Source organism: Microbacterium sp. 2216-1, assembly GCF_046507855.1.
GTDB lineage: Bacteria > Actinomycetota > Actinomycetes > Actinomycetales > Microbacteriaceae > Microbacterium > Microbacterium esteraromaticum_C.
The window spans coordinates 1597442-1705081 of sequence record NZ_JBKFTM010000001.1 but is presented as its reverse complement, the minus strand read 5'-3'; the positions used below and the strand labels follow the sequence as shown (position 1 = coordinate 1705081).

At 67.4% G+C, this 107640-nt stretch carries 102 protein-coding genes, 2 tRNA genes and 1 pseudogene; 75 read left to right on the top strand and 30 right to left on the bottom strand.

From position 1 onward, the window contains the following. Nucleotides 1-78 precede the first annotated feature (78 nt). Complete coding sequence (locus ACLD0U_RS07960; protein WP_410340252.1) at nt 79-447, bottom strand: VOC family protein; 369 nt, start codon at nt 445-447, stop codon at nt 79-81. 165 nt (nt 448-612) lie between these two features. On the opposite strand from ACLD0U_RS07960, the gene ACLD0U_RS07955 reads away from it, so the two are divergent. From ACLD0U_RS07955 to ACLD0U_RS07940, 4 genes are all read left to right on the top strand, one after another. Beyond that, complete coding sequence (locus ACLD0U_RS07955; protein WP_410340251.1) at nt 613-1794, top strand: serine hydrolase domain-containing protein; 1182 nt, start codon at nt 613-615, stop codon at nt 1792-1794. 27 nt (nt 1795-1821) lie between these two features. Continuing rightward, nucleotides 1822-2379 (top strand): LytTR family DNA-binding domain-containing protein, encoded by a 558-nt coding sequence (locus ACLD0U_RS07950; RefSeq protein ID WP_410340250.1) that lies wholly within the window; start codon nt 1822-1824, stop codon nt 2377-2379. A 15-nt stretch (nt 2380-2394) separates the two neighbouring features. After that, nucleotides 2395-2829, top strand: coding sequence for a hypothetical protein (locus ACLD0U_RS07945; protein WP_410340249.1), 435 nt, complete (start codon nt 2395-2397; stop codon nt 2827-2829). 241 nt (nt 2830-3070) lie between these two features. Then, the gene (locus ACLD0U_RS07940) at nt 3071-3274 is read left to right on the top strand and encodes a cold-shock protein (protein WP_179410498.1); all 204 of its coding nucleotides are present in this window, start codon (nt 3071-3073) and stop codon (nt 3272-3274) included. Between the two features lie 84 nt (nt 3275-3358). Here ACLD0U_RS07940 and ACLD0U_RS07935 read toward each other — a convergent pair whose 3' ends face one another. The 6 genes from ACLD0U_RS07935 to ACLD0U_RS07910 all read right to left on the bottom strand — a co-directional run bounded on the left by ACLD0U_RS07935 (nt 3359) and on the right by ACLD0U_RS07910 (nt 12124). After that, nucleotides 3359-4093: an NADPH-dependent F420 reductase gene (locus tag ACLD0U_RS07935; protein WP_410340248.1), complete on the bottom strand. Its 735-nt coding sequence runs from the start codon at nt 4091-4093 to the stop codon at nt 3359-3361. Nucleotides 4094-4118: 25 nt separating this feature from the next. Beyond that, nucleotides 4119-5642, bottom strand: a complete 1524-nt coding sequence (locus ACLD0U_RS07930; RefSeq protein ID WP_410340247.1) for a SulP family inorganic anion transporter — start codon at nt 5640-5642, stop codon at nt 4119-4121. Nucleotides 5643-5857: 215 nt separating this feature from the next. Then, nucleotides 5858-6286, bottom strand: a complete 429-nt coding sequence (locus ACLD0U_RS07925; protein ID WP_410340246.1) for a pyridoxamine 5'-phosphate oxidase family protein — start codon at nt 6284-6286, stop codon at nt 5858-5860. Nucleotides 6287-6372: 86 nt separating this feature from the next. Continuing rightward, nucleotides 6373-9798 carry an error-prone DNA polymerase gene (locus ACLD0U_RS07920; protein ID WP_410340282.1) on the bottom strand — a complete coding sequence of 1142 codons (3426 nt, stop codon included), beginning with the start codon at nt 9796-9798 and terminating at the stop codon, nt 6373-6375. Next, on the bottom strand, nt 9798-11336 hold the full coding sequence (locus tag ACLD0U_RS07915; RefSeq protein ID WP_410340281.1) for a DNA polymerase Y family protein: 1539 nt from the start codon (nt 11334-11336) through the stop codon (nt 9798-9800). Before ACLD0U_RS07915 ends, ACLD0U_RS07920 begins: the two co-directional genes overlap by 1 nt. Nucleotides 11337-11353: 17 nt before the next feature. Further along, nucleotides 11354-12124 carry a hypothetical protein gene (locus tag ACLD0U_RS07910; protein WP_224818949.1) on the bottom strand — a complete coding sequence of 257 codons (771 nt, stop codon included), beginning with the start codon at nt 12122-12124 and terminating at the stop codon, nt 11354-11356. A gap of 124 nt (nt 12125-12248) precedes the next feature. Between ACLD0U_RS07910 and ACLD0U_RS07905 the strand changes: the two genes are divergently transcribed. The 6 genes from ACLD0U_RS07905 (at nt 12249) to ACLD0U_RS07880 (ending at nt 16704) form a co-directional block, all read left to right on the top strand. Further along, entirely contained in the window at nt 12249-12719 is a 471-nt protein-coding gene (locus ACLD0U_RS07905) for a prepilin peptidase (protein ID WP_410340245.1), read from the top strand. A gap of 71 nt (nt 12720-12790) precedes the next feature. Next, nucleotides 12791-13006: a response regulator gene (locus ACLD0U_RS07900; RefSeq protein ID WP_179410503.1), complete on the top strand. Its 216-nt coding sequence runs from the start codon at nt 12791-12793 to the stop codon at nt 13004-13006. Further along, entirely contained in the window at nt 12996-13619 is a 624-nt protein-coding gene (locus ACLD0U_RS07895; protein ID WP_410340244.1) for a CYTH domain-containing protein, read from the top strand. Before ACLD0U_RS07900 ends, ACLD0U_RS07895 begins: the two co-directional genes overlap by 11 nt. Before the next feature lie 110 nt (nt 13620-13729). Next, nucleotides 13730-14893, top strand: a complete 1164-nt coding sequence (locus ACLD0U_RS07890; protein WP_410340243.1) for a type III polyketide synthase — start codon at nt 13730-13732, stop codon at nt 14891-14893. After that, nucleotides 14883-15617: a methyltransferase domain-containing protein gene (locus tag ACLD0U_RS07885; protein ID WP_410340242.1), complete on the top strand. Its 735-nt coding sequence runs from the start codon at nt 14883-14885 to the stop codon at nt 15615-15617. The genes ACLD0U_RS07890 and ACLD0U_RS07885 overlap by 11 nt, the downstream gene beginning before the upstream one ends. Next, nucleotides 15604-16704, top strand: coding sequence for an FAD-dependent oxidoreductase (locus tag ACLD0U_RS07880; RefSeq protein WP_410340241.1), 1101 nt, complete (start codon nt 15604-15606; stop codon nt 16702-16704). The genes ACLD0U_RS07885 and ACLD0U_RS07880 overlap by 14 nt, the downstream gene beginning before the upstream one ends. A 62-nt stretch (nt 16705-16766) precedes the next feature. On the opposite strand, the gene lpdA is transcribed toward ACLD0U_RS07880, so the two are convergent. Continuing rightward, nucleotides 16767-18164, bottom strand: coding sequence for a dihydrolipoyl dehydrogenase (gene lpdA, locus ACLD0U_RS07875; protein WP_179410508.1), 1398 nt, complete (start codon nt 18162-18164; stop codon nt 16767-16769). 118 nt (nt 18165-18282) lie between these two features. Between lpdA and ACLD0U_RS07870 the strand changes: the two genes are divergently transcribed. From ACLD0U_RS07870 to ACLD0U_RS07860, 3 genes are all read left to right on the top strand, one after another. Further along, the gene (locus tag ACLD0U_RS07870) at nt 18283-18765 is read left to right on the top strand and encodes an FHA domain-containing protein (RefSeq protein WP_179410509.1); all 483 of its coding nucleotides are present in this window, start codon (nt 18283-18285) and stop codon (nt 18763-18765) included. Further along, nucleotides 18765-19454 carry a MerR family transcriptional regulator gene (locus tag ACLD0U_RS07865; RefSeq protein WP_206549578.1) on the top strand — a complete coding sequence of 230 codons (690 nt, stop codon included), beginning with the start codon at nt 18765-18767 and terminating at the stop codon, nt 19452-19454. Before ACLD0U_RS07870 ends, ACLD0U_RS07865 begins: the two co-directional genes overlap by 1 nt. 98 nt (nt 19455-19552) lie before the next feature. Beyond that, the gene (locus ACLD0U_RS07860) at nt 19553-20098 is read left to right on the top strand and encodes a MerR family transcriptional regulator (protein WP_179410511.1); all 546 of its coding nucleotides are present in this window, start codon (nt 19553-19555) and stop codon (nt 20096-20098) included. Between the two features lie 110 nt (nt 20099-20208). Here the strand turns inward: ACLD0U_RS07860 and ACLD0U_RS07855 are convergent, their stop codons facing one another. Next, nucleotides 20209-21021 carry a ParA family protein gene (locus tag ACLD0U_RS07855; RefSeq protein WP_179410512.1) on the bottom strand — a complete coding sequence of 271 codons (813 nt, stop codon included), beginning with the start codon at nt 21019-21021 and terminating at the stop codon, nt 20209-20211. Between the two features lie 94 nt (nt 21022-21115). Here ACLD0U_RS07855 and ACLD0U_RS07850 point away from each other — a divergent pair, with 94 nt between their 5' ends. From ACLD0U_RS07850 to def, 3 genes are read left to right on the top strand one after another with little or no spacing between them, the layout of a single operon-like run. Continuing rightward, nucleotides 21116-24523, top strand: a complete 3408-nt coding sequence (locus ACLD0U_RS07850; RefSeq protein WP_410340240.1) for a pyruvate carboxylase — start codon at nt 21116-21118, stop codon at nt 24521-24523. Between the two features lie 43 nt (nt 24524-24566). After that, entirely contained in the window at nt 24567-26462 is a 1896-nt protein-coding gene (locus tag ACLD0U_RS07845; protein ID WP_410340239.1) for a MinD/ParA family protein, read from the top strand. Beyond that, nucleotides 26462-26953, top strand: coding sequence for a peptide deformylase (gene def, locus ACLD0U_RS07840; protein WP_179410514.1), 492 nt, complete (start codon nt 26462-26464; stop codon nt 26951-26953). Before ACLD0U_RS07845 ends, def begins: the two co-directional genes overlap by 1 nt. Nucleotides 26954-27037: 84 nt before the next feature. Here the strand turns inward: def and ACLD0U_RS07835 are convergent, their stop codons facing one another. Then, the gene (locus ACLD0U_RS07835) at nt 27038-28864 is read right to left on the bottom strand and encodes an AMP-dependent synthetase/ligase (RefSeq protein WP_206549580.1); all 1827 of its coding nucleotides are present in this window, start codon (nt 28862-28864) and stop codon (nt 27038-27040) included. Between the two features lie 117 nt (nt 28865-28981). Here ACLD0U_RS07835 and ACLD0U_RS07830 point away from each other — a divergent pair, with 117 nt between their 5' ends. Continuing rightward, on the top strand, nt 28982-29674 hold the full coding sequence (locus ACLD0U_RS07830; RefSeq protein WP_179410516.1) for a lysophospholipid acyltransferase family protein: 693 nt from the start codon (nt 28982-28984) through the stop codon (nt 29672-29674). Nucleotides 29675-29736: 62 nt separating this feature from the next. Next, the gene (locus ACLD0U_RS07825) at nt 29737-31074 is read left to right on the top strand and encodes a class II 3-deoxy-7-phosphoheptulonate synthase (RefSeq protein WP_179410517.1); all 1338 of its coding nucleotides are present in this window, start codon (nt 29737-29739) and stop codon (nt 31072-31074) included. Between the two features lie 10 nt (nt 31075-31084). On the opposite strand, the gene sufU is transcribed toward ACLD0U_RS07825, so the two are convergent. The 4 genes from sufU to ACLD0U_RS07805 all read right to left on the bottom strand — a co-directional run bounded on the left by sufU (nt 31085) and on the right by ACLD0U_RS07805 (nt 36340). Continuing rightward, complete coding sequence (gene sufU / locus ACLD0U_RS07820; protein ID WP_410340238.1) at nt 31085-31528, bottom strand: Fe-S cluster assembly sulfur transfer protein SufU; 444 nt, start codon at nt 31526-31528, stop codon at nt 31085-31087. Then, nucleotides 31528-32826: an aminotransferase class V-fold PLP-dependent enzyme gene (locus tag ACLD0U_RS07815; RefSeq protein WP_410340237.1), complete on the bottom strand. Its 1299-nt coding sequence runs from the start codon at nt 32824-32826 to the stop codon at nt 31528-31530. The genes sufU and ACLD0U_RS07815 overlap by 1 nt, the downstream gene beginning before the upstream one ends. Before the next feature lie 55 nt (nt 32827-32881). Continuing rightward, nucleotides 32882-34819: a Stk1 family PASTA domain-containing Ser/Thr kinase gene (gene pknB / locus ACLD0U_RS07810; protein WP_206549583.1), complete on the bottom strand. Its 1938-nt coding sequence runs from the start codon at nt 34817-34819 to the stop codon at nt 32882-32884. Between the two features lie 99 nt (nt 34820-34918). Then, the gene (locus ACLD0U_RS07805) at nt 34919-36340 is read right to left on the bottom strand and encodes a LysM peptidoglycan-binding domain-containing protein (protein WP_410340236.1); all 1422 of its coding nucleotides are present in this window, start codon (nt 36338-36340) and stop codon (nt 34919-34921) included. 157 nt (nt 36341-36497) lie between these two features. On the opposite strand from ACLD0U_RS07805, the gene ACLD0U_RS07800 reads away from it, so the two are divergent. After that, nucleotides 36498-36842 carry an Rv2175c family DNA-binding protein gene (locus tag ACLD0U_RS07800; protein WP_179410522.1) on the top strand — a complete coding sequence of 115 codons (345 nt, stop codon included), beginning with the start codon at nt 36498-36500 and terminating at the stop codon, nt 36840-36842. A 38-nt stretch (nt 36843-36880) separates the two neighbouring features. Here ACLD0U_RS07800 and ACLD0U_RS07795 read toward each other — a convergent pair whose 3' ends face one another. Continuing rightward, the gene (locus ACLD0U_RS07795) at nt 36881-37957 is read right to left on the bottom strand and encodes a polyprenyl synthetase family protein (RefSeq protein ID WP_410340235.1); all 1077 of its coding nucleotides are present in this window, start codon (nt 37955-37957) and stop codon (nt 36881-36883) included. Nucleotides 37958-38052: 95 nt separating this feature from the next. Here ACLD0U_RS07795 and ACLD0U_RS07790 point away from each other — a divergent pair, with 95 nt between their 5' ends. The 19 genes from ACLD0U_RS07790 (at nt 38053) to ACLD0U_RS07700 (ending at nt 56375) form a co-directional block, all read left to right on the top strand. Further along, complete coding sequence (locus ACLD0U_RS07790) at nt 38053-38442, top strand: DUF3040 domain-containing protein (RefSeq protein WP_274367130.1); 390 nt, start codon at nt 38053-38055, stop codon at nt 38440-38442. Nucleotides 38443-38670: 228 nt separating this feature from the next. Beyond that, the gene (mraZ, locus tag ACLD0U_RS07785) at nt 38671-39102 is read left to right on the top strand and encodes a division/cell wall cluster transcriptional repressor MraZ (protein WP_179410524.1); all 432 of its coding nucleotides are present in this window, start codon (nt 38671-38673) and stop codon (nt 39100-39102) included. A gap of 97 nt (nt 39103-39199) precedes the next feature. Further along, entirely contained in the window at nt 39200-40138 is a 939-nt protein-coding gene (gene rsmH, locus ACLD0U_RS07780) for a 16S rRNA (cytosine(1402)-N(4))-methyltransferase RsmH (protein ID WP_206820263.1), read from the top strand. Further along, nucleotides 40135-40701: a hypothetical protein gene (locus tag ACLD0U_RS07775; protein WP_410340234.1), complete on the top strand. Its 567-nt coding sequence runs from the start codon at nt 40135-40137 to the stop codon at nt 40699-40701. Before rsmH ends, ACLD0U_RS07775 begins: the two co-directional genes overlap by 4 nt. A 33-nt stretch (nt 40702-40734) precedes the next feature. After that, entirely contained in the window at nt 40735-42543 is a 1809-nt protein-coding gene (locus ACLD0U_RS07770; RefSeq protein WP_410340233.1) for a peptidoglycan D,D-transpeptidase FtsI family protein, read from the top strand. Between the two features lie 33 nt (nt 42544-42576). Next, complete coding sequence (gene murF, locus ACLD0U_RS07765; RefSeq protein WP_410340232.1) at nt 42577-43989, top strand: UDP-N-acetylmuramoyl-tripeptide--D-alanyl-D-alanine ligase; 1413 nt, start codon at nt 42577-42579, stop codon at nt 43987-43989. Beyond that, nucleotides 43986-45086: a phospho-N-acetylmuramoyl-pentapeptide-transferase gene (gene mraY, locus ACLD0U_RS07760; protein WP_179410529.1), complete on the top strand. Its 1101-nt coding sequence runs from the start codon at nt 43986-43988 to the stop codon at nt 45084-45086. The genes murF and mraY overlap by 4 nt, the downstream gene beginning before the upstream one ends. Beyond that, nucleotides 45083-46615, top strand: a complete 1533-nt coding sequence (murD, locus tag ACLD0U_RS07755; protein WP_179410530.1) for a UDP-N-acetylmuramoyl-L-alanine--D-glutamate ligase — start codon at nt 45083-45085, stop codon at nt 46613-46615. The genes mraY and murD overlap by 4 nt, the downstream gene beginning before the upstream one ends. Beyond that, nucleotides 46584-47834, top strand: a complete 1251-nt coding sequence (locus ACLD0U_RS07750; protein WP_410340231.1) for a putative peptidoglycan glycosyltransferase FtsW — start codon at nt 46584-46586, stop codon at nt 47832-47834. The genes murD and ACLD0U_RS07750 overlap by 32 nt, the downstream gene beginning before the upstream one ends. Next, a complete protein-coding gene (locus tag ACLD0U_RS07745) occupies nt 47831-48904 on the top strand; it encodes a UDP-N-acetylglucosamine--N-acetylmuramyl-(pentapeptide) pyrophosphoryl-undecaprenol N-acetylglucosamine transferase (RefSeq protein ID WP_410340230.1) in 1074 nt (357 codons plus the stop codon). Before ACLD0U_RS07750 ends, ACLD0U_RS07745 begins: the two co-directional genes overlap by 4 nt. 12 nt (nt 48905-48916) lie before the next feature. Continuing rightward, complete coding sequence (gene murC / locus ACLD0U_RS07740) at nt 48917-50317, top strand: UDP-N-acetylmuramate--L-alanine ligase (RefSeq protein ID WP_206549591.1); 1401 nt, start codon at nt 48917-48919, stop codon at nt 50315-50317. A gap of 1 nt (nt 50318) precedes the next feature. Then, nucleotides 50319-51332: an FtsQ-type POTRA domain-containing protein gene (locus ACLD0U_RS07735; protein WP_410340229.1), complete on the top strand. Its 1014-nt coding sequence runs from the start codon at nt 50319-50321 to the stop codon at nt 51330-51332. Between the two features lie 157 nt (nt 51333-51489). Then, nucleotides 51490-52635 (top strand): cell division protein FtsZ, encoded by a 1146-nt coding sequence (gene ftsZ, locus ACLD0U_RS07730; protein WP_179410535.1) that lies wholly within the window; start codon nt 51490-51492, stop codon nt 52633-52635. Then, nucleotides 52632-53309 carry a YggS family pyridoxal phosphate-dependent enzyme gene (locus ACLD0U_RS07725; protein WP_410340228.1) on the top strand — a complete coding sequence of 226 codons (678 nt, stop codon included), beginning with the start codon at nt 52632-52634 and terminating at the stop codon, nt 53307-53309. The genes ftsZ and ACLD0U_RS07725 overlap by 4 nt, the downstream gene beginning before the upstream one ends. Nucleotides 53310-53353: 44 nt before the next feature. Beyond that, the gene (locus tag ACLD0U_RS07720; RefSeq protein WP_179410537.1) at nt 53354-53827 is read left to right on the top strand and encodes a cell division protein SepF; all 474 of its coding nucleotides are present in this window, start codon (nt 53354-53356) and stop codon (nt 53825-53827) included. Between the two features lie 3 nt (nt 53828-53830). Further along, a complete protein-coding gene (locus ACLD0U_RS07715; RefSeq protein WP_179410538.1) occupies nt 53831-54130 on the top strand; it encodes a YggT family protein in 300 nt (99 codons plus the stop codon). A gap of 145 nt (nt 54131-54275) precedes the next feature. Then, the gene (locus tag ACLD0U_RS07710) at nt 54276-54842 is read left to right on the top strand and encodes a DivIVA domain-containing protein (RefSeq protein ID WP_179410539.1); all 567 of its coding nucleotides are present in this window, start codon (nt 54276-54278) and stop codon (nt 54840-54842) included. A gap of 7 nt (nt 54843-54849) precedes the next feature. Then, on the top strand, nt 54850-55449 hold the full coding sequence (gene lspA / locus ACLD0U_RS07705) for a signal peptidase II (RefSeq protein WP_179410540.1): 600 nt from the start codon (nt 54850-54852) through the stop codon (nt 55447-55449). A gap of 2 nt (nt 55450-55451) precedes the next feature. After that, nucleotides 55452-56375, top strand: a complete 924-nt coding sequence (locus tag ACLD0U_RS07700; protein WP_179410541.1) for an RluA family pseudouridine synthase — start codon at nt 55452-55454, stop codon at nt 56373-56375. A 7-nt stretch (nt 56376-56382) separates the two neighbouring features. Here ACLD0U_RS07700 and ACLD0U_RS07695 read toward each other — a convergent pair whose 3' ends face one another. Beyond that, a complete protein-coding gene (locus ACLD0U_RS07695; protein WP_410340227.1) occupies nt 56383-56865 on the bottom strand; it encodes an NUDIX hydrolase in 483 nt (160 codons plus the stop codon). 58 nt (nt 56866-56923) lie between these two features. Between ACLD0U_RS07695 and dnaE the strand changes: the two genes are divergently transcribed. From dnaE to ACLD0U_RS07670, 5 genes are all read left to right on the top strand, one after another. After that, nucleotides 56924-60442: a DNA polymerase III subunit alpha gene (gene dnaE / locus ACLD0U_RS07690; RefSeq protein ID WP_179410543.1), complete on the top strand. Its 3519-nt coding sequence runs from the start codon at nt 56924-56926 to the stop codon at nt 60440-60442. A 96-nt stretch (nt 60443-60538) separates the two neighbouring features. Beyond that, nucleotides 60539-61756: a hypothetical protein gene (locus tag ACLD0U_RS07685; RefSeq protein ID WP_410340226.1), complete on the top strand. Its 1218-nt coding sequence runs from the start codon at nt 60539-60541 to the stop codon at nt 61754-61756. Nucleotides 61757-61760: 4 nt separating this feature from the next. After that, nucleotides 61761-63089, top strand: a complete 1329-nt coding sequence (gene hisD, locus ACLD0U_RS07680; protein WP_410340225.1) for a histidinol dehydrogenase — start codon at nt 61761-61763, stop codon at nt 63087-63089. Between the two features lie 6 nt (nt 63090-63095). Next, complete coding sequence (nrdR, locus tag ACLD0U_RS07675; RefSeq protein WP_179410545.1) at nt 63096-63572, top strand: transcriptional regulator NrdR; 477 nt, start codon at nt 63096-63098, stop codon at nt 63570-63572. An 11-nt stretch (nt 63573-63583) separates the two neighbouring features. Then, nucleotides 63584-64627 carry a quinone-dependent dihydroorotate dehydrogenase gene (locus ACLD0U_RS07670; RefSeq protein ID WP_410340280.1) on the top strand — a complete coding sequence of 348 codons (1044 nt, stop codon included), beginning with the start codon at nt 63584-63586 and terminating at the stop codon, nt 64625-64627. Here ACLD0U_RS07670 and ACLD0U_RS07665 read toward each other — a convergent pair. Further along, on the bottom strand, nt 64602-65153 hold the full coding sequence (locus tag ACLD0U_RS07665) for a DUF3043 domain-containing protein (RefSeq protein ID WP_179410546.1): 552 nt from the start codon (nt 65151-65153) through the stop codon (nt 64602-64604). The two genes, ACLD0U_RS07670 and ACLD0U_RS07665, sit on opposite strands and share 26 nt — an antisense overlap. Nucleotides 65154-65209: 56 nt before the next feature. Between ACLD0U_RS07665 and ACLD0U_RS07660 the strand changes: the two genes are divergently transcribed. From ACLD0U_RS07660 to ACLD0U_RS07640, 5 genes are all read left to right on the top strand, one after another. Beyond that, nucleotides 65210-66625 (top strand): dipeptidase, encoded by a 1416-nt coding sequence (locus tag ACLD0U_RS07660; protein WP_410340224.1) that lies wholly within the window; start codon nt 65210-65212, stop codon nt 66623-66625. A 100-nt stretch (nt 66626-66725) separates the two neighbouring features. After that, nucleotides 66726-67088 carry an iron-sulfur cluster insertion protein ErpA gene (erpA, locus tag ACLD0U_RS07655; protein ID WP_179410548.1) on the top strand — a complete coding sequence of 121 codons (363 nt, stop codon included), beginning with the start codon at nt 66726-66728 and terminating at the stop codon, nt 67086-67088. 89 nt (nt 67089-67177) lie between these two features. Beyond that, a complete protein-coding gene (gene coxB / locus ACLD0U_RS07650; protein WP_179410549.1) occupies nt 67178-68083 on the top strand; it encodes a cytochrome c oxidase subunit II in 906 nt (301 codons plus the stop codon). Between the two features lie 3 nt (nt 68084-68086). Then, nucleotides 68087-69820, top strand: a complete 1734-nt coding sequence (gene ctaD / locus ACLD0U_RS07645; RefSeq protein ID WP_179410550.1) for a cytochrome c oxidase subunit I — start codon at nt 68087-68089, stop codon at nt 69818-69820. 3 nt (nt 69821-69823) lie between these two features. Beyond that, nucleotides 69824-70246: a cytochrome c oxidase subunit 4 gene (locus tag ACLD0U_RS07640; RefSeq protein ID WP_179410551.1), complete on the top strand. Its 423-nt coding sequence runs from the start codon at nt 69824-69826 to the stop codon at nt 70244-70246. 70 nt (nt 70247-70316) lie between these two features. Here the strand turns inward: ACLD0U_RS07640 and ACLD0U_RS07635 are convergent, their stop codons facing one another. The 6 genes from ACLD0U_RS07635 to ACLD0U_RS07610 form a co-directional block, all read right to left on the bottom strand. Next, nucleotides 70317-70487, bottom strand: a complete 171-nt coding sequence (locus tag ACLD0U_RS07635) for a hypothetical protein (RefSeq protein WP_410340223.1) — start codon at nt 70485-70487, stop codon at nt 70317-70319. Nucleotides 70488-70720: 233 nt separating this feature from the next. Then, on the bottom strand, nt 70721-70939 hold the full coding sequence (locus ACLD0U_RS07630; RefSeq protein ID WP_410340222.1) for a hypothetical protein: 219 nt from the start codon (nt 70937-70939) through the stop codon (nt 70721-70723). A 403-nt stretch (nt 70940-71342) separates the two neighbouring features. Then, nucleotides 71343-73160 carry a cytochrome b gene (locus ACLD0U_RS07625; protein WP_410340221.1) on the bottom strand — a complete coding sequence of 606 codons (1818 nt, stop codon included), beginning with the start codon at nt 73158-73160 and terminating at the stop codon, nt 71343-71345. Next, the gene (locus ACLD0U_RS07620) at nt 73157-74233 is read right to left on the bottom strand and encodes a ubiquinol-cytochrome c reductase iron-sulfur subunit (protein WP_179410554.1); all 1077 of its coding nucleotides are present in this window, start codon (nt 74231-74233) and stop codon (nt 73157-73159) included. Before ACLD0U_RS07620 ends, ACLD0U_RS07625 begins: the two co-directional genes overlap by 4 nt. Before the next feature lie 36 nt (nt 74234-74269). Then, nucleotides 74270-75103 (bottom strand): c-type cytochrome, encoded by an 834-nt coding sequence (locus ACLD0U_RS07615; RefSeq protein WP_179410555.1) that lies wholly within the window; start codon nt 75101-75103, stop codon nt 74270-74272. Between the two features lie 20 nt (nt 75104-75123). After that, the gene (locus tag ACLD0U_RS07610; protein ID WP_218848361.1) at nt 75124-75681 is read right to left on the bottom strand and encodes a heme-copper oxidase subunit III; all 558 of its coding nucleotides are present in this window, start codon (nt 75679-75681) and stop codon (nt 75124-75126) included. A 308-nt stretch (nt 75682-75989) separates the two neighbouring features. Here ACLD0U_RS07610 and trpD point away from each other — a divergent pair, with 308 nt between their 5' ends. Further along, the gene (trpD, locus tag ACLD0U_RS07605; RefSeq protein ID WP_224818967.1) at nt 75990-77054 is read left to right on the top strand and encodes an anthranilate phosphoribosyltransferase; all 1065 of its coding nucleotides are present in this window, start codon (nt 75990-75992) and stop codon (nt 77052-77054) included. 11 nt (nt 77055-77065) lie between these two features. Then, nucleotides 77066-78055 (top strand): PHP domain-containing protein, encoded by a 990-nt coding sequence (locus ACLD0U_RS07600; RefSeq protein ID WP_206549602.1) that lies wholly within the window; start codon nt 77066-77068, stop codon nt 78053-78055. Nucleotides 78056-78076: 21 nt separating this feature from the next. Here ACLD0U_RS07600 and ACLD0U_RS07595 read toward each other — a convergent pair whose 3' ends face one another. Further along, nucleotides 78077-78997, bottom strand: a complete 921-nt coding sequence (locus ACLD0U_RS07595) for a 5'-3' exonuclease H3TH domain-containing protein (RefSeq protein WP_410340220.1) — start codon at nt 78995-78997, stop codon at nt 78077-78079. A gap of 179 nt (nt 78998-79176) precedes the next feature. Here ACLD0U_RS07595 and rpsA point away from each other — a divergent pair, with 179 nt between their 5' ends. From rpsA to uvrB, 3 genes are all read left to right on the top strand, one after another. After that, nucleotides 79177-80631 carry a 30S ribosomal protein S1 gene (gene rpsA / locus ACLD0U_RS07590; protein WP_179410560.1) on the top strand — a complete coding sequence of 485 codons (1455 nt, stop codon included), beginning with the start codon at nt 79177-79179 and terminating at the stop codon, nt 80629-80631. Nucleotides 80632-80737: 106 nt separating this feature from the next. Next, nucleotides 80738-81352, top strand: coding sequence for a dephospho-CoA kinase (gene coaE, locus ACLD0U_RS07585; RefSeq protein WP_179410561.1), 615 nt, complete (start codon nt 80738-80740; stop codon nt 81350-81352). Between the two features lie 78 nt (nt 81353-81430). Beyond that, nucleotides 81431-83509: an excinuclease ABC subunit UvrB gene (gene uvrB / locus ACLD0U_RS07580; protein ID WP_179410562.1), complete on the top strand. Its 2079-nt coding sequence runs from the start codon at nt 81431-81433 to the stop codon at nt 83507-83509. A 9-nt stretch (nt 83510-83518) separates the two neighbouring features. Here the strand turns inward: uvrB and ACLD0U_RS07575 are convergent, their stop codons facing one another. After that, a complete protein-coding gene (locus tag ACLD0U_RS07575) occupies nt 83519-83761 on the bottom strand; it encodes a hypothetical protein (RefSeq protein ID WP_179410563.1) in 243 nt (80 codons plus the stop codon). A 45-nt stretch (nt 83762-83806) separates the two neighbouring features. Here ACLD0U_RS07575 and ACLD0U_RS07570 point away from each other — a divergent pair, with 45 nt between their 5' ends. The 11 genes from ACLD0U_RS07570 (at nt 83807) to ACLD0U_RS07520 (ending at nt 95677) form a co-directional block, all read left to right on the top strand. Beyond that, a complete protein-coding gene (locus ACLD0U_RS07570; RefSeq protein ID WP_179410564.1) occupies nt 83807-84250 on the top strand; it encodes a MarR family winged helix-turn-helix transcriptional regulator in 444 nt (147 codons plus the stop codon). A gap of 48 nt (nt 84251-84298) precedes the next feature. Continuing rightward, nucleotides 84299-87196, top strand: a complete 2898-nt coding sequence (gene uvrA, locus ACLD0U_RS07565; RefSeq protein ID WP_410340219.1) for an excinuclease ABC subunit UvrA — start codon at nt 84299-84301, stop codon at nt 87194-87196. Beyond that, nucleotides 87196-89130 carry an excinuclease ABC subunit UvrC gene (uvrC, locus tag ACLD0U_RS07560; RefSeq protein WP_410340218.1) on the top strand — a complete coding sequence of 645 codons (1935 nt, stop codon included), beginning with the start codon at nt 87196-87198 and terminating at the stop codon, nt 89128-89130. The genes uvrA and uvrC overlap by 1 nt, the downstream gene beginning before the upstream one ends. Continuing rightward, entirely contained in the window at nt 89130-90017 is an 888-nt protein-coding gene (gene rapZ, locus ACLD0U_RS07555) for an RNase adapter RapZ (protein ID WP_206551169.1), read from the top strand. The genes uvrC and rapZ overlap by 1 nt, the downstream gene beginning before the upstream one ends. A gap of 99 nt (nt 90018-90116) precedes the next feature. Continuing rightward, nucleotides 90117-91097, top strand: a complete 981-nt coding sequence (gene whiA, locus ACLD0U_RS07550) for a DNA-binding protein WhiA (RefSeq protein WP_179410567.1) — start codon at nt 90117-90119, stop codon at nt 91095-91097. Between the two features lie 142 nt (nt 91098-91239). Next, the gene (locus ACLD0U_RS07545) at nt 91240-91866 is read left to right on the top strand and encodes a superoxide dismutase (RefSeq protein ID WP_179410568.1); all 627 of its coding nucleotides are present in this window, start codon (nt 91240-91242) and stop codon (nt 91864-91866) included. A gap of 100 nt (nt 91867-91966) precedes the next feature. Then, nucleotides 91967-92977 (top strand): type I glyceraldehyde-3-phosphate dehydrogenase, encoded by a 1011-nt coding sequence (gap, locus tag ACLD0U_RS07540; RefSeq protein ID WP_179410569.1) that lies wholly within the window; start codon nt 91967-91969, stop codon nt 92975-92977. Nucleotides 92978-92982: 5 nt separating this feature from the next. Then, on the top strand, nt 92983-94203 hold the full coding sequence (locus tag ACLD0U_RS07535; protein WP_179410570.1) for a phosphoglycerate kinase: 1221 nt from the start codon (nt 92983-92985) through the stop codon (nt 94201-94203). After that, nucleotides 94188-94994: a triose-phosphate isomerase gene (gene tpiA, locus ACLD0U_RS07530; RefSeq protein ID WP_224817988.1), complete on the top strand. Its 807-nt coding sequence runs from the start codon at nt 94188-94190 to the stop codon at nt 94992-94994. The genes ACLD0U_RS07535 and tpiA overlap by 16 nt, the downstream gene beginning before the upstream one ends. 78 nt (nt 94995-95072) lie before the next feature. Then, nucleotides 95073-95321: a preprotein translocase subunit SecG gene (gene secG, locus ACLD0U_RS07525; protein WP_179411819.1), complete on the top strand. Its 249-nt coding sequence runs from the start codon at nt 95073-95075 to the stop codon at nt 95319-95321. After that, on the top strand, nt 95321-95677 hold the full coding sequence (locus tag ACLD0U_RS07520) for an RNA polymerase-binding protein RbpA (protein WP_179410571.1): 357 nt from the start codon (nt 95321-95323) through the stop codon (nt 95675-95677). The genes secG and ACLD0U_RS07520 overlap by 1 nt, the downstream gene beginning before the upstream one ends. 107 nt (nt 95678-95784) lie before the next feature. On the opposite strand, the gene ACLD0U_RS07515 is transcribed toward ACLD0U_RS07520, so the two are convergent. Further along, nucleotides 95785-95858 (bottom strand) — tRNA-Gly (locus ACLD0U_RS07515). Nucleotides 95859-95982: 124 nt separating this feature from the next. On the opposite strand from ACLD0U_RS07515, the gene ACLD0U_RS07510 reads away from it, so the two are divergent. From ACLD0U_RS07510 to ACLD0U_RS07470, 9 genes and pseudogenes are all read left to right on the top strand, one after another. After that, a tRNA-Pro gene (locus ACLD0U_RS07510) sits at nt 95983-96059 on the top strand. A gap of 57 nt (nt 96060-96116) precedes the next feature. Beyond that, nucleotides 96117-97529, top strand: coding sequence for a trigger factor (gene tig, locus ACLD0U_RS07505; RefSeq protein WP_410340217.1), 1413 nt, complete (start codon nt 96117-96119; stop codon nt 97527-97529). Between the two features lie 62 nt (nt 97530-97591). Next, nucleotides 97592-98068 carry a tetratricopeptide repeat protein gene (locus tag ACLD0U_RS07500; RefSeq protein ID WP_410340216.1) on the top strand — a complete coding sequence of 159 codons (477 nt, stop codon included), beginning with the start codon at nt 97592-97594 and terminating at the stop codon, nt 98066-98068. A 69-nt stretch (nt 98069-98137) separates the two neighbouring features. Next, nucleotides 98138-98740: pseudogene (locus tag ACLD0U_RS07495) on the top strand (ATP-dependent Clp protease proteolytic subunit); the annotation flags it as partial. 15 nt (nt 98741-98755) lie between these two features. After that, entirely contained in the window at nt 98756-99397 is a 642-nt protein-coding gene (locus tag ACLD0U_RS07490) for an ATP-dependent Clp protease proteolytic subunit (RefSeq protein ID WP_179410575.1), read from the top strand. A 162-nt stretch (nt 99398-99559) separates the two neighbouring features. Beyond that, on the top strand, nt 99560-100501 hold the full coding sequence (locus ACLD0U_RS07485) for a sugar-binding transcriptional regulator (RefSeq protein WP_410340215.1): 942 nt from the start codon (nt 99560-99562) through the stop codon (nt 100499-100501). Next, a complete protein-coding gene (deoC, locus tag ACLD0U_RS07480; RefSeq protein ID WP_274367100.1) occupies nt 100498-101499 on the top strand; it encodes a deoxyribose-phosphate aldolase in 1002 nt (333 codons plus the stop codon). The genes ACLD0U_RS07485 and deoC overlap by 4 nt, the downstream gene beginning before the upstream one ends. A gap of 14 nt (nt 101500-101513) precedes the next feature. Next, on the top strand, nt 101514-102956 hold the full coding sequence (locus ACLD0U_RS07475) for an aldehyde dehydrogenase family protein (RefSeq protein ID WP_410340214.1): 1443 nt from the start codon (nt 101514-101516) through the stop codon (nt 102954-102956). Continuing rightward, on the top strand, nt 102953-103804 hold the full coding sequence (locus ACLD0U_RS07470; protein WP_410340213.1) for an aldehyde dehydrogenase family protein: 852 nt from the start codon (nt 102953-102955) through the stop codon (nt 103802-103804). The genes ACLD0U_RS07475 and ACLD0U_RS07470 overlap by 4 nt, the downstream gene beginning before the upstream one ends. Before the next feature lie 112 nt (nt 103805-103916). Here ACLD0U_RS07470 and ACLD0U_RS07465 read toward each other — a convergent pair whose 3' ends face one another. From ACLD0U_RS07465 to ACLD0U_RS07450, 4 genes are all read right to left on the bottom strand, one after another. Continuing rightward, on the bottom strand, nt 103917-104384 hold the full coding sequence (locus tag ACLD0U_RS07465) for a LysM peptidoglycan-binding domain-containing protein (protein ID WP_410340212.1): 468 nt from the start codon (nt 104382-104384) through the stop codon (nt 103917-103919). 140 nt (nt 104385-104524) lie between these two features. After that, nucleotides 104525-104668: a hypothetical protein gene (locus ACLD0U_RS07460; RefSeq protein WP_410340211.1), complete on the bottom strand. Its 144-nt coding sequence runs from the start codon at nt 104666-104668 to the stop codon at nt 104525-104527. 12 nt (nt 104669-104680) lie between these two features. After that, entirely contained in the window at nt 104681-104809 is a 129-nt protein-coding gene (locus tag ACLD0U_RS07455) for a hypothetical protein (RefSeq protein WP_410340210.1), read from the bottom strand. Nucleotides 104810-105047: 238 nt separating this feature from the next. Beyond that, complete coding sequence (locus ACLD0U_RS07450) at nt 105048-105407, bottom strand: hypothetical protein (protein WP_410340209.1); 360 nt, start codon at nt 105405-105407, stop codon at nt 105048-105050. A 148-nt stretch (nt 105408-105555) separates the two neighbouring features. On the opposite strand from ACLD0U_RS07450, the gene clpX reads away from it, so the two are divergent. Both clpX and ACLD0U_RS07440 read left to right on the top strand, forming a co-directional pair. Next, nucleotides 105556-106824 carry an ATP-dependent Clp protease ATP-binding subunit ClpX gene (gene clpX / locus ACLD0U_RS07445; RefSeq protein WP_179410580.1) on the top strand — a complete coding sequence of 423 codons (1269 nt, stop codon included), beginning with the start codon at nt 105556-105558 and terminating at the stop codon, nt 106822-106824. Continuing rightward, nucleotides 106821-107549, top strand: a complete 729-nt coding sequence (locus tag ACLD0U_RS07440; RefSeq protein ID WP_410340208.1) for a Type 1 glutamine amidotransferase-like domain-containing protein — start codon at nt 106821-106823, stop codon at nt 107547-107549. Before clpX ends, ACLD0U_RS07440 begins: the two co-directional genes overlap by 4 nt. Nucleotides 107550-107640: the final 91 nt, after the last annotated feature.

The window sequence follows — 107640 nt, the reverse complement described above, 5'->3', positions numbered from 1 at the left end:
AGTTCGAAGCCAAGCTAGCCGAGCCGCTCACACTCGCGGCCTAAACCACACCTGTCACCAGTTCGTTCCTCACGCCCCTCAGCGATGCTGATCGAAGAGGACGACGTTGCCGTCTGGGTCGGTAATCACGAAGCTCCCCGGTCCGGCTTCGCTCTCGACTTCGCTCACCAGCGCGACTCCGTCCGCCTTGAGCGCGGCTTGAATCTCACGCACATCGGTGAAGGACGGCGTCTCTTGACCGGCCTGATCCCAGCCGGGATTGAACGTGAGGATGTTGCTGTCGAACATCCCGTGAAATAGGCCCAGCGTCGTCTCGCCATTGCGCAGAATGAGCCATCCCTGGTCGGCATCACCGCCGACGACAGCAAACCCGAGTCGCTCGTAGAACTCCCTCGAGTCCTTGAGATTCGATACCGCCAGGCTTACCGAGAACGCGCCGAGGTCCATGCCGCCGACGCTACCACCCGGCATTGAGCCGAAACAGGCCAAGAATCTCACCCCCTCTCACCGACCACTCACCCTCGCTCACCGACCACTCAGCCGGCCGCCGTATCGCTGCGGCATCCGCTCTTCCTACCGTCGAATCGACCGAGAACGGCGGAAGGAAAGCACATGCGTACAGGAGTGAAGATCGCGATCTGGATCGCGGCGTCGGTGGCCGCGGTGGTCGTCGCAGGCGGGGGAGTGCTCGCGTATGCGAACAGGCCCCTGTCGCAGTCCGAGGCGGATGCTGCCATCAACGAACGACTCGTAGACACCGTGACGAAGAACGACACCGTCTCGGCGGCGCTGTTCGCGACCTACGACGGACGCACCGGCGAACTGCACGAGTACGCGGCAGGTACGTCGTCGACGAAGCCCGCGACAACCGACAGCCCGTTCCACGCGGCGAGCGTGGGAAAGACAATGCTCGCCGCCGTCTACGCGCAACTCGTCGATGAAGGGCGCATCACCCTCGACGACCCGATCTCTGAACACCTCGACGCTGAGACCCTCGACGGATTGTTCACCATCGACGGCACAGACCACAGCGGTGAGGTGACATTCCGCCACCTGCTCGGCCACACCTCGGGCATCGCCGACTACTTCGAAGGGCCCGTGCTGCGCGGGCCGTCGATGATTGACATCGTCACCGACGACCCCGACCGGGCATTCACTCCGGAAGACCTGCTCGCGTTCTCGCGAGAGAACCAGACCCCGGTCGCCGCCCCCGGCGAGGAGTTCGCGTACTCCGACACCGGGTACATCCTGCTCGGCCTGGCACTCGAACGCATCGAACAGCAGCCGTACGCCGACGTACTGCACGAGCGCATCTTCGCGCCGCTCGGCATGCGCGACAGCCACCTGCTCACCGATCACGGCACTGGCACCGACATACTGCCGCTGACCGTGCGCGGCGTCGACCTCAGCGACCGCGCCGCGCTGTCGGTCGACTGGGCCGGCGGAGGAGTCGTCACCAGCCTCTCCGACCTCGTGACCTTCACCCGCGCCTTCACCTCGGCCGAACTGTTCTCGCCCGAGATGCTCGCCGAGCTGACCACGTTCACCGGACAGTACGACACCGGCATCCACTACGGACTCGGCGTCATGCAGTTCCGCTTCGCAGAACTCTCTCCGATGCTGTTCTCGATGACCGACATGCACGGCGCCGTCGGCTCCACCGGCACCTACGCCCTCTACGACCCCGAGAACGACCGCATCTACGTCGCCAACTACGGATCACTAGACTTCGCACAGAAGGCCATCGAGGAACTCATCCAACTGCGCCTGCTCGTCGAACGCATCGCCGCGTGAATCGACCGCGATCGAAGGGGGAGGGCGATGATCGAGATCGTCTGCTCTGATGCCCTCCGACCCCGCCTCGAACGTGAACTCGCCGCCGCCGGCATCCCCACAGGTACGAGTGCAGAGACCACCACCGACTCTCGCTGGGTGCTCGTCGAACGAGGACACACCGCGCCCGACCACGCACCGGCGCTCGTCTTCGACGCGCTCGACTACGTGCAGGTCGTCCGGCTGCTCGCCTCGGGCATCCGCGGTTCCGCACAGACTCCGCGCACGATGATCGGCCAGCGCGACGACGCGTTCGTCGTGCTCGCCGCCCGCGACGTGCTCGTCATCGAAGCCGCCGACGACGGCGCGATCGCGGTGACCGCCTCGGGAACGGCACGGATGCGAGGCACCCTGCAGCAGATCGAAACCGCCTGGGGTCCGCTCGGATTCGTGCGCGCCAACCGTTCGCAGCTCGCGAACCTCAGCCACGTGCGAGAGATCGTGCCGTGGTTCAACTCCCGCTACGTGCTGCGCATGACCGGTGGCAACGACGTGGAGGTCTCGAAGATGTACGCCAAACACCTGCGCGCCAGGCTCGGAATCTGAGAACGGAGCAGACACATGGACGTTTCCGCGATCGCCAAGTCCGGCCTTCTCGGCCTCATCATCGGCACCGTGCTCGCCGTCATCGGCTCGGCCGGCAACACCCCGCTCGAACGCGTGGTCACCGTGCTGCTCTGCGGCATCATCGGCCTCGCCATCGGCGCCGCCACCGAATGGCTCACCTCGCTGCTGCCGACACGCATCGCCCGCACGGCAACCTACTTCGTCATCAGCGCCGCCATCGCGATCACGATCTCGGCCATCGTCACCGCCGTATTGATCGCGATCAGCCCCGGCGTCGTCGGCTACCACCTGTGGGCGATCCCCCTGATCGTCGTCACCATCGTCGGCATCGGAAACCTCGTCGACTACCAGATGTACCGCCGCGCGCAACGGCGCCTCGCGGCCTACCAAGCCGGACTCGACGACGAGACGGCCGACACCAACCGCTGAGTCATCACTCACCCGGCTGGTGCATCACGGGCCAGTCGGGTACTGTCAAGAGCAAGTCAGTGAAGTTGTGTTTCTGCCGGCGTCCTCTCCGGGCCAGCTTCCTGAGATTGGTTCACTATCTTCTCGCCCAAGGCATCGCGGCACACGCGCACACCTGCGGCTCGCACCAGACCCCGCGGCGGCGCCGTCGCCGCGGCAACACGGATCACCACCATGGTCCAGACAACGAAGGAATGACGTCATGGCCACTGGCACCGTCAAATGGTTCAACGCCGACAAGGGCTTCGGGTTCATCGCTCCCGACGACGGCTCGGACGACCTGTTCGCGCACTTCAGCGCGATCAACAGCAGCGGCTACCGCAGCCTCGAAGAGAACCAGAAGGTCTCGTTCGACCCCGAGCGTGGCCCGAAGGGCATGCAGGCAGCGAACATCCAGGTCATCTGACCTGAAGTGATGCGGGCGTTCAGTCCGGGCTACGGCCCGGGCTGGACGCCCGTTCTGCATCTGACGCGGGAGAACCCGCCGCGCTCACTCGCCGAACAACCGGCCACCGCGCGCCCGCGCCACGACGATGCCGCGCTGCGACGTCGGGAAGCGGTCGAGCATCGCGCGCAACTCCTCGGCACCGACATCGGCGCCAAACGCTTCGGCGCCCGGTTCGAGCGCAATCCCGGATGCCAGTGGCCCCGCGACCACCGGATCGAAACCCAACCGATCGACCAGCGTCGAGACGACGGCGAGATCGGCCTCATCGTCGCCCGCGATCGCGATGGCCTTGCGCCCCGGCGCTCCCGCCGGGCGCGCCTCGTCTTCGAGATCCTGATACCCCATGTGCCCGAGCGCCTTCACCACGCGTGCACCCGGCAGATGCCGCTGCACCAGCTCGCTCGTCGACGAGCGCGGATCCTCAAGATCAGGACGGATGCCATCGGTCGCCCACCAGTAGTTCATGGCGTCGATCACCAGCATCCCGCGCAGCTCATCCGCGGGTACCTGCGGAAGGCGACCGAGCGGGAGCGCCAGCACGACAGCATCCGACTCGGCGATCACCGACGCCGGCGTCGTCGCCTCCGCGCCGACGGCCGACATCGCCGCCGCGATCAACGCGGGATCGCGCGAGGTCGCCACCCGCACCCGGTAACCGGCGGATGCCGCCAACCCGGCCAGTACCGAACCGAGGCGCCCCGCGCCGAGGATCCCGAGCGCAGCGATCGGGCGCGCATCGCGCTGCCCACCACTCTGCCCGCCCGAGCCCGTCTGCACGCCGCCATCGTACGCCGTAGCAGCGTCAGATGCCGTCGCCGAGGCCTCGCGTCAGCCGAGCATGGAACGCACTCGTGAAATCGTTCATGCCGACGAACTCGACACTCTTCCCGTGCTGCTCGTACTTCGTCTCGATGGCGTCGAGCGCCGCGACGGTCGATGCGTCCCAGACATGGGACTTCGAGAAGTCGACCACCACGCGCTCGGGATCGGCCGCGTACTCGAACATCGTCGTCAGGTCGTTGCTCGAGGCGAACAGGAGCTGCCCCTCCACGGTGTAGTGCGCGACCTGAGTGCCGTCATGGTCGACGACCTCGCGCTTGACGTCGACAAGGTGCGCAACGCGGCGAACGAACATGACGCTGGCGACGAACACTCCGACCACGACACCGATGGCGAGGTTGTGCGTAGCGACCACCACCGCGACGGTGATGACCATGACGGCCGTCTCACTCTTCGGCAGCTTCTTCAACGTCGACGGCCTGATCGAGTGCCAGTCGAAGGTACCGACCGACACCATGATCATCACGGCGACCAACGCCGCCATCGGGATGATCGCGACCACGTCGCCGAGCACCACGATCAGGATCAGCAGGAACACTCCCGCCAGGAAGGTCGAAATGCGCGTGCGAGCACCCGAGGCCTTGACGTTGATCATGGTCTGCCCGATCATGGCGCAGCCACCCATGCCGCCGAACATCCCCGATGCGAGGTTTGCGACGCCCTGGCCCCAGGACTCCCGAGTCTTGTTCGAGTGCGTGTCGGTGACGTCGTCGACGAGCTTCGCGGTCATCAAGGATTCCATCAGGCCGACCAGCGCCATCGCGAGAGCGTAGGGAGCGATGATCGACAGGGTCTCGAAGGTGAATGGCACGTTCGGGATGAACAACTCGGGAAGGCTACGCGGCAACTCGCCCTCGTCGCCGACCCGGGGCACGTTGATCGCGAAGACGAGCACGGCGGCGGTGACGATGACGATCGACACCAACGGGGCGGGGACCACCTTGGTGAGCTTGGGCATGAACACCATGATCAGCAGGCCCACCGCGACGAGCGGGTACACCAGCCACGGCTTGCCAATCAGATGCGGCAGTTGCGCGGTGAAGATGAGGATCGCCAGAGCGTTGACGAATCCCACCATGACGCTGCGCGGGATGAATCGCATCAGCTTCGCGACCCCGAGCGCGGCGAGCACGATCTGCAACACCCCGGCGAGCAGCACGGTGGCGATGAGATAGTCCATGCCGTACTCGCGGGTGAGTGGCGCGACGACGAGCGCGATCGCGCCCGTCGCGGCGGTGATCATCGCGGGGCGTCCGCCGACGAACGCGATCGTCACAGCCATGATGAACGACGAGAACAAGCCCACCTTGGGGTCGACTCCGGCGATGATCGAGAAGCTGATCGCCTCGGGGATCAGCGCCAGTGCCACGACGAGACCGGCGAGGACTTCGCGCGTGAGGATGCGCGGGGTCTTCAGTGCGGTGAGGACTGAGGGCTCGGGCCGATACCGGTTCCGGTCGTCGGCGGTCGTGGCAGCTGTCGTCATGAGGCGTGCCTCCAGGCTGGGGTGGGGCCGATGTGACACATCGAAGAGTGAGTGTGCGCTCTACGCGCGCCCGACAGGATCCCGCTGGGGTCTTCGGTCGGAATGAAGCCCGCCAGATCATGCGGGCGTGAACGTCAACCCTAACGCAGGCGCTCGGATACTCCCTCGAACACGTGCGTGCGACCGGCCCCCTCACACCGATGGGGTGACCGGGCTCAAGAGCCCCAGCGTGCCTCCGAGACATGCGGCGGGCGGCTGCCGGTGTCGTACACACGCACCCAGCGCACGTCCACGGCGAACAGCGCGTATCCGTCATCGAGGGCGCGTGAACTCGGGAAGTGGCGGCAGTACTCCTCGCCGAGCCGGGCGCGCTCCGCACCCTGCGTCGCGCGGGCCTCGCCCTCGAGCTGTACGGTGACAGCGGCACCGGTCACGGCCACGGCGATGCGCGGGTCGCGGGCGATGTTGGCAACTTTGCGCGAGTCGACCGCCGCGTCGAACACCAGCACCGCATCATCGCCGGCGTACATCACGACATACGCCGCCTGCGGTTCACCCTGCTCTCCGACCGTGGCCACGACCCCCGACCCGCAGACGCGGACGAAGTGGGCGACGGCGGCTCGGTCTGCAGCATCGATGCTCATGCTCTGAAGCTACGCCGATCGGCGTGGTCGCGCGAGGTCTTTTTTGAGGATGAGGTTGTCTCTTCGAGAAGAGGCCCTCGTTCGCCTCACCGGAAATCCCTCGACCGGTGCGTCACACCGGTGCGCAGGTCTTCGAACGCATCGGCGAGCACGTTGACGACGCCCTCGACCGAGCGCTCCAGGATGCCGCGCACGATCAGCGCCGGTGAATCACGCGCCACCCGCCGATACCGGTTCCAGACCCCCATCGAGCACACCACGTTGACCAGCCCGTGCTCATCCTCCAGATTCAGGAAGGTGATGCCGCTCGCGGTCGCCGGACGCTGCCGGTGGGTGACCAGACCGGCCACCTCAATACGGCGCCCCTCTTCATGCGAGCGCAGCTGATCCGACGAGAGCACCCCACGCTCGGCCAGCGCCCCACGGAAATGCGTCATGGGGTGGTCGTCTGTCGAGATGCCGGTCGCCCACAGATCCGCCGCCAGCAGCTCATGACTGCTCTGATCGGCGAACAGAGGCGGTTGCACCGACACAGCAGTGCCCGGCAGAAACCTGGCGCGATCCTGCGCGGCGGCCCCGGCCATCCAGATCGCCTCGCGCCGGCTGATCCCCAGGCAGTCGAAGGCTCCGGCCGTGGCCAGCGCCTCCAGTTGCGCCGCCGTGGCATCCGTCCGCCGCACCAGATCGTGCAGATCTCGAAAGGGACCGTGCTGCTCCCGCGCGGCGACGATGCGTTCGGCCAGGGCTGAGCCGATCCCACGCACACCGGCCAGCCCCAGGCGCACGGCGAACCGGCCGTCGCGGCGGTGGGCGGCCGACTCATCCGGCGCATCACGGTCGAACGGGCGCGGCTCGGGCGGATCGACGGTGCGTCGGCAGGAATCCAAGCCGGTCGGCCCCGGTGACGCCGCATCCGTGAGCAGCTCCAGGTCATCGGTGGCGGACGAGGCGTGCAGATCGGGGCGCAGCACCTGCACGCCGTGCCGTCGGGCATCGGCGGTCAGCGACGCCGCCGAGTAGAACCCCATCGGCTGAGCCCGCAGCAGCCCCGCCAGGAACGCGGCGGGATAGTGCAGTTTGACCCATGAGCTGGCGTACACGAGCAGCGCGAACGACAGCGAATGCGACTCGGCGAACCCGAAACTCGAGAACGCCTGGATCTGCGCGTAGATGCGATCGGCGGCATCGCCCACCAGCCCCTTCTCGGCCATGCCCCGATACAGCGATGCGCGGATGCGATCGATCCGCTCCAGCCCCCGCTTCGATCCCATCGCCCGGCGCAGCAGATCGGCCTCATCGGCCGTGCAATCGCCGAGCACGGTGGCCATCTGGATCAGCTGCTCCTGGAACACCGGAATGCCCAGCGTGCGCCGCAGCACCGGCTCCAGCGCCGGATGGGCATAGGTGACCTTCTCGTGCCCCAGCTTGCGGCGCACGAACGGATGCACCGCACCGCCCTGGATCGGGCCAGGCCGGATGAGCGCGATCTGGATCGCCAACTCGTAGAACTGCCGAGGCTGCAACCGCGGCAGCAACCCCATCTGCGCGCGGGACTCGACCTGGAACACCCCGATCGAATCCGCCCGGCACAGCATGTCGTACACCGCCGGTTCCTCTTTGGGCAGCGTCTGCAGCGTCCAGCGCTCGCCCGTGGCGCGGGAGATCAGATCGAAGCTGTGCTGCAGGGCCGAGAGCATCCCCAACCCCAGCAGGTCGAACTTGACCAGCCCCATCCACGCCGCGTCGTCCTTGTCCCACTGGATCACCGTGCGATCGGCCATGCGGGCGTTCTCAACCGGCACGACCTCGCCCACCGGGCGGGCAGTGAGCACCATGCCGCCGGAGTGGATGCCCAGATGCCGCGGCGCCTTCAGCAGCTCACCCGCGTAGCCGAGCACATCGGCGGGGATGTCGGTGTCGGCGGACGCCTCGATGCCTGCGCCCCACCCGTCGACCTGCTTCGACCAGGCATCCTGCTGACCGGGGGAGTGCCCGAGCGCCCTGGCCATGTCGCGCACCGCGTTCTTCGGCCGGTACTGGATGACATTCGCCACCTGCGCCGCGCGCTCGCGCCCGTAGCGCCGGTACACCCACTGAATGATCTCTTCGCGCCGGCCGGAATCGAAGTCGACATCGATATCGGGCTCCTCTTCGCGGGTGGTCGCCAGGAACCGCTCGAACGGCAGCCGGTACAGGATCGGATCGACCGCCGTGATGCCGAGCAGATAGCAGACCGCGCTCGCCGCCGCCGACCCCCGGCCCTGGCACAGGATGCCACGACGACGGGCCTCTTCGACGATCTCGTGCACGATCAGGAAGTACCCGGGAAAGTCCTTCTCTTCGATCACGTCGAGCTCGCGCACGATGCGCGCCCGCCCCTCGTCATCGAGTCGCGGATATCGGTGCGGTACGGCGGCCCACACCAGCGCGCGCAGATGACTCATGGTGGTGTGCCCCTCGGGAACGGGCGTCTGCGGCAGGGCAGGGCGCGCTCGCCGCAACGGGAACGCGCACTCCGCGGCGATCCGCAGGCCGTGCTCGATCGCCCCCGGGTAACGGCGAAAGCGACGGGTCATCTCGGCGCCACTGCGCAGATGCGCGCTGCCGTGCGAGGGCAACCAGCCATCGAGATCGTCCATGCTGCGGGTCGCGCGCACCGCCGCGACCGCCTCGGCGAGCCCGGCCCGGTCGGGCCCCGCGTAGTGCACGTTGTTCGTGGCGACCACCGGCAACCGCAGTTCACGGGCGAGGTCTGCGAGAGCATCGTTGCGACGTGTGTCGAGCGGATCGCCGTGGTCGATCAGCTCGACGGCGATCTGGTCGTGCCCGAACAGATCGATCAGCCGGCGCAACGGCGTCTCGGCATCGCCCTGGGCGAGCCCCCGCCGCACACCTCCCTTGCGGCAGCCGGTCAGGATCGTCCACTGCCCGTCGGCGCTGGCCGCGAGGTCATCGAGGTCGTACAGCGGGCGCCCCTTCTCGCCACCACGCAACTGGGCGCGGGTGATCGCCCCCGAGAGGCGGTGATATCCCTCGACGCCGCGGGCCAGCACCAGCAGATGATCACCCACCGGATCGGGCACACCGCCCTGCGGGGCGGGCAGATCGAGCGACAGCTCGGCACCGAACACCGTCTGCACCCCGGTGAGCTCAGCGGCCTCGGCGAAACGCGCCGCGCCGTAGAAGCCGTCGTGATCCGTGATCGCCAGTGCGGTGAGGCCCAACGCCTCGGCCTCGGCGAGCAGATCATCGGGGGAGGAGGCCCCGTCGAGGAACGAGAACGAACTGTGCGCGTGCAGCTCGGCGTACGGCACGGCATCATCCGGACGGGAACGCGGCGGAGGCACGACAGGAGGGCGGTGCCTGCTCAACGGGCCGGGATCGGCACGCTTCGGGGAGGGCTCGGCGGATGCCGGTGCCTGCTCGCGTGCCGGTGCCTGCTCGCGAGTGGGAGCGCTCAGCGTGCGCTCCAGCTCGGCCCAGGAGAGTTTCGGATTGTTCCAGCCGGCCATCAGCGGTACCGCCCCTCTGCCCACCACCGACCCTCGGAGCAGAACACCAGCCATGCACGCTGCCGCGCATCCACCAGTTGGAAGCGGTGCCCTGCCTTCGCGCGCTCGCCGTCCCACCGGCGCTCGTGCAACGGCCACGGGCCCGCCCAGGCGACGATCTCGCTGCCCTCCAGCAGCGCAGGGGGATCCGACAGCTCCCCGCGTCCATCGACCGCGACCGACCGGCCGTCAGACGCGGTCACGGTGACGGGGTGCGCGGGGGCGAACACCTCGGCGGGCAGGGGGCCCGGCAGGCGTCCTGGCCAGGGCAGGGCGGGATCGCGCTCGAGCACCGGTCGCTCGCCCCAGGGCGTCAGCACCTGCCGATCGGTGAGCATGCGTCCGCCCGACACCGTCGCCGTGACCACTCCACGATGGCCGAGCAACGTCTGCACACGTGAGACGGCGTGATGCAGACGCTCATCGGTGCCCGAACCGAACAGGCCGGGTTGATGGCGGGCGGCGTCGTCGACCGAGAGCGGGGCGATCCGCACCGATACGATCCCGCGGAACGACCGGGCGGCGTCGATCTCTGCAACGGGCGTGCGCTCGATGAGCGTTTCGAGCTGCCAGCGCACCCGGTCGACCAGTTCACTCGCGTCGAAGCAGGTCGGATGCAGCCAGGGCCGCGAGAACACGCCCCCGTCGTCATCGGTGAGGTCGATGCGCACCTCGGTGCACACCAGCGAGGCGTCGGCGAGGCCGAGCAGCACGGCATCCGCCGTCTGACGCACCGCGAACGCGATCTGATCCGACTGCGCCAAGGGGGCGTCGAACTCGACCGTGCGCGACAGTTCGGGATCGGGCGGACGGCTCGAGAGCGGACGGGAATCGGCGCCCCCGGCCAGCGCGTGCAACCGGGCTCCCTGCTCGCCGAGCCGATCGCGCACCATGACGGCGTCCAGCGCGGCGAAACCGCCGAGAGTCGAGATGCCGAGCCGGTGCAGCAACCCGGTCAGCGCCTCATCGCCGAGCACCGGCAGAGGCAGTGGGGCGAGGAAGTCGCGCGACCCCCCGGGAGGGACGACCACCCAGGCAGGAGCGCCCTCGGTGCCGGCCGCGGTGCGCGCTGCCAGCTCAGCCGTGAACACCCCGTCGGCGACACCGATCCGAACCTCGGGGTACCCCGCTTCGCCGAGCACCGCAAGCAGCGCAGAAGCCGCCTCGGCCTCGCCGCCGTGGTAGCGCGACACCCCGCGCGAGCGCAGGCCCGCGAGCCCCGGCCGCAGCAGATGTACACCGGGCACATGCTGCTCGATCAGACGCAGCACCGGGACGAAGGCGCGTTCGTCCACGGCAGGGTCGTGCGGCATCATGCGCAGCGCGGGCGCACGCCCCTGCGCTAGCCGGCGGCGCTGGCCGATGCGCACACCCTGCTCACGCGCCGACGCGGTACAGGCCACGACCGTGTTGCCGTGCACGAGAGCGGTGGGCGGGTGCGGCGGCGGAGCCCCGAGCGCCGCGCGCAACGGCCAGTCGGGGAACCACAGCACGTGCATTCTGCTCGGTGCATCCATCAGGCCACCGCCCAGCTCGGATGGGTCGGCAGCGGGGTCTGCTCGCGGTCGATGCGGCGAACAGGTGCGACAGGCAGAACAGGCGCGACAGGGGCGATCGGCGCCGGCTCGATGCCGCCCAGACTGCCGGGAAGCCGCACCTGCAGGCTCTGCGGGCGCGGCGAGGTGCGGGTCTGCGCCGTCACCGTGACCGTACGGTCCGACAACAGCCCCCAGCCCTCACCGATCCCCTCCCACTGCGGGTCGTGCAGGCTGATCATCCCCTCGCTCTGCGGCCACTGCGCGGTGCTCAGCAGCGTGCATCCGCGATCGCGCAACCGGGCGGCGAGCCGCGCGGCTTCCTGATCGCGCACGGCAGAGCCCGGGCTCATCGCGATCAGCGGTACCACCTCGGCCAGCGCCGATACCACCGCCAGCCACCGATCGCCGGGATCGGGCACGAGGATCAGCCGCGAGAGGTCGATGCCGAAGGCGGCGGCGGCCTCGAGTCCCAGTGTCGGCATGCCGACCGCCGCGCACCAGCCGCCGCGACGCGACGAGGCGCTCATCAGGGCGAAGATCAGGCTCGGTGACGGCGAGACCGAATAGACCGCCCCGGTGTGCAGGCCCCGTTCGGGGAGCAGGTCCTGCAGGGCGGCATCCACCGGGATCACGGCGTCGTCGCTGCGCCGGCGCTGCATGCGCCCGATCTCCCGGCGCAGCCGGAGGATCTCTCCGGCCCGTCGGTCGGCGGGGGAGGTCATCGTCGTCGCGATCGCTCCGTCAGGCATACATCCATCCTCGAATACATGTTCGAACAGTTCAAGTCCACCTCGAACGCTAGTTCGCACATCCGACATTCGTGGTTATCCACAGCCCGGCCCGAGGTGACGCGCCGATCGCTAGCCTGCGAGGGTGTCCCTCCACTCCATCGCCGTGATCGCCGTGCATCTCGCCCTGGCGGGAATCGGCGCGTGGTTGATCGTCATCGACGCCCGCACGCACCGTCTGCCCAACCGCATCGTCCTGCCGACGCTCGGGGCGCTCGTGCTGCTGGCGATCATCGAGGCGCTCGTGACAGGAGACGGGGAACGACTGGTGCGTGCACTGCTGGGTGGGCTCGCGCTCGGCGCCTTCTACGCCGTCATACACCTGATCTCGCGGCAGGGGATGGGCGGCGGTGACGTGAAGCTCGCGGCCGTGATCGGGCTGGTCCTCGCCTGGCACGGCTGGCAGGTGCTGGTGCTCGGCGCCGCCGCAGCGTTCCTACTCGGAGCCCTCTACGCCATCGTGCTCATGCTGCTGCGCCGCGCGAACCGGCACACCCGCATCGCCTTCGGGCCCTGGATGATCATCGGGGCCGTCCTCGCCATCGGCCTGGCCTGACGTGGCAGACGCAAACCCGCCCATGTGAGGAAACCCGCCCCGATCGGCGAACACGGCGCTATGGTGAGCACATGGCACTCGCACGACTCCACGGCGGCCCGCTGGACGGGCAGATCCTTCCGCTCGACGATGTCGAGCAACAGACCCTGATCGTTCCCTACAGCGAAACGCAGGTGATGTACCGGCGCGAAGGCGAGGCGACCCATACGGGAGCCGACGACGGCCCCACCGAGGTGGCCTTCTGGTTCGCCGAGGCCAGCGACGACATCACGCCCAGTGACGACTGACCCGCAGCGCACGTTCGAGGTCGAGCGCAAGTTCGACGCCGACGCCGACACCGAGCTGCCCGTCTGGACGGATGTGCCCGGCGTCACCGCGGTCAGCGCCGGAGAGGCGCGCGAACTGGATGCCCGCTACCTCGACACCGCCGATGCCGTACTGGCCCGGAACGGGGTCGCCCTGCGGCGCCGCACCGGGGGGACCGACGCCGGGTGGCACGTCAAGGGCCCACGCCAGGGCGACGGCCGCCTCGAACTCGGCTGGCCATTGGATGAGGACGGACGGATTCCCGCGGCCGTCACCGAGTTCGTCGCGCAATGGACCACCGACGAGCTGACCCCCCTCGCACGCATCGAGAACTCCCGGACCGCCTACCTGCTCAGCGGCCCCGACGGTGTCATCGCCGAGTTCGTCGACGACCGGGTGCGCGCCACCGATCTGCGCGCCGAGCCGCAGGTGCTCCGCGCATGGCGTGAATGGGAGATGGAGCTGGGGCCCGCGGCGCCGGCCGACGAGCACGGACGCGCCGTGTTCTTCGACGCCGTGGAACGTGCGGTCGCCGCGGCAGGTGGGCGTCCGCCCTCGTCGGGTTCGAAGCTCGCCCGCGCACTCGGGCTCTGACGGCGGACGTTCAGCAACGCTCACCGCGGAAACGCGCACGACGGTAACGCACACGGCGGCTCCACGCACAAGCCCTTTCCCCGGGCAGGGTGGCGTGCTTCAGTGGGGCCATGCGCCCACACGTCCAGCTCCGCTCCCTGCAGACCCTCGTCCCCGACGTGCCGCTCGAGCAGGGCGCCGTCCGCGACGTCTTCGCCGGTCAGCCCGGGATCTCACGCCTGACCAAACGGCTCGTGACCGCCTCGTTCGACGGTTCGGGAATCGAGACCAGACACACCGTGCTCACCGAGCTCGACCTCACCGCCGATGCGCCGGACCCGCAGTTCTACGACCGCGAGTCCGGCGCTCTGCTCGTGCCCGGCACCAAGGCCCGCAACGAGACCTACGCGCGTGAGGCCGACCGGCTCTTCGTCGCGGCGGCGCAGGGCGCGATCGCCGCTGACCCCGACATCACGGCATCCGACATCACCCACGTCGTCACGGTCTCGTGCACCGGATTCCACGCGCCGGGACCCGACTACGCGATCGTGCGCGGACTCGGACTGTCGGATGCCGTGCAGCGCTACCACCTCGGATTCATGGGATGCTACGCGGCCATGCCCGCGCTGCGCGCGGCGACGCAATTCTGCCTGGCCGACCCCACCGCTGTGGTGCTCGTCGTCAGCGTCGAACTGTGCACGCTGCATCTGCGCTCGTCGGACGACCCCGACACGATCATCGCGTCATCGTTGTTCTCGGACGGCGCCGCTGCCGCCCTGGTGACGGCCCGATCGTTTGAGACCGACGTGCCCGCCTTCTCACTCGACGGGTTCCACACCGCGATCGTGCCCGACGGCAAGGACGACATGGCCTGGACGATCGGCGACAGCGGCTTCGAGATGGTGCTCTCGACCGCGGTGCCGCAGCTGATCGGCGAGAACATCGACGAGGCGCTGCGCCCGCTGTGGGCCGCGGAGGACGCACTGGTCGAGGCGTTCGACGATGGACGAATCGGCGCAGCCGTGCAGCACTGGGCGATCCACCCCGGTGGGCGCAGCATCCTCGATCGGGTGCAGGGACGCCTGCAGCTGAGCGACGGGCAACTGCATCCGGCTCGCGAGGTGCTGCGCACCCGCGGCAACATGTCCAGCGCCACGGTACTGTTCGTGCTGCAGCGCATCCTCGATGACCCCGACGCGCTCGCCGGACAGCGTGTCGCCGCGATGGCGTTCGGGCCCGGGTTGACGGCAGAGAGCGCCATGCTGACCGTGATCGGCGGGACCGGTGGCGGTTGATCTGCGCGTGCGCGCCGTCGACGCGCGGGAGCAGATGGATGCCGCCGATGCCGACCCGCGGATGCTGGCGCGCACCTATGCGCGCTTCGCGGCCGTCAACGCCGTCGTCTCGGATCCGCGTGGTCTGTACCGGCGCCTCGTGCGTCCGAGAGCCCGGGGAGGCGCTTTCGGCGGCGCACTGCGCGTGCTCGACATCGGCTGCGGCGGAGGCGACCTGGCGCTCGCCCTGGCGCGGCGCCTACGGCGGGACGGGCACCCCGCGCAGGTGACCGGAATCGACATCGATCCGCGGGCGGTGGAGTGGTCGACCCGGGCTGACCCCGAGGGACTGGTGCAATGGCGCTGCACCTCCAGCGCCGACCTCGTCGACGCCGGGGAGCAGTACGACATCGTGCTGTCCAATCACGTGCTGCACCACCTGACCGAGAGCGGACTGCACGCACTGCTGGCCGAGTCACGTCGGCTCGTGCGCACCGGCGGGGTCGCCGAGCACAGCGACATCGCCCGCAGCCGAACCGCGTACGCGCTGTTCGCCGCCGCGACCTGGCCGGTCGCCGGCACCGTACTGGCCGGGTCGTACATCCGGGCCGACGGGCTCACCAGCATCCGACGTTCCTACACACGCGCCGAGCTCGCCGCGCGCGTACCGCCGGGCTGGCGCGTCGAGAAGCGGATGCCGGCGCGCGTGCTGCTGCGCTGGGAGGCGCCCCATGGGGCGCCCTGACGTGATCATCGCGGGCGCCGGACCGGTGGGCCTGCTGCTCGGTTGCCTGCTCGGCGCCCGCGGTGCCCACGTGGTGATCTGCGAACGGCGCACCGGAACCGACGACCGCACGCGCGCCATCGGCGTGCACCCGCCCGGACTCGACGCCCTCGATGCCGCCGGCGTCGGCACAGCCCTGCGCGCCGAGGCGGTCGCGCTGGAACGTGGCGAGGTGCATGCGCGCGGTCGGATGCTGGCATCCATCGCCTTTCCCGCGGAGCGCACCGTGCGGATTCTGCCCCAACGACGCACGGTCGCGCTGCTGCGGGAACGACTGCACGCTCTCGGCGTCGAGGTGCGCATGGACTGTGAGGTCACTCAGGTGAGTCAGGACAGCACCGGGGTGAGCGTCGGCCTGCGCGGTGCGGCCGGAGAGACATCCGAGCACGCGTCGCTCCTGATCGCCGCCGACGGCGTGCACAGCGGGCTGCGTGCGGCGCTGGGCATCCGCTGGCGTCGTCGCGGCAGCACGGCGCGCTACTCGATGGTCGACGCTGCCGATGCGGATGACTCCGCGATCGCGCGGCTGTACTGCGAACCCGGGGGACTGGTGGAATCCTTCCCGTTGCCGGGTAGACGCCGGCGCTGGGTCGTGCGGCACCCGCCGGGCGTGCCCGCGCTGTCAGGCGAGGACTTCGCACGCGCGGTGCACACGCGAACGGGCATCGCGATCACGCCCGTCGCGCCCAGCGCGTTCACCGCCGCCCAGCACCGCGCCGCGCGCACCGTGGCGGGTCGCGTCGTGCTGCTCGGCGATGCCGCGCACGAGATCAGCCCGATCGGCGGCCAGGGTATGAACCTGGGCTGGGTGGATGCCCGAGTCCTGGCCGATGCGCTCGGGCAGAGCGGTCCGGGTGGCCTCGCCGCGTACGAACGCTGGGCCGCGCGAGCCGCCGCCGACGTGCAGCGCCGGGCGACGTTCTACATGTCGATGGGGGCGCCGGCTCGTGGCATCCGACAACACGCGCGCGAGGGCGTGATTCGGCTCATGGGAACGGCGCCGCTGCGGAACGCCGCCGCGGCGCTGGTGACGATGCGCGGAATCTGACAGCGCCCGAAAACGCGAGAAGTGCCCGGTCCGCAACGGACCGGGCACTTCGACGACGGGTGTCACATGTTGATCATGTGACCGGCGAGGCCGTGGAAGCCCTCCTGCAGCGCCTCCGACAGCGTCGGGTGGGTGTGCACGTTGCGCGCCGCCTCCAGGGCGGTGAGGTCCCACTTCTGCGCGAGCGTGAGCTCGGGCAGCAGCTCCGAGACATCGGGGCCGATCAGGTGGCCACCGATGAGCTCGAGGTGCTCTGCATCGGCGATCAGCTTGACGAAGCCGACCGGCTCGCCCAGGCCGTTGGCCTTGCCGTTCGCGCTGAACGGGAACTTGGCGACCTTGATCTCGCGCCCCTCGGCCTTGGCCTGCTCTTCGGTCAGACCGAAGCTGGCGACCTGCGGCTGGCAGAACGTCGCACGCGGCATCATGCGGTAGTCGCCCAGCGTCTGGGTCTCGGCCCCGCCGATGGTCTCGGCGGCGACGACGCCCTGCGCCTCGGCGACGTGTGCGAGCTGGAGCTTGGCGGTCACATCGCCGATGGCGTAGATGCCCTCGACGTTGGTGCGCATGTGGTCATCGATGTCGATCGCACCGCGCTCGGTGAGCGCGACACCGGTGTTCTCCAGACCGAAGCCCTCGACGCGCGGGGCGAAGCCCACCGACATCAGCACCTTGCCCGCGGTGATCTCGCCCGGCTTGCCGTCACGGGTCTCGTACGTGACGTGCACGCTGGAGCCGTTGTCGGTGACGGTCTTGACCGCGGTGGAGGTGAGGATGTCGATGCCCAGCTTCTTGTACTGGCGCTGGATCTCCTTCGAGACCTCGACATCCTCGTTGGGGAGCGCGCGGTCGAGGAACTCGACGATGGTGACCTTCACGCCGTAGTTCGACAGCACGTAGCCGAACTCCATGCCGATGGCGCCGGCGCCGACGATGACGATCGACTCGGGCAGCTCACGCGAGAGGATCTGCTCTTCGTAGGTGACCACGTTGTCGCTGAGCTGCACGCCCGGCAGCAGGCGCACGGTCGACCCCGTCGCGATGATCACGTTGTCGAACGTGACCTGCTCGGTCGAGCCGTCGGACTTGGTGACCGTGATGGCCTTGGGACCGGTGAAGGCGCCGCGGCCCTCGTACTCGGTCACCTTGTTCTTCTTCATCAGGTAGTGGATGCCCTTGACGTGCGTGTCGGCGACCTTGCGGCTGCGGTCGAACGCGACGCCGAAGTCGAAGCTCACGTCACCCGAGATGCCGAAGAAGTCGGCCTTGTGCGTGAAGGTGTGCGCGATCTCAGCGTTCTTCAGGAGGGACTTCGAGGGGATGCAGCCCACGTTCAGGCAGACACCGCCCCAGTACTTCTCCTCGATGATCGCAGTGGAAAGGCCGAGCTGTGCGCTGCGGACGGCGGCGACATAGCCGCCGGGGCCCGCGCCGAGGATGACGACGTCGTAGTGTGGCATGTTCTCAGCCTATCGCCGCGCCGTCGATCGCGCGGAGGATGCCCGGGCGAATCGGTAGAACGCACTCCCAGGCGCTCGATCCGATCCGATAGGCTGGGAGGCCGGAGGAGGGAGAACCGTGACAGACGACAGCACGAACAGCGCCGGAGGCGCGATCCATCGCAGCGGTGAGCAGCGTCACGATGTGACGCAGACTTTCGGTCACGAATCGGATCTCTCCTTCGTGCCCTTCGGTGCCGACCTCACCGAGGTGGAGGCCGCGGCGATCGCCGCACTGCCCTCGGGCTCGGCACTGCTTCTGGTGCGCGCCGGTGCACTCGCCGGCGCCCGCTATCTGCTCGACGCCGATGTGACGACCGTGGGGCGTCACCCCGAGGCGGATATCTTCTTCGACGACGTCACCGTCTCGCGCCGCCACGCCGAGATCACCCGATCGGGTTCGGTGTTCGAGATCGTCGACCAGCGATCGCTCAACGGCACCTATGTCAACGGCGAACGCGTCGACCGCAGTGAACTCGCCGACGGTTACGAACTGCGCGTCGGCAAGTTCCGCATGAACTTCTTCGCCTCGCCCGCCGACCGCGCCACGGCGAACGGCTGATGACCCCGGGCGGTGCCGCCCGAGGGCGCTCCGCGCCGTCGGGTCTTCTCAGCATCGGTCAGGTGCTGGCCCGGTTGACGCCGGAGTTCCCTCAGCTGACCACGAGCAAGCTGCGGTTCCTCGAGGTGCAGGGCATCGTATCGCCGGCACGCACGCAGTCCGGCTACCGAAAGTTCTGTGCCGCTGACGTCGAGCGCGTGCGCGCGGCGCTGATCCTGCAGCGCGATCACTACCTGCCGCTCAGCGTCATCCGCGAACAGCTCGATGAGGCCGAGGCCGACGCCGACGGCATCCCGATGGTGGCACCGCCCTCCATCGCGACGCCGGTGCACCAGCACCGACGCGACGACCTTCTGCTGCGCACGGGCGCCACACCGCAGCTGTTCAATGACGCCATCAGCGCGGGGCTCATCAACGCGGCAGAGACGTACCCGGAGCAGGTCTCGACCCTGCTGTCGGGCCTGGTGGCCCTCGCCAAGCACGGCATCGAGCCGCGCCACCTGCGCACCATGCGGCAGAACGCCGAGCGTGAGGCGGCTCTGATCGAGTCGGCGCTGGCCACCTTGCTCGCCCGCACGGATGCCGCTTCGAGGGGGCGCGCGTCGGAACTGGCGCCCGAACTCGCCACCCACATCGACGACGTGCGACGCCTGCTGGTGAAGCAGTCGATCGAACGCGTGCTTTCGTAACGAACAGGTTGCGACACACCTTCGCGTTGCATCGGATGTCGTTGCCGGAGCGGGGGGTCTGCTCTAGCGTTGAGGTAGTCGATCAGGAGGAGACTGAGATGGATGCGGAAGGGCTTGCGGAAGACCCGCAGTTCGTGACCGAACTCCTCTTCACCGACGGGCTTCCCGCCATGGATGACGCCGTAGGGTACCGAGGCGCGGTCGCCGCCCGTGCGGCCGGCATCACGTACCGGCAGCTCGACTACTGGGCACGCACCGAGCTGGTCGTCCCGACCGTGCGCGGCGCGTCGGGCTCGGGCTCGCAGCGCATGTACGGCTTCCGCGACATCCTCGTGCTCAAGCTCGTCAAGCGCCTGCTCGACACCGGCATCTCGCTGCAGCAGATCCGCACCGCCGTCGAGCAGTTGCGCGTCGCCGGCATCCGCGATCTCACCGGAACCACCCTGATGAGCGATGGCGCATCGGTGTACCTGTGCACGTCGAACGACGAGGTCATCGACCTCGTCAGCCGCGGCCAGGGCGTCTTCGGCATCGCCGTCGGCAAGGTGCTGCGCGAGGTGGAGTCCACGCTGGTCGAACTCGACACAGCCGCGCCCGACCCGGTCGACGAACTGGCCGCGCGGCGCAAGAAGCGCACGGCGTAACGCCCCGGGCATCAGCCATCCGAAGCTGATCGGCTTCTGCACGCATCCGCGCGCAGGCGCCCTTCTGCGGTGGGCGCAACGCGCCCCGCAGAGAGAAGAAGACGGCGTTGCTACGCCTGCGAGCCGCTCTCAGGCACGGCAACGCGGCCGGTGCGGATGATGCGGTCCAGCAGCAGGTCGAAGTCGGCGGCCAGCTCCTGCGCCGAGTCGCCCGGCCAGATGTGCAGCGGCTTCGCGGCGCCCTGAGCCTGCTGCAACGACGTGCGCTCGGGCAGCTGCGGGCTCAGCACCAGGGGACCGAACATGTCACGCAGCTCCTTGATGCGGAACTGGTGCTCGATCGACTGCGGACGCACGCGGTTGACCACGATGCCCAGGGGCTGCAGACGGGGGGAGAGGCCACGGCGGATCTCTTCGATCGCGCGCAGCGCGCGGTCGGCGGCAGCGACCGAGAACAGGCCCGGCTCGGTGACCACCATGACGCGGTCGCTGGCAGCCCAGGCCGTGCGGGTCAACGCGTTCAGCGACGGAGCGCAGTCGATGAGCACGAGGTCGTACTCGCCCTCGACAGCGGCAAGCGCCTCTTCGAGCTTCCAGACATCGCGCACGCTGGGGTGCGGTCCGTCGAAGTTGATGGCAGAGGGGCTGCCGATGAGCACATCGATCGTGCCCGGGTGCACCTTCGCCCAACCGCTGGTGGTGATCGCCTGGCGCACCACCTTCTCTTTGGGGTTGGCCAGCACGTCGGCGATGTTGAGTCGCCCGGCGATCTGGATGTCCATCCCCGTGGAGACGTCGGACTGCGGGTCGAGGTCGACCACGAGGGTACGAAGACCGCGGGCGAAGGCGGCGGAAGCCAGACCGAGAGTCACGGTCGTCTTTCCTACGCCTCCCTTGAGGGAGCTGACGCTGAGTACGTGCACGAGCTACACGTTACCGTGCCCTAGTCTGGGTTGACACTCAGCCCCCGCCCAGCGCGCACACAAGCTGCGTGCTTCGACCTCTCCAGAGGTGTGCATGTTTCAGAAGATCCTGGTGGCCAATCGCGGCGAGATCGCGATTCGCGCATTCCGTGCGGCATATGAGGTGGGGGCGCGCACCGTCGCGGTGTTCCCCTGGGAGGATCGCGGATCCCTGCACCGTCTGAAGGCCGACGAGGCGTACGAGATCGGTGAACGCGGCCACCCGGTTCAGGCGTACCTGGACGTCGACGAGATCATCAAGGTCGCGATCGACGCCGGTGCGGATGCCATCTACCCGGGCTACGGATTCCTCTCAGAGAACCCGGAACTGGCCGAGAAGGCGGCCGCCGCGGGCATCACCTTCATCGGCCCGCCGGCCGCGGTGCTTGAGATGGCCGGCAACAAGGTCGAGGCCAAACGGCACGCGATCGAAGCCGGCGTTCCCGTGCTGCGCTCGACCGAGGCATCCGATGATGTCGACGCGCTGGTGGCGCAATCGGACGAGATCGGCTTCCCGCTGTTCGCCAAGGCCGTCGCCGGTGGGGGCGGCCGCGGCATGCGCCGCGTCGAGACCAAGGGCGAGCTGGCGCCGGCGCTGGCCGAGGCGATGCGCGAGGCCGGAGCCGCTTTCGGCGACGCGCGCATGTTCCTCGAACAGGCCGTGCTGCGTCCCCGCCACATCGAGGTGCAGATCCTCGCCGACGGGCACGGCGGCACCGTGCACCTGTTCGAACGCGACTGCTCGGTGCAGCGCCGGCATCAGAAGGTGATCGAGATCGCCCCCGCGCCGAACCTGGACGACAGCATCCGCGCTGACCTGCACCGTCATGCCATCGCCTTCGCGAAGTCGATCGGCTACCAGAACGCCGGCACCGTCGAGTTCCTGCTCGAGACCGCCGGTCCGCGCGCCGGCGAGATCGTCTTCATCGAGATGAACCCGCGCATCCAGGTCGAGCACACGGTCACCGAAGAGGTCACCGACGTCGACCTGGTGCGCGCGCAGATGCAGATCGCTGACGGCGCCACTCTCGCCGACCTGCATCTTGAGCAGAGTGATATCCACCTGCGCGGCGCCGCCCTGCAGTGCCGCATCACCACCGAGGACCCGACCCAGGGGTTCCGCCCCGACACCGGCAAGATCACCACCTACCGCTCACCCGGCGGGGCGGGCATCCGGCTCGACGGTGGCACCACGGCCGCGGGTGCGCAGATCAGTCCGTACTTCGACTCGATGCTCTCGAAGCTCACCTGCCGCGGCCGATCGTTCGAGAGCGCCGTCTCGCGGGCCCGCCGTGCGCTGGCCGAGTTCCGCATCCGCGGGGTATCGACGAACATCCCCTTCCTGCAGGCGGTGCTCGACGATCCGGCCTTCGCAGCCGGAGATCTGTCGACGTCGTTCATCGACGAGCGTCCCGAGCTGCTGCGTGGCCGCGTCTCGAAGGACCGCGGCACCAAGATCCTCAACTGGCTCGTCGACGTCACCGTCAACAAGCCGCACGGCGAGAGCCCCTTGGCAACACCGCCCGCCCAGAAGCTGCCCGCGATCGATCTGAGCGCGCCGGCGCCGTCGGGTTCGCGACAGCAGCTACAGCAGCTCGGCCCGGCCGGGTTCGCCGCTGCGCTGCGCGCCCAGCATCCGCTCGCCGTGACCGAGACGACCTTCCGCGACGCGCACCAGTCGCTGCTGGCCACCCGCGTGCGCACCCGTGATCTGGTGGCCGTGGCCCCCCATGTGGCCAGGATGACCCCGCAACTGCTGTCGGTCGAGGCCTGGGGCGGTGCGACCTACGACGTCGCACTGCGCTTCTTGGGGGAGGACCCGTGGGAGCGCTTGGCAGCACTGCGCGAGGCACTGCCCAACATCAACATCCAGATGCTGCTGCGTGGCCGCAACACCGTCGGCTACACGCCGTACCCGACCGAGGTCACCGATGCGTTCGTGCGTGAGGCGGCCGCGACCGGCGTCGACATCTTCCGCATCTTCGACGCGCTCAACGACGTGTCGCAGATGCGCCCGGCAATCGACGCGGTCCTTGCCACCGGCACCGCCGTCGCCGAGGGGGCGCTGTGCTACACCGGCGACCTGCTCGACCCCGCTGAAGAGCTGTACACGCTCGATTACTACCTGCGCCTGGCCGAGCAGATCGTCGACGCCGGCGCTCATGTCATCGGTATCAAGGACATGGCGGGCCTGTTGCGCCCTGCGGCGGCCGGCAAGCTCGTCCGCGCACTGCGCGAGCGGTTCGATCAGCCGGTGCACGTGCACACGCACGACACGGCCGGCGGACAGCTGGCGACCCTGCTGGCCGCCAGCGACGCGGGAGCGGATGCTGTCGACGCGGCCGCTGCGCCGATGTCGGGAACCACCAGCCAACCGTCGCTGTCGGCACTGATCGCCGCGCTCGCTCACACCGAGCGCGACACCGGCATCGACCTGCAGGCGGCATCCGACCTCGAACCGTACTGGGAAGCCACCCGGCACCTGTACCGCCCGTTCGAGTCGGGGCTGCCCGGTCCCACCGGCCGCGTGTACCACCACGAGATCCCCGGTGGTCAGCTGTCGAACCTGCGGCAGCAGGCGATCGCACTGGGCCTCGCCGATGACTTCGAGCTGATCGAGAACATGTACGCCGCGGCCGACCGCATCCTGGGCCGTGTGCCCAAGGTCACGCCCTCGTCGAAGGTGGTCGGCGACCTGGCGCTGCACCTCGCCGCGGTGAAGGCCGACCCCGCCGACTTCGAGGCGAACCCCGAGAAGTACGACATCCCCGACTCGGTCGTGGGCTTCATGTCGGGTGAGCTCGGCGACCTGCCCGGCGGCTGGCCCGAGCCGTTCCGCAGCAAGGTGCTCGCGGGACGCGCGGCGACGACCCGCGTCACGCCGCTCACCGAGACGCAGCAGGCCGCTCTCGATGGCACCGCCGAGCAGCGCCGCGGAATGCTCAACGAACTGCTGTTCCCTGCTCCGACCAAGACGTTCCGGCAGAACCGTGACGAGTACGGCGATCTGTCGGCGCTCGAGACCAGCGACTACCTGTACGGGCTGGTGCCCGGCGCGGAGCACGCCGTCGACATCGAGCGCGGAGTTCGCCTGTACGTCGGCTTGGAGGCGATCGGCGAGGCCGACGCCAAGGGCATGCGCACCGTGATGACGACACTGAACGGACAGCTGCGTCCGGTGTCGGTGCGCGACCGATCCGTGGCCGTCGACTCGCACGAGGTCGAGAAGGCCGACACGTCCAAGCCCGGGCAGGTCGCAGCTCCCTTCTCGGGCGCAGTGACACTGAAGGTCGAAGAGGGCGCCGTCGTGCGGGCCGGCGATGCGGTCGCCTCGATCGAGGCGATGAAGATGGAAGCGGCCATCACCGCGCCCGTCGGAGGCGTCGTGGAGCGGCTCGCGATCGCCTCGACTCAGCAGGTCGACGCCGGTGATCTTTTGGTCGTCATACGTGCGGAGCACTAATCTTGTGCGGGCGCATTTTCGCGCCGAAGCCTGGAGATGAACCGTGACCCCGAAGAACCCTGTCGATCCCGCCGAGGACGATTCCCTGGGAATGCTGGATGACGCACCGTCGTCCGACATCGCCGGAATCGGGCTCCCCGGTGCCACCGCGCAGGTGAGCGTCTCGGTGCCGACGGGAGCGGACGATGACGATCTCGTCGACGACGAGGTCATCGACGGCGAGATCGCTGCGCCCGAGGTCGTCTCGGAGCTGATCCTCGACACCTCGGCCGTCGCCGACGCCGACACCGTCGCGCGCATCGAGCAGCAGGCGCCCGACATCGTCATCGAGCTGCCCGCCGAGCAGTTGGCGCCGCCGGTGTCCGATCCCGTCGAGCAGATCGATGCGGTCGTGTCCGATGAGAGCGCGGACGCATCGGATGCCCAGATCGATGAGGCTCCGGTCGACGGCCCCGCCGCTACGGAGACCGCGGAGATCGTGATCGACACGGATGCCGATGAAGAGACGGACGCTTCCGCGGGCGCCGAGACCGAGGCGGATGCCACGGCTGAGCCTGCAGCCGCACCGGAGGCGGAGAACACCGTCGACGTCGACGAGGTTTCTGGTGTCGACGATGCGGGCAACGACGACGATGCTGGCAACGACGACACCGATGCCGGTAGCGACGACGCCGAAGGCACCGACGATTCCACCGACCGGGCGGATGACCTCGATGCCTCCGAACTCGCCCGCCTGGAATCGGTCGTGGCGGCTGCCAAGGCGCAGCTGCACGATGCCATGACCCCGCAGCGGGTGACAGCAACCCCGTCGCCCGCACAGAACGATGCTCGGCCGCTCTCGGTCGACCCCGCAGAGGAGAACACACCGGTGGCGAACGAAAATCGCGCAGCGGGCACCCAGCCCGCGGCCGCCGTGGCGCGGGTATCCGAAGAGACGCGCCCCGCGGCCGACATCACGCTGGCATCCAAGCGCCTCGACGACCTGGGTGAGGCGAGCCGCGAGAGCGCCGACCTGCTCACCGCCGATCGTCTGCTCGAGCCGTCGCGCATCGCCAAGCCCGAGCCCGAGGGCACCTGGAGCCACCTGCTGTACACCCTCTCCGGTGGGCGCATCAACGTCGGCGACAGCCGCAAGGCGCGCGAGCGCAAGCAGCTGAACGCGCGCATCTCCGCGCAGATGCCGGGAACCGCTCGGTTCGTACCGGTGCTGTCCCGCAAGGGCGGCGTGGGCAAGACGACCGTGACCGCCCTGCTGGGCATGGCTCTGGCCGATGCACGTGACGACCGAGTGATCGCCGTTGACGCGAACCCCGATCGCGGCACGCTCGCAGAACGCGTCGTGGGTGGGCACACGAAATCGGTGCGCGACCTGGTGCGTGCTCAGCACGACATCCGCGGGTACCACGACATCTCCGCACTGGTCGCCCGGGACCACACGCGTCTGGACGTGCTCGCCTCAGACGCCGACCCGCGTGTCTCAGAGGCGTTCGGCGACTCCGACTACCGGGACGTGGCCACCGTCGCCGCCCAGTACTACTCGCTCGTGCTCACCGACTCCGGTACCGGGATCGTTCACGCGGTGATGGGCGCCACGCTCGACCTGGCCGACCAGCTCGTGATCGTCTCGGGACTCAGCGTCGACGAGGCGCGGCTGGCGTCCGAGACGCTGACGTGGCTCGAGACGAACGGGCACGCCGACCTGGCACGTCGCGCGATCGTCGTACTGAACCAGTCCACGCCCGGGGCGCCGCTGGTGCGCCTGAGCGAGCTGGAATCGCACTTCTCGACGCGCGCCGCGCACGTGCTGCGCATCCCCTACGACCCTCAGATCGCCGGTGGTGGCCCGATCGACTTCGCCAGCCTGCAGCCGGCTACTCGCCAGGCTGCGCGCGAGGTCGCCGCCGTGCTCGTCGAGGGCCTGCGGACGCGGGGCGCCTGATGACCGTCCGCGAGATCCGCCTGTACGGCGACCCGGTGCTGCGCACCGTGAGCGCACCCATCGAGCAGATCGATGACGGCGTGCGGTCGCTGATCGCCGACCTGCTCGACACGGTCGAGCTGCCCGGACGCGCCGGCGTGGCCGCCAACCAGATCGGCTTCGCACTGCGCGCCTTCAGCTACAACATCGACGGCGACATCGGCTACGTCATCAACCCGGTGCTCACCGAGGTGCGCGGCGAGGCGGTGCCGACCGGTGAGGGCTGCCTGTCGGTGCCGGGACTCTGGCACGACACCCCGCGTCACCCGTGGGCCCGCGTGGAGGGCATCGACCTCGACGGCCGTCCCGTTGTGCTCGAGGGCGAGGGGCTGCTCGCCCAGGCCCTGCAGCACGAGACCGACCACCTCGACGGCAAGGTGTACCTGAGTCGCCTCGAGGGAGAGACCCGCAAGCTCGCCATGCGCCAGGTGCGCGAGAGCGACTGGTTCTGAGCGAGCGCCAGCGAGTCAGAATGTGGTGAGAGAACGAGAAATGCCCCCGCGGTTGCGGGGGCATTTCTCATCTGCGGATGCTGATCAGCCCAGCGGCGTGGTCGTGGTCTGCACCTGCTCGTCGTAGATCCCGGCGATGTCGGCGGCGAAGTCGGTCAGGATGACGTTGCGCTTGATCGACATCTTCGGCGTGAGGTGACCGCTGGCCTCGGTCCACTCGGTCGGCAGGATGGTGAACTTGCGCACCGACTCGGCGCGCGAGACGGCCTTGTTGGCGCGGTCGATCGCACGCTGCACCTCTTCGCGCACCGCTGCATTCGTGCTGGCCTCGGCGAGCGACATCTCGGCGGGGAGCCCGTTGTTCGCCAGCCAGGTCGGCAGCATCTCGGGGTCGAGGGTGACGAGGGCCGAGATGAACGGCTTCTTGTCGCCCAGCACCACGACCTGACCGATGATCGGGTTCGAACGGATGGGGTCCTCGAGCGCGGCGGGGGAGACGTTCTTGCCACCGGCGGTGACGATGATCTCCTTCTTGCGGCCGGTGATGGTCAGGAAGCCCTCGGAATCGAAGCTGCCCAGGTCGCCGGTGCGGAACCATCCGTCATCGAACGCCGCCGCGGTGGCCTCGGGGTTGTTCCAGTACTCCTTGAAGACGTTGACGCCCTTGACCTCGATCTCGCCGTCCTCGGCCAGACGCACGCCCACGCCGGGCAGCGCGGGGCCGACCGTGCCGATCTTGGACTTGTGCGCAAGGTTCACGGTCGCCGGGGCGGTGGTCTCGGTGAGACCGTAGCCTTCGAGGATCACGACGCCGAGGCTGTGGAAGAAGTGGCCGAGACGCGGGCCCAGCGGAGCCGAGCCCGACACCGCGTACTTGACCTTGCCGCCCATCGCCTCACGCAGCTTGCTGTAGACGAGCTTGTCGAACAGGGCGAACTTCAGTCGTAGCCCGAACGGCACCTTCTTGCCCTCTTCGAGCAGCTTGGAGTGCTCGACGGCCACGCCGGCCGCGGCGCGGAAGATCTTGCCCTTGCCGCCGGCCTCGGCCTTCTGCTCGGCCGAGTTGTACACCTTCTCGAACACGCGCGGTACGGCGAGCAGGAAGGTGGGCTTGAACGACCCGAGCGCGGGCAGCAGCTGCTTCGTGTCGGGCTGGTGGCCCGTGCGCACGCCGGAGTGCACGGCGAGGATCGAGATGAAGCGGGCGAACACGTGAGCGGTCGTGATGAACAGCAGCGTCGAGGCGCCGGGCATCGAGACGACCTCGTCGAGGGCCTTGGCCGAGTTGCGGGAGAGCTCGACGAAGTTGCTGTGCGTGAGCACGCAGCCCTTGGGGCGTCCTGTTGAACCGGAGGTGTAGATCAGCGTCGCGATGTCTTCGCCTCGGGCGAGGTTGCGCCGACGCTCGATCTCAGCATCCTCGATGTCCGCCCCCTGCGCGGTGAGGGTGTCGATGGCTCCGAGGTGCATCTGCCAGACCTCGCGCACCAGCGGCAGGTCGCCACGCACCTCGTCGGCGCGGGTGAAGTGCTCGGGTGACTCGACGATCAGTGCGGTTGCGCCGGAATCCTCCATGATCCACTGGATCTGCGAAGGCGAGCTGGTCTCGTAGATCGGTACCATCACTGCACCGGCGTAGAACAGTGCGAAGTCGATCAGCGTCCACTCGTAGGTGGTGCGCGCGATGAAACCGACCTTCTCGCCGGGCTGCACGCCGGCGGCGACGAAACCCTTGGCCAGGGCGATCACCGCGGTCTCGAAGTCCTTCGCCGAGACATCACGCCAGCCGTCGCCGTCCGGTACGCCGAACAGGGCGAGGTGAGGCGTCTTCTGCACGCGCTGCGCGAGCAGATCGGAGACGTTCCCCTCGGGGTCGGCGGGGATGATCGCGGGGACTTCGAACTGGGCCACGGCAGCTCCTTCGGTACCTGTCGAGCGGGTAATCATCCGAGTCTATGGCATGGAATCAGGTCGCAGTCCAGATGGAACTGGGTCGCGAGACGCCGTGCGGCGCTAGACTGCGAGACGATGTTCTACTGGCTGATGAAGTATGTGGCGATCGGCCCGCTGGTCAAGGCGATCTTCCGCCCCTGGATCACCGGGCGAGAGAACGTGCCCGCCACCGGCGCCGCGATCCTGGCGAGCAATCACCTGTCGTTCGCGGACTCGATCTTCCTGCCCCTGCTGCTCGATCGTCCGATGTCGTTCCTCGCCAAGAGCGACTACTTCACCGGCAAGGGCATTCGCGGCTGGGCGACCAAGGCGTTCATGAAGGGCACCGGTCAGATTCCCATCGACCGCTCCGGGGGCAAGGCCTCCGAAGCCTCGCTGAACACCGGCCTGCAGATTCTGGGGCGCGGCGATCTGCTGGGCATCTACCCCGAGGGCACTCGCAGCCCCGACGGGCGCCTGTACCGGGGGCGCACCGGCATCGCCCGGATGGCGCTGGAGGCCAAGGTCCCGGTCATCCCCGTGGTGATGGTCGACACCGACACCGCGATGCCGATCGGCAAGCGGATCCCCAACGTGATGCGTGTGGGGGCGGTCATCGGGGAACCGCTCGATTTCTCGCGCTATGCGGGGATGGAGAACGACCGCTACATCCTGCGCGCCGTCACCGACGAGATCATGATCGCGCTGCATCGTCTGGGCGCGCAGCAGTACGACGATGTGTATGCCTCCACCGTCAAGGACCGCCTGCCCGCATCCGCCAAGCGCTGAACGCCCGCGACAACGTCGAAACACGGCGGATCGGCGTCGTTTCCGAGGGCTAAGCTGGGGCGATGCACTCCTCGCATTCTGATCTCGACATGTGGCGCTCCCTTCCCATCAAGCAGCAGCCGCAGTGGCCGGATGCCGAGCACGTGGCCGAGGTCTCTTCGCAGATCGCCGCGCTGCCGCCCCTGGTGTTCGCCGGTGAGGTCGACAACCTGCGCGCACGTCTGGCACGTGCGGCACAGGGCGAGGCGTTCCTGCTGCAGGGCGGTGACTGCGCCGAGACGTTCGCCGGTGCGACCGCCGATCAGATCCGCAACCGCATCAAGACGGTGCTGCAGATGGCCGTGGTGCTCACCTACGGCGCATCGATGCCGGTTGTGAAGATGGGACGCATGGCCGGGCAGTTCGCCAAGCCGCGCTCCAGTGACACCGAGACGCGCGGCGACGTGACGCTGCCCGCGTACCGCGGCGACATCGTCAACGGGTACGACTTCACCGAGAAGTCGCGTCAGGCCGACCCGGGTCGACTCCTGCAGGGCTACCACATGGCCTCGTCGACGCTGAACCTCATCCGTGCGTTCACGCAGGGCGGTTTCGCCGACCTGCGTGAGGTGCACTCCTGGAACAAGGGCTTCGCCCAGAACCCGGCCAACCAGCGCTACGAGCGCATGGCCGCCGAGATCGATCGCGCGATCAAGTTCATGGAGGCCGCGGGCGCTGACTTCGAGGAGCTCAAGCGCGTCGAGTTCTTCACCGGGCACGAGGGCCTGCTCATGGACTACGAGCGGCCCATGACTCGCATCGACTCGCGCACCGACAACCCGTACAACACCTCGGCGCACTTCCTGTGGGTGGGGGAGCGCACGCGCGACCTCGACGGGGCGCACATCGACTACTTCTCGCGCATCCACAACCCGATCGGCGTCAAGCTGGGCCCGACCACGACGCCCGAGACCGCTCTTGCGCTGATCGACAAGCTCGACCCCAACCGCGAGCCGGGACGACTGACGTTCATCACCCGCATGGGCGCGGGCAAGATCCGCGACGCGCTGCCCCCGCTGCTTGAGGCCGTGCGCGACTCCGGCGCCAACCCACTGTGGGTGACCGACCCGATGCACGGCAACGGCATCACCACCCCCAACGGGTACAAGACGCGCCGTTTCGACGACGTCGTCGATGAGGTGCGCGGCTTCTTCGAGGCGCACCGCGCCGTCGGCACGTTCCCGGGCGGCATCCACGTCGAACTCACCGGAGACGACGTCACCGAGTGCCTGGGCGGATCGGAGCGCATCGACGAGGCCGGCCTCGCGACCCGTTACGAGAGCCTGTGCGACCCGCGCCTGAACCACATGCAGAGCCTGGAACTGGCGTTCCTCGTCGCCGAGGAGCTCGAGAAGCGCTGACGCGACGCGGTCAGGGGAGCTTGCGGAGGGCATCCTCCGCAGCGACCCAGCCGAGCATCGCGCACTTCACGCGGGCGACGTACTTCGACACACCGCCGAGCGCTGCGGCATCGCCGAGCAGCTCGGGGTCGGGGGCGATGCGCCCGCGTGAGCGCATCGCTTCGCGGAACACGGCGATCCGATGCTCGACATCGGCGACCGGGAGGCCCTCAACGAGCTCGGCGAACAACGAGACGGATGCCTGCGAGATCGCGCAGCCATGTCCTTCCCACGCGATCGCCTCGACGGTGCCGTCCGCCGCGGTGTGCACCTGCAAGGTGATCTCGTCTCCGCAGGTGGGGTTCAGCTGGTGGGACTGCGACGGCACGGCGTCGCGCAGCCCGAAGCCGTGCGGGGTGCGGGAATGATCGAGGATCAGCTCCTGGTACATGCCCTGCAGGTCGGACGAGGCCATCATGCCCTCCGGAAGAAATCGATGCAGCGGGCGACGCCGTCGATGACGGCATCCACCTCGTCCGCGGTGTTGTACAGATAGGTGCTCGCACGCGTCGACGCGGTGACGCCGAGGCGGCGGTGCAGCGGTTGCGCGCAGTGATGACCGACGCGCACGGCGATGCCCGCGTCGTCGAGGAACTGCCCGACATCGTGCGAGTGGATGCCGGCGACATCGAAGCTCGCCAGTCCCACCCGCGGAAGGTCGATTCCCGCTCCGAGCACACGCACGCCGTCGAGGGCCGAGAGGCCGTCGACGAGCCTCGCGCCGAGCTCCGCCTCATGCGCGGCGATCCTCGGCATCCCGACTCCCTGCAGGTACCGCACAGCCTCGGCCAGTGCCACGGCCTGCGACACGCGCTGCGTGCCGGCCTCGAAGCGCTGGGGCGGCGGAAGGTACTCCGCCTCGGTCGTGGTGACCGTGGTGATCATCGAACCGCCCGTCAGGAACGGCGGCATGATCTCAAGCAGCTCGCGACGCCCGTACAGCGCGCCGATGCCGGTGGGACCGAGCATCTTGTGTCCCGACAGCACCGCGAAGTCGACATCGAGCGCGTGCACGTCCAGCGTGATATGCGGAGCCGACTGGCAGGCGTCCAGCAGAATGAGTGCTCCGACGGCGTGTGCGGCGGCGATGAGCTGCTCGACGGGGTTCACCACCCCGAGGACGTTCGACACGTGCGTGAACGCCACCAGGCGCGTGCGTGGTCCGATCAGCTCGGCCGCGGCATCCATGCGCAGCGCGCCGTCGTCGTCGAGCGGGATCACCCGCAATGTCGCGCCCGTGCGCGCGGCGAGCTCCTGCCAGGGGATGAGATTGGCGTGGTGTTCCATCTCGGTCGTCACGATCTCGTCGCCCGGGCCGAGGCGCAGCCGGGCGCTCTCGGCGCCGCCGCGGCCGATCGACGCGTTCGAGAACGCGTAGGCGACCAGGTTGATCGCTTCGGTCGCGTTGGAGGTCCAGACCACCTCGTCCTCGTCGGCGCCGATGAAGTCGGCGAGGGCGGTACGGGCGTCCTCGAACGCGAGCGTCGCCTCGGCGGCCAGCGTGTGCGCACCGCGGTGCGCGGCCGAGTTGAGCGTCGTGGTGAACGCGCGCTCGGCATCGATCACCGACAGGGGACGCTGCGAGGTCGCCCCCGAGTCGAGGTAGACGAGCGGATGCCCGTTGACCCGCGTCTGCAGGATGGGGAAGTCCGCACGCAGGCGCTGGACCTCCTCGTCGCTGAACGCAGGGGGAGACGCGGTACCGATGCTCATTGTTCTAGCCTCTCATCCGCTGGCGGTGCTGGGGCCGGCGGGCGGGACGGGGCTGTCAGCCGCTGACGTTGATGACGATGTAGATCTCGGTGCCGGCGCGGTGCATCGTGCCCGACTCGGGATCGGTGCTCTGAGCCTTGGTCAGGCCATTGGGCACACCGTTCCAGAACGGTGCGTAGTCGACCGTGAATCCGGCATCCTCGAGTTTCTGGCGCGCTTCGTCGCGGGTCAGTCCCGCAACATCGGGCACCTCGAACAGCTGCGGTCCCTTCGACAGGGTCAGCGTCAGCGCGTCACCGGGGCGCCAGCTGCCCCCGCCGGGACGATCGGTGCTCTGGCGGATCACCGCGCCTGCCGCCACCGAGTCGCTGAACTCCTCGGGACGCTCGTCGGCGACCTTCAGCCCGGCATCGGAGAGGGTCGTGATCGCGTCGTCGAGCGACTTTCCCGTGACGTCGGGAACCGGACCGAGCGACATCTGGATCAGCGCCGTGTCGTCCTCGAAGACGTCGCAGCCGGTACCGCACGCGTAGCTCTCATCGCTGCCCCGCGGGGTGATCCGCACGTTGAGCACCAGATCGCGGTCGAGGTCGGCGAAGTAGCTCGCCGTGTCGTCCTCGACGTTGACGTTGTTCGCGGTGAGGATGTCGCGCACCTCTTGCTCGGTCTTGCCGCCCAGATGCGGAAGCGTGTGCTGAGCGGGACCGGACGACACGACCAGCGTGACCGTGCTGTCCTGCTCGACGCGTTCGCCCGCGCCGGGCCGTGACTCGATCACGTCGCCCTCGTCGACATCGACGGAGGACTCGTCGGTGCGTTCGGGAATCAGTCCCTCGGCCGTCACGACCGCCGCGGCGTCGTCGTAGCTCATCCCAGCGACCGACGGCACGCCCACGAGCGATCCCGGACCCGAACCGAACCACCAGCCGACGCCTCCGGCCGAGACCGCGAGCAGCAGCACGAGCGACAGCAGGAGGGCGCCGCGCGCCCGACGTCGCGACGTGCGGCGCCGTAGCCGGGCCGCGTTGTCGGCATCCACCGGGACATCCTCGGTGTGGTCGGCCGTGATGACACCCGGAAGGATCTTCGTGACCGCACCGGAGTCGTGATCGCGGTGCGCCGCGGTGGTCGTGGTGACCACGGGCGCGATGCCCAGATCGCGTTCGATCTCGCGCAGCCGGGTGAGCATGGCGCCCGCATCGAGCGGGCGATCGTCGGGGGACTTCTCGGTCGCCCACAGCACGAGCTCGTCGAGCTGCTCGGGGACCGCCGTGTTGCGTGTGCTCGGCCGCGGCACCTGCTCGGTCGCGTGCTGATACGCGATCTGCATGGGCTGCTCGCCCTTGTACGGCTGTTCGCCGACGAGCATCTCGTAGAGCATGATGCCCAACGCGTAGATGTCGCTACGGGCATCGGCTGTGCCGCGGGTGACGAGTTCAGGTGCCAGATAGGCGATCGTGCCCAGCAGCTGAGCGCCCGTGGCGGTGTTGGCCGTCGTGGCGCGGGCCAACCCGAAGTCACCGATCTTGATGCGGCCGTCCTCGGCGAGCAGCACGTTCTCGGGCTTGACGTCACGGTGCACGATGCCGGCGCTGTGCGCGGCGGCGAGTCCGGACAGCACGGCGTCCATGATCGTGATCGTCTGCGGGACGGTGAGACGCTTCTGCTCGCGCATCAGCTCGCGCAGGGTGATGCCCGGAAGGTACTCCATCACCAGGTACGCCAGTTCGCCGTCCTGACCCTGGTCGAACACGTTAACCACGTGCGGGTCGGCGAGTCGGGCGGCGGCGCGCGCCTCTTGGATGAAGCGGCTCTGGAAGGCCGAGTCGTCACTGAGGTGCGCGTGCATCACCTTCAGGGCGATGCGCCGTTCCAGGCGCATGTCGGTGGCGACGTAGACCGTCGCCATTCCGCCTCGCGCGATTCGTGCCCGTACCCGGTATCGGCCGTCGACAAGCCGCCCGATGAGGGGGTCGGCCTGCGGAGTAGTCACAGATGAAGTCTATGAAGAAGCGGCTGTGAGGCTCGGCAACGGCGCACCTGCATGAGGTATCGATCCGGTGACGTCCGGCGCGTCATCGGCGTGTCGCGCTCACAGGGAGGCCAGCCAGCGGAAGGACTGCTGCTCCCACTGGCCGTACCGATCGGGGTATGCCGAGATCTGCACGGCCTGTGCGGCGCCGGTGAACGACATGTTCTGCCAGCCCGAGATGTCGAGCAGGCCGCGCGTCGCACGCCCGTTCGGGTCCTGCGGTCCGCCGTAGAAGACGCGGATGCTGCGATCGGCGTCGAGGATCTGAGCAGCCGTTCCCCAGCCCTGACTCGGGCGCTGCTGGAACAGGCCCAGCGAATCGCGATCGCCGTAGTCGAGGTTGCGCATGGAGGACTCGACCATGGCGGTTGCCAGCGCGATCGCGATGCCGCGGTCGGAGATGCCCAGCTCGCGCCCCACACGGATGATGTGGGCGGCGTGCGCCTTCTGGGTCGCGTCGAGCGTCGCGTAGCGCTGGGCGGGCTCTGCCGGAGCAGTCAGCAACAGCGTCTGTCCCGGGTAGATGATGCTGTTGCTGCTGAGTCCGTTGGCGCGCAGCAATTCGCTCACGGTGATGTCGTACTTCTTCGCGATGTCGAACAGCGTGTCGCCCGCGACAACCAGGTGCGTCTTCGCGGACGGCGGTGTGGTCGGCTTGGGATTCGTCGGCTTGGTCGGCGGCTGGGTCGGCGTGGCGGTTGATCCGCTGACGCGCAGCTTCTGGCCCGGGTAGATCAGTGCGTTTCGTCCGAGCCCGTTGGCCGAGATGATCGCGTTGATGGTCGTGCCGTACTTCTTCGCGATCGCGTAGACGGTGTCGCCGCGCTTGACCACGTGCACCTTGCCGGAGCTCGGTTTGCCGGAGTTCGAGTTGCCCGTGCTGGGCTTGCCGGTCGACGGCGGCTTCGGCTTGGCGGTGGATGTCGATCCGCCGATGCGAAGCTTCTGGCCGGGGTAGATCAACGCGCTTCGCCCGAGCCCGTTCGCAGAGACGATCGCGCTGACGGTCGTGCCGTACTTCTTCGCGATCGCGTAGACAGTGTCTCCGCGCTTGACGGTGTAGACCTTGGAGGTTCCCGACGGCGACGTCGTCGGTGGCTTCGGCTTGGACGTCGACGACGAGGCGGACGACAGGCGAAGCTTCTGGCCGGGATAGATCACGGATCGCCAGGTCAGGCCGTTCCAGGCAAGCACGTCGGAGGTACGCAGGCCGTATCGCGTGGCGATCGCGTACACGGTGTCTCCGCGCTTGACGGTGTACTTGCTCGGTCGCGCGGCCAGGGGGACCAACGCGGCGGCGGCCGGGGCAGGGGCCGCTGCGGGCTGTCGGGCGCTCAGCGGTTTCAGCTCTGCTCCACGCGCCGCAGGTGCGTCCTGCTGTGCGTGTGCGGGGGTCACCGCAATCGAAGCGGCAAGTGCGCCGATGACGGCAGCGGGCGCCCCGACTCGAAGCGGAGCGGTGTACGAGGTACGTGCCGTCATGTCATTCATCTCCCACTGGAATATTGGAAACAGGCTGACACGGTTGTATAGCGTTGTCAACGCAAGAGGCAGAAGTGATGAATGTTATTCATGTTGTCTGAAGTGATCAAGGCGGGCTCGCGGTGCGTCGCTGGCCCCGGGGTGAGATAGTGGAGGGGTGACTGAGAACGCACCGGATACCTCCGCCTGGCTGACGATTCCCGAACTCGTCGACGCCCTTGACGAGACGCCGGGCCGCGTTCGCCGCCTGCTCGACGAGCGCTACCTGATCGGCTCGCGCCGCGGTGGTGCGTTCGCCGTTCCCGCGGTATTCATCGCCGACGGTCGGCCGCTACCCGCCCTGCGCGGCACGGTGATCGTCATGCAGGACGCCGCGTTCTCGGACGACGAGATCATCGATTGGCTCCTGGCCGAGGAAGAGACGCTCGGCCGCTCGCCGATCGCCGCTCTCCTGGCGGGCCATAAGAGCGAGGTTCGACGCGTGGCGCGCGCCCTCGCGTAACCCCGTTCGCCGCGCGTGCGTGATGTGACCGACTGCGGTCACGCGGAACGGGCGATCGCGGCCTGCGCCAGCGCACCCAACTCGTCGGCCGCGCCGGACTCGACCGGTAGCGCGACCAGCGCCCGCTCCGCGGCCGCGGTGTAGTCGTCGATCATCTTCTCGACGTGGTTGAGCGCGCCGCTGGAACGGATCAGCGTCTGAATCGTCTCGACTTCAGCATCCGATAGTCCCGCATCGCCGAGGCCGGCATCCAAGCGCTCGCGTTCCTCCGGCGTCAGCCGCTCGCGCGCGACGGCGACGAGCGCGGTGCGCTTGCCCTCGCGCAGATCGTCGCCGGCGGGTTTGCCGGTCACTGCGGGGTCGCCGAACACGCCGAGCACGTCATCGCGCAGCTGGAAGGCCATGCCTACGGGGTGTCCGAACGCGCGCAACGCGTCGAGCAATCCAGGCTCGGCGCCGGCAAGCGTCGCCCCGAGAACGATCGGCTCCTCGACGCTGTACCGCGCCGACTTCAGTGCGGCCACGCGCAAAGCCCGGTCGAGCGGCGAGGTGGTCGGAGAGGTGTTCCACGCCGACTCTTCGGTGACATCGAGCAGCTGGCCGATCGTGACGTCGCGTCGCATCCGGGCGTACTCGGCACGGGCGGCAGCGGCATGCGGATGCCCGACAATGGTCTGTTCGAGCAGGTCGTCGCTCCAGGCGACGAGCAGGTCTCCGAGGAGTACGGCGGCGGAATGGCCGAACGCCTCGGCGTCGCCGTGCCATCCCGCCCGGCGATGCGCCGCCTCGAGTGCGCGGTGCGACGCCGGCTTGCCGCGGCGGGTGTCGGAGTTGTCGATGAGATCGTCGTGCACGAGCGCGGCGGACTGGAAGATCTCCAGCGCAGCGGCCAGGCCCCACACCTCGTCCTGCGGGCTCGCGACGCGCCCGGATGCCGCATACCAGCCGGCGTGGCAGAACCGGGCGCGCAGTCGCTTGCCGCCGGCGAGTGTGTCGGCTGCCGCATCAATGAACAGGGCGGCGTCGGGGCCGTACTCGGCACTGCTGCCGCGGATCTCATCGAGGAAACGGCCGAGGCGGGCGGCTACGGCATCGAGCGCGAGCGAAGAAGACACGATTCCCAGCCTAGATGCAGGAATCCGGGGGTGCTCGGCTAGCCGAGCGGGCCGCGCGCGGCTAGACTGGATAGACCGAACCGAGGGGGTTGGACATGCCTCTTTCCGAACAAGAGCAGCGCATGCTCGACGAGATGGAGCGCCATCTTCTGCAGCATGACGCAGACGTGGTCAGCGCGCCGACAGGCGACCGCGCGTTGAGCTACCGAAACCTGGTCTACGGGGCCGTGCTGCTGCTCGTCGGCGTCGGTGGTCTCATCGCCGCCGTAGCGCTCGGCGCCAGCCTGGGCCCGGTCGGCAGCATCGTCATCGGTGTCGTCGCGTTCCTCGCGATGCTCGGTGGTGTCATCCTCGCGTTCACCCCGGTGCGACGCGCCGGCGGCGGCGCGCCCGCACAGGCCCCGCGCGGCGGCGCCAATCCTCAGGACACCTCGTTCATGGACAAGATGAACGACCGCTGGGATCGGCGCCAAGAAGAACGTTGATCTGATCCGCTGACAGAGCCCGGATGCATAGCATCCGGGCTTTTCTGCGTTTCGGCAGTGATTTTCCTCCACTGTCCTCCACCCCGTGAATCCCCGTGATCACGGGGTTTTTGCGGCCCCAACCGGGAGGTGCCTGGGAATGCGTCAGAAAGGGGGAGTGAAAGTGGAGGGAAGTGGAGTAAAGTGGTGCGCACCTCGGTCGGCCGGACGCAGGGGGGGTGATGACCGGTGCTTTTGGGGACGCATTCGCCGAAGCTCGATGACAAGGGCCGGGTCATCCTGCCTGCGAAGTTCCGCGAGGATCTCGGCGGGGGAGTCGTCGTCACCCGCGGGCAGGAACGCTGCCTCTACGTGTTCAGCACCGCCGAGTTCGAGCAGCTCCATGAGCGCATCCGTCAGGCACCACTGAGCAACAAGCAGGCGCGGGACTTCCTGCGCATGTTCCTGTCGGGTGCGAGCGCCGAGATGCCCGACAGTCAGAACCGCATCACGCTCCCCGCCCACTTGCGCCAGTACGCCGGCCTGGGCAAGGAACTGGTCGTCACCGGAGTCGGCGCCCACGCCGAGATCTGGGATGCGGCCGCCTGGAACGACTACCTGGAAAGCAATGAAGAGTCCTACGCCGATCTGGAACAGGAGGTGATTCCCGGATTGTTCTGACCCCGGTTGTGATGCCTCGCCGCTCCGCCCCGACACACTTCCCCGGTGCCGGGTCGAGCGGAGAGGAATCAGAGCCGGAGGTCACGGGAGAGAGATCATGAGTATCCGCGACATACACACACCTGTACTGCTGGACCGCTGCGTCGAGTTGCTCGAGCCCGCACTGCGACACGACGGCGCCGTGCTCGTCGACGCCACTCTCGGCATGGGAGGACACTCCGAGGCGTTTCTGGAGCGCTTCCCGAACATCCGCCTGATCGGACTCGATCGAGACACCGACGCGCTGCGCATCGCCGGTGAGCGGCTGGCGCCGTTCGGGGACCGCGTGACGCTCGTGCACACCGTGTACGACGAGATCGGTCTGCACGCGCAGGGCGCCGACGCGATCCTCTTCGACCTGGGCGTGTCGTCGCTCCAGCTCGACGAGGCGGACCGCGGTTTCGCGTACTCGAAGGACGCACCGCTGGACATGCGGATGGATCAGACGAAGGGGCGCACGGCGGCGAGCATCATCGCCGAGTACAGCGAGGGGCAACTGCGACGCATCTTCGAGCGCTACGGTGAAGAGAAGCTGGCCGGTCGCTACGCCCGTTTCATCGTGGCGGCGCGCGACAAACAGCCGATCGTCCGATCGGGTGAGCTCGTCGACCTGCTGGTCGCCGCGACGCCGGCCGCCGCACAGCGCGCCGGTCACCCCGCCAAGCGCGTGTTCCAGGCGCTGCGTATCGAGGTCAACTCCGAACTGAGCGTGCTGGCCGACGCGATTCCGTCCGCCATGGACGCACTGACCGTCGGCGGTCGCATCGCCGTGATGTCTTATCAGTCGCTGGAGGACCGACTGGTCAAGCAGGCCTTCGCCGCCGCCTCGGCATCGACCGCACCACCAGGGCTTCCGGTCGAACTACCCGAGCACGCTCCACGCTTCCGGGTGCTGACGAAGGGGGCCGAGCTCGCCGATGACGACGAGCGCGCACGCAATCCGCGTGCGATCCCGGTGCGCCTGCGGGCAGCCGAGAAACTGCGAGAGCCGACATGAGCCTGCAGACCGCACGTGCGCATCCGCAGGAGACCCCGCGGTCGGAGCCGCGGCGGCGCCTGCGCGCGCTGGTCGCGCCGGAGCCGCGGCGCCGACCGAAGGTCGCCTACGCCGCACTCGCCGTCGCGGGGGCCCTGGCCATCGGCGCAGCGCAGGTGGGGATCTCGTTCGCGACCACGCAAGACGCCTTCGTGCTGGCACAGCTCACCAGCCAGCAGCACGATCTCGACCTGCAGAAGCAGGCGCTGCACGAGAACATCGTGGGATTGAGCTCGCCGCAGTCCTTGGCCAGCAGGGCCGACACTCTGGGTCTCGTCGTCGCTGGTTCGGCGTCGTACCTGCGAGTGAGCGACGGAACCGTGCTCGGGTCCGGAGATGTCGCCGACTGGACGTCGACGGTCAACCCCAACGGCTCCACCTCGGTGGGCAACGCGCTTCTCTTGCCGCCGCCCGAGACGCCGCCGCAGGACGAAGCACCGGCCGACGACGCCACGGCGTCGGACACCGGGCCCGCGCTGCCACCGACCGTCACCGACGGACTGCCCTCGCCCACGACCCGATAGCCGCACTGAAAGCACGCCCGGACGGAGACCCGCATGACGACACGAGCCACCCGCGGTCCGCGGCGCCGCACCGTCGTCGCCCTCGCCGTCGTGCTGATGGTGCTGGCGGCGTTCATCTTCCGTCTGGTCGACATCCAGATCGTGCATGCCGACGAACACGTCGCCCAGGGCGTCAACGACGGCAATCTCGGCACGACGAGAACGATCGAGGGCACCAGGGGAGACATCGTCGACGAGCACGGCACCGTGCTGGCATCCAGCGTGCTGGTCTACGACGCCGAACTGTCGCCGTTGGTCATCGAGCAGGTCGAGAACGATCCGAAGAAGAAGCCCGAGATTCCGTGGGCAGAGGCCAGCGAACGAATCGCACAGGTCACCGGGGACGACGGCGCGGAACTGCGCGCCGCGGTGGAGGAGCGCCTCGCGGAGAATCCGGAGTCGCAGTATCTCCCGTTCGCCAAGGGACTCAACACCGAGCAGTATCTCGAGCTGCGCGAACTCGATCTCGTGTATCTGCACATGACACCTCGCTCGGTGCGGGTATACCCGAACGGCGCGGTCGCGGGGAGCGCAGTCGGTTTCCTCAACGGGTCGGGAGAGGCGCAGTACGGTATCGAGCGCATGCAGGACCAGTGCCTGTCGGCGACCGACGGCGAAGTGACGTACCTTCGCGGCCAGGGCGGCGTCAAGATCCCGGGCAGCGAACGCACGACACCTGCGGTGGACGGCGGAACCGTGCAGCTCACGATCGACAGCGACCTGAACTGGTACCTGCAGCAGATGATCGCTGAAGAGGCGAAGAAGCAGGGCGCGCAGGCGGGGTCGGTCACGGTCGTCGAGGTGGCGACGGGCAAGATCCGTGCAATGGCCGAGTACCCCACGGTCGACCCGAACGACATCGACTCGGTTTCGCAGAAGTACTGGAAGCCGCAGATCTTCTCCGAAGCCTACGAACCGGGATCGACGTTCAAGCCGGTCACCGCGGCCATGGTGATCGACCAGGGCGCTGCCACGCCGCTCAGCAGCGTCACGGCGCCGTCGCGCGAGGTCTTCCCCAACGGGGCGGTCGTCAACGACCCGTTCTACCACCCGGTGTACGACTACACCTTCGCGGGGGCTCTGATCGACTCGTCCAACGTGTCGATGTCGAAGTTCGGCGCGAAGGTGTCGGCGCAGTCCCGCTACGACTACCTGCAGCGGTTCGGGGTCGGCCAGCGCACAGGGGTGGGCCTTCTCGGCGAGCAGAATGGCACGTTTCCTACAGACGCCAACGGGCAGGTGATCGATCCGGCGAACTGGGACAATCAGACGTTCTACACGACCACCTTCGGCCAGGCCTTCACCGTCACACCGGCGCAGATCGCCGGTGCCTATCAGGCGCTCGGCAACGACGGCCAGAAGATCCCGCTCTCGCTCGTGGAGTCGTGCACCCTCGCAGACGGCACCGTTGTCAAGCCAGATTCTCCCGAGCCGGAGCAGATCGTCTCGGAGCAGACCGCCGACCAAGTGAACCGGATGCTCGAGAATGTCGCCGTACAGGGCGGACTGGCCAGCGCTGTCGAGGTGCCCGGCTACCGGATCGGCATGAAGACCGGTACCGCACAGAAGCCCGACGGCAAGGGCGGATACAAGCCGGGCATCTACTTCACCAACATGGCGGGGATCGCTCCGATCGAGGATCCGCAGTACGTCGTTCTGGTCACGTTGGACGAGCCGACTAAGATTAGGACTTCGGCGGCCACCGCCAGCGCCTTCCAGAAGGCGATGACGCAGGTGCTGAAGACGTACAAGGTCGCGCCCTCGTCGCAGCCGATGGATGAGCTGCTTCCCAAATTCGACTAGCCGGCGACCCGCCGCCGCGCATGGAGATGCCACATGATCGCCCTGTCGCTCGCAGAGATCGCCGAGATCCTCGACGGTGAACTGCGCCTGTTCGGAACCGATACCGAGGCCACGGTCGTCGACGGAAACGTCGACACCGATTCGCGCGAGATGACGCCGGGCGCCATCTTCGTCGCCAAGCCGGGTGAGCACACCGATGGACACCGCTTCGTCGGTTCGGCGGCCGCCGCCGGTGCCGTGCTCGCGATCGTCGAGCGTCCGGTGGAGGCGGACATCACCCAGATCGTCGTCTCGGATGTCATCGACGCGCTGGCGGCGTTCGCCCAGGCCGTCGTGGCGCGCGTACGCGCCGCCGGCGACCTGAAGGTCGTCGGCATCACGGGATCGAACGGCAAGACCACCACGAAGAACTTCCTTGCGCGCATCCTCGCCGACGAGGGTGAGACGATCGCTCCGGTGCGTTCGTACAACAACGAGGTCGGCGCTCCGCTCACCATGCTGCGCGTGACCGAGAGCACCAGGTTCCTCGTCAGTGAGTTCGGCGCAGCAGGCGCCGGCAGCATCGCCCGGCTCGCAGGGCTGGTGACGCCGGACATCTCGGTCGTGCTCATGGTCGGCCTCGCTCACGCGGGCGGTTTCGGCGGCATCGAGGCGACGGCCGAGGCGAAGTCCGAGCTGGTCACTGCGGCGCGCGCCGACGGTACCGCCGTGCTGAACACCGATGACCCGCGCGTCTGGGCGATGCGCGATCTGGCGCTCGGACGCGGGATGTCAGTGGTCGGGTTCGGACAGAACTCCGGCGCCGACGTGCGCGCCGAACAGCTAGAGGTCACCGCGTCGGGTACCTCGTGCGTCGTCCTCGCGGGTGGCGAGAGCGCGGCCCTGCGCCTCAAGGTGCTCGGTGCGCACCACGTGAGTAACGCCCTGGCGGCGATCGCTGCGGCCCGCGTGCTCGGTGTCTCCACCGCGGATGCCATCGCGCGCCTCGAGACGGTCGAGATCGCCGAGCGTTGGCGCATGCAGCCGATGGGTGGCGAGGGCGTGCAGATCATCAACGATGCCTACAACGCCAGCCCCGACTCGATGGCCGCCGCGCTGCGCACCCTCGCGCAGATCACCGGTCCTGACGAGCGGACGGTCGCCGTGCTCGGTGCCATGAGCGAGCTCGGCGAGACCGCCGGCGATGAGCATGACCGCATCGGCCTGCTCGCGGTTCGACTGAACATCCGCCGTATCGTCGTGGTCGGTCCCGAGGCGCGACGGCTGTATCTCGCCGCCGTCGGCGAAGGATCGTGGGACAGCGAGGCGGTGCACCTGCCGGATCAGGATGCTGCCTTCGAATACCTCAAGACCGAGCTGCGTGCGGGTGACCGCGTGCTGGTGAAGTCATCCAACTCCGTCGGGCTCCGGCACCTCGGCGATCGTCTGGGAGAATTGTTCTCGTGAGATCCTTGCTCATGGCGACGGCGATTTCGCTCGCCTTCACCCTTTTCCTCACCCCCGTCTTCCTGAAGATCTTCCGCCGGATCGGCTGGGGGCAGGTGATCCGCACCCCGGAGGACATCTCCAACCCGAGCCACGAGGCCAAGCGCGGTACGCCCACCATGGGCGGCGTGATCTTCATCCTCGGCACGATCGTCGGATACTTCGCGGGCACCTTCTTCGGCGGCACGACTCCGGCGCTGTCGGCGATCCTGGTGCTCTGGCTGATGGTCGGCTTCGGCGTGGTCGGATTCGTCGACGACTACATGAAGGTACGCAGCCAGCGCAGCCTGGGATTGTCGGGCTGGCGAAAGATCGTCGGGCAGCTGCTGGTGCTGATCCCGTTCGGCGTGGTCGCCCTGAACTTCCCCAATGCCCTCGGCCAGTACCCGGCCAGCGGCCACGTATCGCTGTTCCGTGACATCCCCTGGCTCAACCTGTTCGCGTTCGGCGCCGTGCTCGGGTGGATCCTTTACCTGCTATGGATCGCCATCCTCGGCGTCGCTACGTCGAACAGCGTCAACCTCACTGACGGCCTCGATGGCCTCGCCGCCGGTGCGGGCGTCTTCGTCGTCGGCGCCTACAGCTTGATCGCCTTCTGGCAGTTCAAGCAGTCCTGCGTCGGACAGGCGATGGCGGCGGCCGGCTGCTACGAGGTGCGCGAGCCCCTCAACCTCGCCACAGTCTCGGCCGCATTCGCCGGCGGACTCGTCGGTTTCCTGTGGTGGAACGCACCCAAGGCCAAGGTCTTCATGGGTGACGTCGGGTCGATGGCGATCGGCGGTGTCATCACTGCCATGGCAGTCCTGACCCGCACCGAGCTGTTGCTGCTGGTGATCGCCGGTATCTTCGTGCTCTCGTCGGGCTCGGTGATCCTGCAGCGCGCCTACTTCAAGCTCACCCGCGGCAAGCGCCTGTTCCTGATGAGTCCGTTCCACCACCACCTCGAGATGCGCGGGTGGGCCGAGGTCACGATCGTCGTTCGGCTGTGGATCATCGCGGGGCTCCTCGCCGTCTCGGCCGTCGGCCTGTTCTACGTCGATTGGCTGATCCAGGTATGAGCGCGCGTCTGGACGGTCTCACCAGCTGGCACGCCGACTGGTCGGGCCTACGCGTCGCCGTGCTGGGCCTGTCGATGACAGGGTTCTCGGTGGCCGACACCCTCACCGAACTCGGTGCCGAAGTGCTCGTGCTCTCCGAGGGGGCATCCGAGGAGTACGCACGTCTGGTACCGGTGATCGGAGCGCGGCTCGAACTGGGGCCGCTCGATGAGGTCCCCGATGCGCTTCGAGCGTTCGACCCGGAGGTCGTCATCGCCTCACCGGGCTTCGCGCCGGCGCATCCGATCGTCCGCTGGACGCGCGAGACCGGTATCGCGCTGTGGGGCGACATCGAACTCGCGTGGCGCGTGCGCGACAAGGTCGTGCGCGCCGACGGCACCCCCGCCGAGTGGGTGCTGATCACCGGAACCAACGGCAAGACCACCACCACGCAGCTCACGGCCACGCTGCTGAGCGCCGGCGGTCTGCGTGCCGCGCCGTGCGGCAACATCGGCGTTCCCGTGCTCGATGCCGTTCGCGACCCGGGCGGATTCGACGTGCTGGTGGTCGAGTTGTCCAGTCATCAGCTGTGGTACCTGGGGCAGTCCGAGCCCGCGGGCCAGCCGATTCCCTACGCGGCGACGTGCCTGAACCTCGCCGACGACCATCTCGTCTGGCACGGCAGCGCTGACGCCTACCGTGACGCGAAGGCCGTCGTCTATCGCAACACCCGCATCGCCTGCGTCTACAACAAGGCAGACCTCGCCACGCAGCACATGGTCGAGGAGGCCGACGTCGTCGAGGGCGCTCGGGCGATCGGCTTCGACCTCGGCACGCCGGGGCCCAGCGACCTGGGGGTCGTGGACGGCATCCTCGTCGACCGCGCCTTCCACGCCGATCGTCGCCACAGCGCACTCGAGCTGATCACCGTCGACGAACTGCGCTCGGTCGGGCTCTCTGCGCCGCACATCGTGATGAACATCCTCGCGGCATCGGCGCTGGCGCGCTCGCTGGGAGTCGAGCCGGCCGCGATTCATGACGCGCTGCGCACCTTCGAGCTCGACGCGCACCGGATTCAGCTCGTCGCCGAGCATGCGGGCATCCGCTGGGTCGACGATTCGAAGGCGACGAACCCGCACGCCGCTGCTTCGTCACTGCGCGCGTACCCTGGTGCGATCTGGGTCGTCGGCGGTGACCTCAAGGGCGTCGACCTTTCGGACCTGATCGCCGAGGTCGGCGTCGGCGCCGGCGCCGCGCTGATCATCGGCATCGACCGTGAGCCGGTGCTGACCGCGTTCCAACGACACGCGCCACTCGTGCCCGTGTACGAGGTCGTTCCCGGTGACACTGGAGAGGTCATGGATCGCGTCGTGGAGCTGGCGGCGGAGATCGCCGAGGGGCAGGGCACTGTGCTCCTGGCACCCGCGGCGGCATCCTTCGACCAGTTCACGGGATACGCGGACCGGGGAGTGCGCTTCGCGCAAGCGGTGCGCACATGGATCGAGCGGGGGAGCGCGGATGACGCAGAGGAATCGCCCGCGCAGCGCTGACGGCGAGCCCGTCGACGAGCGCCGCGGACTCGCGGCCCGGGTGACACTCGGAAGGCTGTTCACTCCGCCCTCGACCGAGTTCGTGATGATCGCCTCCACGGCGGTACTGCTCACGTTGTTCGGCCTGGTGATGGTGCTCTCGGCGACCAGCGCGAATCCGACCGCACCGTTCGACGACGCACTCAAACAGGGCATCTTCGCGTTGATCGGCCTGCCGCTGATGCTGCTGATCAGCAGGCTCCCGGTGAAGTTCTTCGGCCGCATCGCCTGGCCGGCACTGATCTTGGCCACGGCGATGCAGTTGCTCGTCTTCGTGCCCGGAATTCGGGTGTCGTCCTACGGAAACACCAACTGGATCAAGATCGCAGGCTTCCAGCTGCAGCCCTCGGAGTTCCTCAAGCTCGCGCTGGTGCTGTGGATCGCCTACGTGCTGCTGCGCAAGCAGGCCCGGCTGGGTATCTGGCATCACGTGTTCATCCCGGTCGTGCCGGTGTCGATCCTGGTGATCGGCACCGTCATCGGCGGTAACGACCTCGGTACCGCGATGGTGCTCGTGCTCGCCGTGCTGGGGTGCCTGTTCTTCTCGGGCGTGAAGCTGCGTCTGTTCATCCTGCCGCTGGTCCTCGGCGTCATCGTGGTGCTCTTCTACGCGCTCTCCAGCGAGAATCGCATGACGCGCATCCTTGCGGCGCTCAATCCCGAGGCATGCGATATCAAAGATGAGTGCTATCAGGCGGTGCACGGCGTGTGGGGCATGGCCAATGGCGGCATCTTCGGCGTGGGCCTCGGCAATTCCCAGGAGAAGTACGGCTGGCTGCCCGCCGCCGCCAACGACTACATCTTCGCGATCGTGGGCGAGGAACTCGGCCTGATCGGCAGCCTGATCGTGTTGGCGCTCTTCGGCACTTTCGCCGTCGGCGCGTTCCACATCATCCGCAAGACGGATGACCCGTTCATCCGGGTGGCCACCGGCGGCATCGTCGTGTGGATCGTCGGGCAGGCCCTGATCAACATCGGTGTCGTGCTGCGTGTCTTCCCGGTGCTCGGCGTGCCCCTGCCGTTCATGTCGCAGGGGGGCACGGCGTTGCTGTCGGTGCTGATGGCGTGCGGTGTGCTGTTGGCGTTCGCCCGTACCATGCCCGCCTCAGATCCTTCCGCACCCGAACGGGGTAAGGTCGCCAGGGTGTCTGTACCGAGCGAGCGAAGCGAGACGAAGTGACCACGTACCTCCTGGCCGGCGGCGGCACCGCCGGCCATGTCAATCCGCTGCTCGCCGTCGCCGATCTGCTGCGCGAGCGCGAGAGCGCCGACGTGCTCGTGCTCGGCACGCGAGAAGGACTGGAAGCGCGTCTGGTGCCCGAACGCGGCTATGAGCTGCTCATCGTCGACAAGGTGCCCTTTCCTCGCCGTCCGAACGGCGACGCCCTGGCCTTTCCCTCGCGCTTCCGTCGTGCGGTCCGACAGGTGCGCGACCACATCCGCGAACGCGGCGTGGACGTGGTGGTGGGGTTCGGCGGATACGCCGCGGCTCCGGCCTACGTAGCCGCGCGCCGAGAGAACGTGCCGTTCGTCGTACATGAGGCCAACGCCAAGCCGGGCCTGGCCAATGTGCTCGGAGCTCGTCGGGCCGCCGCGGTCGGCGTCGCCTTCGAGGGCACGCCGCTCAAGCGCGGAGAGGTCGTGGGCATGCCTCTTCGTCGCGAGGTCGTCGACCTCGACCGCCAGGCGCTGCGCGCCGAAGCCGCGGCGGAGTTCGGGCTCGACCCCGAACGCCCGGTGCTGTTGGTCTTCGGTGGGTCGCTGGGAGCCCTGCGTCTGAACACGGCCTTCGGCGATGCCTGGCGCGACGTGCTGGACACGGGCTGGCAGTTGCTGCACGCCACGGGGGAGCGCAGTGACCTCGCCGACCCCGACGTGCCCGGCTACACACAGCGCCGTTACATCGACCGCATGGATCTCGCCTTCGCGTTGGCCGACCTGATCGTGTCGCGCTCGGGATCGGCGACGGTCAGCGAGATCAGCGCGCTCGGCATTCCCGCCGTCTACGTTCCCTATGCGGTCGGCAACGGTGAACAGCGGCTCAATGCGGCCTCCGCGGTCACGGCCGGGGCGGCCCTGCTGATGGACGATGCGGGCTTCGACGGCGACGCCGTGCGCGAACGCATCGTGCCGTTGTTGTCGGATGCCACGCGTATCGCCGCCATGGCGGAGTCCGCGCAGTTCGTCGGCACCCGTACGGGCACCGAGAACCTCGTCGCGCTCATCGATCGCGCACTGGCGCAAAAGTAGACTGAGGACGCCATGATCAGACCTGACCTTTCTCTTCCCATCCCCGAGACGATCACCTCCGCCCACTTCATCGGCATCGGTGGCTCGGGCATGAGCGGCCTCGCCCGGATGTTCCTCGATGCGGGCATCCGCGTGTCCGGCTCCGACCGCGCCGACAGCGACAACCTGCGCGCGCTGGCCGCGGCGGGGGCCACCGTGCATGTCGGACACGACGCAGCGCACCTCGGCGACGCCGACACGGTCATCCACACGGGAGCGATCTGGCCCGAGAACCCGGAGTTCGTCACGGCCAAGGAGCGCGGGCTGCACGTCATCCACCGGTCGCAGGCGCTGTTCTGGTTGATCGGCGGCAGTCGACTGGTCTCGGTCGCCGGCGCGCACGGCAAGACGAGTTCGACCGGGATGCTGGTGACGGCTCTGCAGGCGCTGGACGCCGACCCGAGCTTTGTCAACGGCGGAGTGATCGAGCAGCTGGGCGCGTCGAGCGCCTCAGGAACCGACGAGCTGTTCGTGATCGAGGCCGACGAGTCCGATGGCACGTTCCTGCTGTACGACACCTCGATCGCGTTGATCACGAACGTCGACCCCGACCACCTCGACTTCTTCGCTTCGGAGGACGCGTTCTACGATGCCTTCGTCCGCTTCGGCGACGAGGCCCGTGAGGCCGTCGTCATCTCCAGCGACGACCCCGGTGCGCAGCGCGTGCGCGCCGGTCTCGGGCATCCGCATGTGGTGACCTTCGGTCAAGCCGCGGATGCCGACGTGCGCGTGAGTGACATCGAGACCGCCGGCGGTGTCTCTGCCACGTTGAGCCACGCGGACGCGTCGGCGCGCATGCAGCTGGCGGTACCCGGTGTGCACAATGCGATCAACGCCGCCGGTGTCGTTGCCGTTCTGATCACGCTGGGCTACGCACTGCCCGACGCCGTGCGCGCTGTCGAAGGGTTCGCCGGCACCGTCCGTCGGCTCGAGCTGCATGGCGAGGCGCGCGGCGTGCACGTCTACGACGACTACTCGCACCACCCGACCGAGGTGCGCGCGGCGCTCGAGGCCATGCGCGGCGTCGCCGGCGCCGGCCGGGTGATCGCGATCCAGCAGCCGCACACGTATTCGCGCACGCAGCACATGTACCGCGAGTTCGCCGAGGTGCTGGAGGAGCTTGCCGACCACACGGTGATGCTCGATGTGTACGGTGCGCGTGAAGACCCGGTCCCCGGCGTGACGGGTGAGCTGGTCAGCGGCGCGTTCACCGACCCGTCGCACGTGCACTACGTGCCCGAGTGGCAGGCCGCAGCCGACTACACGGCGCAGGTCGCCCGCGATGGCGACTACGTCGTCACACTCGGCTGCGGCAACGTCTACCAGATCATCCCGCAGGTGCTCGACGCCCTTCGGCGCATCCCCGAGGCCTGATATGCGACGCCCGGCACCGCTCCCGGCGTCGGCGGACGAGCCTGGGCGGGACCGCTCCGAGGACGGCGCCGACACGCGTGAGGATGCTACCCGGCCCGCTCGCGCCCGGCGCGGACGCAACGAGGTCTCCGCGGTTGCGGAGGCACCGCACGCCCCGGACGAGAACTCGATCACCGAGGTGATCGAGCCTGTCGCCGGCAGTCCCGCCGCTGAAGAGTCCGTCGCTGACGGACGTGAGGAGAGCGAGTCGACGGATGCTGAGGTGCGCAGCACCGAGGTGTGGCGCGCGGCCCGTGCCCGGCGCAAGGCGCTGCGTGCTGAGATCCGGCGATTCACGCAACGATCCCGTCGACGTCGTATCGTCTGGTGGGCTTCGCTCGGTGCCATCGCAGCGCTCGTGCTCGGCAGCGTGGTCGCCGCCTACAGTCCGTTGTTCGCGGTGCGCGAGATCACGGTGGTCGGTGCTGAGGCGGTGGATCCGACCGAGGTTCGGCAGGCGTTGCAGGGGCAGCTCGGTGTGCCGCTGGCACTGGTGGACGGCGCCGAGGTGAAGTCGGCGTTGACGGAGTTCCCCATCATCGAGACGTATGCGCTGGAGGCGCGGCCCCCTCACGAGCTGCTGGTGCGCATCGTCGAACGCACGCCGATCGGCGTCGTGAAGTCGGATGCCGGGTACTCGCTGCTCGACGCGGCCGGTGTCGTCCTCGCGACCACCCCCAAGCGGCCGAAGGGACAGCCGCGGCTGGAAGTTGCGGGAGGCATCGAATCTGCCGCGTTTCGCAGCGCGGGACTGGTGATGCGATCGCTGCCCGCGGATCTGCGCGAAACCGTCACCGAGGTGCGGGCTTCCTCGGGCGACGACGTCAGCTTCAGCACGAGTGACGGCAAGACCGTCATCTGGGGTGGCGAGGGGGACTCGGTGCGCAAGGCAGAGGTGCTGGTGAGCCTGATCGAGGCCGCCCCGGACGCCCGTACGTTCGACGTCTCATCGCCCACGGTGCCCGTCGCGGGATGAGCCGCCGGCGATCCCGGCGACACGCCGTGTCGTTGCGCGCGCGTGCGTGGCTTGCGCATACCGTCGAAGTCGAGAACGCAATACCGGGAAACAGTTTAACCCTCTTGTTGAGGTTTAAGGTTAGTCCCACGTCAGGCTCGAATATCGGAGGCCGGCCATGAGCCAGAACCAGAACTACCTCGCCGTGATCAAGGTCGTCGGCGTCGGCGGTGGCGGCGTCAATGCCGTCAACCGGATGATCGAACTCGGACTCCGCGGTGTGGAGTTCATCGCCGTGAACACCGATGCGCAGGCGTTGCTGATGAGCGACGCCGACATCAAGCTCGACGTCGGACGCGAACTCACCCGTGGCCTGGGCGCGGGAGCAGACCCCGAGGTCGGCCGGCGCGCAGCCGAGGATCACGCCGAAGAGATCGAGCAGGCGCTCACCGGTGCCGACATGGTCTTCGTCACCGCGGGTGAGGGCGGGGGCACGGGCACCGGCGGCGCACCTGTCGTCGCGCGCATCGCCAAATCGATCGGCGCACTCACGATCGGTGTGGTCACCAAGCCGTTCTCCTTCGAAGGCCGTCGACGCCAGAGCCAGGCCGAGCAGGGTGTGGCCAAGCTCAAAGAAGAGGTCGACACGCTCATCGTCGTTCCCAACGACCGACTTCTGGAGATCAGCGACCGCGGCATCTCGATGATCGAGGCGTTTGCGACCGCCGACCAGGTGCTCCTGGCCGGTGTGCAGGGCATCACCGACCTGATCACCACCCCCGGGCTCATCAACCTCGACTTCGCGGACGTCAAGTCCGTCATGCAGGGAGCGGGCTCTGCCTTGATGGGCATCGGTTCCGCGCGGGGCGCGGACCGGGCGATCAAGGCAGCAGAGCTTGCCGTCGAGTCGCCCCTGCTCGAGGCTTCGATCGAAGGTGCCCATGGTGTGCTCCTGTCGATCCAGGGTGGATCGAACCTCGGCATCTTCGAGATCCACGATGCGGCAGACCTCGTCAAGGAAGCGGCGCACCCCGAAGCGAACATCATCTTCGGAACCGTCATCGATGACACTCTGGGCGACGAGGTGCGTGTCACCGTGATTGCAGCCGGGTTCGATGGTGGCGCCCCGTCGCCCCGTCTGGAGCCGATGATCGTCGAGCGCTCGACGGCCGCTCCCGTGCCGGACGTCGAGGTCGAGCAGAAGCAGGAAGTCGAGTCCGAGGCGCCCAAGTCTGCGGCCCCCGCCGGGCCCGCCGCGGTGGCACCGAGCCTGGAGCCGGCGTTCAGTGACGACGACATCGACATTCCCGAGTTCCTGAAGTGACGCTTGCAGCGCGGTTGTCGGCGATCGACGATCGCATCGCCGACGCCGCGCGCCGCGCAGGACGTGACCCGGGGGAGATCACCCGCATCGTCGTGACCAAGTTCCACCCCGCCTCACTGGTGCGTGAACTGCACGCGCTCGGTGTTGCGGACGTCGGCGAGAACCGTCAGCAGGAGCTCACGGCGAAACGCGCGGAACTCGACGATCTCGACCTGCGCTGGCACTTCATCGGTCAGGCCCAGACGAACAAGGCAGCTGCGATTCGCCGGGCATCCGACGTCGTGCACTCCGTCGATCGCACCCGCCTTGCGGACAGTCTGCACCGAGCGGCGGACGATGAGTCACGGCTCGACGTGCTGGTGCAGGTCAACCTCACGCACGATGCCGGTCGGGGCGGCACCACAGTCGCCGACGCCGAGCGCCTCACCGAGCACGTGCTCGGTCTCGACTCGTTGCGACTGCGTGGAGTGATGGCCGTAGCGCCACTTGATGAGGATCCCGCAGCGGCGTTCGCGCGCCTGCGTGACGTCGCAGACGGCATCCAGCGGCTCGCCCCCGAGGCCACCTGGATCTCGGCGGGCATGACCGGTGACTTCATCGAAGCGATCGACGCGGGTGCGACACACCTGCGGATCGGTTCCGCAATCACCGGGCCGCGCCCCGACCGGGGTTAGCCTGAAGGCCAGACCAGCCCGCATCGTTCGAACCGGAGGACACGATGGGTAACCCACTGAAGAAGACCATGGTGTATCTCGGCCTCGCCGACGAGGAAGGGGTCTACGAAGAGGAGAGCGCGCCAGCACCCGCCCGCGCCACGCGCGAACGTGAGCGCGAGCGCGACCACGAGGAGCAGGCGCCGGCCCCGGTCACTCCGCTGCGGCGTCCGACCGCGGTGCGCCAGCCTGCCGGCGGTGCGGTCAACGAGATCCTCACCGTGCACCCCAAGCAGTACCGCGATGCACAGCTCATCGCCGAGAACTTCCGTGACGGCGTGCCGGTCATCATCAACCTCTCGCAGATGAGCGATGCCGACGCGCGCCGCCTGATCGACTTCGCCAGTGGTCTGTCGATCGGGCTGTACGGACGCATCGAACGCGTCACGAGCAAGGTATTCCTGCTGTCGCCCGAGAACATCTCGGTGTCGGGGCAGGGTGGGATCGCACAGGCGGACTCCGCCTCGTTCGACTCCTGATCCGTGGCGACCGTTCTCAGCATCGTCGGCGGCATCGTCGACCTGGTGCTGACGCTGTACATCCTCGTGCTCATCGCCCGGCTGGTGCTGGACTACATCCCGCTCTTCAACAGGGAATGGCGCCCGAAGGGGGCGGGCCTGGTCGCCGCCGAGCTGGTGTACACCGTCACCGATCCGCCCATTCGCTTCTTCCGCAGACTCGTTCCGCCGTTGCGGCTCGGCACGATCGCGCTCGACTTCGGATTTATGCTGACGATGATCAGCGTGCTCATCCTGATGTCGATCGTGCGGGCGCTCACCTGACCACACGCGGAGTGGCATCGTCGCGCCGCACAGACAGGGCGGCTATGCTTGGCTCCCAGGCGCGAACCTCCGGGCGCGCGCACACTGAACCGTTGCGCCGGCTCTCACCGACTGGCAGCCGAACTCATCGAAAGAGGAGCCACCCATGGCACTGACCCCGGATGACGTCGTCCACAAGGAGTTCCAGCACGTCCGCTTCAAGGACGGCTTCGACCCGGAAGAGGTCGACGACTACCTTGACGAGATCGTCGTCGAATGGCGTAAGACTCTCGAAGAGAACAACGACCTGAAGGCCAAGCTCGCGGCGTTCGAGTCCGGCGCAGCCGCCGCACCCGCTCCGGCCCCGGCCGCACCCGCCGCTCCGGCGCCCGTCGACGCCGCGTCGGCGACCGGCACCTCGGCCGGCATCATCGAGCTGGCGCAGCGCCTGCACGACGAGCACATCGCCGAGGGTGAGGCCAAGCGTCAGCAGCTCATCTCTGAGGCTGAAGCTGAGGTCACCCGCATCCGCACCGAAGCGCAGGCGAAGCAGCGCGAAGAGTCCGCACGCCTGGAGCGCGAGCGCAACACCCTCGAGGCGCGCATCACCGAACTGCGCGAGTTCGAGCGCGACTACCGCGGCAAGCTCCGCGCGATGATCGAGGGCCAGCTGCGCGACCTCGACCAGAAGTCGAGCACCGACTCGACGCCTGTCTCGGCCATCGGCCTGTAGGTCACTCTTGACAGGACGTCGTCCCCTTCACAGGTCGGCGGCCGGTGCGATCGTCGCGGTTCTCGCGATCGTCGTACTGGCCGCCGATCAGTTCGTGAAGCAGCTCACCGTGCAGAACATGTCCGAGGGGGAGCGCATCCCCGTACTCGGTGAGTTCTTCGAACTGCTCTATGTGCGCAACCCGGGCGCAGCGTTCTCGCTGGGCAAGGACCACACCTGGATCTTCACGATCGCCCTTGCCGTCGTCGCGGGCGTCGTCATCTGGAAGGCCTTCGGGCTCCAATCTAGGCTGTGGGCCGTCGTTCTCGGCTGTCTGCTCGGCGGCGTGCTCGGGAATCTCACCGATCGGCTGTTCCGCGCCCCCGGCTTCCCGGTCGGCGAGGTCGTAGACATGCTCTCCCTGCCCTGGATGATGCCCGCGATCTTCAACGTCGCCGACATCTTCATCGTGTCGGGCATGATCTCGGTCGCTCTGCTGGTGCTGATCGGCCTGCGTTTCGACGGCACGCGCGACCGCGACCACGAACGTGCCGCCGCTGAAGCTGCTGAGGGCACCGAAGTCCCAGCATCCGACGGCGCGTCCAAGCCCGCCACCCCCGAGAGCTGATCATGCAGTCCCGGAGTCTTCCCGTTCCCGACGGGCTCGACGGCGCGCGCGTCGACGCGGCCCTCGCGAAGATGCTCGGCTTCTCGCGCACGTTCGCCGCGGAGGTCGCCGAGGCCGGCGGCGTCACACTCGACGGCGCGCCGTTGGGCAAGTCCGACCGGTTGCGTGCCGGCGGATGGCTCGATGTCAGCTGGAGTCCCAAAGAGGAACCGCGGATCGTGCCTATCGCGGTGCCAGAGCTCGGCATCGTGCACGACGACGATGACATCGTCGTGGTCGACAAGCCCACCGGCGTCGCAGCACACCCCTCGCTGGGCTGGGAAGGTCCCACGGTCGTCGGTGCCCTGGCGGCCGCCGGATTCCGGATCGCGACGACCGGCGCGCCCGAACGGCAGGGTGTCGTTCACCGGCTGGACGTCGGCACCAGCGGTCTGATGGTCGTCGCCAAGACCGAGTCGGCATACACGGCACTCAAGCGCGCGTTCAAAGAACGCACGGTCGAGAAGATCTACCATGCCGTCGTCCAGGGGCATCCCGACCCGCTGAGCGGCACGATCGACGCACCGATCGGCCGGCACCCGAACCACCAGTGGAAGTTCGCCGTCGTGCCGGATGGCAAACCATCGGTGACCCACTACGAGACACTCGAGGCCTTTCCCGGCGCGTCGCTGCTCGAGATCCATCTGGAGACCGGGCGCACCCACCAGATCCGCGTCCACATGGCCGCGCACCGACACCCCTGCGTTGGCGACCCGCTCTACGGGGCGGACCCGACGCTGTCGGCGCGCCTGGGGCTCACGAGGCAGTGGCTGCACGCGCATCAGCTGGCGTTCACCCACCCGGCGACCGGGGAGTGGGTGCAGTTCGAATCTCCCTACCCGGAAGACTTCCAGCACGCCCTGCGCGTGCTCGATCCGGGGCGCTGACCTGGCGTCAGCGCGGCGCGCGACCGCCGCGGAAGTGCGCCGGGTCGTCCTCGGCCATCGCCAGGGCGATCTTGCGCACATGCGCGTCATCGACGTCGCCCATCGCGGCGAGGTCGTAGAACCCGACCTCGGTCAACTCCCCGTCGGCGGGATGCGGATCCCCCGACACCCAGGAGCAGCGGAAGACGATGTCAAGGTAGTCGACCTGATCGCCGTTGGCGTAGGTCACCCGTGGCACCTGCTGCACCAGCGCCAGCCGGTCGACCGAGACGATGATGCCCGCCTCTTCCAGACACTCCCTCGCGGCGGCATCCGCCGGCTCCTCCCCGGGCTCGACGATCCCGGCGATGGTCTGCCACGCACCGTTGTCGGCGCGCTTGCCCAGCAGTACTTTCTCATCGCGGAACACGACCGCGGTGGTGCCGACGAGGGCGAGCGGAGCGGTGCCGATGTGCTCGCGCAACGCGAGGACGAAATCCGGAGTGGCCATGCTCTCAGAGTAACGGCGACGCGGCACCGGGGTCGGATGCCGCGGGTAGGCTCGAGGCATGGCATCCGATTCCTTCGTGCACCTGCATGTCCACAGCGAGTACTCGATGCTGGACGGTGCCGCGAAGCTCGCCTCGATGACCCAGGCCGCCGCCGACTACGGCATGCCCGCGATCGCGGTGACCGACCACGGGAACACCTTCGCCGCGTTCGAGTTCTACAACGCGGCCAAGTCCGCCGGCGTCAAGCCGATCATCGGGCTCGAGGCGTACGTCACCCCGGGCACGCACCGCAGCGACAAGTCGCGCGTCGCGTGGGGTTCCCCCGACCAGAAGAGCGATGACGTCTCGGGCTCCGGCGCGTACACGCACACCACCATGTGGGCTGAGAACACGGCCGGGATGCACAACCTCTTCCGGCTCAGCTCTCTCTCGAGCATCGAGGGGTACTACTTCAAGCCGCGCATGGATCGCGAGCTGCTGCAGACCTACGGCAAGGGGCTGATCGCCACCACGGGGTGCCCGTCCGGCGAGATCCAGACCCGTCTGCGGCTGGGCCAGTACGATGCAGCCCGCGCCGCCGCCGCCGAGTTCCAGGACATCTACGGCAAAGACAACTACTTCGCCGAGATCATGGATCACGGGTTGTCGATCGAGCGTCGGGTGATCACCGATCTGCTGAGGCTGTCGAAGGACCTCGGAATCCCGCTGGTCGCGACCAACGACTCGCACTACACCCACCAGCACGAGGCCGATGCCCATGAAGCGTTGCTGTGTGTGCAGTCGGGGTCGACGATGGACGATCCGAACCGCTTCAAGTTCGACGGCGACGGCTACTACATCAAGACGGCGCAAGAGATGCGCCAGCTGTTCCGCGACCACCCTGAGGCGTGCGATAACACGCTGCTGATCGCCGAACGCTGCAACGTCGAGTTCGACACCTCGGCCAACTACATGCCGCGCTTCCCCGTTCCCGACGGTGAGACCGAGGAGAGCTGGCTGGTCAAAGAGGTCGAGGCGGGTCTGCACTACCGCTACCCGAACGGCATCTCAGACGCCGTGCGCCAGCGCGCCGAGTACGAGACCGGCATCATCCTGCAGATGGGGTTCCCGGGCTACTTCCTGGTCGTCGCCGACTTCATCAACTGGGCCAAGGACAACGGCATCCGCGTCGGTCCGGGCCGTGGCTCCGGTGCCGGATCGATGGTCGCCTACGCCATGAAGATCACCGACCTCGATCCCATCGAACATGGTCTGATCTTCGAGCGGTTCCTCAACCCCGACCGCGTCTCGATGCCCGACTTCGACGTCGACTTCGACGACCGTCGCCGCGGCGAGGTCATCGAGTACGTCACCGAGAAGTATGGCTCCGAACGCGTGGCGCAGATCGTCACCTACGGAACCATCAAGTCGAAGCAGGCTCTCAAGGATGCCGGTCGAGTGCTGGGCTTCCCGTTCAGCATGGGGGAGCGTCTGACCAAGGCGATGCCGCCGCCCGTGATGGGCAAGGACATGCCGCTGAGCGGTATGTACGACAGCGCACACCCGCGGTACAAGGAAGCCAGCGAGTTCCGCGCCCTGATCGACACCGATCCCGAGGCCAAGACCGTCTTCGATCGTGCGCTCGGCCTGGAAGGGCTGAAGCGGCAGTGGGGCGTGCACGCCGCCGGTGTGATCATGTCGTCCGAGCCCCTGCTCGACATCATCCCGATCATGAAGCGCGAGCAGGACGGCCAGATCGTCACGCAGTTCGACTACCCGTCGTGCGAGGCGCTCGGCCTGATCAAGATGGACTTCCTCGGGCTGCGCAACCTGACGATCATCTCGGACGCGCTCGACAACATTCGCATGAACCGCGGCGAAGAGATCGACCTCGAACACCTCGAGCTCGATGACCGTGCCGCCTACGAACTGCTCACCCGGGGCGACTCACTCGGCGTCTTCCAGCTTGACGGCGGGCCGATGCGCGCCCTGATGCGCCTGATGCGACCCGACAGCTTCGAGGACATCTCGGCACTCATCGCGCTGTACCGCCCGGGGCCGATGGGGGCGAACTCGCACACGAACTACGCGCTCCGCAAGAACGGGCAGCAGCCGATCACCCCCATCCACCCGGAGTTCGTCGAATCACTTGCCGACATCCTGGAAGAGTCCTATGGCCTCATCATCTACCAGGAGCAGGTGATGGCCATCGCCCAGCGCGTTGCCGGGTTCTCGCTCGGCCAAGCAGACATTCTGCGCCGCGCGATGGGCAAGAAGAAGAAATCCGAGCTCGACAAGCAGTTCGCGGGCTTCCACGCCGGCATGCAAGCCAACGGGTACTCGGACGAGGCCGTCAACGCGCTGTGGGAGATCCTGCTGCCGTTCTCGGACTACGCATTCAACAAAGCACACTCCGCCGCGTACGGCGTCGTGTCGTACTGGACGGCCTATCTGAAGGCTCACTATCCGGCCGAGTACATGGCGGCGCTGCTGACCAGCGTCGGCGACTCCAAGGACAAGATGGCGCTCTACCTCAACGAGTGCCGCCGCATGGGCATCCGCGTGCTGCCGCCCGACGTGTCGGAATCGATCAACTTCTTCGCCGCCGTCGGGGAGGACATCCGCTTCGGGCTCGGTGCCGTGCGCAACGTCGGCAGCAACGTCGTCGACGGTATCGTCGGCGCGCGCGAGGAGGGGCCGTACACGTCGTTCCACGATTTCCTGAACCGTGTGCCGATGCATGTCTCGAACAAGCGCACTGTCGAGTCGTTGATCAAGGCCGGCGCGTTCGACTCGATGGGTGACACGCGGCGCGCGCTCGTGGAGATCCATGAGGATGCCGTTGAGGCTGCTGTCGACCGCAAGCGCAACGAGGCCCAGGGGGCTATCGGCTTCGACTTCGACAGCCTGTACGACGACATCGAGGGTGCGCCGCCGGCCAAAGTGCCGGAGCGTCCCGAGTGGATCAAGAAGGACAAACTCGCCTTCGAGCGCGAGATGCTCGGTTTGTATGTGTCGGATCACCCGCTCGCGGGTCTCGAGGTGCCGCTGGCCAAGCACGCCTCGATCTCGATCCACGACCTGCTCAATTCGGAGGACATGCAGGACGGTGATCAGGTCACCGTCGCGGGCCTCGTCACCAGCGTTCAGCACCGGGTGGCCAAAGCCAGCGGAAACCCCTACGGCATGATCACCGTCGAGGACTTCAACGGCGAGGTGACGGTCATGTTCATGGGCAAGACCTACACCGAGTTCCAGCACACGCTGCAGCAGGACGCGATTCTCGCCGTGCGCGGACGGGTCTCGCGTCGCGACGACGGGCTCAACCTGCACGCGCAGTCGACGTTCACACCGGACGTCGGTTCGTTCGATGCCGCGGGACCGCTCTCGTTGCTGGTCGCCGAGCAGCGGGCCACCGAGCGGGTGATGAACGACCTGGCGATGGTGCTGCAGCGCCATGCCGGTGAAACCGAGGTGTTGCTGCGCGTGCACCGTGGCGGTACCGCGAAGGTGTTCGAGGTGCCGATGCCCGTGAAGATCTCGGCCGACCTGTTCGGCGATCTCAAGTCGCTGCTTGGACCGACCTGTCTGGGATGAACGACATCGCGCAGCACACCGCCAGTCGGGGTCGATAGGATCGTTTCTCGCGTGCGAACCGACCACGACGCCTGCAGCGACGAAAGGACCTGTTCGATGAGCCACGACACCACGAATCTCCCGCCCAGCGACGGGCCGCTCGCGGGCGTGCCCGCGGCACTCGGCGACTCCGAGCGTGTCGAGGACGTCGACGGAGCCGTGCTGTACGAAGACCAGGTGCAGCCCGAGACGGGCATCTTCGGGTTCACGTTGCGTGAGCTTCTGATCATCGGCACCTGGTTTGTCGCCTTCGTCGTGTCGTTCTTTCCCGTCGGAATCGTCGGTGGCTCGATCTGGACCACGGGAATCGGGTGGATCCTGACGATCGGTGTGCCGACGGTCGCCGTCTTCCTGGTCGTGCTGCGCAGGCTCTCGCCCGACGGCATCCGCCGCGTTGGGTCGCTCGGTATCGACCAGTTCGCCTCGGTCGCCGCATCCGTGGCCGCGGTCTCGTGGGCCCAGTTGCTCTGGTCTCAGGTCGCCGTCACGATCGGCACGGGCGTGTACGCCGTCGGCTGGGTCGTGATTGTGGCGCAGCTGGCGCTGGCCGGGATGGTCGTCGTGACCGTGTTCGCTCCGCTGATTCCCGGGCTGCGCGAGGACTTCGAGGGACGGATGGAGACGCTCGCCCACCGCAATGCGAACCCTGTTCGTCCGGTGGTCGCCCGCGCGCCGCGCGTGCGTTCCATGAACACCGCGGATGCTGCGGATGCCGGTGAACCCGCCGTCGAGAACGCCGCCGTCGAGGACGAAGCCATCGCGGAGCCTGAGGCCACGGCCGGCGAGGTCGATGCCGCCGATACTCCGGCTCGGGAAGCCGACTCACTCGATGCGACGCGATCCCTCCACATCGATGGCTCGGATCAGCTCGCGGCATCCGACGAGACGCCGACGACGGCATCCGACGACACTGAGGTGCCCTTCGACGAGGTGCCTCAGGCGGACCACCAGAAAGACCACCACACCGATCCGGTCGGCGTGCTCGAGCAGATCTTCGCCGACGACGTCGAGACGACGGTCGACCGGCCGTTCACCGGCGCGGCCGGCGCCGGCACCACCGCCGGGGCCGCTCCCGGACCCGTGGGAGCCGAGCCGTTCTGGGTTCTCGCAGCAACAGAGCGGGACGTTCTCGATGAACGCGGTCACACGCTGTTCCGGGTGGGCCCGCACGCGTGGACGCTCGTCATCGAGGACCGCGGGGGCGCCTACGTCGTCCGCCATGAGGACGGGCGGATCGGCTACCTGCACGACATCACCGACATCACAAGAGGCTGAGCACATGCGCACCATCGATCTTCGCGGGCAGCAGCTCGCACCCGCCGACCTGCTCGCCGCTGTGCCGCGAGCGACTCAGGCGCGCAGCGAAGCGCTCGAGACCGCGGCGCGCATCGTCGAGGACGTCCGCGTGCGCGGCGAGGCAGCGTTGCGCGAGCAGGCCGAGCGCTTCGACCGTGTCACCGGACACGCCATCCGTGTGCCGGCCGAGCACCTCGCCGAGGCTGCCGAATCCGTCGACCCGGCCGTGCGGGAAGCCCTGACCAAGGCCATCTCACGTGTGCGCAGGGCGTCGGCCGCACAGGTACCGGAGCCGCGGGTCACCGAGATCGGGCCGGGAGCACGCATCGCGCAGCGCTGGCAACCCATCAACCGGGCGGGCGTCTACATTCCCGGCGGCAAGGCGCCGCTGGCGTCCAGTGTGATCATGAACGTCGTCCCCGCGCAGGTTGCGGGTGTGCGCTCGATCGCCCTCGCCTCGCCGCCACAGGCCGGTCACGAGGGGCGTGTGCACCCGACGATCCTCGCCGCCGCCGCGCTGCTGGGCATCGACGAGGTCTACGCCATCGGGGGAGCCGGAGCCATCGGCGCGCTCGCCCACGGCGTCGCCGACCTCGATCTCGATCCCGTTGACGTCGTCACCGGCCCCGGCAACAACTACGTGGCCTCGGCCAAACGCGCCGTCGCCGGTGTCGTCGGCACCGATTCCGAGGCGGGCGCCACCGAGATCCTCATCGTCGCCGATGCCGACGCCGACCCGCGCCTCATCGCCGCCGACCTCATCAGTCAGGCCGAGCACGACGAGCAGGCCTCGGCCGTGCTGGTCACCGACTCGTCCGAGCTCGCGCAGCGCGTCGCCGACGAGGTCGCCCGGCAGGCAGCATCCACCACTCACGCCGCGCGCGTCGCGGAAGCACTGGCGGGCCCGCAGTCGGCGATCGTCCTCGTCGACGACCGCGCGATGGCCGAGGCCTTCAGCAACGCCTATGCGCCCGAACACCTCGAGCTGCACCTGAGCGACGCCGCCGCAGCCGCCGAGCGCTTCACCAGCGCCGGTGCCGTCTTCGTCGGCGACCAGACCCCGGTCAGCCTCGGCGACTACCTCGCCGGCAGCAACCACGTGCTGCCAACCGGGGGACAGGCGCGCTATGCCCCGGGCCTGGGCGCGTACACGTTCCTGCGTCCGCAACAGGTGATCGAGTACGACCACGCCGCGCTCTCCGAAGTACGCGCCGGGGTTGTCGCCTTGGCCGCGGCCGAACTGCTGCCCGGCCACGGCGACGCCGTCGATGCGCGGTTCGCCGAGTCCGTCGGCGGCCACGAGGTACGCTGAGGGATCATGCACTGCCCGTTCTGCCGTCACCCGGACTCCCGCGTCATCGATTCGCGCACCAGCGACGACGGGCTCTCCATCCGCCGTCGGCGGCAGTGCCCGGAATGCGGGGGACGCTTCTCGACGACCGAAACGGCGAGCCTGGTCGTCATGAAGCGCTCGGGGGTCATGGAGCCCTTCAGCCGCGACAAAGTCATCACGGGTGTGCGCAAAGCGTGCCAGGGACGCCCGGTCACCGAGGCCGACCTCGCCGTGCTCGCCCAGCGCGTCGAGGAGGCCGTGCGGCAGACGGGTGTGTCGCAGCTCGATCCCAATGAGATCGGTCTCGCGATCCTCGGGCCGCTACGCGAGCTCGATGAGGTCGCGTACCTGCGATTTGCCAGCGTGTACCAGCAGTTCGATTCGTTGGAGGACTTCGAATCGGCGATCGGCTCCCTCCGGGCCGACCGCGCCGCGGCAGAGCAGGAGTCGACCGGGCGGTAGCCTTGGCAGTGATGTATTCACTGTTCTTCCGCCACGTCCTCACGCGCTTCGACCCGGAGTTCGCTCACCACGCCGCCATGGCGGTCATCCGCGTCGTCGGCGCGCGCCCGTTCTCGTGGGCGGCTCGTGCGATCACCGCTCCGACGCCTGAGCAGCAGGTGCACGCACTCGGTCTGACCTTCCCGTCTGCGTTCGGTGTCGCCGCGGGCTTCGACAAGAACGCCGTGGGTGTGCGCGGCCTGGACGCGCTCGGGTTCGGTCACGTCGAGATCGGCACCGTGACGGCCATTCCGCAGGACGGCAACCCCAAGCCGCGGCTGTTCCGTCTGGTGCCCGACCGCGCCGTGATCAACCGGATGGGTTTCAACAACGAGGGAGCGGATGCTGCCGCACGGCGCCTACGGAAGCTGCGCCGCCGCGCACCCCGTGCGGTCATCGGCGTCAACATCGGCAAGAGCCGCGTGGTCGAGGTCGAGGATGCTGTCGCCGACTACGTCGCCTCGGCATCGAAGCTGGCACCACTGGCGGACTATCTCGCCGTGAACGTGTCGTCGCCGAACACCCCCGGTCTGCGCGGTCTGCAGGCCGTCGAGACGTTGGCGCCGCTGCTGCGCGCCGTGCGGGAGGCCGCCGGGTCGACGCCGTTGCTGGTCAAGATCGCACCGGACCTGCCGGATGATGAGATCGAGGCCATCGCACGTCTGGCCGTCGATGAGGGTCTGGCAGGCATCATCGCGCACAACACCACGATCGCCCGGGACGGCCTGCACACAGACGCTGCCGTCGTCGAGGCGGCGGGTGCGGGCGGGCTGTCGGGCGCACCGCTGAAGGAACGCTCACTCGAGGTGCTCGCGGTCGTCAAGGCCGCCGTTCCGGCTGATTTCTGCGTGATCGCCGTCGGGGGAGTGGAGACGGCCGAAGACGTGCAGCGGCGGCTGGACGCCGGCGCGACCCTGGTGCAGGGCTATACGGCGTTTCTGTACCAGGGGCCGCTGTGGGCGCGGCAGATCAACCGCGGCCTCCGCGCGATCACGCCGGGCGCTGGCCGCGCTTGACCTGAGGCTTCGGCAGACGCATGAAGCGCATCTGCAGGGCGCGCATCGCCGCGTACCAGCCCAGGCCCTTCTCGCGGCGGTCGGCGCCGAACTTGGCGTCGATCTTGCGCTTGACGCGGAAGTTCAGCAGCACCATGTCGCCGATCGCCAGCAGCATGTACGCCCAGAGAGCGACCATGGCGTAGATCTGCACGGCAGGGATCGGCACCAGGTTGAGGATGATCACGACAAGCATCGCGGCCATCAGCCACTCGGAAACGTGCCAGCCGGAATCCACGTAGTCGCGCACCCAGCGGCGCTGCTCACCCTTGTCACGCGCCGGAAGGTAGCGGTCCTCGCCGTTCTCCATGCCAATGCGCGCGCGTTCGCGTCGCGCCTGCAGGTCGGCCTTCGCCGCCGCACGGGCCTCCTTGGTGTTCGCGACGAGCGGGCGCCGGTTGGCGGCTTCGCGCTCGGCGCGCGTCGGAGTGGCGCGCCCCTTGCCGACGGCGGGCGTCTCGGGGGCGTCGTCGTTTGCTGCGGGCATGGGCTTGGACACGTTCGACCTCAGTTCGGTATCGGGTTCGTCTTAAGATTACTCGCATGACCTCGTCCTCATCGCAGGCTCTGCCAGCATCCGAATCCGCTGTCCTCGACGCCGTCGCTCTCGGCGTCCCCGCCGCGCTGTCTGACCTCGGCGCTCTGGTGCGCATTCCCGGTGTCGCGTGGCCGGCATTCGATCAGACCCAGCTCGAGCGCAGCGCGGATGCTGTCGCGGAGCTCGCCCGCGGCACCGGCGTCTTCGACGACGTGCGCGTGCTGCGCGCACACGTCGACGACACCGAAGAGCTCGGCCAGCCCGCCGTGCTGGCCACCCGGGCCGCGCGAAACGGAAAGCCGACGATCCTGTTGTACGCCCACCACGACGTGCAGCCCCCGGGGGATGACGAACTGTGGGAGACGCCGCCGTTCGAGCCGACGGTACGCGATGGTCGGCTGTACGGTCGCGGAGCCGCGGACGACAAAGCGGGCATCATGGCGCATATCGCCGCGCTACGCGCGGTCAGCGAAACCCTGGGCGACGACTTCGATCTCGGGGTGAACCTGTTCATCGAGGGCGAGGAGGAGTACGGCTCCCGTTCGTTCGCCCGGTTCCTGCGCGACAACGCCGATGCCCTGCGGGCGGATGCCATCGTCGTCGCCGACTCCGGAAACCTCGACTCGCACACGCCGGGCCTGACTGTCTCATTGCGGGGCAACGCGCGCTTCACCCTGACAGTGCGCACGCTCGAGCACGCCTCGCACTCGGGGATGTTCGGTGGAGCCGTACCCGACGCGATGATGGCGGCGGTCACGCTGCTGGCGACGCTCTGGGACGCCGACGGGGCGGTCGCGGTCACCGGGATGGGCGCGCGGGATGCCACCACACCGCCGTACACGGAGCAGACGCTGCGCGAGGAGACCGGGCTGCTGCCCGACGCCACCCCTGTGGGGCGCGACGACATCTTCGGTCGCATCTGGAACAAGCCGTCCATCACGATCACCGGCATCGACGCGACCAGCGTCGCGCAAGCATCCAACACACTCCTTCCCGAGGTCAGCGTCGTCATCAGCGCGCGCGTTGCGCCGGGACAGGACGCGGCCGAGGCGTACGCCGCGATCGAGTCGCACCTGCGTGCCCACGCGCCGTTCGGCGCAGAGCTGACGTTCTCGGACGTCGACCTGGGCGACGGATTCCTGGTCGATACCTCCGGCTGGGCGGTGGAGCTCACACGCGGCGCCATGGCAGACGGTTATGGGGCGGAACCGGTCGATCTCGGAATCGGAGGATCTATCCCGTTCATCGCCGACCTCGTGCGCGAGTTCCCGGCCGCCCAGATCCTCGTCACCGGTGTGGAAGACCCGCACTCCCGGGCGCACAGCCCGAACGAGTCCTTGCATCTGGAGACGTTCCGCAACGCCATCCGCACCGAGGCACTGATGCTGACGCGGATGAACGACCGCGACGCGGCATCCTGACGCGACCGGGGCGGGCGGGCCGGGCCCGCCCGCCCCGCAGGCACCGGCGGTAGGATCGAGCATGTGCAGCAGGCCGTGCTGCCGATTGCAAGGAGTTGAGATGACCGACACCACCCTGACCTCGGAGAGCACCGCTGCGCACGGTGTCTCCCTCACGTCCGCGGCAGCTCAGAAGGTCAAGAGCCTTCTCGAGCAGGAAGGGCGCGACGACCTGCGACTGCGTGTCGCCGTCCAGCCCGGTGGATGCTCCGGACTGATCTACCAGCTCTATTTCGACGAGCGTTACCTCGAGGGCGACGAGACGGTCGACTTCGACGGCGTCGAGGTGATCATCGACAACATGAGCATTCCGTACCTGGACGGCGCGTCGATCGACTTCAAGGACACGATCTCGGAGCAGGGCTTCACGATCGACAATCCCCAGGCCGCAGGCAGTTGCGCGTGCGGTGACAGCTTCCACTGAGCCCGGCCAACCTGCGTGGTTGGCATGAATAGGGTGTGAGATTGCCCTAGACTTGAATTCGCTCCTGTCCGAGATCTGAAAGGTGCATCGTGCCCTCGAAACGCCGCCTTCGTTGGGCTGCTATCCCGCTGGGAGTAGCAGCAGCTGTGGTTCTGGCGGGATGTACTCCCACCGAACTGCATGGGTTCCTCCCGGGCTTCGTAGAAGACGGCACTGCCGCAACGAACCAGACCGAGCGCGTCGCTGGTCTGTGGGTCACCTCGTGGATCGTTCTGCTCATCGTCGGCCTCATCACGTGGGGTCTGATGGGGTGGGCGGTCGTCATGTACCGCCGTCGCAAGGGTCAGACCGGTCTGCCCGTGCAGCTGCGCTACAACATGCCGATCGAGATCCTCTACACGGTGATCCCGCTGATCCTCGTGCTGGCGATGTTCTTCTTCACCGCGCGCGACCAGACCGCGATCGAGACCCAGTGGTCCGATGACGAGGTCGACGTCGAGGTCACGGCGATCGCCAAGCAGTGGGCTTGGGACTTCCAGTACGACGGTGAGGCAGAGGACAACTCCGACGCCGTTTGGACCATGGGTACGCAGGCGCACCCGGACGAGGCGGGCGACTTCGACCGCGAGCAGCTCCCGACGCTGGTGCTGCCGGTCGACAAGAAGGTCAAGATCGACCTCCAGTCGCGCGATGTCGTGCACTCCTTCTGGATCATCGACTTCCTGTACAAAAAGGACATGTACATCGGGAAGGACAACTCCTGGTCGTTCATCCCGACCCGTGTCGGCGAGTTCGACGGCAAGTGCGCCGAGCTCTGTGGCGAGTACCACTCGATGATGCTCTTCAACGTGAAGGTCGTGGAGCAGGACGAGTACGACGCCTACCTCGAGACGCTGCGCGCCGAGGGCAACACCGGCGACATCACAGACTCCTACGATCGACTCAGCAATCTCCCGGGCACCGGCGCGAGCACGGACGCCGAGGAAGAGGAGTAAGCCATGACCACCACAGCTGAACCCAACACGGCGCAGGGCGCGCGTCCGAGCACCCTGCCGCCTCGGCAGGCCGCGCTCCTGTCCTCCACGCGTGTGGAGCAGAAGGGCAACGTCCTCGTCAAGTGGATCACGTCCACCGACCACAAGACGATCGGGTACATGTACCTGATCTCTTCGGTGCTGTTCTTCCTGCTGGGCGGTGTGATGGCGCTGATCATCCGCGCCGAGCTGTTCGCTCCCGGCATGCAGATCGTGCCCACGAAGGAGCAGTACAACCAGCTGTTCACGATGCACGGCACGATCATGCTGCTGATGTTCGCGACGCCGCTGTTCGCAGGCTTCGCGAACGCCATTCTGCCGCTGCAGATCGGTGCACCCGATGTCGCGTTCCCGCGTCTGAACGCCTTCGCATTCTGGCTCTTCAGCTTCGGCTCGATCATGGCGGTCGCCGGCTTCCTCACCCCGCAGGGTGCGGCGTCGTTCGGTTGGTTCGCATATCAGCCGCTGGCCAACGCCTCGTTCTCACCAGGTGTCGGTGGCAATCTCTGGATGCTCGGGCTCGGTATGTCCGGTTTCGGCACGATCCTCGGTGCGGTGAACTTCATCACCACGATCATCACGATGCGTGCCCCGGGTATGACCATGTGGCGCATGCCGATCTTCTCGTGGAACACGCTGGTGACGAGCCTGCTGATCCTGATGGCGTTCCCCGTCCTTGCAGCGGCGATGTTCGCGGCTGCTGCCGACCGCATCCTGGGCGCACACACCTATGACGTCGCCAACGGCGGTGTGCTTCTGTGGCAGCACCTGTTCTGGTTCTTCGGACATCCTGAGGTGTACATCATCGCGTTGCCGTTCTTCGGCATCGTCTCCGAGATCTTCCCGGTCTTCAGCCGCAAGCCGATCTTCGGTTACAAGACGCTCGTGTACGCGACCATCGCGATCGCCGCGCTGTCCGTGTCGGTGTGGGCGCACCACATGTACGTCACCGGTGGTGTACTGCTGCCGTTCTTCGCACTGATGACGATGCTCATCGCCGTGCCGACGGGTGTGAAGATCTTCAACTGGATCGGAACCATGTGGCGAGGGTCGCTGACCTTCGAGACCCCGATGGTGTTCTCGCTCGGCTTCCTGGTGTCGTTCGTCTTCGGTGGTCTCACCGGTGTCATCCTGGCCGCGCCGCCGTTGGACTTCCACCTCAGTGACTCGTACTTCGTCGTCGCGCACTTCCACTACGTCGTGTTCGGTACGGTCGTGTTCGCCATGTTCGCCGGCTTCTACTTCTGGTGGCCGAAGTGGACCGGACGCATGCTCAACGAGCGCCTCGGCTACATCCACTTCTGGATGCTGTTCATCGGCTTCCACATGACCTTCCTCATCCAGCACTGGCTGGGCGTCGACGGCATGCCGCGTCGTTACGCCGACTACTCGACGTACGACAACTGGGAGTGGGGCAACCAGGTCTCCACGATCGGTGCCATCATCCTCGGTGCCTCGATGCTGCCGTTCTTCCTGAACGTCTGGATCACGGCTCGCAAGGCGCCCAAGGTGACGGTCGATGACCCGTGGGGTTACGGCGCGTCGCTCGAGTGGGCCACGTCGTGCCCGCCGCCGCGACACAACTTCACGTCGATCCCGCGCATCCGTAGCGAGCGTCCCGCGTTCGACCTGAACCACCCCGAGGCAGCCGAGCACCCCGTCGCGGCGCCGGCCGCCGCAGCAGGAGAGGCCAAGTAGCACATGCGTAGCAATATCGTCCTCTGGTGGATCATCACCGTGTTCTTCGTGATCGCGGCAGCGGTCTACACCGCGTGGAGCCTGCTGGACCCGTTCCACGGCTACATCGAGTGGGTCGGCACCGTCGCCCTGCTGTTCGTCGCCTTCATGGGCGCCATGATCGCGATCTACCTTCGCAAGACCTATCGTGCACAGGGCGGCGAGCTGCCCGAGGATGTGCTCACCTCGGACATCGACGACGGTGACCCCGAAGTCGGCGAGTTCGCACCGTGGTCCTGGTGGCCCCTGGTGCTCGCCGGTTCTGCGACCGTCTTCCTGACGGGGCTCGCGGTCGGTCACTTCCTGCTCCCGATCGGTGTGGCGCTCTTCCTGATCGCAATCGTCGGCTGGGTGTACGAGTTCTACCGCGGCAACTTCGCCCGCTGACACCACAGCGCGTAGAGATCTGACAGAAGGCCCCCTGGTTCGCCAGGGGGCCTTCTGCGTGCGCAGGTGCTCACTCGTCGCCGACTGGTTCGAACACGGTCAGTCCGTCCTTCCTGTAGATCGCTACCGGGCCGGAGGCGTCGAATCCTGCGATGGCCAGCGTTGCCGTCTGTGGTGCTCTGTCTTCGACGACGGAACCATCCCCGTTGCGGAGCTCAAAGGCGTCCTCCAGTTCATGCACGGGCTCATGCCAGATCGAGGTGAGTTCGACGGAGCCTGCCCCCGTGGAACGCCACATCCGGAGACTGCGTTTCTCAGCCGTGGCGCGAAGCGCGTCATGCACAGCAGCAACTGGTCCTGGGCGACGCGCTCGGTGGCACCAGTCGTCGCGCACCACCCCCGTCCCGTCCCAGCGCAGCGTCCGGGTTCCCGAAGTCGGCGACGAAGCCGCAGGAGTCCGCATTGAGCGACCACTCAGTGGCGCCGGACGTGCGATCGAGCCTGACGAAGCGCGGTGTACGACACACGGCTGCTGAAGGCGGTCCCGCCTTCGAAGAAGCCGGCATCCGTCACCTTGGGCGCACGGAACGTTTGATCCGTCACCGAGTACTCATGGACGCGATCGTTCTCCGTGTCGGTTTCGGTTTCAAGGACGCCCGTGATGCAGAAGCGGTCGGCGTCGGACCCGCACACGACCGGACGGTGCGCCCAGACGCCCGTCGACGCGACCTCTGGCGCGAGCGAGTGCCTGTGCGCACGTCCAAGATCTCGACACGTGACCACTCGTCGACTGCCGCGGTCGGTCGCCAGGGGACGAGGGCAGACGCCTGCCAGCCGTCCTCGGTGTCCAAAGCCGCGACCTGATGCTGCTGGCCACGCAGATTGCGTCCCGGGAACGTGACGCGCTCCCACAGGAGTGTCCCGTCGCTGAAGTCCCAGGCATTGAGGGTCTGCGTACCGGCGTCAGTCGCGGCATGTTGACCCTAGCCAGTGCTAGTGGTGGGCTGTGCATCCCTGTGGATGACCGCGCTCGGCAGAAACGCAGAAGGTCCCGTCCAAAATTGGACGGGACCTTCTGCGTAGGGGGAGGGGAGCGTTACTCGCCGTCCTCCGACTTCTTCTTGCGCGGCTTCTTGACCGGATCGGTCGCGATCACCGAGCTGGGCGTGTTCGGCGTCTCACCGATCGAGGTGTCGGCAGGAGCGATCTGCTCCTCGGAGACGCCTGCGCGTGCGTGTGCACCGGCGATCTCTTCGGCTTCGAGCTCTTCGTTGTGTGCCAGCGTGTGGTGCTGGTGCGCGTCGGCCTCTTCGATCTGTGCCTGCGTGAGCGGCATCAGACGGTCCTCGAAGAACCAGCGCGAAAGCGCCGAACGCAGGTTCTGCGTCCACGGGATGCGGCCCTTCTCGTTGGGGCGAACCACGAGCGGTTCGTACACCTCGTAGTCGATGAGCTTCCAGCGGTCGTACACGTCGACGGGCTGGTGCACCTCGACGTACTCGCCACCGGGGAGGCGGACGATACGACCCGACTCATAGCCGTGCAGGACGATCTCACGGTCCTTCTTCTGCAGCGCGATGCAGATGCGCTTGGTGATGAAGTACCCGAGCACCGGACCGACGAACAGCATCGCCTGGAGCGAGTGGATGACACCCTCCATGGTGAGCATGAAGTGCGTGGCGATGAGGTCGGACGAAGCCGCTGCCCACATGACCGCGTAGAAGATGACGCCGGCGGCGCCGATAGCAGTGCGGGTGGGGGCGTTGCGGGGACGGTCTGCGATGTGGTGCTCGCGCTTGTCGCCCGTGACCCACGCCTCGATGAAGGGGTAGATCGCGACGAGCACGATGAACAGACCGAGGACTGCGACCGGCACCAGGATGCCGAACGACCAGGTGCGGTCGAGGAACACGACGTCCATGTTCGGCGGGGCGAGGCGGAGGGCACCGTCGGCGAAGCCGATGTACCAGTCCGGCTGCGTACCTGCCGAGATCGGGGAGGGGTCGTAGGGGCCGTAATCCCAGAACGGGAGGATCTGGAAGAACGAAGCGATCAGCACGATCACACCGAAGACGATGAAGAAGAAGCCACCCATCTTCGACATGTAGACGGGCATCATCGGGTAGCCGACGACGTTGTCGTTCGTGCGGCCCGGGCCCGCGAACTGGGTGTGCTTGTTGATCACCATGAGCATCAGGTGGACGACGAGCAGACCGATCAGCAGCAGCGGCAGCAGCAGGATGTGCAGCGTGTAGAGGCGTCCGACGATGTCGTGACCCGGGAACTCACCACCGAAGAGCAGGAACGAGGTCCAGGTTCCGATGAGCGGGATGCCCTTGATCATGCCGTCGATGATCCGCAGACCGTTGCCCGAGAGCAGGTCGTCGGGCAGCGAGTAGCCGGTGAAGCCCTCGGCGAGAGCGAGGATGAACAGCACGAAGCCGATCACCCAGTTGAGCTCGCGGGGCTTGCGGAACGCACCCGTGAAGAACACGCGGAGCATGTGGATACCGATGCCGGCGATGAAGACCAGTGCTGCCCAGTGGTGGATCTGGCGCACCAGAAGGCCACCGCGGACGTCCCAGGAGATGTGCAGCGCGGATTCGAACGCCGCCGACATCTCCAGACCGCGCATCGGCACGTACGCACCGGTGTAGTGCGTGGGCACCATGGATGCCTGGAAGAAGAACGTCAGGAACGTTCCCGACAGGAACACGGCCACGAACGCCCACAGAGCGATCTCGCCGAGCATGAATGACCAGTGGTCGGGGAAGATCTTGCGACCGAGCTCCTTGACCATGCCCGAAAGGCTGGTGCGCTCGTCGATGTAGTTCGCCGTCGCGCCGACGAAGCGGCCACCGAGCGGCTTCTTCTGCTGCGTGGTGTCCTCTTTATTCAGAGTTGCGGTACTCAATGACGCTCCCAGAAGCTCGGGCCGACGGGTTCGGTGAAGTCGCGCTGAGCGATGAGGTAGCCCTCATCGTCGACGGCGATGGGCAGCTGCGGCAGCGGTCGAGCAGCAGGTCCGAAAATGACCTTGGCCTGATCGGTGACGTCGAACTGCGACTGGTGGCAGGGGCACAGCAGGTGGTGCGTCTGCTGCTCGTAGAGAGCGACGGGGCAACCGACGTGCGTGCAGACCTTGGAGTACGCGACGATGCCGTCGTACGACCAGTCCTTGCGCTCTTCGGTCTCGATGAGCTGCTCGGGGCGCAGACGCATCAGCAGGACGATCGCCTTCGCCTTCTCTTCGAGGTATCCGCTGCTGTGGTCGAGCTGCTTGAGCGGCTCGGGGATGACGTGGAACGCCGAGCCGACGGTGACGTCAGCAGCGCGGATGGGGGTGCCCTCAGGATCGCGGGCAAGGCGCATACCGGACTCCCACATGGTGTGGCTGAGCAGGTAGACCGGGTCTCCGGCGTGCGGCTTCTCGGGGGTGTTGTGCGGCGCGAGTCCGCGGAAGAGGGTGATCCCCGGGACGACAGATGCGACCACGGCGACGATCAGCGAGTTGCGGATCATCTTGCGGCGGCCGAAACCGGAGTCCTGGTCGGCCTCGGCGAACACCTGAACCGCAGCCTCACGCGTCGTGTCGCGACCGCGGGTCGGGTGGCGGTGTTCAATGTACTCCTTGTCGGACATCAGCGCCTTCGACCAGTGGATCGCGCCGATACCGATGGCCAGCAGCGCCAGCGCGATGCCGATGCCGATGTACATGTTGTTCTGCCGGATGTCGATCGGCATGCCGCTCTCGATCGGGAACAGCATGTACGCGGCGACAGCCCAGATGCTGCCGGCGAGCGACAGGTAGAAGAGCGTGTAGACCGTACGCTCCGCCGTCTTCTCGATCCGCGGGTCCTTGTCGGTCATCCGCTCACGGTGTGGTGGCAGCCCCGGGTTCTCCGCAGGATCGCTGACTGCGACGCCCAGCCCCGGTGAGGGCTGGTAGGCCCTGTCCAGAGCCTGCGTGTCGTCGTCGTTTGCCATGGTGCTCCTCGTACGTAGCTGTTCTATGAAAGTGCGTCAGTTGGACTTCGCCGTGATCCACACGGTGAGGGCGACGAGCGCGCCGATGCCGAAGATCCAGATGAACAGACCCTCGGAGACCGGACCCAGCGAGCCCAGCGTGAAGCCGCCGATCTGCACTGCTTCCTGCTGCCACACGAGGGCGGCGATGATGTCGCGCTTGTCCTCGGAGCTGAGGTTCATGTCTCCGAAGACCGGCATGTTCTGCGGGCCGGTGACCATCGCCGCGTAGACGTGCAGCGCACTGGTCGAGGTCAGGGCCGGGGCGTACTTGCCCTCGGTGAGTGCGCCACCGGCCGCGGCGACGTTGTGGCACATCGCGCAGTTGATGCGGAACAGCTCAGCACCGTGCGTGATGTCGACCTCGTCCTGGGCGTTGGCGGGGTTCGCCTCACCGCTGGTTACCCAGTCCTCGGGGTAGCCGGGGCCGGGGGCAACCGACTGCACGTAGGCGGCCATTGCGCGGATCTGCGCGTCAGTGAACTGCGCGGGCTTCTGCGGGGCCTGCGGTCCCTGCATCTGCAGGGGCATACGGCCCGTCGCGACCTGGAACTCAACGGAGAGCTCGCCGACGCCGACCAGGCTCGGCCCCTCGGGCGTACCCTCCAGGTCCATGCCGTGGCAGGTGGCGCAGTTGGCCGTGAACAGCTTCTCGCCGTCCTCGACGGTGAGCTCGGTTGCGACGCTGCTGTGCGCGTCGGCCGGGGCGGCCATCGCTGCGGACGCGCCTGCGTAAGCGCCTCCGGTCAGCAACAGGCCGGCGCCGATGAGCGCGGCTGCTGCGAGGGGGCTACGACGACCGCGGGAGCGGTGCTTCTTCTCTCGTGCCATTTCGAAAAATCGCTCCGCTCTTATTTCAGGAAGTAGATGACGAAGAACAGGGCCACCCAGACGACGTCGACGAAGTGCCAGTAGTACGACACGACGATCGAGGAGGTCGCCTCCTTGTGGCCGAAGTTCTTGACGGCGTAGGCGCGTCCGATGACGAGGACGAAGGCAACGAGGCCACCCGTGACGTGGAGAGCGTGGAAGCCGGTGGTGAGGTAGAAGGCTGCGGCGTAGGAGTCAGCCGAGATCGGCAGGCCGTGGGCGACGAGCTGGGCGTACTCCCAGACCTGGCCGCTCACGAAGATCGCGCCGAGGGCGAAGGTGAGCCAGAACCACTCGACCATTCCCCAGCCGAAGAGGCGGCGGCGGCCAGCCGCGTTGAGCTGTCCCTTGCCGATGCGGTACGGCTGCAGGTCCTCGGCTGCGAACACGCCCATCTGGCAGGTGAACGACGACGCGACGAGGATCGCGGTGTTCACTGCTGCGAAGGTCACGTTCAACAGACCGGTCTGCTCCGCCCACAGATCGGGGGAGGTGCTACGGAGGGTGAAGTAGATCGCGAAAAGTCCCGCGAAGAACATCACCTCGCTGCCGAGCCACACGATGGTGCCGACAGCGACCGGATTGGGGCGCTTGATGGTTCTTGCCGCCGGGGCATACGTCGCTGAGGTGGTCACCCGTCCATTATGGCCGATTCTTCGTCGTGATTCTTGCACCACACTTGCCGGAGTCGCTGGCGGGACACTTAGGGGAACCTAAGAACAACCTGCGAATCTTCCTCGGAACCCTGGGAATCTCCCAGGTGGCGCGCTAGTCCCCGGCGCGGGAAGGTTCGCACATCGTTGTCATCTCGAATCGGCATCTTTCCGCACCCCGTAGGATCGCTGGCATGGTTGATTCCCTCACCTGGCCTGATCTGCTCACTGCGCTCCTGGAACGGCGGGATCTGAGTGTATGGGAGTCGACCTGGGCGATGCGCCAGGTGATGCGCGGCGACGTGTCCGACGCGCAACTCGCGGGCTTCCTGATCGCCCTTCGCGCGAAGGGCGAGACGATCGACGAGGTCGTCGGGTTCCGCGACGCGATCCTCGAGGCAGCTGTGCCGCTGCCGGTGTCGTCAGACGTCCTCGACATCGTCGGTACCGGAGGCGACCGGTTCGGAACAGTCAACGTCTCCACGACCGCGGCGATCATCATCGGCGCTATGGGGATTCCCGTGGTCAAGCACGGCAATCGCGCTGCCAGCTCGTCGTCGGGTTCATCCGATGTGCTGTCGGCACTCGGTCTGGACATCTCGCTCGACCCGCAGCGCGTCGCTCGGGTGCTCGACAGCACCGGGATTACCTTCGCGTGGGCCGCCGCGTTCCACCCGGGGTTCAAGCATGCGGCGAGTGCGCGATCCGAGCTCGCGGTTCCCACGGTGTTCAACATGCTCGGCCCGCTCTGCAATCCCGCCCGAGCCGAGGCCAACGCGGTCGGCGTCGCGCAATTGGATCGGGTTCCGCTCATCACGGGCGTCTTCCGCACACGCGGCGCCACGGCACTGGTGTTCCGTGGTGACGACGGGCTCGATGAATTGACCACGACGGGTCACAGCCGTATCTGGGAGGTCGCTCGCGGCGACACGCACGAGCATGATCTCGACCCTCGCGATCTCGGCATCCCGCTGGCCGATATCGCCGATCTGCTTGGCGGCACGCCCGAGCACAACGCGCAGGTGCTGCGGCGCACGCTGGCCGGTGAACCGGGCGCGGTGCGTGACATCGTGCTGCTGAACGCGGCGGCCGGCGTCGTCGCGTACGAGCTCTCCCACGACTCGACGCTCACCCAGGTTCCGATCGTCGAGCGTCTGCGCGATGCGTATGCCAGGGTTGCGGATGCGGTTGACGACGGGCGCGCAGCGGCGAAGCTAGATGACTGGGTGCGCGCGACGAACGAGCCGATCGCCTCCTGATGTAGTGCGCCATGGACGCCGTCGACGCGCTGATCGAGATCGCCGCTCTGCTGGAACGGGAGCGCGCGTCGCGGTACCGCGCGAAAGCCTTTCGGCAGGCGGCGGCCGTTCTCGCTGCGTTGCCCGAGCAGACGCGGTGGGATGCGGATGCGTTACGTGCGCAGAGGGGGATCGGCGCGTCGACCTTCGAGGTGATTCAGCAGGCGCAGCGGGGCGGCGTCCCCGACTACCTGATCCAGTTGCGTGCTTCGGTGAGCCCCGAACGTGAATCCGAGCTGCGCGGACGGCTACGCGGTGATCTGCATAGTCACACCGAGTGGTCTGACGGGACGACGCCGATCGAGTCGATGGTCTCCGCGGCCGCAGCGCTGGGACATCGCTATCTGGCGATCACGGACCATTCACCTCGGCTGCGGGTCGCTCGTGGCCTGTCGGCGGAGCGCCTTCGCGAGCAGATTCCGCTGGTGCGGGAGCAGTCGACGCCCGACCTCACGGTGCTCGCGGGCATCGAGGTCGACATTCTTGACGACGGCTCGCTCGATCAGAACCCGTCGCTGCTCGCCGAGTTGGACATCGTCGTGGCCTCCGCGCACTCGAAGCTGCGTATGCCCGCGGACGCGATGACGCGTCGGCTGGTGGCGGCGGTGGGTGATTCGGTGGTGAACGTGCTGGGGCACTGCACCGGGCGTCTTGTTCAGGGGGAGCGGGGCACGCGTCCGCCCTCGTCCTTCGATGCCAGAGCGGTTTTCGCTGCGTGTGCCGAGAACGGTGTGGCTGTCGAGATCAATTCGCGTCCCGAGCGCCAGGACCCGCCGGATGAGCTGATCGGTGTGGCGATGGCGGAGGGATGCCTGTTCGCGATCGATTCGGACGCGCACGCGCCGGGCCAGCTCTCGCTGCTGGACCATGGGGCGCAAAGAGCCGAGGCGGCAGGCGTGCCTGCAGAGCGGATCGTGACGACCTGGGGTGTCGAGCGCCTGCGCGCCTGGGCGCGCGGCTGACGGTGGGGCGGGCGGCCCCGATCAGGCGGTGGCGATCGCAGCCAGAGCGCGTTCCATCGACCCGCCGAGGTTCCACTGCTCGGCGAAGGCGCGGGCAGCATCCGCCCTCGCATCATCCAACGCGCGCAACGGGACATCGGGGGCAGCGATGTCGAGGTCGGTGGCGACGCGCACGACGTCCGGGGCGACGTCGAGGTAGGCGGCTGCCGCCGCGAAGCGAGCGGATGCCGCCGCGCTGAGCTTGCCATCGGCAACAGCGGCGCGGATGCCGGCCAGGTCGGAGTGCGCCTGCAGCAGTGACGCCGCGGTCTTCTCTCCGACGCCCTTCACGCCCGGGAGGCCGTCGGAGGCATCGCCGCGCAGAGTGGCGAAGTCCGCGTACTGACTCGGAAGCACGCCGTACTTGGCGACGACCGTCGCATCGGTCACGACCTCGAGATTGCTCATGCCGCGAGCTGTGTAGATCACGCGCACGTCTCGTGCGTCGTCGACGAGCTGGAACAGGTCGCGATCGCCGGTGACGATGTCGACGGGCATGGTCGCGCGGCTCGCGAGCGCACCGATCACGTCGTCCGCCTCGTGCTCTGCTGCGCCGATGATCGGAATTCCCAGTGCGCTGAGCGCCTCGCGGATGAGGGGGATCTGCTGCTCGAGGGGATCGGGAACCTCTTCGACATCCGTGCCGGACGGGACGGCCTCGACCACGCGGTGCGCCTTATAGCTCGGGATCAGGTCGACGCGCCATTGCGGGCGCCAGTCGTCATCCCAGCAGGCGATGACCTGTGCGGGGTGGTAGAGCGTGACGAGTTTGGCGACGATGTCGAGCAATCCTCGCGTCGCGTTCACGGAGGTGCCGTCCGGAGCCTTGACCTTGTCGGGGACTCCGAAGAACGCCCGGAAGTACAGCGAGGCCGTATCGAGAAGCATCAGTCGCTGGGTCACCGCTCCAGCCTAGAACAGGGGGAGCGCGGCGCGCCCGGCTTCTGATAATCTGAAGTGTCACTCGTGGGGTGCGCCTGCGTGCCCGCGTGACATCGCAATCCACATCCAACCGCATCGTGAGCATATCGGCTTGCCGGCTCCCGACGCCCGATCTTCCATTCACAAGGACAACCCACTACATGACTAGCGCAACGACCGCCCCGGCCACCAAGCAGGTCGCGATCAACGACATCGGATCTGCCGAGGACTTCCTGGCCGCGGTCGAGAAGACCATCAAGTCTTTCAACGACGGCGACATCATCGAGGGCACGATCGTCAAGATCGACCGCGATGAGGTTCTGCTCGACGTCGGCTTCAAGACCGAGGGTGTCATCCCCTCCCGCGAGCTCTCCATCAAGCACGACGTCGACCCCAACGAGGTCGTCGCCGTCGGCGACCAGGTCGAGGCCCTCGTTCTCCAGAAGGAGGACAAGGAAGGCCGTCTGATCCTCTCCAAGAAGCGTGCGCAGTACGAGCGCGCCTGGGGCGACGTCGAGAAGATCAAGGAGAACGACGGCGTCGTCACCGGCACCGTCATCGAGGTCGTCAAGGGCGGCCTCATCGTTGACATCGGCCTCCGTGGCTTCCTCCCGGCATCGCTCATCGAGCTGCGCCGCGTCCGCGACCTCACGCCGTACCTGGGTCAGGAGATCGAGGCCAAGATCCTCGAGCTCGACAAGAACCGCAACAACGTGGTGCTGAGCCGCCGCGCTCTGCTGGAGCAGACGCAGTCGGAGTCGCGCACGACGTTCCTCAACAACCTGCACAAGGGTCAGGTTCGCAAGGGTGTCGTCTCGTCGATCGTCAACTTCGGTGCGTTCGTCGACCTCGGCGGCGTCGACGGTCTGGTGCACGTCTCGGAGCTGTCTTGGAAGCACATCGAGCACGCTTCCGAGGTTGTCGAGGTCGGCCAGGAGGTCACCGTCGAGATCCTCGAGGTCGACCTGGACCGCGAGCGCGTCTCGCTGTCGCTGAAGGCGACGCAGGAGGACCCGTGGCAGGTCTTCGCCCGCACGCACGCGATCGGTCAGATCGCACCGGGCAAGGTCACCAAGCTGGTTCCGTTCGGTGCGTTCGTCCGCGTCGCAGACGGCATCGAGGGCCTCGTGCACATCTCGGAGCTCTCCAGCAAGCACGTCGAGCTGGCTGAGCAGGTCGTGTCGGTCGGCGAAGAGGTCTTCGTCAAGGTCATCGACATCGACCTCGAGCGTCGCCGCATCTCGCTGTCGCTCAAGCAGGCCAACGAGTCGGTCGACCCGCACGGCACCGAGTTCGACCCGGCTCTGTACGGCATGCTCGCCGAGTACGACGAGAACGGCGAGTACAAGTACCCGGAGGGCTTCGACGCCGAGACCGGTGCGTGGAAGGACGGCTTCGACGCCCAGCGCGAGGCATGGGAGCAGGAGTACGCTGCAGCCCAGGCTCGCTGGGAGGCGCACAAGGCCGCCGTCCTCAAGGCTGCCGAAGAAGAGGCCGCTGCAGGCGACGACTTCGGTGCTGCGCAGTCGTTCACGAGCGACTCCGGCGCCGGCACCCTCGCCGACGACGAGGCTCTCGCCGCTCTGCGCGAGAAGCTCTCGGGTGGCAACAGCTGAGCATCCGCTCCGTGAGTAACGGGCCGTCACCTCGCCTTCGGGCGGGTGGCGGCCCGTTCCGCGTTCCGGGACGCGCGTCCCGCCACCGGCGTGGGACACTGGGCGGATGCCACTCATCGCCCTGACCGGAGGCATCGCCTCAGGCAAGTCGACCATCGCCCGCCGTTTGGCCGAGCACGGTGCCGTTATCGTCGACGCCGACCAGATCGTGCGCGACGTGCAGTCACCCGGTTCCCCGGTGCTTGCTGCCATCGTCACGGAGTTCGGGTCGGGGGTGATCGAGCACGATGGCGCGCTGGATCGTGCGGCGCTGGGCGAGCGCGTCTTCGGCGATGACGAGGCGCTGGCCCGGTTGAACAGCATCGTGCACCCCGCGGTGCGTGAAGAGTCCGCGCGTCGCTTCGCCGCCGCTTTTGCTGCCGATCCGGAGTCTGTCGTGGTCTACGACGTGCCTTTGCTGGTCGAGGCCCGTGTCGATGACCCGTGGGACCTGATCGTGTTGGCGGACGCGCCCGCCGAGCTGCGGATCCGGCGTCTGATCGAGTTGCGCGGAATGGCTGAGGAAGCGGCCCGCGCTCGTGTCGCAGCGCAGGTGCCGGATGCCGCCAGGCGCGCGATCGCCGATATCGTCGTGGACACGTCGGTGTCGCTGGAGGAGACCCGGCGTCAGACGGACGACGTCTGGGCACGCCTTGCCGTCCACGAGCCGCGAGGTCGGTAAGGGGCATCACCTGGCGAGTGCACAGGTAGCAGGCTGACCGCCGGCACGGATGTCGGTCGCTCCTCGTAGGCTTGAGGGATGCAACCCACGCGCAGTGTCCGCCCCTTCGAGGTCGTCAGCGAGTACATGCCCGCCGGCGATCAGCCGCAGGCCATCGCTGACCTCGCCGCGCGCATCAATGCCGGCGAGACTGACGTGGTCCTGCTCGGCGCGACGGGAACGGGAAAGTCGGCGACGACCGCCTGGCTCATCGAACAGGTGCAGCGACCGACGCTGGTGATGGCGCACAACAAAACGCTCGCCGCGCAGCTGGCCAACGAGTTCCGAGAACTCATGCCGCACAACGCCATCGAGTACTTCGTCAGCTACTACGACTATTACCAGCCCGAGGCCTACGTTCCGCAGACCGACACCTTCATCGAGAAGGACTCGTCGATCAACGCGGAGGTCGAGCGGCTGCGGCACTCGACGACGAACTCGCTGCTCAGCCGCCGAGACGTCGTGGTCGTGTCGACGGTGTCGTGCATCTACGGCCTCGGTGCGCCCGAGGAGTATCTGCGAGCCATGGTGGCGCTGCAAGTAGGGGAGCGCTACGACCGCGACGCGCTGATCCGTCAGTTCATCTCGATGCAGTACAACCGCAACGACGTCGACTTCTCGCGAGGCAACTTCCGGGTACGCGGCGACACGATCGAGATCATCCCGGTGTACGAAGAGCACGCGATCCGCATCGAGTTGTTCGGAGACGAGATCGAGGCGCTCTACTCGTTGCATCCGCTCACCGGCGATGTCATCGCCAAGCTCGACGCCGTGCCGATCTTTCCCGCTTCGCACTACGTAGCCGGTACGGATGTCGTTCAGCGTGCCATCGGCACGATCGAGGCCGAACTCGAGCAGCGGCTGGCCGAGCTCGAGCGGCAGGGCAAGTTGCTCGAAGCCCAGCGACTGCGCATGCGCACCACTTTCGACATTGAGATGCTGCAGCAGCTGGGATTCTGCAGCGGGATCGAGAACTACTCCCGGCATCTCGATGGGCGGGAGGCGGGGGAGCCCCCGCACACGCTGCTCGACTTCTTCCCCGATGACTTCCTGCTCGTCATCGACGAGTCGCACGTGACCGTGCCGCAGATCGGAGCGATGTACGAAGGAGACGCCTCGCGCAAGCGCACGCTCGTCGAGCACGGCTTCCGGTTGCCCAGTGCCATGGACAACCGCCCATTACGCTTCGACGAGTTCAAGAACCGGGTCGGGCAGACCGTGTACCTGTCGGCTACGCCGGGCAAGTACGAGATGGGGATCGCCGACGGTGTGGTCGAGCAGATCATCCGACCCACCGGGCTGGTCGACCCCGAGATCATCGTCAAGCCCTCCAAGGGGCAGATCGATGATCTTCTCGAAGAGATTCGGACGCGTGTCGAGCGGGATGAACGCGTACTCGTCACCACGCTGACAAAGAAGATGGCCGAGGAACTGACGGACTTCCTCGGTGAGCACGGTGTCCGCGTGCGCTACCTGCACTCGGACGTCGACACGTTGCGCAGAGTGGAACTGCTCACCGAGCTGCGGGCCGGCGTCTACGATGTGCTCGTCGGTATCAACCTGTTGCGCGAGGGCCTCGACCTGCCCGAGGTGTCGTTGGTGGCGATCCTGGACGCCGACAAAGAGGGCTTCCTGCGGTCGGGCACCTCGCTCATCCAGACCATCGGGCGCGCGGCGCGCAACGTGTCGGGTCAGGTGCACATGTACGCCGACAACATGACCGACTCGATGCGCAACGCCATCGACGAGACCGAGCGCCGTCGCGAGAAGCAGATCGCCTACAACAAGGCCAACGGAATCGATCCGCAGCCGCTGCGCAAGCGCATCGCCGACATCACCGAAGTGCTCGCGCGTGAGGCCGCCGATACGGCGGACATGCGCGCGGGGCGGGGCAAGGGCAACAAGAGCGGCAAGGGCAAGTCGCCCACACCGAACCTGCGCCGCGAGGGGATCGCGGCCGAGGGCGCGATGCAGCTCGAGGAGACGATCGCCGATCTCTCGGACCAGATGCTCGCCGCTGCCGCAGAACTCAAGTTCGAGCTCGCAGCACGGCTCCGCGACGAAGTGCAGGACCTCAAGAAGGAGCTACGGGCCATGGAGCGCGCGGGCCACGCGTAGTGGTTCCCGTCAGGGGCAGTGCATCAGAGGCTTGGGCCCGCTGCGGTCGATCTCGTGCTTGTTCATCGGATTGCCGCACAGCGGGCATCCGCGCTCTGCGCGTTCCTCTGCACTGGGCGGCGGGGTCGCCTCATACGGGCCGACCGACGCGGGGCCCGCGAAGCGGATCAGGTTCGTGTTGAACCATGCGTAAAGACCGCCCGCCTCGCGGATGCGGGTGCGCAACGGGACGTGGGTGGGATCCTCAGCCATGTTCCTTAGTGTACTAATGATTAGGGTTCCTCGTATCATCGGAGAATGACCAGCGATGATGAACTGCTGCGGCTGGAGAACCAGCTGTGCTTCGCGATGGTGACGGCGGCGCGCAACGTCGTGGCGATCTACCGTCCGATTCTTGAGCCGCTCGGGCTTACGCACCCGCAGTACCTCGTGATGCTCGCGCTGTGGGAGAGCTCGCCGCGCTCGCTTAACGAACTCGCCCATGCGCTGGCACTGGAGCCCGCCAGTGCGTCGCCGCTCGTCAAGCGCCTGGAGAAGGACGGGCTCGTGCAGCGAACGCGCAGTGCGGCGGACGAGCGTCGCCTCGACATCGGCCTGACCGAGGAGGGGCGCGCTCTGCGCGAGCGTGCGGTGGAGGTTCCGCGCGCCGTCATGGCGCAGGTCGGCGCCGATATCCCGACGGTCACCGCGCTGCGGGACGCGCTGCGCCCGTTCGCCGGTCCGGCTCCGACCAGCCGCTGATCCGCACCAGAGCGCCGCCATGTCGGTGGCCGCTCCTAGACTTGTCTGGTGCCCATCGTTCCTGTCGTCCCATCCACGAAACTCAGCGTCCGCGGTGCCCGCGTGCACAACCTCAAGGACGTCGATCTCGACATCCCGCGCGACGCACTCGTCGTCTTCACCGGGCTGTCCGGCTCCGGAAAGTCGAGCCTTGCGTTCGACACGATCTTCGCCGAGGGACAGCGCCGCTACGTCGAGTCGCTGAGCGCGTACGCGCGTCAGTTCCTCGGTCAGGTGGATCGCCCGGACGTCGACTTCATCGAGGGGCTCAGCCCGGCGCTGTCGATCGACCAGAAGTCGACGAACCGCAACCCGCGTTCGACGGTCGGCACGATCACCGAGATTCACGACTACATGCGCCTGCTGTGGGCGCGCATCGGCATCCCGCACTGCCCCGAGTGCGGGGAGCGCATCCAGCGGCAGACGGTGCAGCAGATCGCCGATCAGCTCATGGCGTTGCCCGAGCGCACGCGCTACCAGATCGTCGCGCCCGTCGTCACGCAGAAGAAAGGGGAGTTCGTCGACCTCTTCAAAGAGCTCGGTGCCAAAGGGTACTCCCGCGCGATCGTGGACGGCGAACTGATCCAGCTCGCCGAGCCGCCCAAGCTCAAGAAGAGCTACAAGCACGACATCGCTGTTGTCGTGGACCGGCTGGTGGCATCCGGCGACATCCTGGGGCGGGTCACCGACTCGGTCGAGACGGCGCTCGGTCTGGCCGGCGGTATCGTGCGGATCAACTTCGTCGATGAGGAGGGCGATGCCGCGTGGCAGTCCTTCTCTGAGAAGCTGGCCTGTCCGAACGCGCACCCGATCACCCTGACCGAGATCGAGCCGCGCACGTTCTCGTTCAACGCGCCGTTCGGTGCCTGCCCGGCCTGCACCGGACTCGGCACCCGAATGTCGGTAGACGTCGACCTGATGCTCGGTGACGAGGAGCTGTCGATCCGTGAGGGCGTGATCCTGCCGTGGACGACGCAGGGCAAGGGCCTGTTCCAGTATTACGAGCGTCTGCTCGACGGACTCGCTACCGACCTCGATTTCTCGCTCGACACCCCGTGGAACCAACTGCACTCCGAGGTGCGCGAAGCCGTGCTGCGCGGCGACAACTACAAGGTGAGCGTCAAGTGGAAGAACCGCTACGGCCGTGAGATGCGGTACACCTCAGGATTCGAAGGCGTCGTGCCGTACATCGAACGGCAGTACATGCAGGCGGAGTCCGACACGCAGCGCGCACGGTGGGGGGAGTACCTGCGCGAGGTGCCGTGCCCGGTCTGTGACGGGGCGCGTCTGAAGCCCGAGGTGCTCGCAGTCAAGGTGCACGGGCACTCGATCGCCGAGGTGTCGTCGCTGAGCCTGGCCGATGCCAGCACGTTCATGCACACCCTGGAGCTCACCGGCCGTGAGGCAAGGATCGCCGCGCAGGTGCTGCGTGAGATCCGACTCCGATTGGATTTCCTGCTGCAGGTGGGTCTCGCGTATCTCAACCTCGGGCGCTCTGCCGGGTCGCTGTCGGGTGGCGAAGCGCAGCGCATCCGCCTCGCCACTCAGATCGGCTCCGGACTCACCGGCGTGCTCTACGTGCTCGATGAGCCCTCGATCGGCCTGCATCAGCGCGACAATCGTCGACTGATCGAGACGCTCCTCAAACTGCGTGATCTGGGCAACACCCTGATCGTCGTCGAGCACGACGAAGAGACGATCGAAGCCGCCGACTGGGTTGTCGACATCGGACCAGGGGCCGGCGTCAACGGGGGAGCGGTCGTCCACTCCGGCCCGTACTCGTCGCTGCTCGAAGAGGGCGAGTCGATGACGGGTGACTACCTCGCCGGTCGTCGCGAGATCGCCGTGCCGGCAAAGCGTCGCAAGATCGACAAGAAGCGGATGCTGAGTGTCGTCGGCGCGAGGGCGAACAACCTCAAGAACGTCACGGCCGACTTCCCGCTCGGCGTGCTCACGGCGGTGACCGGTGTGAGCGGGTCGGGCAAGTCCTCGCTGGTCAACGACATCCTCTACCAGGTGCTTGCCGGACGGCTGAACGGTGCGCGCACCGTACCGGGCAAGCACACCCGGGTCACGGGTCTCGACAACCTCGACAAGGTCGTGCACGTCGATCAAGCACCGATCGGACGCACTCCGCGATCGAACCCGGCGACTTACACCGGCGTGTTCGACCGCATCCGCACGCTGTTCAGCGAGACCCCCGAGGCCAAGGTGCGCGGATACCTGCCCGGCAGGTTCAGCTTCAATGTCAAGGGTGGGCGCTGCGATGCCTGCTCGGGTGACGGCACGATCAAGATCGAGATGAACTTCCTGCCCGACGTGTACGTGGACTGCGAGGTGTGCCACGGCAAGCGCTACAACCGCGACACGTTGGCCGTTCACTACAAGGGCAAGAACATCGCCGAGGTGCTCGAGATGCCGATCGCTGAGGCGGCCGAGTTCTTCGAGCCGATCCAGGCGATCCACCGCTACATGAAGACGCTCGTCGATGTCGGTCTCGGGTACGTGCGGCTCGGGCAGGCGGCAACGACCCTGTCCGGCGGCGAGGCGCAGCGCGTCAAGCTCGCCACCGAGCTTCAGCGACGCAGCAACGGCCGCAGCATCTACGTGCTCGATGAGCCGACCACCGGTCTGCACTTCGAAGACGTGCGCAAGTTGCTCGAGGTGTTGGGTGGGCTGGTCGACAAGGGCAATACCGTGATCGTGATCGAGCACAATCTCGATGTCATCAAGTCGGCTGACTGGGTGATCGACCTCGGGCCGGAGGGCGGCTCGGGTGGCGGCCAGATCATCGCCACCGGAACCCCTGAACAGGTCGCGCGCGTCGACGAGAGCCACACCGGCCAGTTCCTCGCCGAGATCCTCACCCCGGGGGCGAGCGGATCCGGCGTGCGCAAGGCGGGCTGATGGCCGACGTCCTGCCCTACAAGCCGCGGGCGGGCGAGATCCCGACCGATCCCGGGGTCTACCGATTCCGCGATGCGGAGGGGCGTGTGCTCTACGTCGGTAAGGCGAAGAACCTGCGCCAGCGCCTGTCGAACTACTTCGCGCCGCTGCACACGTTGCATGAGCGCACTCGGCGGATGGTGACGACGGCCGCATCGGTCGAGTGGACGGTCGTCGCCACCGACGTCGACTCGCTGCAGCTGGAGTACATGTGGATCAAAGAGTTCGATCCGCCGTTCAACGTGCGGTACCGGGATGACAAGTCGTACCCGTTCATGGCGGTGACGCTCGCCGATGAGGCGCCGCGCGTGATGGTCACGCGCAACCGGCGCATCCCCGGGGCTCGCTACTTCGGCCCCTACCCGAAGGTGTGGGCGGTGCACGAGACCATCGATCTGATGGTCAAGGTGTTCCCGATCCGTACGTGCAGCGATGCGAGCTACCGGCGCGCGATGCAGACCGGCCGCCCGTGCTTTCCCGGGCAGATCGGCAAGTGCGGCGGCCCCTGCTCGATGACGGTGACGATCGACGAGCACCGCGCCATGGTCGACGACTTCGTCGCCTTCATGGCGGGTGGTGACGAGCGCTTCACGCGCGATCTGACCAAGCGGATGCTGGCGGCCTCGGCCGCGATGGACTACGAGGCGGCCGCGAAGTACCGCGACAAGCTCTCGGCCATCGAGGCTGTACTCAGCAAGAGCGCGCTGGTGCTGCCCAGCGATGAGGACGCTGATCTGCTCGGCATCGCCGAGGACGAGCTCTCGGCGGCCGTGCATCACTTCGTCATCCGCGGCGGACGCGTGCGTGGCGTGCATTCGCTCACGGTCGACAAGGAACTCGACATCGGCGGAGGCGAACTGGTCGACCAGGTGCTGCAACGGGTCTACGGCGAGTCGAGCGACATCCCGCGTCGTGTTCTCGTCCCGGAGCTGCCCGACGATGCCGCTGAGCTCGAGCAGTGGCTGCGTCAGCGGCGCGGTCGTCGGGTGGAGTTGGCAGTTGCCCGGCGAGGACAGCGAGCCGATCTCATGCGTACCGCAACGCTCAACGCCCAGCAGGCGCTGTTGCGCCACAAGACGCGCCGCACCAGCGATTATGTCGCGCGCACGCAGGCGCTCACCGACTTGCAGGAAGCGCTCGGCATGGACGAGGCGCCGCTGCGCATCGAGTGCTTCGACATCTCGCATCTGGGCGGAACCAACGTCGTCGCCTCGATGGTGGTCTTCGAGGACGGGTTGCCGCGCAAGGACCAGTACCGGTCGTTCAACATCGCTGAGACCACCGACGACACGGATTCGATGTACCAGGTGCTCATGCGGCGCCTGGCCCGCGTCGAGAACGGTGCTCCGGCCGACGACGCAGGCATAGACGATCCGCCGGCCGCCGGGGAACGCCCCAAACCGCGCTTCGCCTACCGGCCGCAGCTGCTCGTCGTGGACGGCGGCAAGCCACAGGTGCAGGCCGCGGCGCGCGCACTGCGCGACAGCGGGCGCGCCGAGATCGCGGTGTGCGGCATCGCCAAGCGTCTGGAGGAGATCTGGATCCCCGACGATGACTTCCCGGTCATCCTGCCGCGCACGAGCGAGGCGCTGTACCTGATCCAACGGTTGCGTGACGAGGCGCATCGATTCGCGATCACGCACCAGCGGCGTCGGCGCCGGCGCGACATCCAATCGGTGCTGAGCGAGGTCCCCGGTCTCGGTGCGGCGCGGATCAAGGCGCTGCTCACTCACTTCGGATCGGTCGCGAAGCTGAAGGGGGCCGCACCCGAGCAGATCCAGGAGGTGTCGGGGCTCGGGCCTTCGCTCGCGGCAGCCATCCACGCACACCTCGGCGGCGAAGCCGGCGCCGGAGTGGATAGGCTGGAATCCAGCGATAAGGAAACCGGAGCATGATGGCCGAACCAGCCGACCAGCCCCAGCAGGAGGGCGAGTTCCTCATCGTCACCGGCATGTCCGGTGCGGGGCGCACGACCGCAGCCAACGCACTAGAGGATCTCGGCTGGTACGTCGTGGACAACCTCCCGCCGCAGATCCTGCGGCCCTTGCTCGAGCTCACAGACATGGGTGCGGGGAACCTGCCCAAGATCGCCGCTGTCGTGGACGTGCGGGGTCCTGGCCTCTTCGATGATTTCCCCGACGTCGCTCGTGCTCTGCGGGGGCGCGGCAGCGTGAAGGTGCTGTACCTGGATGCGTCCGACGACGTCCTGGTGCGCCGATTCGAGTCGGTGCGTCGCCCGCACCCGTTGCAGAGCGACGGCACGCTGCTCGATGGCATCCGCGCTGAGCGTGCACGACTCGCGCCCATCCGTGAGTCGGCCGACCTGCTGATCGATACCTCGGCGCTCAACATCCACCAGCTCGCCACCCAGGTCTCGGAGATGTTCTCGGAGGAGGGCGCTGCGCGCCACCGCGTCACCCTGCTGAGCTTCGGGTTCAAGTACGGACTGCCCACCGACGTCGACCATGTCGCCGACATGCGTTTTCTGCCCAATCCCTTCTGGCAGGAGGAATTGCGCGCGTTCACGGGCAAGGACGCCGACGTGCGCGACTACGTGCTGTCCCGGCCGGGCGCCGCGGAGTTCCTCGACGCCTATACGCAGACGCTCCGGCCGGTGCTCGAGGGGTACCAGCGTGAGAACAAGAGCCATTCGACGATCGCGATCGGCTGCACGGGCGGAAAGCACCGGTCCGTGGCGATGGCCGAGGAACTCGCACGTCGGCTCGCGGATACGCCTGGCGTCGCCGTGAACGTGCGACACCGCGATCTTGGTCGGGAGTAGCGAGTCTCCGGCTGAAGGTCGCACAGTGTTCGGACGCGCGGCCTTGTAAGCTTGTCCTTTGCGTCGGCGATCCGACGCATTGGATCGTTAAGGAGTCCCGTGGCCCTCACCACCGACGTCAAGGCTGAGCTTGTCAGCATCCGCAATGCACCCCCGACGGTGCGCGTCGCGGAGGTGACAACCATTCTGCGCTTCGCCGGTGGGCTGCACTCGATCGCAGGTCGCGTCGCTGTCGAGGCGGAAGTGGATGCTGAGACGTTGGCCAAGCGCGTCACCCGCGACCTTGCCGAGATCTACGGCGTGCGTCCGGAGGTTGCGCAGGTCAAGGCGAGCTCCTCGGGCGGTGACGGTGCGCGCTGGGCCGTGCGTGTGATCGGCGCGGGGGAGACGCTGGCGCGCCAGACCGGTCTGCTCGACGCGCGACGCCGACCGGTGCGCGGCCTTCCCAATCGCCTCACCACGGGATCGCCGGAAGAGCTCGGGGGCATCCTGCGCGGCGCCTTCCTCGCCGCGGGAACGCTCAGCGAGCCGGGCCGTTCGGCGATGCTGGAGTTCTCCTGCCCCTCGGGCGAGGCCGCCATGGCTCTGGTCGGTGCCGCACATCGGCTGGGCATCGCCGCCAAGGCCCGCGAGGTGCGCGGCCTTCCGCGCGTTGTCGTGCGCGAGGGGGAGTCCATCCAGAAGATCCTCACCGTCATGGGTGCGCGCCGCACCGCCGTCTCCTGGGAAGAGATGCGTCAGCGCCGCGAGGTGCGCGCCGGTGTGAACCGCCTGGTCAACTTCGATGACGCCAACCTGCGCCGCTCGGCGCAGGCTGCCGTCGCCGCATGCGCACGCGTCGAGCGTGCGCTGCAGATCCTCGGCGACGAGGTTCCCGATCATCTGCGCATGGCGGGCAACCTGCGCCTGGCGCACCGGGATGCGAGCCTCGACGAGCTCGGCCACCACGCCGAACCGCCCCTCACGAAGGACGCGGTCGCCGGTCGGATCCGACGCCTGCTCGCAATGGCCGACAAGCGCGCCCAGCAGGAGGGCATCCCCGGTACCGAGGCCGCCGTTCCCGTCGGCATCGACGACTGACTCCCGCTCGGGCAACGGGAAGGAACCGGCCTGGGACGCTGTTGCCGTCAGTAGGATGAGAGACGTCCGCCCCTGCGGCGCACTTCGGCATCGCAGGTAATCGGTAAGCGCCGCGGCGCGGCGCGGATTGGATGAAATCGACATGGCGATCTACACGCTTCCCGACCTCCCCTACGACTTCGCGGCCCTCGAACCGCACATCAGCGGCAAGATCATGGAGCTGCACCACGACAAGCACCACGCGGCCTACGTCGCAGGTGCGAACGCGGCGCTCGAAGGCCTCGCCGAGGCACGCGAGAGCGGCAACCTCGCGAACGTCAACAAGCTCGAGAAGGACCTGGCCTTCAACCTCGGTGGCCACGTCAACCACTCGATCTTCTGGACCAACCTCTCGCCCGAGGGCGGCGGGCAGCCCGAGGGTGAGCTGAAGGCAGCCATCGACGAGTTCTTCGGCTCGTTCGAGAAGTTCCAGGCGCACTTCGCAGCGGCAGCAGCCGGCATCCAGGGGTCGGGCTGGGCCGTGCTCAGCTGGGACCCGATCGGTGCCCGCCTGATCATCCAGCAGCTGTTCGACCAGCAGGCCAACACCGCTCAGGGTACGGTCCCGCTGTTCCAGCTCGACATGTGGGAGCACGCCTTCTACCTGGACTACCTGAACGTCAAGGCCGACTACATCAAGGCCGCGTGGAACATCGCGAACTGGCAGAACGTTGCGCAGCGCTTTGAAACAGCGCGTGAGAAGACCTCCGGACTGCTGGTACTGTCGTAAAACATGGGCGTCCTGATGGGCGAAAAGCCCATCAGGACGCCGTTGTCCGCGTTATCGGCGAGATTCTCGCATTTCCTTGATTAAGAACCAGGAGACTTTCGTGTCTGTCAAGATCGGTATCAACGGCTTCGGTCGTATTGGAAGAAACTTCCTCCGCGCAGCGCTCGCACAGAACGCGGACATCGAGATCGTCGCGGTCAACGACCTCACCGACAACGCCGCGCTCGCGCACCTGCTGAAGTACGACTCGGTCGGCGGCCCCCTGGGCGTCGAGGTCTCGCACGAGGGTGACGTCATCACCGTCGGTGGCAAGGCCATCAAGGTCTTCGAAGAGCGCGACCCCGCCAACCTCCCCTGGGGCGAGCTCGGCGTCGACATCGTCATCGAGTCGACCGGTCGCTTCACCAAGGCAGCCGACGCGGGCAAGCACATTGCCGGCGGTGCGAAGAAGGTCATCATCTCGGCACCGGGTACCGATGTCGACGGCACGTTCGTCGTGGGTGTGAACGAGGACTCGTACGACCCGGCCGCGCACAACATCATTTCGAACGCTTCGTGCACCACGAACTGCCTCGCCCCGCTGGCGAAGGTCTTCAACGACAAGTTCGGCATCCAGCGCGGCTTCATGATGACCGCCCACGCGTACACCGCCGACCAGAACCTGCAGGACGGCCCGCACAGCGACCTGCGTCGCGCCCGCGCTGCCGCCGTCAACATCGTTCCGGCATCGACCGGCGCAGCCAAGGCCATCGGCCTGGTTCTGCCCGAGCTCAACGGCAAGCTGAGCGGCTCGTCCTACCGCGTGCCCGTGCCCACGGGCTCGATCGTCGACCTCACGATCGTCTCCGATCGTGACGACCTCACCGTCGAAGAGATCAACGCCGCGTACCGCGAGGCCGCTGCCGACGGACGCCTCGAAGGCATCCTGCAGTACACCGAGGACCCGATCGTCTCCAGCGACATCCAGCTGAACCCGCACTCGTCGATCTTCGACGCCGAGCTGACCAACGTCAGTGGCAACCTCGTCAAGGTCTCGAGCTGGTACGACAACGAGTGGGGCTACTCGAACCGTCTGGTCGACCTCACCGAGTACGTCGCAGAGCGTCTCTGAATCCGATGACCCTGCGCACCCTCGACTCGCTGGGCCCGCTGGAGGGCCGACGCGTCATCGTCCGCTGCGATCTCAACGTTCCCCTGCGGGACGGAGAGATCACCGATGACGGTCGCGTCCGCGCCTCCCTCCCGACGCTGAAGACGCTCATCGAAGCGGGAGCACGTGTGATCGTGTGCTCGCACCTCGGGCGTCCCGCCGGAGCACCCGACCCGCAGTACAGCCTGGCCCCCGTCGCAGAGCGACTGGGCGAGCTGCTCGACGCGTCGGTCGCGTTCGCCACCGACACCGTCGGACCTGCGGCACAGCAGGCAGTCGCGGAGCTGCAGAACGGTTCGGTCGTCGTGCTGGAGAACCTGCGGTTCAACGCGGGGGAGACGGCCAAGGACGAAGAGACGCGTCGCGGCTTCGCGACGGAGCTCGCATCGCTGGGTGATGCGATGGTCTCGGACGGCTTCGGCGTCGTGCACCGCAAGCAGGCCAGCGTCTACGACCTGGCCGAGCTGCTGCCCTCGGCGGCGGGGCTGTTGATCGCGGCTGAGCTCGATGTGCTCGACCGCCTCACCGAGACCCCCGAGCGGCCCTACACGGTCGTGCTGGGCGGCTCGAAGGTCAGCGACAAGCTCGGGGTCATCTCGCACCTGCTCCCGCGGGTGGATCGACTGCTGATCGGCGGGGGGATGCTGTTCACCTTCCTCGCCGCTCAGGGGCATGCCGTGGCATCGAGCCTGCTCGAGAGCGACCAGCTCGACACGGTGCGCGCATACATCGCCGAGGCCGCGGAACGCGGCGTCGAACTCGTGCTGCCCACCGACGTCGTCGTGGCGTCGGGGTTCGCGGCTGATGCCGCTCACGAGATCGTCGCTGCGGATGCCATCGAGCAGAGCTCGTTCGGCGCAGCGGGTATCGGCCTCGACATCGGCCCCGAGACGGCGGCGGCGTTCGCCGCCGCTGTCCGGGCGTCGAAGACCGTGTTCTGGAACGGTCCGATGGGCGTGTTCGAGTTCCCGGCCTTCGCCGCGGGCACGAAGGCGGTCGCGGAAGCGCTCACCGAGGTCGACGGTCTCGGTGTCGTCGGCGGTGGTGATTCGGCGGCTGCCGTGCGCCAGCTCGGCTTCGCAGATTCACAGTTCGGACACATCTCGACGGGCGGAGGCGCCAGCCTCGAGTTCCTCGAGGGCAAGAAGCTCCCAGGCCTGGAGGTACTCGGATGGCAAGCACGATGACGCAGAACCGCAAGCGCACCCCGCTGATCGCGGGCAATTGGAAGATGAACCTCGACCACCTTCAGGCGGTCGCGACGGTGCAGAAGCTGCACTGGACGCTGAAGGATGCCGGACACGAGGGTGACACGGTCGAGGTAGCCATCTTCCCGCCGTTCACCGATATCCGCAGCGTGCAGACGCTGATCGACGCCGACAAGATCCCGTTCGGTCTGGGTGCGCAGGACCTCTCAGCCCATGACTCCGGCGCGTACACCGGTGAGATCTCCGGCGCGTTCCTGTCGAAGCTCAATGTCGGCTACGTGATCATCGGTCACTCCGAGCGCCGCGAGTACCACGATGAGAGCGACGAGATCGTCGCCGCCAAGGTGAAGGCCGCGATCAAGCACGGCTTGGTTCCGGTGATCTGCGTCGGCGAGACCGCCGAGGATCTGGAACGGTTCGGTGCCAGTGCTGTGCCCGCCGGGCAGCTCGAGAAGGCTCTCGAGGGCATCCCCGCGTCGAGCGACATCGTCGTGGCGTACGAGCCGGTCTGGGCGATTGGATCGGGCCAGGCTGCGACGCCCGCGCAGGCTCAAGAGGTCTGCGCCGCGCTACGTGGCGTGATCGGCCGCGTGCTCGACGAGGACGCTGCGACACGCACCCGCGTGCTGTATGGCGGATCGGTCAAGTCGGGCAACATCGCGAGCTTCCTGCGCGAGCCCGACGTCGATGGTGCCCTGGTGGGTGGCGCGAGCCTCGTCGTGGACGAGTTCGCGGCGATCGTGCGGTTCGAGAAGCACGTCGGCGTGTGACGTGGACGGGGCGCGTGAGCGCCCCGTCCTATAATTGACGGCTAGGTGGGTCGACCGGCCCCCGTGAAAGGCTTCTTCGTGCAGGTACTCGAGTTCGTACTGCAAGTGCTGATGGGCATCACCAGCGTTCTGCTGACGCTCCTCATCCTTCTTCACAAGGGTCGCGGTGGCGGCTTGTCCGACATGTTCGGTGGAGGTATGTCGGCGGCCGTCGGGTCGTCGGGTCTCGCCGAGCGCAACCTGAACCGCTTCACCGTCGTGTTGGCGCTGGTGTGGTTCGTCTCGATCGTCGCCCTCGGGCTCATCACGAAACTGCAGGTGATCTGATGTCCACCGGAGGAAACGCGATTCGCGGTACGCGGGTCGGCTCGGGCCCGATGGGCGAGCAGGATCACGGCTACCACGCCGACCGCATCGCCGTGTCGTACTGGGACGGATTGGGCAACGAGACCGTCCGGTACTTCGCCGCCGGTCTGCCCGACGAGGAGATCCCTGACACGATCGATCACCCGCAGAGCGGCCTGCCCGCGGGGCGGGACAAGAGCAACCCGCCGGCCCTGTCGAAGACCGAGCCGTTCAAGACGCACCTCGCCTACGTGAAGGAGCGTCGCACCGACGAGGAAGCTGAACAGCTTCTCGAAGATGCGCTCACGCAGCTGAGGGAGCGTCGCGGCGGCCGTTGAGCCGCGGCCCCCGCAGTCCCAGAACAACGAGTAAGGGCCCCCACCGCGAGGTGGGGGCCCTTACTCGTTGTGATCGAGATGATCCGTGAGGATCACTCTGATCGAAATGGAGGGGATGACGGGAATCGAACCCGCGTCATTAGTTTGGAAGACTAAGGCTTTACCATTAAGCTACATCCCCGCTGTCGGGGGCTTGATGCCTCCGGTGGGCCCCGCTGTGCGGTGCGCCTCGTCAAGCATAGCGGACAGTTGGAGTGCTCCCGTCCGTTAGACTCATTGAGGCCGATCCCGCGCGCGGGTCAAGCCGGGGCGTAGCTCAGCTTGGTAGAGCGCCCGCTTTGGGAGCGGGAGGTCGCAGGTTCAAATCCTGTCGCCCCGACCACGGCCCAGACTTCACGACCGCGCCGTTCGTGCGGAAACCACAAGGAGATACCCCAGCATGGCCAACAGCACCGTCGAGAAGCTTTCCCCGACCCGGGTCAAGCTCACCATCACGGTCACCCCCGAGGACCTCAAGCCCAGCATCGCGCACGCGTACGAGCACATCGCTCAGGACGTGCAGATCCCCGGCTTCCGCAAGGGCAAGGTTCCTGCGCCGATCATCGATCAGCGCGTCGGTCGCGGTGCGGTCATCGAGCACGCCGTCAACGAGGCACTGGACGGCTTCTTCCGTGAAGCCGCTGCCGAGCACGGCGTGCGCATGGTCGGACGCCCCGCCGCTGACATCACGCAGTGGCCGAACGAGAAGGACTTCTCGGGCGACCTGCTGGTCGACATCGAGGTCGATGTTCGTCCCGAGGTCGAGCTGCCCAGCCTCGAGGACATCACGATCACGGTCGACGCCGTCGAAGCCGACGCCGCCGGCGTCGACGCTGAGCTCGACGAGCTGCGTGCCCGCTTCGGCACCCTGATCCCCGTCGACCGTCCGGCCGCCAAGGGCGACTTCGTCGACCTTGACCTGGTCGCGAACATCGACGGCACCGAGATCGACCGCGCCGACGGCGTGTCGTACGAGATCGGCTCGGGCCAGCTGCTCGAGGGCATCGACGAGGCGCTCGAGTCGCTCACTGCCGGTGAAGAGACCACTTTCCGCTCGACGCTGGTCGGTGGCGACCACGCGGGTGAAGAGGCCGAGGTCGCCGTGACGCTCAAGGCGGTCAAGGAGCGCGAGCTGCCCGAGGCAGACGACGACTTCGCGCAGATGGCTTCGGAGTTCGATACGATCGCCGAGCTGCGCGACAGCCTCGCCGAGCGCGTCGCTGAGCAGGGCGTCTTCAGCCAGGGTGCCGCTGCGCGCGACCAGCTGATCGAGACGCTGCTCGAGCAGATCGAGATCCCCGTTCCGGCCCAGCTGATCGAGGACGAGGTGCACAACCACCTCGAGTCCGAGAACCGCCTGGAAGACGACGAGCACCGCGCCGAGGTCACCGAGGCCAGCGAGAAGCAGTTCCGCACCCAGGTGCTGCTTGACACGATCGCCGAGAGCGCCAACGTGCAGGTCTCGCAGGAAGAGCTCAGCCAGTACCTGATCCAGTCGGCCGCTCAGTACGGCATGGCTCCGCAGGAGTTCGTCGAGGCGCTGCAGGGCGCTGGCCAGCTGCAGTCGCTGGTCGGCGAGGTCGCGCGCAACAAGGCGCTGGCCGCAACCCTCGGCAAGGTCAAGATCGTCGACAGCAACGGCACCGCCGTCGACCTGTCGGCGTTCATCGGTGACGCCGAGGACGAGGCCGCTGACGAGGCCCCGGCCGAGGAAGCCCCCGTTGAGGAGGCTCCGGCTGAGGAGAAGCCCAAGAAGAAGGCTCCGGCCAAGAAGAAGGCCGCTGCGAAGGACGACGCCGACAAGGCCGAGTAACCAGAGCGCGGATAGGGGCGGATGCTGCGGCATCCGCCCCTTCTGCGTCTGCGGAGGATGACATGACAGACCTGGATACCCGATTCGATGCGGTCTGGGACGATGAGTCCCTGTCGGACGACGAGCGCATCGTCGCTATCGACGCGCTAGCGGCCCTTTGCGGCGACGGTGCGCGCGCAGCATTCGAGCGCGCCGGCGCGCGCGACTCGGCGGGACGCGAGGGCGAAGCCGAACCGCTGTACCGACGTGCCCTGGAACTGGGGCTTGCCGAGGAACTGCGCGTGCAGGCGGTGATTCAGCTCGCGAGTACTCTGCGGAATCTGGGTCGCGTCGCCGAGAGTCTCGACCTGCTACGCGCCGAGCGTCGGCGTGGGGGAGAGCTCAGTGACGCTGTGGCCGCGTTCTACGCCCTGTCACTGGCATCCGCCGGCGATCCGCTCTCGGCGACGTCGGTCGCGCTGCAAGCACTCGCGCCGCACCTGCCGCGCTATCGCCGTTCGGTGACCGCCTACGCGCAGGAGCTGCGCCCGCCCCGGTGATATGCCGACGGCGAACACGGGGGAGCAGGCTGCCGCGCGCCGGTAGATTCGAATCACCGAAACACGGAAACAGGAGCTGACATGGCTGAACCTCTGATGGCGACGAGCGTCTTCGACAGGCTGCTGAAGGATCGCATCATCTGGCTGGGCTCTGAGGTGCGCGATGAGAACGCGAACGAGATCTGCGCCAAGATCCTCCTTCTCGCCGCCGAAGATCCCGAGAAGGACATCTACCTCTACATCAACTCGCCCGGTGGTTCGATCACCGCGGGAATGGCGATCTACGACACGATGCAGTTCGTGCCGAACGACATTGTCACCGTCGGCATCGGCATGGCCGCCTCGATGGGACAGCTCCTGCTGACCAGCGGCACCAAGGGCAAGCGCTACATCACCCCGAACGCCCGCGTGCTGCTGCACCAGCCGCACGGCGGCTTCGGCGGAACGGCCAGCGACATCCAGACCCAGGCGCAGCTGATCCTCTCGATGAAGCGTCGCCTCGCCGAGATCACGGCATCGCAGACCGGCAAGACGGTCGAGCAGATCAACGAGGACGGCGACCGCGACCGCTGGTTCACCGCCGATGAGGCCCTCGAGTACGGATTCGTCGACCACATCCGCGAGCACGCCAGCGACGTGCACGGCGGCGGCGGCACCGGCGCGGACAAGTAAGGCAGGAAGACACCTATGTACACCCCCACTTTCCGCGCCGCCGGTAACCTCCCCTCCAGCCGCTACGTGCTGCCGCAGTTCGAAGAGCGCACGGCCTACGGCTTCAAGCGTCAGGACCCCTACAACAAGCTGTTCGAAGACCGCGTGATCTTCCTCGGCGTGCAGGTCGACGACGCATCGGCCGACGACGTCATGGCGCAGCTGCTGGTTCTGGAGAGCCAGGACGCCGAGCGCGACATCACGATGTACATCAACTCGCCCGGTGGCTCGTTCACGGCGATGACCGCGATCTACGACACCATGCAGTACGTGGCGCCGCACATCCAGACCGTCGTCCTCGGCCAGGCGGCATCGGCGGCCTCCGTGCTGCTCGCAGCGGGTGCTCCCGGCAAGCGTCTGGCCCTGCCCAACGCGCGCGTCCTGATGCACCAGCCCGCCATGGGTGAGGCCGGCCACGGTCAGGCATCCGACATCGAGATCCAGGCGGCCGAGATCCTGCGGATGCGCACGTGGCTCGAAGAGACCATGGCCAAGCACACCGGCAAGGCGACCGAGCAGGTCAACAAGGACATCGACCGCGACAAGATCCTCTCCGCTCAGGAGGCGCTCGAGTACGGCATCGTCGACCAGGTGCTGACCTCGCGCAAGCGCGGCTGACGCGACCTGACACTGAAGCCCCCTTCGATCATCGATCGGAGGGGGCTTCGGCGTTCCGCGCGTCGCGCGCAACGAATGCGCAGTACAACCGCATGTGAGTGCTCATCTGAGCACGCCGATGCGCGTTCGTCGGCAAGCTCCTATGCTGGAGGCGAGAGGAGGATGCCCGTGGATGACGAACTGCTGATGGTCAGGGTCGCGGAACTGTCGTACGACGAGAACAAGACTCAGGACGAGATCGGCGCTCTGCTGGGCATCTCGCGCTGGAAGGTCGGGCGTCTGCTTGTGCAGGCGCGCGAACAGGGCATCGTCCGCATCGAGATCGTGCACCCGCGGGCGCGCCGACTCGGTGTGGAACGCGCGCTCGTCGCGCGTTTCGGGCTGAAGGATGCCGTCGTCGTCCCCGCCGTCGACAATCCGGACGCCCTGCTCTCCCACGTCGCGGCAGCGGCCGCGGAATTGATCATGGCTCTGCGTCCGGTACCTCGCGAGATCGCCGTCAGCTGGGGGCGCACCCTCACCGCCGTCGCCGACGCCCTTCCGCAGGGGTGGGCGACGGGCGTCACCGTCGTCCAGGCGAACGGCGGCGTGAGCTTGAACCGTCGCTCTGGCGGCGCGGCATCCGTCGCCGTCACGATGGCCCAGCGCGGCGCCGGACAGGCAGTGCTGCTGCCCAGCCCCGCGATCCTCGAGCGCGTCGAGACGAAGCTGGCGATCGAAGCGGACCGAACGATCGCGGCGATCCTCGACCGTGCTGCCCGGGCGAACACCGTGCTGTTTACAGCCGGCCCGTGCGACGCGGGATCTGCGCACGTCGAGAACGGGTACCTCGCGGCGCAGGACATCGCTGAACTCTCGCGCCGTGGCGCGGTGGGCGACGTGCTCGGGCGGTACATCGACGCCGACGGGAACATCGTCGACCCTCAACTCGATGCCAGGACCGTCGGCATCGGCCTCGACAGCCTGCGCGCCGCAGAACGCGCGATCTTCGTGACCGCGGGCGCCTCGAAGCACGACATCGCGCGTACAGTCGTCAGCAACGGACTGTGCTCCGTTCTGGTGACCGATGAATCCACTGCCCTTGAACTCTTGGAGGAGATGTGACGACCACGGAACTGGCCCGCCGAACGGCGGTCGACGTGCTCGGCGGTGAACCCGACGACCAGACCCTGCGGCGCTTCCTGCACGGCCTGCCCGGCGTCGACGCCGTCGGCCTGGAACAGCGCGCAGCCGCACTCGGCACGCGTTCGATCAAGACGACGTCGAAGGCCTGGGCACTCGACAAGATCATCTCGTTGATCGACCTGACCACACTCGAAGGGGCCGACACGGCCGGCAAGGTGCGCTCGCTGGTTGCGAAGGCGAAGAACCCGGATGCCGCAGACCCGAGTACTCCGCTGGTGGCAGCCGTCTGCGTCTACGGCGACATGGTCGGCCATGCGGTCGACGCGCTCGGCGACCTGCACGGAGACCCTGACGACGGTCGCATCGCGGTGGCCGCGGTGGCCACGGCCTTCCCGTCGGGCCGCGCGTCGCTGGAGATCAAACTCGCCGACACGGCGGATGCTGTCGCCGCCGGCGCCGATGAGATCGACATGGTGATCGACCGCGGCGCCTTCCTGGAAGGCCGCTACGGACTGGTCTTCGACCAGATCGCCCGGGTCAAGGAGGCCTGCCGCCGCGAGGACGGCAGCTATGCCTCGCTGAAGGTGATCATGGAGACCGGCGAGCTGAACACCTACGACAACATCAAGCGCGCCTCATGGCTGTCGATCCTCGCCGGAGGCGACTTCATCAAGACCTCCACGGGCAAGGTGCAGCCGGCTGCGACGCTGCCGACCACGTTGCTCATGCTCGAGACGGTGCGCGATTGGCACCGCGCCACCGGCGAGAAGATCGGTGTGAAGCCGGCCGGTGGCATCCGCTCGTCGAAGGACGCGATCAAGTATCTCGTCACCGTCGCCGAGACCACCGGCGAGGAGTGGCTGCAACCACACCTGTTCCGGTTTGGCGCGTCGAGCCTGCTCAACGACGTGCTGCTGCAGCGCCAGAAGATGATCTCCGGCCACTACTCCGGCCCCGACTACGTCACGATCGACTGAGAAGGAGAGCGCATATGTCATTCCTGGAATACGCTCCCGCACCCGAGTCCAAGGCAGTCCTGAACCTGCGTGAGAGCTACGGGCTGTTCATCGACGGCGAGTTCGTCGATGGCACCGGGTCGAGCTTCCACACGATCTCTCCCGCCGATGAGTCCCGCATCGCCGAGGTCGCATCGGCATCCGACGACGACATCGATCGCGCCGTCGCGGCCGCACGCCGTGCGCACGACAAGGTGTGGTCGAAGATGAGCGGGCGTGACCGCGGCAAGTACCTGTTCCGCATCGCACGTCTCGTGCAGGAGCGCGCACGCGAGCTCGCCGTGGCAGAGAGCCTCGACAACGGCAAGCCGATCAAGGAGAGCCGCGACGTGGATGTGCCGCTGGTGGCATCCTGGTTCTTCTACTACGCAGGCTGGGCCGACAAACTCGACTACGCGGGACTCGGAGCCGACCCCAAGGCGCTGGGCGTGGCGGGGCAGATCATTCCGTGGAACTTCCCGCTGCTGATGCTCGCGTGGAAGATCGCCCCGGCACTGGCCGCGGGCAACACCGTGGTGCTCAAGCCGGCCGAGACGACGCCGCTGACGGCGTTGATCTTCGCCGAGATCGTGCAGCAGGCCGACCTGCCCGCCGGCGTCGTCAACATCGTCACCGGTGCCGGGGCGACCGGCGCGACGCTGGTGCGGCACGCCGACGTCGACAAGATCGCCTTCACGGGGTCGACCGGCGTGGGCCGCAACATCGCCAGGGCCGTCGCGGGAACCGACAAGCGGGTCACGCTGGAACTGGGCGGTAAGGCGGCCAACATCGTCTTCGACGACGCGCCGATCGACCAGGCGGTCGAGGGGATCGTCAACGGCATCTTCTTCAACCAGGGTCACGTGTGCTGCGCCGGGAGCCGGCTGCTGGTGCAGGAGTCGATTCACGACGAGGTCGTGGACCGACTGAAGCACCGACTGTCGACTCTGCGCCTGGGGGACCCGCTCGACAAGAACACCGATATCGGTGCGATCAACTCCGCGGCCCAGCTCGAGCGCATCCGCGAACTCAGCGCGATTGGCGAGAGCGAGGGCGCCGAGCGCTGGACCGCCGACTGTGCGATTCCCGACAAGGGTTTCTGGTTCGCGCCGACCATCTTCACCGGTGTCGAGGCGTCGCATCGCATTGCGCGCGACGAGATCTTCGGTCCGGTGCTGTCGGTGCTGACCTTCCGCACCCCGGCCGAGGCGATCGCGAAGGCCAACAACACCCCGTACGGCCTGTCGGCGGGCATCTGGAGCGACAAGGGGTCGCGCATCCTGGCCGTGGCCGACAAGCTGCGTGCCGGTGTCGTGTGGGCGAACACCTTCAACCGGTTCGACCCGGCCAGCCCGTTCGGCGGGTACAAGGAGTCGGGATACGGGCGCGAGGGCGGCCGACACGGCCTGACCGCATACCTCAAGGGAGCATCGGCATGAGCAAGCGACTGACCGTTCCGAAGACGTACAAGCTGGCCATCGGCGGTGCGTTCCCGCGCAGCGAATCGGGACGCACCTACGAGGTGCGCTCGGCGAAGGGCGAGTTCCTCGCCAACGCCGCGAAGGCCTCGCGGAAGGATGCCCGGGATGCCGTCGTCGCCGCGCGCGGCGCCGTGAAGGGCTGGTCGGGTGCGACCGCGTACAACCGCGGTCAGGTGCTCTATCGGGTCGCCGAGATCCTGGAGGGTCGTCGCGCCCAGTTCGTCGACGAGATCGTCGCTCAGGAGGGCGTGACCGCGGCCGCCGCCGGAACGCAGGTGGACGCCGCCATCGACCTGTGGGTCTGGTACGCGGGCTGGTGCGACAAGTACGCGCAGGTCACCGGAAACGCCAATCCCGTGGCGGGGCCGTACTTCAACATCTCCGTACCCGAGCCGACCGGTGTCGTCGCGACGGTCGCGCCGCAGGACTCGGCGCTGCTCGGGCTCGTCTCGGTCGTCGCGCCGGCTCTGGTGGCGGGCAACACGGTGGTCGTCGTCGCGAGCGAGCAGTACCCGCTGTCGGCGATCAGCCTGGCAGAGGTGCTCGCGACCAGCGATGTGCCCGGCGGCGTCGTGAACGTGCTCACCGGTTCGGCCGCCGAAATCGCGCCCTGGCTCGCCTCGCACGCCGACGTCAACGCCCTGGATCTCACCGGAGCGGGGGCCCTCGACTGGGTCGACCTCGAGATCGCGGCGGCCGACACGCTCAAGCGCGTGCTGCGCCCGGCATCCGCCGAACCGAGCCTCGATCGCATCACAGCATTCACCGAGACGAAGACGGTCTGGCACACCAAGGCGCTTTTGTAGTACTCGACCTGTCCCAACCAACCTGCGATGTTCAGTGCCTCGCTTGGATCAGCTCGGTAGAGCGAAATCCTCGCGGCCGAAGTCGGTCGCGAGGATTCCGGCTGTCATCGGTCTACGGTTCGGGGGTCCACACGGATCCGTCGGCGGGACGGAGCACCAGCACTTGATCGGGGTGGATCGTGGGCGACTCAAGATGGTTGAACCGCATCACCGAGTCGAGGTCGACGCAGAATCGGTCCGCGAGCACGAAGATCGAGTCCTTCGGAGCGACGGTGTAGGCGACTTCGCCCGCTGCGTTTTCGGACAACGAGCCGGTCGCACCGTCAGTCGAGCCGCTGTCGACGAGGTCACCGAGAAATTCCGCGGCCTTCGGCTCACCGTCGACACCGCGGAACGCGATGCGGGCCGGTTCACCGCAGGTGCCCTGCTTGTCCTCGGAAGCGGTGTCGGCCGGTGCGGTGGTGGGCTGGGTGCTCCTAGACGCCGCAGGGGCTGCATCAGGCTCTGCGGTGGGGGAGCAGCCGACGAGCGCGACGGCAGCGATAACCAGGGCAGCAGAGGCGAGGTAGAGGCGTTGCATGCCTGCGATCTTGGCATAGACGGCTTGCCAAATGCCCTCTGTTGCCTCGGTCTCGCGGGAGCGTCTGCAGCATGCCAGCGGTGGCGTCGAGGTGGGGCGGGCGCTGCTGTTGCGACAGCAGCGCCCGCCCACGCTGGTACCTAGCCAGCCAGCGCGACATTGACGAAGTCGAACGGCTTCTTGACGCGGAAGCCGTAGCGGCCCTCGAACATAATCAGGAACGTGTTGTTCTTGGTCCGCTGGGTGCTGTCGAACGCGAGTTCGTCATCGCCGAGCGGGTGCAACTCGGCCTGGGGTCACTCGGCGGCGACGGCCTGCCCGACGGGAAGGCCGAGCATGGTCACGACCGAAGCGCCGAGGAAGCCTTCGACCGGGGCGCGATCCTTGAACAGGAACACGCCGGTCGAGCCGTTCTCGCGGAGCATTTCGAGTGCCTGCAGGTCGAGCGCGTCTATCGCCCAGCCTGTGAGGTTCCGCTCATGTGCCAGCAGCTTGTACTTGGCAGCCGAGCGCGTCGCGAGCAGGGCGCCCTCGAACGCCTGAGCCTGGACGCCGGAGGTCTCGAGGATGCCGGTGAGGCGGTCGTCGACGCCGTCGCCGGAGATCGCGTCCTTCTCGATTGGGCGAGCGCGTCCTCGCCCAGCTGCATCTGCAGCACGTCGATCAGGTCGGAGAAATCGTCGAGGTAGTGCCAGGCGAGGTCCTCCGTCTTGTTCGCGTGCACGCGGAAGCGGTGAACCCGTTCTCGCCATCCCCGTCGTCGACCTTCACTCCCGCGCGCTGCGGGTCGATGACCGGGATGAGATCGAGCACCGTGCGAGGCTTCGCATCCATCACCACACCGCTGAGGACCTCGGGAACCGAAACGCTCCCCGAGGTGAGCGACTTTGCGCCCTGCGGGCTGGTCGCCGCGAGCGAGCGCAGCGCGTCGGCCGCCTTGCGACCCCAACCATCGCGTCCGGGGATGATCGGGTTGCCGTGCATATCCTTGACGTCGTGCTTCTGGCCGCCGATGCGCGCCATGAGTAGAGGCTGTTTCCGACAAACCAAGAGCATGATCGGAATCGCTGACGTCCGTCGGCACCTTCGTCCTGTCTGCGCGCCAATCCGCCCGGGTGTCGGCGGGTGCGGTTAGGCTCAGAGGACGATCTTTCGATCCCGAGGAGGACGCATGGCCCGCATCGGTGAAAGCGCTGATCTGTTCAAGTGCTCGTTCTGCGGAAAGAGCCAGAAGCAGGTGCAGCAGCTCATCGCAGGCCCTGGTGTGTACATCTGCGACGAGTGCGTCGAGTTGTGCAACGAGATCATCGAGGAGCGCATGGCCGAGGCCGGTGCCGGTCCCGTGGCCGACTTCGAGCTTCCCAAGCCGCGCGAGATCTTCGCCTTCCTCGAGGAGTACGTGGTCGGTCAGGAGCCCGCGAAGCGGTCACTCGCCGTCGCCGTGTACAACCACTACAAGCGCGTGCGCGCCCGCGGTGCCCTGCAGCCGGCCGAGCAGAAGGCCGAAGAGGTCGAGGTCGCTAAGAGCAACATCCTCATGCTCGGACCCACTGGGTGCGGCAAGACCTACCTCGCGCAGACGCTCGCAAAGCGGCTGAACGTTCCGTTCGCCGTCGCGGATGCCACGGCGCTGACCGAGGCGGGGTACGTCGGCGAGGACGTCGAGAACATCCTGCTCAAACTGCTGCAGGCCGCCGACTACGACACCAAGCGCGCCGAGACCGGCATCATCTACATCGATGAGATCGACAAGATCGCCCGCAAGGCAGAGAATCCCTCCATCACGCGCGACGTGTCGGGCGAAGGGGTCCAGCAGGCGTTGCTGAAGATTCTGGAGGGCACCGTCGCCTCCGTCCCGCCGCAGGGTGGTCGCAAGCATCCGCACCAGGAGTTCCTGCAAATCGACACGACGAACGTACTGTTCATCGTCGCGGGAGCGTTTGCCGGGCTGGAGGACATCATCTCGGCCCGTGTCGGCAAACACGGCGTCGGCTTCGGCGCACCTCTGCACGACAAGGGCAAGGACCTCGACCTGTTCGGCGAGGTACTGCCCGAGGACCTGCACAAGTTCGGTCTGATCCCCGAGTTCATCGGTCGACTCCCGGTCGTGACCTCTGTGTCGCCGCTCGACCAGGACGCGCTCATCGACATCCTCACCGGGCCCCGCAACGCACTGGTCAAGCAGTATCAGCGCATGTTCGAGCTCGACGACGTGCAGCTCGAGTTCGAAGAAGACGCGTTGCGCTCGATCGCCGACCTCGCCGTGGAACGCAAGACCGGCGCCCGAGGACTCCGCGCGATTCTCGAGGACGTGCTCGGACCGATCATGTTCGAGATCCCCTCCGCCGAGGACGTCTCCAAGGTCATCGTCACCAAGGACGCCGTCGAAGAGGGCGCAGCCCCGACGGTGATCCTGCGCCGCAAGCGCAAGAGCGCGTGAGCGCGGCCATCCGGGGAACCATCGTCACGCTCGGCGGCGGTGGATTCTCGATGTCCGATGACGGCACGTCGGCCATCGACGACCTCCTGCTGGACCTCACCGGACGTGAACGACCCAAGGTCTGTTTCGTGCCCACGGCCAGCGGTGATTCCCTCGACTACAGCAGTCGCTTCGAGGCCGCCTTCGCGGGACGCGCCGAGACCTCGGTGCTGTCGCTGTTCGGCAACCGGGTCTACGACTACACCGACCCCGAGATGCTTCGCGATCAGGACGTGATCTACGTCGGCGGCGGTTCGACGGCCAACCTGCTGGCGATCTGGCGTCTGCACGGTGTGCCCGAGGTGCTTCGCGCGGCGGCCGCCGACGGCACGATCCTCGCCGGCATCAGCGCGGGTATGAACTGCTGGTTCGACGCCTCGTCGACCGACTCGTTCGGACCGCTCGCTCCTTTGCCCGATGGGCTCGGATTCCTGCCCGGGAGCGCCTGCCCGCACTACCTCGGTGAGCCGGGGCGCCGCGAGAAGTACATCGACTGGGTGGGCTCGGGAAGGCTGCCCGAGGGAGTCGCGGCCGACGATTTCTCGGCCCTCATCTGGCGCGACGGCGAGCTCGTCGAGGCGGTCAGTGAACAGCCCGGGCGTCCCGTTTTCCAGGTGGAGCGCCGGGACGGAGTCGGCGTCGGCGTCGAGCGCGAGATTCCCGTGCGGCAGCTGACGGCGCGCTGAGCGCCGATCACGGGCATCCGCCGTCGGAGAACGCGCCGCGTGCGCGTGCCCGGGACGCCGACGCGGCGCGTCCTCGGAGATCTGCACAACT

Excerpts from the sequence above, each read along its gene's own strand:
- ACLD0U_RS07930 (WP_410340247.1), bottom strand. The coding sequence starts at position 5,642 with ATGACGACAGCTGCCACGACCGCCGACGACCGGAACCGGTATCGGCCC.
- ACLD0U_RS07945 (WP_410340249.1), top strand. The coding sequence starts at position 2,395 with ATGGACGTTTCCGCGATCGCCAAGTCCGGCCTTCTCGGCCTCATCATC.
- ACLD0U_RS07600 (WP_206549602.1), top strand. The coding sequence starts at position 77,066 with ATGGACGCCGTCGACGCGCTGATCGAGATCGCCGCTCTGCTGGAACGG.
- ACLD0U_RS07700 (WP_179410541.1), top strand. The coding sequence starts at position 55,452 with ATGCAGTCCCGGAGTCTTCCCGTTCCCGACGGGCTCGACGGCGCGCGC.
- ACLD0U_RS07575 (WP_179410563.1), bottom strand. The coding sequence starts at position 83,761 with ATGGCTGAGGATCCCACCCACGTCCCGTTGCGCACCCGCATCCGCGAG.
- ACLD0U_RS07790 (WP_274367130.1), top strand. The coding sequence starts at position 38,053 with ATGCCTCTTTCCGAACAAGAGCAGCGCATGCTCGACGAGATGGAGCGC.
- uvrB (WP_179410562.1), top strand. The coding sequence starts at position 81,431 with ATGCAACCCACGCGCAGTGTCCGCCCCTTCGAGGTCGTCAGCGAGTAC.
- ACLD0U_RS07620 (WP_179410554.1), bottom strand. The coding sequence starts at position 74,233 with ATGGCAAACGACGACGACACGCAGGCTCTGGACAGGGCCTACCAGCCC.
- ACLD0U_RS07710 (WP_179410539.1), top strand. The coding sequence starts at position 54,276 with ATGGCACTGACCCCGGATGACGTCGTCCACAAGGAGTTCCAGCACGTC.
- ACLD0U_RS07770 (WP_410340233.1), top strand. The coding sequence starts at position 40,735 with ATGACGACACGAGCCACCCGCGGTCCGCGGCGCCGCACCGTCGTCGCC.
- ACLD0U_RS07485 (WP_410340215.1), top strand. The coding sequence starts at position 99,560 with ATGCCCGTGGATGACGAACTGCTGATGGTCAGGGTCGCGGAACTGTCG.
- ACLD0U_RS07735 (WP_410340229.1), top strand. The coding sequence starts at position 50,319 with ATGCGACGCCCGGCACCGCTCCCGGCGTCGGCGGACGAGCCTGGGCGG.
- murD (WP_179410530.1), top strand. The coding sequence starts at position 45,083 with ATGAGCGCGCGTCTGGACGGTCTCACCAGCTGGCACGCCGACTGGTCG.
- clpX (WP_179410580.1), top strand. The coding sequence starts at position 105,556 with ATGGCCCGCATCGGTGAAAGCGCTGATCTGTTCAAGTGCTCGTTCTGC.
- ACLD0U_RS07470 (WP_410340213.1), top strand. The coding sequence starts at position 102,953 with ATGAGCAAGCGACTGACCGTTCCGAAGACGTACAAGCTGGCCATCGGC.
- ACLD0U_RS07910 (WP_224818949.1), bottom strand. The coding sequence starts at position 12,124 with ATGCCTGACGGAGCGATCGCGACGACGATGACCTCCCCCGCCGACCGA.
- ACLD0U_RS07850 (WP_410340240.1), top strand. The coding sequence starts at position 21,116 with ATGTTTCAGAAGATCCTGGTGGCCAATCGCGGCGAGATCGCGATTCGC.
- dnaE (WP_179410543.1), top strand. The coding sequence starts at position 56,924 with ATGGCATCCGATTCCTTCGTGCACCTGCATGTCCACAGCGAGTACTCG.
- ACLD0U_RS07860 (WP_179410511.1), top strand. The coding sequence starts at position 19,553 with ATGGATGCGGAAGGGCTTGCGGAAGACCCGCAGTTCGTGACCGAACTC.
- ACLD0U_RS07880 (WP_410340241.1), top strand. The coding sequence starts at position 15,604 with ATGGGGCGCCCTGACGTGATCATCGCGGGCGCCGGACCGGTGGGCCTG.
- ACLD0U_RS07825 (WP_179410517.1), top strand. The coding sequence starts at position 29,737 with ATGCACTCCTCGCATTCTGATCTCGACATGTGGCGCTCCCTTCCCATC.
- ACLD0U_RS07830 (WP_179410516.1), top strand. The coding sequence starts at position 28,982 with ATGTTCTACTGGCTGATGAAGTATGTGGCGATCGGCCCGCTGGTCAAG.
- ACLD0U_RS07570 (WP_179410564.1), top strand. The coding sequence starts at position 83,807 with ATGACCAGCGATGATGAACTGCTGCGGCTGGAGAACCAGCTGTGCTTC.
- ACLD0U_RS07660 (WP_410340224.1), top strand. The coding sequence starts at position 65,210 with ATGACCTCGTCCTCATCGCAGGCTCTGCCAGCATCCGAATCCGCTGTC.
- ACLD0U_RS07665 (WP_179410546.1), bottom strand. The coding sequence starts at position 65,153 with ATGCCCGCAGCAAACGACGACGCCCCCGAGACGCCCGCCGTCGGCAAG.
- ACLD0U_RS07455 (WP_410340210.1), bottom strand. The coding sequence starts at position 104,809 with ATGCTCCGCGAGAACGGCTCGACCGGCGTGTTCCTGTTCAAGGATCGC.
- ACLD0U_RS07545 (WP_179410568.1), top strand. The coding sequence starts at position 91,240 with ATGGCGATCTACACGCTTCCCGACCTCCCCTACGACTTCGCGGCCCTC.
- ACLD0U_RS07900 (WP_179410503.1), top strand. The coding sequence starts at position 12,791 with ATGGCACTCGCACGACTCCACGGCGGCCCGCTGGACGGGCAGATCCTT.
- ACLD0U_RS07815 (WP_410340237.1), bottom strand. The coding sequence starts at position 32,826 with ATGAGCATCGGTACCGCGTCTCCCCCTGCGTTCAGCGACGAGGAGGTC.
- ACLD0U_RS07670 (WP_410340280.1), top strand. The coding sequence starts at position 63,584 with ATGTATTCACTGTTCTTCCGCCACGTCCTCACGCGCTTCGACCCGGAG.
- ACLD0U_RS07640 (WP_179410551.1), top strand. The coding sequence starts at position 69,824 with ATGCGTAGCAATATCGTCCTCTGGTGGATCATCACCGTGTTCTTCGTG.
- rapZ (WP_206551169.1), top strand. The coding sequence starts at position 89,130 with ATGGCCGAACCAGCCGACCAGCCCCAGCAGGAGGGCGAGTTCCTCATC.
- ACLD0U_RS07490 (WP_179410575.1), top strand. The coding sequence starts at position 98,756 with ATGTACACCCCCACTTTCCGCGCCGCCGGTAACCTCCCCTCCAGCCGC.
- ftsZ (WP_179410535.1), top strand. The coding sequence starts at position 51,490 with ATGAGCCAGAACCAGAACTACCTCGCCGTGATCAAGGTCGTCGGCGTC.
- ACLD0U_RS07805 (WP_410340236.1), bottom strand. The coding sequence starts at position 36,340 with ATGACGGCACGTACCTCGTACACCGCTCCGCTTCGAGTCGGGGCGCCC.
- ACLD0U_RS07750 (WP_410340231.1), top strand. The coding sequence starts at position 46,584 with ATGACGCAGAGGAATCGCCCGCGCAGCGCTGACGGCGAGCCCGTCGAC.
- ACLD0U_RS07865 (WP_206549578.1), top strand. The coding sequence starts at position 18,765 with ATGACCCCGGGCGGTGCCGCCCGAGGGCGCTCCGCGCCGTCGGGTCTT.
- ACLD0U_RS07940 (WP_179410498.1), top strand. The coding sequence starts at position 3,071 with ATGGCCACTGGCACCGTCAAATGGTTCAACGCCGACAAGGGCTTCGGG.
- ACLD0U_RS07465 (WP_410340212.1), bottom strand. The coding sequence starts at position 104,384 with ATGCAACGCCTCTACCTCGCCTCTGCTGCCCTGGTTATCGCTGCCGTC.
- ACLD0U_RS07500 (WP_410340216.1), top strand. The coding sequence starts at position 97,592 with ATGACAGACCTGGATACCCGATTCGATGCGGTCTGGGACGATGAGTCC.
- lpdA (WP_179410508.1), bottom strand. The coding sequence starts at position 18,164 with ATGCCACACTACGACGTCGTCATCCTCGGCGCGGGCCCCGGCGGCTAT.
- erpA (WP_179410548.1), top strand. The coding sequence starts at position 66,726 with ATGACCGACACCACCCTGACCTCGGAGAGCACCGCTGCGCACGGTGTC.
- ACLD0U_RS07615 (WP_179410555.1), bottom strand. The coding sequence starts at position 75,103 with ATGGCACGAGAGAAGAAGCACCGCTCCCGCGGTCGTCGTAGCCCCCTC.
- ACLD0U_RS07535 (WP_179410570.1), top strand. The coding sequence starts at position 92,983 with ATGACCCTGCGCACCCTCGACTCGCTGGGCCCGCTGGAGGGCCGACGC.
- ctaD (WP_179410550.1), top strand. The coding sequence starts at position 68,087 with ATGACCACCACAGCTGAACCCAACACGGCGCAGGGCGCGCGTCCGAGC.
- ACLD0U_RS07925 (WP_410340246.1), bottom strand. The coding sequence starts at position 6,286 with ATGAGCATCGATGCTGCAGACCGAGCCGCCGTCGCCCACTTCGTCCGC.
- def (WP_179410514.1), top strand. The coding sequence starts at position 26,462 with ATGACCGTCCGCGAGATCCGCCTGTACGGCGACCCGGTGCTGCGCACC.
- ACLD0U_RS07450 (WP_410340209.1), bottom strand. The coding sequence starts at position 105,407 with ATGGCGCGCATCGGCGGCCAGAAGCACGACGTCAAGGATATGCACGGC.
- tig (WP_410340217.1), top strand. The coding sequence starts at position 96,117 with ATGGCCAACAGCACCGTCGAGAAGCTTTCCCCGACCCGGGTCAAGCTC.
- trpD (WP_224818967.1), top strand. The coding sequence starts at position 75,990 with ATGGTTGATTCCCTCACCTGGCCTGATCTGCTCACTGCGCTCCTGGAA.
- rsmH (WP_206820263.1), top strand. The coding sequence starts at position 39,200 with ATGAGTATCCGCGACATACACACACCTGTACTGCTGGACCGCTGCGTC.
- tpiA (WP_224817988.1), top strand. The coding sequence starts at position 94,188 with ATGGCAAGCACGATGACGCAGAACCGCAAGCGCACCCCGCTGATCGCG.
- uvrC (WP_410340218.1), top strand. The coding sequence starts at position 87,196 with ATGGCCGACGTCCTGCCCTACAAGCCGCGGGCGGGCGAGATCCCGACC.
- ACLD0U_RS07685 (WP_410340226.1), top strand. The coding sequence starts at position 60,539 with ATGAGCCACGACACCACGAATCTCCCGCCCAGCGACGGGCCGCTCGCG.
- ACLD0U_RS07475 (WP_410340214.1), top strand. The coding sequence starts at position 101,514 with ATGTCATTCCTGGAATACGCTCCCGCACCCGAGTCCAAGGCAGTCCTG.
- ACLD0U_RS07920 (WP_410340282.1), bottom strand. The coding sequence starts at position 9,798 with ATGGCCGGCTGGAACAATCCGAAACTCTCCTGGGCCGAGCTGGAGCGC.
- hisD (WP_410340225.1), top strand. The coding sequence starts at position 61,761 with ATGCGCACCATCGATCTTCGCGGGCAGCAGCTCGCACCCGCCGACCTG.
- nrdR (WP_179410545.1), top strand. The coding sequence starts at position 63,096 with ATGCACTGCCCGTTCTGCCGTCACCCGGACTCCCGCGTCATCGATTCG.
- ACLD0U_RS07610 (WP_218848361.1), bottom strand. The coding sequence starts at position 75,681 with ATGTTCTTCGCGGGACTTTTCGCGATCTACTTCACCCTCCGTAGCACC.
- ACLD0U_RS07520 (WP_179410571.1), top strand. The coding sequence starts at position 95,321 with ATGTCCACCGGAGGAAACGCGATTCGCGGTACGCGGGTCGGCTCGGGC.
- ACLD0U_RS07890 (WP_410340243.1), top strand. The coding sequence starts at position 13,730 with ATGCGCCCACACGTCCAGCTCCGCTCCCTGCAGACCCTCGTCCCCGAC.
- ACLD0U_RS07720 (WP_179410537.1), top strand. The coding sequence starts at position 53,354 with ATGGGTAACCCACTGAAGAAGACCATGGTGTATCTCGGCCTCGCCGAC.
- ACLD0U_RS07775 (WP_410340234.1), top strand. The coding sequence starts at position 40,135 with ATGAGCCTGCAGACCGCACGTGCGCATCCGCAGGAGACCCCGCGGTCG.
- ACLD0U_RS07695 (WP_410340227.1), bottom strand. The coding sequence starts at position 56,865 with ATGGCCACTCCGGATTTCGTCCTCGCGTTGCGCGAGCACATCGGCACC.
- coaE (WP_179410561.1), top strand. The coding sequence starts at position 80,738 with ATGCCACTCATCGCCCTGACCGGAGGCATCGCCTCAGGCAAGTCGACC.
- sufU (WP_410340238.1), bottom strand. The coding sequence starts at position 31,528 with ATGGCCTCGTCCGACCTGCAGGGCATGTACCAGGAGCTGATCCTCGAT.
- murC (WP_206549591.1), top strand. The coding sequence starts at position 48,917 with ATGATCAGACCTGACCTTTCTCTTCCCATCCCCGAGACGATCACCTCC.
- ACLD0U_RS07955 (WP_410340251.1), top strand. The coding sequence starts at position 613 with ATGCGTACAGGAGTGAAGATCGCGATCTGGATCGCGGCGTCGGTGGCC.
- murF (WP_410340232.1), top strand. The coding sequence starts at position 42,577 with ATGATCGCCCTGTCGCTCGCAGAGATCGCCGAGATCCTCGACGGTGAA.
- ACLD0U_RS07950 (WP_410340250.1), top strand. The coding sequence starts at position 1,822 with ATGATCGAGATCGTCTGCTCTGATGCCCTCCGACCCCGCCTCGAACGT.
- ACLD0U_RS07915 (WP_410340281.1), bottom strand. The coding sequence starts at position 11,336 with ATGCACGTGCTGTGGTTCCCCGACTGGCCGTTGCGCGCGGCGCTCGGG.
- rpsA (WP_179410560.1), top strand. The coding sequence starts at position 79,177 with ATGACTAGCGCAACGACCGCCCCGGCCACCAAGCAGGTCGCGATCAAC.
- ACLD0U_RS07960 (WP_410340252.1), bottom strand. The coding sequence starts at position 447 with ATGGACCTCGGCGCGTTCTCGGTAAGCCTGGCGGTATCGAATCTCAAG.